Here is a 115,343-nt window from a genome sequence, read left to right on the forward strand (position 1 = left end):
AGCTTACACTTCCCTTGGCATGCCATTGAGCGTCAAGTGATTGTGTATGGTGAAGCTAAACCGCTTTCGACGGCTGCGGTTGCCAAATACTTTTTGTCTCGCCCGCAAGAAAGTCAATTGGCTGCATGGGCATCGCAACAATCACGCCCAGTTTCATCTCGTAAAGCCTTGATGGAGACATTTCATGCGATGAAAGCAAAATTCTCTAATGGCGATATTCCGCTTCCTGATTTTTGGGGGGGGTATTGTGTAGAGCCAAGCAAAATCGAGTTTTGGCAAGGGGGGGATCATCGCTTACATGACCGGTTTATGTACATTAAGCAGCCAGATAGTACGTGGAGTATTGAACGGTTGAACCCGTAATGCTGCTAGGGGGTCTGTAACATGCGCTTTTTTGATAGTCATTGTCATCTAGATTTTCCTGAATTAGCTGAGGGGCTAGTAGAGCATTTAAGCGAAGCACACAGTGCTGGCGTGAGTGATTTCTTAGTCCCCGGTGTGACATTGGCACAAAGTAAGTCTTTAGTGGCATTTAAGCAGCAGTATGCAAGTTGTCATATTGCGCTGGGCTTGCACCCCTACTTTATTGCTCAGCATCATGATGACCATTTTGCTGAGCTTGCCGAGTTTGCAGCGGCGCATGTAGAGCGACTTGTTGCGATTGGAGAGTGTGGCATAGATGCGACATGTAAGCAGTTAGACTTTCAACAGTCTTTGTTTCAGCAGCACATTACACTGGCCAATACACTAAAGTTACCATTAATTGTTCACCACCGACAAAGCCACCATTTGATAGCCCAAAGTTTTAAACTCACTCCCCCGTTATATGGCGGCGTTATTCATGCTTTTTCGGGATCGCTGCAACAAGCGCAGTACTATATTCAAAAAGGGTTTAAGTTAGGCGTAGGCGGTACGATCAGTTATGCAAGGGCGAACAAAACCAAGAGGGTTTTTGCTCAAGTGCCACTCGATGCATTGTTATTAGAAACAGATGCCCCCTCTATGCCGTTAGCCGGTTATCAAGGGCAAATAAATGTACCAAAACGTTTAGCTGAGGTGTTTACTCATTTGTGCCGTTTACGTGATGAGCCAGTCGATACCATTGCAGAGCAGCTTTATGCGTCGTCTTGTGCGCTTTTTCGAATTTGACGTTTTACTTCCCAGCGTTTTAAACCACGGCCAATCTGCCAAGTAAACACACAGGTGATCATTAACATAAGCAATACCATTCGGCCTAGCTCATGAAAATGCTGGTGGCTTTGAGCCATCGCAGATTCAGTTAAATAGACGACACTGACAAAGCCGATTGGCTGCTCGCTCGCATCAACAATTTGTACAATAATGGGCGTTTTTATTTTGCTGATCCCAGGAAGTGCAGTTGGTAATCCTTGAATATTTTCTTGTGGGGTAAAACCATCATTACTGATTTTTAACTTACCCTGTTGGCTATAAATACTGACTCCCATCACAAAGGGGTCATGGGCTAAATGGTTGGTGAGCTTTCTTAACGCTGGAATGTCATCGCGCTGTAGTGGCTGAGCAGCATTGAGGGCAAGTTGTGTGGTGAGGCTTTTAGCTGCACTGTCGGCTTGCTTATGAAGCAGTTGGTGTGATTCAAAGCTGGTATTAAACGCGATTTTTGTTAATAAAATAAAGCAGCCTGCTGCAATAATTAACCGGATCATTCTACGGCCACGGGAGGAGGTGATCAAATCGATAGCTTGTGTATTTTTCATAGTGCCCCTGATGTTTGCTGACAGGTTACACCTGAGATGGTAAAAAGGGTCAGCACGTTACTTAGGAGCCAAACATGTCGCCCGTTAGTCTTACTCACCTTAGTGAAAAACCCTTGTCACAGGTCCTTACCTTAACAAAATGGTATCAAGTTGAAAATGCACAATTGCATTTGAAAGATAAAGCCCCTTTGCGTCAACAAGGGATATTTATCAGTGTATTTGGCGATGAGCTAACAGCAATGAGTGCCGTTGCACTACTTTCGTTTGCTGCACAGTATAAGGTTGTGGTGTCTTCTTTGTGCTTGTATCAACCCGACTCTCAATTGCCTGCGGGGTTAGTATTACATAGTGATAGTCACTTGAGTGACACCATGATGAGTGAGTTTCGGCATGGATTGAGAGGGGTCGCAGCGGATCAAGGTTTGCAAGGCACATGTATTACCAATCCAGCTGATTTAAAGCAAAAAGGCCTCATGGTGATGGATATGGACTCTACAGCCATTACGATAGAATGCATTGATGAAATCGCGCGGTTAGCCGGTGTGTATGACGAGGTTGCAAGTGTGACGGCACAAGCAATGGCTGGTAAATTGGCATTTAATGACAGCTTGCATCAACGGGTGGGTAAGCTCGAAGGTGTTGAGTTATCCCTTATTCAAACCTTAAAAGATGATTTGCCTTTAATGCCTGGTATTCAAGCTTTATGTCATATATTAAAAAGCCATGATTGGCATTTGGTAATAGCATCCGGTGGTTTTACTTGGTTTGCAGAGGCACTGCAAAAGCCTCTTCAGTTAGATGCGTATTATGCCAATGAATTGGAAATTTCCGATAACAGATTAACAGGTCATGTGATTGGAGATATCGTTAATGCGCAGCGCAAAGCGGATATTTTATCGGATATTAGAGCTAAATTAGCGTTACCTAAGCATCAGTGCGTCGCGATTGGTGATGGCGCTAATGATTTAGTGATGATGGCTGAAGCAGGTATTGGTATTGCCGTGCACGGTAAGCCCAAAGTGGTTGCTCAAGCCGATGCGGCAATTTGCCAAGGGTCATTATTACAAGTGCTTTATTTACTCGCTATACCAGCGAAATCGGATGATTAATACAATAGGGCATGTGTTGTGCGGGTTACGCTTATAAAACAGAGCTGTCACTCAGTGAAGCAGCTCTGTATGTCACAACATGAAAAAAGGTTTGGAGAGCGAGTTAATCTTGCAATAAATTACCGGTATTAATTGCGATCTTTCTAGGCTTGAGTGCTTCAGGCACTTCACGCTGTAGATCAATTATTAGTAAACCGTTATCTAATTCAGCACCAAGGATGCGAACATGATCCCCTAATTGGAACTTACGTTCGAAGTTGCGCTCAGCAATACCTTGATGGATAAATTGTCGCTGCGCAGTGTTATCATTTGCGGCTTTTTCACCTTTAACCAATAAAGTGTTATTTTCTGACTCGATAGACAATTCAGCATCATTGAATCCGGCAACAGCCATGGTAATTTGATACCTGTCGTTATCTAGTGCTTCAATATTGTATGGTGGGTAGCTAGGTTGCTTTTCGCCATTGCGCTGTGCCGCTTCCATTAACGATGATAAGTGGTCAAAACCAATGAATGAGCGGTGTAGTGGTGTTAAGTCGATAGTTCGCATATTTGCATCCTCATAAAGCGATTAATGATGGTGTTTATTCTTTTTGATAAGCAATAAACATCAATATAAACATATAGTTAATTTTAATTTTGGACCCTGCCGGCGTCCTAAAACATATCTATGGTCAGCGTAGAGGTATTTCAAGGAAAAGTTTTAAATTAATTTTTTATACTTGCTTAACCTACTGACTTAATTTGCATTTTGATTGTGAATAAAGCGAGGTTTTGAACTAAAGTGACATGAAGAGCTGTTATTTTCCTTATTAAAAATACTGTGATCTAGCATGTCATAAAAGAAAAGGGATTCAGAATAGCCCAACAGTAAAGCGTGTTAATTTAGGGCTCAATTTAATTGGAAACAGGACTCCGTGTGCTATCTAAAAACTTACAACACTATATACGGCACACTGTTATTTATACGAGTTTGATCATCCCTATCAGGCGACTTTTTTACTCAGGTCCATGGCAAAAATCGGTTATTCATTACTATCAACGGAAATACCCGCTAAACGTCACAAAAAATGATGTGTTGAACGTACCATTGTCATCAAGTGTATTGCTTGCACAGCCAACAGATCTTATGCTGGATACCTTGCTCGAAGCACATTGTCTTTGTGGCTTACAAATTAAGCCAAACGTCTGTGATCAGTTGAGTCGATTGTTTATAGAATTGAACGTAAACTTTTACGAAAACCCGCATAGAAACCACTCGATTGTTAGGGGCTTGGCAGAAGATCCTCTGGTAATGGCACTTGTGAGTTATTATTTTAAGTCGACCCCAGAGTTAGACAGTTCTTATTTTGTTCGAACTTTACCAGAGCATGAACATGCAATTACACGAGCAACCACGTTTCATCGTGATTTCCCTGATTTTATTTCACTTACTCTGATGGTGTATTTATCTGATGTTGATGGGGAGTGTAGCCCTCATGAAGTGATCCCAGAACCCTTTATGCTAAATTCATGGCGAACCATGTTAGGTGATTTTGGGCGGATATACGCAAGTAAAACGACTAGAAGCACGCCTGTATCGGTTGTGGCAGCAAAGGGGCATGTTGCGTTAGAAAATATTCAACTTTTACATCGACGTGCTGTAGGTAAACAAGCGAGGGAAGTGATATTTCTTAATTACCGGTTAAGGAAGTCATCGAAGTAGTGCAGCAAAATAAACGTGTGGCAGGTTTATTCAATGGCTGAAATACAGCTTTTACATAACTCTAAATAGGCATGAATGTTGTCGCAGGCCCAGAGTTGTTGGCGTTTTTGTTCTTGTAAAATAACGGTTTTAAACTCAGTAAAGGGTATGTCAGAAAAGTGAGATAGATAATACTCGAACGCTTTTTTGACCGTTCTGTTATCTAATGCGGCATCACTAATGACGGAGTCGCTTGCATCGATTAACAATCGCGTGCACACAACAAACCGTTCGTTTGGTGCACTCTCTTTTTGAATTCTGGCCATGCGCTCTTTTAGCATTAATTGCTCTTCTTTTGCTAACTCCATAACAATGCCGCCCAAATGCGTTTTTTGGCGACTTGCGGACTCTAATTTAGCATTGGCACGTTTTAGCTCTCGTTTTATGTTTTCACCTCTAACAAACAGTAAAATCATTAAAAAAACTGAAAAAACGATACCACCGACGACAGCCATTGACATAGTGCACCTTTAATTACGTTCAGGGTTTCTCTCATTATTGTTTATAAAGGGGCTTATTACAAAGAGGGACGTAAGCGCATTAGCGTATAATATCTAGCACGTTTAAAAGTGCTCACGGTGTTTTAAAAACGCTCGACTGGTCAGACCTTTTTTATAACGCTTCTCAAATGTATATTTTTGTATAAAGTTTAGACTCTAGTTTGCGGTTGTTTAAGGCAATAATACGCAGATTTTTGACAGTACAGCTTGATTTTGGTACCGTATTGTCCAAATTTGGTATGACCAATTTACCTTTTGGTTTTAATACTCCAACTTACTGATGGTTTCAGCGGTTGGCAATACACCTAAATTCGGCGATTGATTAATGTCTTTAAAGATAAAAGCAGCTAAGTTATCAGATGTTATTTTGGAACAACTCGAAAACATGATCTTAGAAGGGTCATTGATGCCGGGTGCTAAGTTGCCGCCAGAAAGAGAGCTTGCCAAACAGTTTGATGTGTCTCGCCCTTCATTACGAGAAGCGATTCAAAAGCTAGAAGCGAAAGGACTGGTTACACGGCGTCAAGGTGGCGGAACGTATGTAAAAAATCAATTAGAAGAAGGGCTCACTGATCCATTGTTTGATTTGATCAGTAAACACCCTGAATCTCAATTTGATTTACTTGAGTTTCGTCATGCGCTGGAAGGTATTGCTGCTTATTACGCCGCATTACGCGGTACCGGCACTGATTTTGAAAAAGTACAACATAGTTTTGATCGTATTGCCTCTGTTCAAGGTGATTTAGCACAAACGGCGACCGCGATTAACACATTTCATTTTACCGTAGCAGAAGCGTCACATAATGTGGTGTTACTGCATTTAATGCGCGGAATGCAAACGTTATTGGAACAAAATGTATTGCAGAACTTAACGGTTCTAGTACAAAAATCAGATGTCAGTGAGCAGCTGGCTGAACATCGTAAAGTGTTAATGGATGCTGTGATCAATGGTAATCCAGAGCAAGCACGGTTAGCGAGTAATGCACACTTGGCGTTCATTGAAGAAGCCTTATTACAAGCAGGTAAAGAGCGCTCTCGAATAGAGCGAAGCCTAAGACGGACCAAGCAACAGTAATTAAGTTGGTTTGTTAAAACTGAATAAATAAATTCGTATTTTAAACATAAGGAACACTCCATATGTCTGAAGTCAATAAATTTGACGTAGACGCGTTAGAAACCAAAGAGTGGTTGCAAGCGCTTGAGTCGGTAGTAAAAGAAGAAGGTGTAGAGCGCGCTCAGTTCTTGCTAGAGCAAGTTTTAGAGCAAGCACGTCTTGATGGCGTTGATATGCCAACTGGCATCACGACTAACTATGTAAACACAATTCCAGCTGATAAAGAGCCAGCTTACCCGGGCGATGTGAACATTGAACGTCGTATTCGCTCTATCGTTCGTTGGAATGCGATTATGATCGTATTACGTGCGTCAAAGAAAGATCTTGAGCTTGGCGGACATATGGCGTCTTACCAGTCGTCAGCAGCATTTTATGAAATGTGTTTTAACCATTTCTTCCGTGCACCAAATGAAGTCGATGGCGGTGATTTAGTTTATTACCAAGGCCATATTTCACCAGGTATTTATGCACGTGCTTTCCTTGAAGGGCGTTTAACTGCTGAGCAACTAGATAACTTCCGTCAAGAAGTGGATGGAAAGGGGATTTCTTCATACCCTCACCCTAAGCTGATGCCTGAATTCTGGCAGTTCCCAACGGTATCTATGGGCTTAGGTCCAATTGCATCAATTTATCAAGCGCGTTTCTTAAAGTACCTTGATGGCCGTGGTATGAAAGATACCTCAGCACAGCGTGTATATGCGTTCTTGGGTGATGGCGAAATGGATGAGCCAGAATCACGTGGCGCAATCTCGTTTGCTGCGCGTGAGAAGCTAGACAACCTATGTTACTTGATCAACTGTAACCTACAGCGCCTAGATGGGCCAGTAATGGGTAACGGTAAAATCATTCAAGAGCTAGAGGGCCTATTCAAAGGTGCTGGCTGGAATGTGATCAAGGTTGTTTGGGGATCAGGTTGGGACAAGCTTCTAGCTAAAGACACAACTGGTAAGTTACTTGAGTTGATGAACGAAACTATCGACGGTGACTATCAAACTTATAAAGCAAAGAATGGCGCGTACGTACGTGAGCACTTCTTTGGTCGTTACCCTGAAACAGCAGCATTGGTTGCTGATATGACAGATGACGAAATTTTTGCCCTGAAACGTGGTGGACACGAGCCGTCTAAATTATTTGCAGCCTTTAAAGCAGCGCAAGAAGAGAAAGGTCGTCCAACGGTTATCCTAGCTAAAACTGTAAAAGGTTATGGCATGGGTGAAGCGGCAGAAGGTAAAAACATTGCACACCAAGTTAAGAAAATGGACCTAACGCACGTTGAGCATTTACGTTCACGTCTAGGACTAGAGGACTTGGTGACTGACGAACAGCTTAAAGATTTACCGTATTTAACGGTAGAAGAAGGCTCGAAAGAATATGAGTACCTTCATGCTCGTCGTAAAGCGCTACACGGTTATACTCCGCAGCGTTTACCTAACTTTACACAAGCTCTGACACTACCTGAAGTTGATGCGTTTGCGCCATTATTGCAAGAGCAAAAGCGTGACATTTCTACCACAATGGCATTTGTTCGTGCGCTTAATGTGTTGCTGAAAGACAAGGGTATTGGCAAAAACATCGTGCCAATTATTGCCGATGAAGCACGTACGTTTGGTATGGAAGGTTTATTCCGTCAAATTGGTATTTATAACCCGCATGGCCAAAATTATACGCCGCAAGACCGTGATATTGTTTCTTACTACAAAGAAGAAACATCAGGTCAGGTATTGCAAGAAGGTATCAATGAGCTAGGTGCTATGTCTTCATGGGTTGCTGCTGCAACGTCATACAGCACCAGTGATTTGCCAATGATCCCATTCTATATTTATTACTCTATGTTTGGTTTCCAACGTGTTGGTGATATGGCATGGATGGCAGGCGATCAGCAAGCTCGTGGTTTCTTATTAGGCGCGACAGCAGGTCGTACAACACTAAACGGTGAAGGCTTACAGCATGAAGATGGCCACAGTCATATTCAAGCTGCAACAGTGCCTAACTGTATTTCTTATGACCCAACGTTCGGTTATGAAGTTGCGGTAATTATGCAAGATGGTATTCGTCGTATGTACGGTCCTGAGCAAGAAAACGTGTTCTACTACTTGACGCTAATGAACGAGAACTATCATCAGCCTGCAATGCCAGAAGGTGCTGAAGAAGGTATTCGTAAGGGTATCTACAAACTAGAATCTAATACGGGTGAAAAAGCCCATGTTCAGTTACTGGGTTCAGGTACTATCTTAAACGAAGTACGTAAAGCGGCTGTTATTCTAAGTGAAGAGTACGGTGTTGCTTCTGATGTTTACTCGGTAACCTCATTCAATGAGTTAGCGCGTGATGGTCAAGCGGTTGAACGTTTGAACATGCTTAACCCGCAAAACGATGCGCAAGTGCCATATATCGCCACTGTGCTAGGTGACTCACCAGCCATTGCTGCAACAGATTATATGAAAAACTACGCTGAGCAAGTACGTGCCTTTATGCCAAGCTCTTCTTACAAAGTGTTAGGTACTGATGGCTACGGTCGCTCAGACAGCCGTGAGAATTTACGTCGTCATTTTGAAGTGAACGCGGGTTACGTTGTGGTTGCTGCGCTAACAGAGCTTGTTAAGCAAGGCAAAGTAGAATCATCAGTGGTTGTTGAAGCGATTAAGAAATTTGATATCGACACAACAAAAACTAACCCACTTTACGCATAAGAGGTTTAATCATGACAATCGAAATTCATGTTCCTGACATTGGCGCGGATGAGGTTGAAGTAACCGAGATCCTAGTAAGTGTGGGTGATACAGTAAGTGAAGATCAATCTTTGCTTACCGTTGAAGGTGATAAAGCTTCTATGGAAGTGCCTTCTGCACATGCTGGCGTAGTGAAAGAAATAAAAATTTCAGAAGGCGATACGGTTGCAACCGGGTCGTTAATTATGGTCTTTGAAAGTCAAGGTGCAGCGTCTGCTGCTCCTGCGGCTGAAGTAGCGACGCCTGCTGTGGTGGCAGAAGTCGCAGCCCCAGCTGCTAGCGCAGAGCTAAAAGAAGTCCATGTACCAGATATTGGTGGTGATGAAGTTGAAGTGACCGATATTATGGTTGCTATTGGCGACACAGTTAGCGAAGACCAATCAATTTTAAACGTAGAGGGCGATAAGGCCGCTATGGAAGTACCAGCGCCATTTGCGGGTACTGTTAAAGAGATCAAAGTGAACGTTGGCGATAAAGTATCAACGGGCAGCTTAGTGTTTGTTTTCGAAACGGCCGGTTCAGCGCCAGTTGCAGCCCCTGCGGTTGAAGCAGCAGCGCCTGCTGCACCAGTAGCCAGTGCCAACAAAGAAGTGAATGTTCCTGATATTGGTGGCGACGAAGTTGAAGTGACCGATATTATGGTCGCGGTTGGCGATACAGTCAGCGAAGACCAATCAATCTTAAACGTAGAGGGCGATAAAGCCGCTATGGAAGTACCTGCACCATTTGCTGGTACAGTGAAAGAGATTAAAGTAAACGTTGGCGATAAAGTATCAACGGGTTCATTGGTATTTGTATTTGAAGTAGCAGGCAGTGCGCCAGTTGCAGCACCTGTTGCGCAAGCAACGCCAGCACCTTCTTCACCAGCACCTGCAGCTAAGCCTGCATCAGCGCCAGCGGCTTCTAATGTTAAAGAAGAATTTGAAGCGAACGCATCTTATGCGCATGCCTCTCCGGTAGTGCGTCGTTTAGCGCGTGAGTTCGGTGTAAACCTAGCGCGTGTTAAAGGCACTGGCCGTAAAGGACGTGTGGTTAAAGAAGATGTACAGAACTATGTGAAAGAGCTGGTTAAGAAAGTTGAATCAGGTCAAATCTCTAACAACAACTCTGGTGGTGGTGAGCTTGGTCTTATCCCTTGGCCAAAAGTTGACTTTGCTAAATTTGGTGAAGTAGAAGAGAAGAAACTATCTCGTATTCAGAAAATTTCAGGTGCAAACCTGCATCGTAACTGGGTGCAAATTCCACACGTAACCCAATTTGATGAAGCGGATATCACAACGCTTGAAGCATTCCGTAAAGAACAGAATGTCTTAGCAGAGAAGAAAAAGCTTGGCGTTAAGATCACTCCACTTGTGTTTGTGATGAAAGCGGCAGCCAAAGCGTTGGAAGAGTTCCCAACGTTTAACTCATCACTGTCGCAAGATGGTGAAAGCTTAATTCTGAAGAAATATGTCAATATTGGTGTTGCGGTTGATACGCCAAATGGCTTGGTTGTTCCAGTGTTTAAAGATGTGAACAACAAAGGCATTATTGAGCTATCACGTGAGTTGATGGATATTTCTAAGAAAGCCCGAGATGGTAAGTTAACCGCACCAGACATGCAGGGCGGCTGTTTCACAATTTCAAGCTTGGGTGGTATTGGTGGTACGGCATTTACTCCTATCGTCAATGCACCTGAAGTCGCTATCTTAGGGGTTTCTAAATCAGAAATGAAACCTAAGTGGAATGGTAAAGAATTTGAGCCGCGCTTAATGGTGCCGCTAAGTTGTTCATATGATCACCGTGTAATTGACGGTGCATTGGCAGCACGCTTTACTGTGACACTCGCTAACTACTTAAGCGATATCCGTCAGTTAGTAATGTAATTTGCTGTCCCGCCTCATAAATAGGCGGGACATCTTTTTGTGTGAATGATACAATTTTTAAACTCTCTCTGCCTTGTACCAAATATTGAGTATGTGGCAGGCATTTTGGTACGGATACTCTTTTTGAGTACAGTCCCGTTCGAATAATAGTTAAGGTAATAACATGAGCAACGAAATCAAAACTCAAGTTGTTGTACTAGGCGGTGGTCCTGGTGGTTACTCAGCAGCATTCCGTGCTGCGGATCTAGGTTTAGACGTTACACTAATTGAATCTCGCAACACTCTAGGTGGTGTATGCTTGAACGTTGGTTGTATCCCTTCAAAAGCATTACTTCACGTTGCTAAAGTCATTGATGATGCAGCTGAAATGTCTTCACACGGTGTTACATTTGGCGCGCCGCAAATTGACTTAGATAAAATCCGTACATGGAAAGAGTCTGTGATCGGTCAGTTGACTGGTGGCCTAGACGGCATGGCTAAAATGCGTAAAGTAAGCGTAGTGAGTGGCTATGGTAAATTTACCGGCTCTAATACGATTGCAGTTGAAGGCGAAGCGGGTACTACGACAGTAACTTTTGACAACGCTATTATCGCAGCCGGTTCTCAACCAGTTAATCTACCTTTCATCCCAGAAGATGATCGTGTAATAGATTCTACTGGTGCATTAGAGCTTAAAGACGTACCAGAGAAACTACTTGTTTTAGGTGGTGGTATCATCGGTCTTGAGATGGGTACGGTTTATCGTGCACTAGGCTCTCAAATTGATGTGGTTGAATTTGCTGATCAGCTAGTACCTGCTGCAGACAAAGATATCATTAAAATTTACCAACGCTACGTGAAAGACAAGTTTAACGTGATGTTGTCGACTAAAGTTGTTGCTGTAGAAGCGAAAGACGATGGTCTATATGTGACGTTTGAAGGTAAAAAAGCACCTGCAGAACCAGTACGTTATGACAAAGTATTAGTGGCTGTTGGCCGTACGCCAAATGGTAAGCTGTTAGATGCTGATAAAGCGGGCGTCAATGTTGATGAGCGTGGCTTTATTAATACTGATAAGCAAATGCGTACCAACGTGAATAACATCTTCGCAATCGGTGATGTTGTTGGTCAGCCAATGCTTGCACACAAAGCGGTGCATGAAGCGCATGTTGCTGCTGAAGTGATTTCAGGTCAGAAGCACTTCTTCGACCCTAAATGTATTCCTTCAATTGCATACACAGATCCTGAGATTGCATGGGTTGGTGTTACTGAAAGAGAAGCAAAAGAGCAAGGCCTTAGCATTGAAACTGCGGTATTCCCGTGGGCTGCATCTGGTCGTGCTATCGCTTCTGCGCGCACTGAAGGTTCTACAAAGCTTATCTTTGATAAAGAATCTGGTCGTGTTATCGGTGGTGCAATGGTCGGTATTAATGCCGGTGAAATGTTAGGTGAAATTGGCCTAGCCGTTGAAATGGGCGCGGATGGTGAAGACCTTGCGCTAACAATTCATGCTCACCCGACATTGAATGAGTCTATTGGACTTGCAGCTGAAATATTTGAAGGGTCAATCACTGACTTACCAAATAAAAAAGCAGTAAAGAAAAAGTAAGCTTTTGCTTTTAAAGTAAAAAACCCAGCATTAGCTGGGTTTTTTTATGTATACGATACAATCATAAACATTTAGAAAACATAATGATAAGTTAGTCCGATATGATTACCATCTATACTTGGAACATCAACAGTATTGACGGTCTCATTGATACTCATGCCAAACGCTCTATCTAAAGTGACCTTATCAGCGTTATAAGATATTGATACGATTCTTAATTCAACCCAGCTATTTGGGTTTTCAAATTGGTAACCAACAGAAGCAACTAAACCTGCTGACGACTCAAATGAGGTTTTTGCATCTATCATGCTCCCCATCTCAACCTCAAATTCCGTATTTAAATGGTAAGTAATACCTACACCTACTTTAAATGCGTCATTAATTTGATAATAAGGAATAATATCGAGTGCCCATCGAGAAAAGCTGATATCGGCATTGTCTGCATTATCAGAGTCGAAATGGTAACCAAGGTTAGTTTGTAAAGACCAAAGGTTATTGAATGTGTACTTAGCGCCAGCACCGAGATTAATTAGACCACCAGCTTTAATACTTTGACTTGGGCCATTTTCATACTCTAAATCAATTAACTCATCACCACCTGTGGTGATCCCAGCATAAACTGAGTAAGCTAGGTTATTCTCAATAGGAAGAGAAGTATTTTCTGCTGCATTGATGTTAAAGGCAAAAGGAAGTAGTGCACACGCTGCAAAACTTTGTAATTTCACGATATATATTCTTGTGTAATTGTAAAGGATTGGCATTGTAAAGGGTACGGATAGGAAATCAATACACAGTGCCTACAACACTGTGTATTATCATGTTGAAGTGTATTATTTTTTCTTTCTATACTTCACGAGTTCATAATCGAACTCATCGGGGTATACGATTAAGCCATCTTGATCTGGGATGGGGAACACTGCGATAGCAAGTTCGTCTTCTGCTAGGCCGTCAGTCCATTTAGCATGCCATTTCTTAAGTGATATTGACTGAGGTTTACAGTCTTGCCAGTCGCCAGTAGCCCATAATGTGGCAAACTCTTCATTAGGCCAAATAGGCACACAATCCTCATCATCACTATTTAGCATAACGCAACCGTGTTCATCAGTTAGGATCCATACCAGTTCTGTGCTTGAGACTTCTTTGATTAAGTATTTGTAACGTTGTGTATTGTCATTGCTGAGAATAGAGTTCATGCGTTGTTGATCAATAGAGTGTGTCATGACATACCTCTTTTAAATAGTTGTGTGCTGATATTCATCATTATTTTAAGCTTTTGCGATACAGTACGGCATCATGATCGCCACGAGGGTCGTTGTAAATATAGTTTTTGATATATTTCATTCCAATGTTTTTCATGACTTTTAAAGAACCATGATTTTCCACAAGGGCCGTTGCAGAAAGTGCTTCTAACTCAGGGTGCACTTTACAAATGGTATTGGCAACTTGTTGAGCAGCCTCTGTTGCATATCCTTTGCCCCAAGATGATTGCTTAAAGCGCCAGCCTAGCTCTAAATCTAACGTATTACTATCACCTTCAAAGAACCCCATAGGTCTTACTAGGATCCATCCTATAAATTCGTTATTTGACAATAGGCTGGTATGCCAAAGCCCCCAGCCTTTTGCTTTATTTGTAAACGAGATTAATCGAGGAATATAAGTCTCTTGTATATCGGCCATTGAATTGGCGATGCCACCGTTAATGTGTGCCATAACAGCAGGATCTTGATCAAGTTCAAATAGTAATTGGGCGTCGTCTTGCGTCATAAGGCGAAAATGTAATCTTGCAGAGTTTTGAATATTCATCGAGGCTCCTTACTGTTTTTATATCTGAATTTTATTACAATACACGCTTGATTGTTTTGAGGGTATCTAGTGAGTAATTCTGTATTGGCCTTGCGCCAACAACAAATCGCGGTTGCGAGGCGTGAATATAAAGCCAGAGGATCAAGGTTAAACCGATGTGAAGCGTGTTTACTTGCGCAGCACTTATGTATTTGTGATGGCATTACTGTAGCAGATACTTGCCAGAGTGCTGTTTGTCTCATTATGTATCACAATGAAAGCTTTAAACCATCGAATACTGGGCGACTGATCGCTGACATTATACCAGATAATTACGCTTTTAGATGGGACAGAACAGAACCAGATCCAAAATTGATCGAGCTGCTGAATAATCCGAATTATTTTCCGGTTATTGTTTTTCCTGTGGATGACAGAGAGTCTGAACTGGCGAGAGTGATCACTAAAGTAGAGGGTATTGAGGGGAAAACGCCGCTTTATATTTTCTTAGATGGTACTTGGCGCGAAGCTAAAAAAATGTTTAGAAAGAGCCCTTACCTTGATGCGTTACCTATTTTATCGATATCACCAGAGTCGTTATCTGATTATCAATTGCGTGTCGCTGCACATGAACATCAGTTGGGCACTGCTGAAGTGGCATGTGTGGTATTAGAGCAAAATCAAGAGCAGGACGCTGCGCAAAAGCTGACGAGCCACTTTATCGACTTTAGAGATGCATATTTAAAGAGTAAACGAAAAAAGCTGTAATGATGTGCCGAACAACGAAATCAAAAATGGTTTTAATCGGTTAGCTGTCGTGAGAAAAAAGAAAGCGCGCGACTCGTGAGAGCCGCGCTGACGGAATCTTCTAAACGCATCCTGCAATGTTGATCTGATCAACTCCTAAAACTGTCCGCATCCGTGGCTTCGCTTGGTGTTCTGTTTCTGCGAAAATTAGCGTCACTGCTAAGGTCCTGTACTGTCCTTACACACTATATTCATCCGATGAACATGGCTGCCTGCCATTCGTCCGTAATATACGAAAATTCGTTTATTAACGATGATGCCTGCTTCAAGGCTTAACGTATGTCCTAGTATAATCCCTTAAAAGATACTTCCTGTATAACTCCTGATCACTTTGTGTGATTTGTCCTTTTGTAGCCACAGCATCCAGCTGTTTGTCCCTGTTGTGCTTGCCACTTCCTGTAGCGTTTCCTAAACCTCAGCATCCGGCTGATTGTCCTTTTCCATTTTAAAGTTGCTACATCCAATAGCGTTTCCTAAATCTCAGCATCCGGCTGATTGTCCTTTTCCCTTTTATGTTTGCTACATCCTGTAGCGTTTCCATAAACCTCAGCATCCAGCTGATTGTCCTTTTCCCTCTTAAAGTTGCTACATCCTATAGCGTTTCCATAAACCTCAGCATCCGGCTGATTGTCCTTTTCCAATATATAGTTGCTACATCCTATAGCGTTTCCTTAAACCTCAGCATCCGGCTGATTGTCCTTTTCCATTATATAGTTGCTACATCCAATAGCGTTTCCTAAACCTCAGCATTCGGCTGATTGTCCTTTTCCCTTTTATAGTTGCTACATCCAATAGCGTTTCCTAAACAACCTCAGCATCCTGCTGATTGTCCTCTGTCATTGCGTCCGACAATTTCAAATAAGCTACACTGAGTACAGCTTTATCTATTCCTGAGCTATCATCTCCTTGACTACGAGATAAAGTATAGAGAGTTTTTGCGGGTACAAAACAAGTAAAAGTGCTTTGAATTATTGATGAATAGTTAAGCTTTGCATTAAATTAAATATAAACAATGACTTACTGTTTGTTTGGTGCTATTTTCAGCACTGGTATCATTGATCTCCACATGAGAAGTAAGATATTTCTCACAAGCAACTTCTGATTTGGTGATACAGTTATTTGCAACAACATAAAGCTAGTTCTATTCAGAGGGTGTTTTTTAGCATCATAAGATATATTATTAGCTGATAATAATTATTGTTTTTATCTGGAGGCTTTAATGAAAAAAGCATTAGCGATTGTTTTTACATCTTTGACGTGTTTACCCGCACTGGCAGCAGACGAAGTTAATATCTACTCTTTTCGTCAACCGTTTTTGATCCAGCCAATTTTAGATGACTTTACCAAACAAACAGGCATAAAAACCAATGTCGTTTTTGCTAAGAAAGGACTTATTGAGCGAGTGAAGCGAGAAGGTAAGCATAGCCGAGCTGATTTAGTATTAACGTCAAACTTTAGTGCCTTGATGCAGTTAGATGATCTCAACCTAACGCAAAAAATAGAAAGCGATGTTGTAAATCGTAATATTCCTGTTGCTTTTCGTGATCCGGCAGGTGAGTGGGTTGCATTAACGAAGCGTGTGCGTAATGTTTATTCGTCAAAGGAGCGTGTTGGTAAGCTTGCTGATTTAGGCTATGAAGATTTAGCGTCTGCGACTTACAAAGGTAAAATATGTATGCGTTCAGGAAAGCACCCTTACAACTTAGGGTTGATTGCATCAATGATTGCACATCATGGTGAAGCGGATACTAAGCAGTGGCTTAAAGGTGTAAAAAGTAACTTAGCGCGAAAACCACAAGGTAATGATCGCGCTCAAGTGAAAGCGGTTAAAGAAGGCTTATGTGATGTGGCGTTAGGGAATAGTTATTACTTCGGTAAGATGCTACAAGACAGCAAACAAAAAGCATGGGCGGATGCCGTGCATATTAATTTTCCAAATCAAACAAACCGTGGTGCACATTTAAATGTTTCTGGTGTTGTGATGACCAAATATGCGAAAAACCCAGAAAATGCCTTGAAACTTATAGAGTTTATGACCGACAATAAAGCTCAGAATATGTATGCGTCAATGAATATGGAATATCCAGTAAAGTCTGGAGTAGCATTGTCGAACTTGGTGGCATCATGGGGCACGTTTAAGGAAGACGCATTACCATTGTCTGAAATTAGTAAATATCGTCCATTAGCACTTAAGCTGATCGATGAGGTTAAATTTGATCTTTAATGCAAGTATCGTCTTCTCTGTCTAAATGGCAGGTATTTGCGTGGCTGATAGGCATATGTCTATCAGCACCGCTGGCTTTTTTGATCTTTGAATCTCTACAAGGAGATTCAGAGGTATTTACACATTTGTGGAACACAGTTCTGTGGGACTACACCTCTAACACCCTATTACTCATTCTCGGAGTGATCGTGTTAAGTTGTGTTATTGCACTGCCGCTTGGCTGGTTAACGGCGTATTGCCAGTTTCCAGGACGCAAAGTATTTGAGTGGGCTTTAATGTTACCACTTGCCATGCCCACTTATATTATTGCCTATATTTATACAGACTTACTTGATTACGCTGGTCCTGTGCAGGTGACTCTTCGAGAGTGGTTCGGCTGGCACTCGCCTGATGATTATTGGTTTTTCGATATTCGTACTTTACCCGGGGCAATTGTCATGATTGCGCTCGTGTTGTATCCCTATTTATATTTGATTTTTAAAACTGCTTTGAGAGAACAATCATTTAAGTTGGTGCAAGCAAGTCAATTGATGGGAATGAGCCCATTACAGAGCTTTTTTAAAGTGAGTTTACCGTTGGCGCGTGGTGCAATTGTAGCCGCACTTGCTTTGATCAGTATGGAAACAATGGCTGACTTTGCAACGGTACATTATTTTGCAGTAAGTACGCTAACCACCGCAGTTTACGATACGTGGCTAGGCTATTACTCACTCACCGCTGCAGCAAAAATTTCTGGGATCATGTTGTTATTTTTGTTTGTATCTTTAATGCTGGAGCGCTTAAGTCGTAAAAATGACACCCTTCATGAGCGCCAATCGTCAGTGAATGAGACGGCTTTGTATCAACTACAGGGTAAATCAGCGTGGGGAGCAACAGCGTATTGTGTTTTAATATTGATGATTGCATTTGTTTTACCAGTTAGTATTTTAGGTGGCTATGCAATTGACTACTTTGATGAAGCGTGGAACAGTCAGTTCTTCCTCTATGCATGGCAAAGCCTTAAAGTATCGCTGTGGGTGAGCGCTATCGCTATTTTATTCAGCGTGTTAGTTGTTTTTTACCAACGAATTGGTGAAGGTAAAAGAAAGTCTGTGCCAGGACGTTTTGCCAGCACAGGTTATGCACTGCCGGGGACTGTACTTGCCATTGCGGTATTATTACCATTAACGCTACTCGACACTAAACTCAATGAGTGGTTTGCTGAAACAAGTTTCGAACCGGGTTTATTACTTAGCGGCAGCCTTTTTGCGATGGTATTTGCGTATGTAGTACGATTTTATGCGATAGCGCATGGTGCTGTTGAGGCCAGTTATGTCAGAATAAGTCCGTCACTTGATATGGCGAGCCAAAGTATGGGCAAGGGCTTTTTTCAAACTTTGACTTTGGTTCACTTTCCGTTATTGCGCCGAGGCATTTTAACCGCCGCTCTGCTGGTATTTATTGAATGTATGAAAGAGTTGCCAGCGGCCTTATTACTGAGGCCATTTAATTTCGAAACACTTGCGACACATGTATTTCAATATGTCAGTGATGAGCAATTAGAATTGGCATCGGTGTCAGCTTTATTCATTGTCTTGGTGGGATTAATTCCGTTATATTTTGTTAATCGGTCTATGGAGCAGCATAATTAATGAGTAGCTTACTTTTACAAAATCTATCGTATCAATATGACGGTCAAGCAGTTATTAAGAACCTGGACCTAACAGTAGAACAAAATGAAATAGTGTGTTTGTTGGGGGCCAGTGGGTGTGGCAAAACAACCACACTTAAGGCTATTGCAGGGCTAATTCAACCTCAGCAGGGGAAGGTCGTTATTAATGGGCAATGTATGAGCGATGAAGCGCAATTCGTCGCACCTCAGCACCGCAATATTGGCATGATGTTCCAAGACTACGCACTGTTTCCTCATTTAACCGTGGCACAAAATATTGCCTTTGGATTAAATAAACTCGACAAATCAGAGCGTGAAAAGCGTGTTGCTGAAATGCTTGAGCTTGTGCATCTGAATAACTTTAAATCACGTTATCCGCATGAATTATCTGGCGGTCAACAACAGCGCGTTGCTATCGCAAGAGCGTTAGCCTATCGACCTAATTTATTACTACTTGATGAACCATTTTCAAATATTGATGCACAAGTACGTTATCAATTAATTAATGATATTCGAGCCATTATTAAAGACCAACAAGTGTCGGCTATTTTTGTTAGTCACTCAAAAGATGAAGCATTTGCCTTTTCAGATAAGTTAGCGATTATGCATGAAGGGCAAATTGCTCAGTTAGGCTGTGCAAAAACCCTATTTCAGCAGCCGAAAAATAAAGTTGTGGCAGAGTTTCTGGGGCAGGGCATTTACCTCAATGCGACTCGGTATAACGGCGCGGGAGTCACAACCGATTTTGGTGATGTGAGTTCTATGGTGCCGTTATCACAGTCTCAGCAAGAAGGTAAAATATATGTGCGGCCACAGCATCTAGAGTTAATTAATGACCCTTTAGGGCAAGTCTCTGTTGAGCAGCAGCGCTTTGTGGGTACTGAATATGTTTATCGGGTACGTTTTGCTGAGCAGCTAATAGAAGTGCCGGCCCCTGCAGATACAATCATTGACGCAAACCTCCCTGTTTCTTTCAAAATAAAGTCACATGCGGTAAATTTCTTTTCTGAGCAAGAGCTGAATTAAGGAAGGGCTAGCATGGCGCAAGCGCAATCAGGGGTATGTGCTGAAGCAAACCTACATGGTCTACACTTATTTTTTAATGTACTAGAAGGGCGCGACGAAGTTGTGCGTGCAGCATTGGCGAACTGTGAGCGATTGCAAAATGAATTGAGTGACCGCTTTTCTGAATCAATGGTAAGCAGCTTTGTTGCCATTGGTGCGCAGTATTGGCCTCACATTTATCCTGAGTATATTCCTGAAGAACTAAAAAGCTTTCCTCATATTAGCCATACTGAACATTTAATGCATAGTCAGCCATTTGATTTAATGTATGTGATCCGTTCCGATAGGGAAGATGTGAACCACTTATTTGCGCAAAGTGTATTACATATGCTTGCATCCAATGTCGAGTTAGTGGCCCATGTTAGAGGTTTTCGTTTTCTCGATGGCAGAGACTTTAATGGGTTTATCTATGGTGGTAATGCCCCTCATGGCCGCTTTAAACGTCAAGTGGCACTGGTGAATAACCCGCAACAACCAGATCATCAAGGCAGTTATATTCATGTGCAGCGGGTGCGGTTTAACATTGATGCGTGGCAAGCATTGGCACTTGATGAGCAAGAGCAAATAATGGGGCGAACTCGATTAGATAACGTATTAATTGAGCCTGCACGTGAGGATAGCCATGCGTCGTTAGCTGAGCTTACCAATGAAGCAGGGCTCGCTTTATTGCTCGATCAGAGTATGCCATTTGGCGATGTCTTTGAACAAGGCAGTTTATGGGTAAGCTGTTCTGCCCATGGTTCAGCCTTTGACGCTGTACTCACTTCTCGACTAGGAACACCTGCTAACTATGATTTATGGTTAGATTATAATCAAGCCGATATGGGGGCTGCATTCTTTGCGCCTTCGGTGCAATTTTTAAATTCCATGGCCGAAAGCTGCGAGTAATATCCGCAGCCGTAGAAGCTATTATGGATGATAGCGACAGTGGTTGTTACACATTGTCGAATAAAGTTTTAACTCGCTCGAGCGTCGCGTCTATTTCAGAGATTTGTGCTGGGGCTATAAAAATAGTGTCGTCACCGGCAATGGTACCTAATACGCCATCGGCAGTTCCTAAAGAGTCGAGTAATCGGGCTATCAGCTGAGCTGCCCCTGGACTGGTTCTAATGATGATCATCATTTCATTGTGAATGATATCAATGACCAGTTGACGAAGTGGACTTTTCGCTGTCGGTACCCCCATTTCTGCAGGTAAACAGTACACCATTTCTTGTTTTGCATTACGCGTTCTTACCGCGCCAAATTTACTCAACATACGTGAGACTTTACTTTGGCTGACATTGTCAAAGCCTTGCTCTTTTAACGCGTCAACAATTTCACCTTGTGAACCAAAGTTTTCTTCTTTCAGTAAAGCTTTAAATGCTTTGACCAGCGCTTCTTGTTTTTCTTGAGGCTGCATAACGATCCATAATTCAAATTGCGATGTTGGGATTCTACACAAAAGTGCGTTATGACCCAAATTTTACCGTAGTGATAATTGATTTGCTCAGCGGCGTAAACAGTAAGTGCCGTCAGCTTTACAACTATAGTCGAAAAAATCACGAAAATAACTCGGATTAATTTGTTTTTACCTGCGCTTTTCATTATCTTTACTGCACACTTGAGCCTGTTTACCTTTTTTGGCTAGATTTTTAGTAATTTGTATGAATTTTACTGAGATTAACTGCATTTTATGTGGTTATTCAGGATATCAGTTGATTAAAATTCATAGTTCCCGATTACACAAAAATTCAATGATTGAGCGCTCGTGGTTGTTTGGTTTCACACGAGATAAAGTGTGGGTTAATGCGTACCAAAATTACGGTACGCACCACCAAGCGAATATTAGTCATAAAAGAGAAATGCGTTCTAAATTTACCTTCAATGTATGGAGAATTCACATGAAAGTTGCTGTATTGGGTGCCGCTGGCGGTATTGGTCAAGCTTTATCACTGTTACTTAAAAATGGCTTGCCTGCAGGTTCTGAATTATCATTATACGACGTAGCGCCAGTTGTTCCAGGTGTTGCTGTTGATCTTTCTCACATCCCAACGGCAGTTAAAGTTGCTGGTTTTGGTGCTGATGACCTAGACGCCGCACTTGCTGGTGCTGATATTGTATTGATCCCAGCTGGTATGCCACGTAAACCAGGTATGGATCGTGCTGACCTATTCAATGTTAATGCTGGCATTATCAAAACACTTGCTGAAGGTATTGTACGTAATTGTCCTAAAGCGCTAGTTGGTGTTATCACTAACCCAGTAAATGGCACTGTGCCAATTGTTGCTGAAGTATTCAAAAAAGCGGGTACTTATGAAGCATCTCGCGTATTCGGTGTAACAACATTAGACGTAATTCGTTCAGAAGCATTTATTGCTGAATTGAAAGGTGTTGATGTGTCTGAAGTTAAAGTACCAGTTATTGGTGGCCACTCAGGTACTACAATTTTACCACTTCTTTCACAAGTTGAAGGCGTTTCGTTCACTGATGAAGAAGTTGCAGCTTTAACGCCTCGTATCCAGAATGCAGGTACTGAAGTGGTAAATGCAAAAGCAGGTGGTGGTTCAGCAACACTTTCAATGGGTGCAGCTGCAGCACGTTTCTGCTTCTCATTGGTTAAAGGTCTACAGGGTCAAGATGTTGTAGATTATGCGTACGTTGCTGTTGAAAATGGCGATGCACCATATTTTGCTCACCCAGTACGTTTAGGTAAAAACGGCGTAGAAGAAATTCTTTCTTACGGCGAACTAAGCGCATTTGAGCAAAAAGCAAAAGAAGACATGCTTGCAACGCTTAACAAAGACATCCAAGAAGGTGTTGATTTCATGTCTTAATAGACAATGAAAATAAAAAAGCCGCGTATATCGCGGCTTTTTTGTGATTGAATTTCATACGGGTTATGCAATTAGGTTAGTACTTTTATCGCTTTACTAATCCCTTCTAAAGTTAATGGGTACATCCGGTTATGCATAAGTTCATCGATGATGTTTATAGATTGGTAATAAGGCCAATGGGTGGTCGGCTGTGGGTTTAACCATGCGACTTTTTCGAAGTGCTGGGTCAGGCGTTGAAGCCATATATTGCCCGCTTCCTGATTCCAATGCTCAACACTGCCGCCGGGGTAGGTAATTTCATAGGGACCCATTGTGGCATCCCCCACAAAAATGAGTCGATAATCTTTACCGAAGCGGTTAATGAGTTGGTAAGTATCCAGTGCTTCGGTATCGCGGCGTTCATTGTCTTGCCAAACTTGTTCATACACACAATTATGAAAATAAAAAAACTCTAAATGTTTAAATTCACTGTGCGCAGCACCAAATAATTGTTCGCACAAATGAATGTAGTCATCCATTGAGCCTCCAATATCGAACAGCATAATGACATTAATGGCATTGTGTCGTTCAGGGGTCATTTTGACATCGAGCATACCACCTTGTTTTGCAGTGGCAGCGATGGTTTCATTGAGGTCAAGCTGATCACTGGCGCCACTTTTTGCAAACTTTCGGAGTTTCTTTAACGCCAATTTCATCGTTCTGCTGGTGATTTCAGTATTGGCGTCTAAATTTCGGTATTGACGTTTATCCCACACTTTTACGGCTTTGCGTTGCCGGTTACCATCTTGACCTATTCGAACGCCTTCTGGGTTATAACCATAAGCGCCAAATGGGGACGTGCCGCCGGTGCCTACCCACTTATTGCCACCCGCATGACGCTTTTGCTGCTCAATGAGGCGCTGTTTAAGTGTTTCAAGTAATTTATCAAGCCCACCGAGTGCATTGAGTTGCTGCTTTTCTTCTTCGGATAGATTTTTTTCAAACTCTTTTCTCAACCACTCATTTGGGAGCTTTGTAGTGGATTGTAATTTCGAGAGTAAGTCTTGTGATTCGATACCTTGAAAGTAATGGGCGAATGCACGGTCAAATTTATCAAATTGTGTTTCATCTTTGACAAAAATGATTTTACTTAATTCATAAAAAGCATCGATGTCGGCAAAGGCTAAACCTTTGTCTAATGCATTTAAGCAGTCGAGTAGTTCGCGTGGGCTTACTTTTAGCCCATAGCGTTTAAGCGTGAAAAAAAACTCAATTAGCATGGTTTATCGCTTACTCATAAAAGCCAGCTTTTCAATTAAGCTCACATCTTGTTCGTTTTTTAATAAAGCGCCAAACAGAGGCATAAGACCACCTTGATGCTGTTTATCATGCAGCGTTGAGCTGTCAATATCCTCTGCCATAAGCAGCTTAAGCCAATCAAGTAACTCACTGGTGCTGGGTTTTTTCTTAAGCCCAGGTACTTCCCTCAATTTAAAAAAGCTTTCTAGTGCTTGCTGTACCAACTCGGCTTTTATATTCGGGTAATGTACATCAATAATTTGCTGCATTTGCTGGGCTGATGGGAAGTCAATGTAGTGGAAAAAGCAGCGCCGTAAAAAAGCATCGGGGAGTTCTTTTTCATTATTGGATGTAATGATCACGATAGGGCGGATTTTGGCTTTTACACGCTCTCCTGTTTCGTAGACATGAAACTCCATTTTATCGAGCTCAAGCAATAAATCATTAGGGAATTCAATGTCGGCTTTATCGATTTCATCAATGAGTAAAACGGGGCGTTGTACGTCGGTAAAGGCGTGCCATAGCTTACCTTTAACAATGTAATTGTTTATGTCGTGAACGCGCTCCTCACCTAATTGACTGTCACGCAAACGAGATACAGCATCATACTCATATAAGCCTTGTTGCGCTTTGGTCGTGGACTTTATGTGCCATTGAATAAGGCGGGTGTCGAGGCTGTTGGCAAGCTCTTGCGCAAGGAGTGTTTTACCTGTGCCAGGCTCTCCTTTAATCAAAAGCGGTTTTTCTAAAATAATAGCAGCGTTAACGGCTTGCATTAATGCGCTGCTCGCAATGTAATTATTGGTTCCTTGAAACTTCACTGGGTTACCTAACGACTGGTCTGATGACAATAGCTTATCTTGCCATAAAAAGGTGAGGTGTCGCTAGTGGCTGGATTTCATTTAGCTATGGACCGATATAGTTAAAACGCGGTATTTCGATGCCATCGCGTGTGATATTTTCTACAAACATGCTGAAAGGGCGGACCCAAAAATCAAAATCTCCGTACAGTGTTTGGTACACAACCATGCACTCTTGTGTTTCACTGTGTGTTGCTGTGTGGAATACACGATATTGCTGCCCTTTGTAATGCTGATAAATACCGGGTTTTAGTGTTTGCTTCACTGTTCGCTCCGTTTTCTGTGCGGTATACTGCGCACTAATGTTTGCCAAACTGGCCTGTTGTATGAATTATATTGCGCTTGATGACTTTAGAAAAGCATGGGTTTTTAAACACCAAGATTTACCAATATCCGAGAGTGACTTAGCGGCCATTAAACCAATGACGAAAGAGCGTGCTGCGGTTTTATGGAGCACGATGATAAGTCGCGATCAAGACCACCCTGACTTTTTTAACCCCTCAGAGTGGGTTGGTAAAGAAGATAGTTGGTCAGAAAATGTTGATTGGGAGCAGCCTTGGGAGCAAGGTGAGGGATCATTACCAGAGTCAATCACTACGCACCTTGGCTGGGAAGCGAATACAACGGTGTATTTTTGTATGTCGCGAGATCAGGTTATAGAAACTAACTTTGCAGTATTTCAGCGGTGTTGGCAGAATTTTATGTTTTTATGTGATGGCAGTTTACTGGTTGGTAAAAAGCGCACTGCTGTGGTGCAGTTTATGGAAAACGGAGAAGCACGCTTGGGTGAAAAGCCGAAAGGCTAGCTTGCACTGATAGGCCATGCTATAACTTTCATATAAAGGGAGAGCTAGTGTGGACAAACAACTGTTAACAACATCAAGTACGCAAAATAGTTTATGGCACGATGAGCATGAACGCTTGCAGTTTGCTGAGTTAGTTAACGTATTTTATGCACGAGAGATCCCTGCTTTGGCAAAAAAGGCAGACAAAGAGCAAATATCACGTGCTTTACTGAGCCTTCCTTATTATGTTGAACGAGCGGCCCGGCATATTGTGCAAGGGTGTGTCCCTTTAGAGTTAGACAGTCACAATGGCAGCTGGTTATGTGCGCAAAAAGCCCAACCAAAGTGGCAAGCTGATGTGTGCGAACATTATTTTTCACGCCATGCATCCGTCGGGTTGGTGGTACCCATTGTTATTTCAGGTGATGGTTTAACACGCATAGTCATAGACACCATAGATCAAGTGCGAGACAATACGGTGCACTGTAATCAGTATCAGTGGTTCGATTGTTCAGGGCGAAGTCATGATAATGACTCTACCATGATGCTTAAACCTTCTAAAGCGCTTCTCAGTGCCGCATGTTGCGGGCATCAATGGCGGTTTACGAAGGCGATAAGCCCAAGGATATTAAGCTTAAGGGAAATGCTGTTAGCCAGTATGATTAACTGGAAAAACGTAAGAACAATAAAAAAACGTCCATATTAATCTTAAAAAATGCATAGCAGGCGTTAGGAGCTAAATAGTGCGCTTATTTCAATTTGCTTTAGTTTGCTTAGCGGCCTTTATTCAGTATCAGCTCTGGTTTGGTCATAATGGCTTACAAGACTACACCAGACTCAAGGAGGCAGTCACAGCACACCAACAAATCAATGCAAAGCTGCTAAAACGTAACAAACTACTTAAAGCCGATATAGAAGATTTAAAGCTTGGTTTAGAGGGCGTAGAAGAACGTGCTCGACATGAACTGGGCATGATCAAACCGAATGAAACATTCATAAGAGTTCTGCCAAAAAAACACCATGAATAAAAATCCAAAAATAGCCATTGTTGTGCCCGCAGCGGGCGTGGGCAGTCGTATGCAGCTATCACATCCTAAGCAGTACTTAGATATTGCAGGGAAAACGGTTTTAGAGCACACATTAGACAAAATGTTAAACATCCCTGCGGTGAGTATGATCGCGGTTGCTGTGAGTGAACAAGATGCCTATTTTGCTGACCTAAATATTGATAGCAGGCGCATAATTCGCACCCCTGGTGGGCAAGAGCGCTCTGATTCGGTGCTCAATGCGTTAAATCGACTGGTTGAGTATGCGCCTGATTGGGTACTTGTCCATGATGCGGCCAGACCGTTGGTTACCGCCTCAGATATTACACAGTTAATGACTCAGTGCATACATAAAGGTCAAGGTGGGATTTTAGCTGCTAAAGTAAAAGACACGATTAAACGTGGCAATGAATATAGTTTAGGTACTGTGCCGCGTGATGATCTATGGCAAGCATTAACCCCGCAAATGTTTCCATTTGAAGCATTGCGAGCTGCACTTGAAAGTGCCTTGTTAAACAACGTCAAAATCACCGATGAAGCATCGGCGATGGAATGGAATAATGAGCCTGTACAGCTTATTGCTGGGCGCTCAGACAATATAAAAATCACTACGCCAGAAGATTATGCTTTGGCGTGTTTTTTAATATCTCAACAGCAAAAAGAGAGTGCAAAATGATAAGAATTGGCCATGGGTTTGATGTACATAAATTCGGTGGAGAAGGTCCACTGGTAATTTGTGGTGAAAAAATCCCATATCAATATGGCTTTATTGCACACTCAGATGGTGACGTTGCAGTGCATGCTTTGTGTGATGCCTTGCTAGGGGCATTGGCTTTAGGCGATATTGGTAAACATTTCCCTGATACTGCTGATGAGTTTGAAAATATAGACAGTCGTATATTATTACGACGTGTTATGGCGCAAATTGTTGAATTGGGTTATCAATTGGCAAATTGCGATGTCACACTTGTTGCACAAGCCCCTAAGATGCGACCGCATATTGATGCGATGCGCGCTAATTTGGCACAAGATTGTAATGTTGCGCTTGATCAAGTTAATGTGAAAGCCACGACAACTGAAAAGCTAGGTTTTGAAGGGCGAAAAGAAGGTATTTCTGCACACGCAGTGGTATTGGTAACAAAGATATGAAGGATTTAAACTATTTATATGGTGAGCCATTATCAACGGCAGATTATAAAACCAGTGCAGAAGACTTTGTTGTAGACGAAATACTGGATATTGAGCTTACAGGTGAAGGTGAGCATATGTGTCTACAAGTGATCAAAAAAGGCGAAAATACACAATACGTGGCTAAGATGATTGCAAAATTTGCCAATGTAGCGCCGCGAGATGTCAGTTATGCCGGCTTAAAAGATAGGCATGGCGTAACCAGTCAATGGTTCAGTGTGCCAGTCCCTATTAAGCAGAGTATTGATTTTACTGAATTAAACAGTGATAGTGTGTTTGTAATTAAACAAATCAGGCACAATAGAAAACTACGTACTGGCTGTCATTCAGGGAATAAGTTTCAAATTACTCTGCGTCATATTAGTACACCATTAGATATATTATCTCGCATCAATGCAGTACGCCAAGGGGTGCCAAATTATTTTGGTGAGCAACGATTTGGTCATGATGGGCATAATTTACACATGGCTGAGCGTATGTTTGCGGGTGAGCGTATTCGAGATAAAAAATTACGCGGCATCATTATATCGGCAGCGCGCTCTCATATTTTTAACGCCATTGTTAGTCAGCGCGTTGCGGAGCACGGTTTGGCTAAAACTTGGCACAAAGAAGTGTTTATGTTGAGTGGCAGTAATGCATTTTTTGAAGAAAATATCAGTGATGACACCATATCGCGGCTAACCAGTGGCGATATTCTTTTGTCTGCACCGCTTGTTGGCAAAGGGGAAAAAGGCTTAACAGAGCAAGAGAAAACTTGGCTGCTGCCATTTAGTGCTTGGCAAGAAGGGCTGGCTGAATTAGGGTTAAAGAATGAGCGTCGGGCATTGCGTTTAATTCCGCAAGGTTTAGAAGTAAAAACACTGGATGAAACAACGATAAAGTTGTCGTTTAGTTTACCCAAAGGGACATTTGCGACGGCGTTACTCAGAGAGCTGGTGAAGCACCGAGATGCCTCAAAAGATAACATAACGGACAATAATAAAGATGAGAATACTACTCAGCAATGATGATGGCGTACATGCTAAAGGAATTGCGGTACTTTACCAAGCATTGAGTCAAATAGCGCAAGTTACGGTTGTTGCACCCGATCGTAATTGTAGTGGCGCAAGTAATTCATTGACACTGATGAATCCTTTACGGATGTCTAGTTTAGACAATGGGTTTATGTCAGTTAACGGCACCCCAACCGATTGTGTTCATATGGGGATCAATAAATTAATGAGTGAACGTCCGGATCTTGTTGTGGCTGGAGTGAATAAAGGCGCTAACCTTGGTGATGATACTTTGTACTCAGGAACAGTGGCTGCTGCAATAGAAGGGCGGCATTTAGGGTTACCCGCAATTGCTGTGTCGTTGTGCTCAAAAGAGGAAGCACACTATGAAACGGCGGCCCATGTTACCGTTGAAATAATCAAAAAATTGCACTTTCACCCGTTACCCGCAGATCAAATTATTAATATTAATGTCCCCGACTTACCCATTTCTGAGCTCAAAGGCGTGAAGGTCAGTCGACTTGGTTCGAGGCATCAAGCTGAAACAATGACACAGCAAGCTGATCCTTGGGGGCGGGATATTTTTTGGTATGGGCCATTGGGTCGTGAAAGTGATGCGGGGCCAGGTACTGATTTTCATACTATCAGTGAAGGATATGCATCAGTTACCCCCTTAAAAGTTGATATGACTGCACACGAAAGCTTAGCGACTATGGCAAGCTGGTTACAAGAGTCTATGTAATGTTATTAAACAATTATGCGCGCAGTGCGAGTATTTTAATCGAGCAACTTAAAGAACTTGGAGTGGAAGACGCTAAAGTGTTAGCTGTATTAGAGCAAACACCACGGCATTTGTTCGTTGATGATGTCTTAAAGCATAAGTCCTACGAAAATACGGCGTTACCTATAGGGCAGGGGCAAACGATTTCACAGCCGTTTATTGTTGGGAAAATGACTGAAATACTCAGACAAGTTGGGGTCGAAGGCTCGGTTCTTGAAATAGGCACCGGTTCTGGTTATCAAACTGCAATTTTGGCACAGTTGTTTGAAAGTGTGTGTACTGTTGAAAGAATAAAAAGCTTGCAGTGGCAAGCTAAGCGCAGAATGCACCAGCTTGATTTATATAACGTATCGATGAAACATGGTGATGGGTGGTTGGGCTGGTCGTCTAAAGCGCCTTTCGCTGGGATCATTGTTACCGCTGCAGCAAAGTCAGTACCGCAGTCTTTATTGCAACAGTTAGAAGATGGTGGTGCACTGATCGTTCCTTTAGGTGAACATGAACAGGTTTTAACACTCTTTGTTCGCCAAGGTGAGCAATTTATTGAACATCCATTAGCACCGGTAAAGTTTGTACCCTTGATCGCCGGTGATATTATTTAAAGTCTATTTTAAGTGGCGAGACAGTACCAATTTAAGCATTTATGATTATATATGGCGAACAGTAAACAATGATAAAAATGCATCTGCTAATTCTATTACTGGCTGCTTTGTTGTTGAGTGCTTGCTCTACTCGCCATAAACCAGCTCCTGTTACATCTCTATATTCTGGTAAGACCTCTTCGACGCATAAAATTCACATTAAAAATAATCAATATAAAGTTCACAAAGGTGATACGTTATTTTCTATTGCTTTTAGTGCAAATAAAGATGTGAGGGCAGTTGCTCAGATAAATAATATAAAACCGCCCTATGTGATTTATCCCGGGCAAATTATTCATTTAAAGCGTTTTGTAAATAAGAATAATAAGGTTAAAAAACAGACAAAAAAACAAAGTGACCCTAAAAATAATAAACAAAAAAGTAACAAAATACAGAAAAAAGAACTTGATAAGCCAAAACAACGGGAGTATGTTCAAAAAGAACAGAAAAGCAGTGTCAAAGTACCTAAGCAAATGATTTCTAAAAAGGTACAGTGGCAGAGGCCCGTTTCTGGCAGGGTGATAAAACGTTTTTCTGTTAAAGATAATGGGTATAAAGGACTATTAATTGCTAATAAACACGGAACACCTGTAAAAGCTGCCGCAGCGGGCACTGTGGTTTATGCGGGAAGTGCATTAAGAGGGTATGGTAATTTAATCATTCTGAAGCACAATGATGATTACCTAAGTGCTTATGCACATAACTCGAAATTATGGGTCAAAGAGCAGCAAAAAGTTAAAGTTGGTCAAAGAATTGCCGACATAGGAAGTACAGACGCCACTGAGACTGCGCTTCGCTTTGAGATCCGTTATAGAGGGCAAGCTGTAAACCCACTTAGGTTTTTACCTAAGGATTAAGACACTAACAGACAGTATGATGAATTTATACCATTCATTCGCTTGGGAGGATGCATATGGCTCAAACTGCAAATGTTAAGACCAAAAAAACGGAAGATTTTGAAGAAAAAAACGATGATGTCACATTGGATGATTCTAAAACTGCGCTTTTAGAAAACATTGAAGATGAAGACATTTTCGCAAAAGACGAAACAGTAAAGAACCTAGATGCGACTCAGTTATATTTAGGTGAAATTGGTTTCTCTCCGCTGCTGAGTGCTGAAGAAGAAGTTTATTTTGCGCGCAAAGCTTTAAAAGGCTGTGAAGCCTCTCGAAAACGTATGATTGAAAGCAACTTGCGGCTCGTTGTTAAAATAGCGCGAAGATACAACAATCGAGGTTTAGCGTTGTTGGATCTCATTGAAGAGGGTAACTTAGGCCTAATTCGTGCTGTTGAAAAGTTTGATCCAGAGCGAGGTTTTCGCTTTTCTACCTATGCAACATGGTGGATACGTCAAACGATCGAACGTGCCATAATGAACCAAACTCGTACGATCCGCCTTCCTATTCATGTTGTTAAAGAACTCAATGTATATTTACGTACAGCACGTGAGCTGACGCAAAAGTTAGATCATGAACCAACGGCTGAAGAAATTGCAGAATGTTTGGATAGACCTGTAGAAGACGTGACGAAAATGCTGCGCTTAAATGAAAAAATCACCTCAGTTGATACACCAATTGGTGGCGAAAATGATAAAGCGCTGTTAGATATTATTGCTGATGAAAAAGGGCATGGTCCTGAGAATGAAGTACAGAGCAATGATATTAATAAGCACATTGTGGATTGGTTAGGTGAATTGAATCCTAAACAGCGCGAAGTGTTAGCAAGACGGTTTGGTTTACTGGGTTATGAGCCATCGACACTTGAAGATGTTGGTCGAGAAATAGGCTTGACGCGAGAGCGAGTACGCCAAATCCAAGTTGAAGCGTTACGTCGTTTAAAAGACATTTTGCAACATGAAGGGTTAAGTACAGACAGTTTATTTGAACAAATGTAACTGCGAACAACCTTTAATAAAAAAACCACTCTGAGAGTGGTTTTTTTATAGGAAATGTATCGGTTATAGTAGTTTTTTTAGTTTATATAACATCGCATGAGCCTCTCTTGGTGACAGTTCATCTGGGTCCAGTGATTGAATAGAAAGCTCAAGTTCAGACGGTTCGCTGGTTAGTACGAGGGTTTGCTGTGCTGGTGCGGTTGACTCCACGACGCTTTGATGATTTTCTAACATCGTGAGCTTCTGCTTCGCCACTTTCAACACGTCTTTTGGCACACCTGCCAGGCCTGCGACTTGTAAGCCAAAGCTTTTACTCGCTGCACCATCAAGAACGGTATGCTTAAACGCAATGGTGTCGTTGTGCTCTACCGCATCGAGGTGTACGTTGACCAAGCCATTTTGCTGTTCTGCTAATTCCGTGAGCTCAAAATAATGGGTGGCAAATAAAGTCTTTGCATTAATCTTACGGGATAAATAATCTGCGGTTGCATAGGCAAGAGACAAACCATCATAGGTACTGGTACCGCGACCTATTTCATCCATTAAAACTAAGGATTGATGCGATGCATTGTTTAAAATGGTCGCAGTTTCTGTCATTTCAACCATGAATGTTGAGCGGCCTGACGCCAAATCGTCACTGGCACCAATTCGTGTAAAAATACGGTCAACTTGTCCGAGTGTTGCATGACTTGCAGGCACGTAGCTTCCTATGTGCGCCATTAGCACAATCAAAGCAGTTTGGCGCATATAAGTTGATTTACCGCCCATGTTAGGCCCTGTTATCACCAACATTTTCCGTTGTGGACTTAAATGGACAGGGTTTGCTATAAACGGATCTTTACTAACTTGCTCAACAACTGGGTGACGTCCGGCTTCAATACAAATTTCGTCAGACTCAGTTAAAAGAGGTCTACAATAGTCAAGCGTTTGTGCGCGCTCAGCCAATGTATTAAGTACATCTAAGTCAGCAAGTGCAGCGGCCATAATTTGCAGTTGTTCTAAATAAGGCGCAATAAACTCAAAGAGTTGTTCATACAACTGTTTCTCTAGTGCCAGTGCTTTGCTTTGGCTACCGAGTACTTTGTCTTCATGCTCTTTGAGCTCAGGGATAATATAACGCTCATTATTTTTCAGTGTTTGCCTGCGGATGTACTCCACAGGGACTAAGTGTGAATTTGCGCGGCTGACTTCTATATAAAAGCCATGGACTTTGTTATAGCCGATTTTTAATGTATTGATTCCTGTGCGTTCGCGCTCGCGTTCTTCTAGTTGATCTAGTATGTCTGTGGCACCTTGGCTGAGTGAACGCCACTCATCTAGGTCGGCATTATAGCCAGTTGCTATCACGCCACCATCACGAATTAATACCGGGGGGTTATCGATGATCGCACGTTCTAGTAAATCTTGTAGCCTTGGTAAAGGGGTCGATTGTTGGCATATTTGCGTAATGCGAGCATCGTTACAATCAGATAAAATGGTATGTAATGGCGCAAGAGCCTGTAAGGCTGAGCGTAAACGTGTTAAATCTCGTGGTCGCGCATTACACAGTGCGAGTCTGGCAACAACACGTTCTACATCACCAATGTGTTTTAACGCATCATAAACTTCGATACTCAGTTGTGACTCGATTAAGCTGGTAATGGCAGATAAACGAGCATTGAGTTCTGAACGGTTACGGATAGGCGTATGGATACGTCTTTTTAATAACCGAGATCCCATTGGTGTCGAGGTTTTATCAAGTACTTGCGCAAGTGTATTATCAATGCTGCCTGATAAATTGACGGTTAATTCTAAGTTTTTACGCGTTGCCGCATCGAGGATGACCGCATGCTCGTTTTTTTCTAACGTAATAGCCCGAATATGTGGCAGTGCAGTACGTTGTGTGTCTTTAATATATTGCATAACACACCCCGCCGCGATAAGTGCCGTGTGTGCTTGCTCTACCCCAAAGCCTATTAAGTCTTTGGTGTTAAATTGTTGGCATAGCAAATGTTTAGCGGTATCTAAGTCAAATTCCCACTCTGGGCGGCGTCGACACCCTTTAATTTGTTCAATTAAATACAAGTTTTGAAAAGACTCTGGATAGAGTAGCTCAGCAGGTTGCAACCTTTGTAATGTTGAGCTCAATGCTTCATCTGTCTGTAGTTCAACAATATTAAAGCTACCAGAATTGATATCTAAATAAGCAAGCCCGTAATGACCTTGTTTATTTTGCCAAATACTGGCGAGTAAATTGTCTTGGCGTTCTTGTAAAAGTGCTTCATCTGTGACGGTTCCAGGCGTAACAATACGTACGACTTTACGCTCTACTGGGCCCTTACTTGTTGCTGGGTCGCCAATTTGCTCACATAAAGCAACCGATTCACCCATTTGCACTAAACGAGCCAAGTAATTCTCAACGGCATGATAAGGTACACCCGCCATAGGAATTGGCGCACCACCGGCTTTACCGCGATGTGTTTGAGAAATATCTAGCAGCTGCGCGGCACGAATTGCGTCATCAAAAAATAGTTCGTAAAAATCGCCCATTCGATAGAATAATAAAATATCTTGATGTTCGACTTTGATCCTAAGATATTGCTGCATCATAGGTGTTTGTTGTTTTATAGTATGTTCAGAATATAAATCTATCGACATGCATCTACCTAAAAGGGTGAATATGGAGCTACAACAAGAGATCACGGCCCTCGCTGCACAATTGGGTGCTATTTTAACGGATAAACGTCTGACAATCACTACCGCTGAATCATGTACTGGTGGAGGTATTAGTTTTGCGCTCACCGATACACCAGGGAGCTCTGCGTACGTAGACCGTTGTTTTGTGACCTATAGTAATCAATCAAAGCATGAATTGTTAGGAGTACCCCTCTCGGTCTTAGCACAATATGGCGCGGTCAGTGAGCAAACAGTGCGTGAAATGGCCCAAGGTGCAGCACATAATGCAAAAGCAGATATAGCGATTGCTGTTTCAGGTGTTGCGGGCCCGGGCGGTGGCAGTGCAGAAAAGCCGGTCGGGTTGGTCTGGTTTGCATTTTATATTTCAGGGGAACTTGAAGTAAAAAAATGTATCTTTTCGGGTGATAGAGCTCAGGTTAGAATGCAAGTCATTGCTTTTGCAATAGATATTATAATTAATAAATTTAAATAGAAAATATGCTTGATACTGTGATTCCATACAGTATACTTACTCGCATTACGCAAGATTGGAGAAGCAAATGAACGATAATAAACAAAAAGCACTTGATGCTGCATTGTCACAAATTGAACGTCAATTTGGTAAAGGTTCAATTATGAAGTTAGGTGATAGCCAAGCTTTAGATATTGAAGCTATCTCAACCGGTTCACTAGGGATAGATATTGCTTTGGGTATAGGTGGTTTACCAACAGGACGTATTGTTGAAATTTATGGTCCTGAATCATCTGGTAAAACAACGCTTACTCTTCAAGTTATTGCTGAAGCACAAAAGAAAGGCAAAACATGTGCCTTTGTTGATGCCGAGCATGCGCTAGATCCAGTCTATGCAGAAAAACTCGGTGTAAATGTTGATGATTTATTAGTATCGCAACCAGATACAGGTGAGCAGGCACTTGAGATTTGTGACATGTTGGTGCGTTCAGGCGCAGTCGATGTTGTGATTGTCGACTCTGTTGCTGCTCTCACGCCAAAAGCTGAAATTGAAGGTGACATGGGTGATCACCATGTTGGTTTACAAGCTCGCTTGATGTCACAGGCATTACGTAAATTAACAGGTAACATCAAACGTTCTAATACTTTGTGTATTTTCATTAACCAAATCCGTATGAAAATTGGTGTGATGTTTGGTAACCCAGAAACGACGACTGGTGGTAATGCATTAAAGTTCTACTCGTCTGTACGTATTGATATTCGCCGTATCGGGTCTGTAAAAGATGGTGATGAGGTTGTGGGTAACGAGACGCGCGTTAAAATTGTTAAAAACAAAGTTGCACCACCGTTTAAGCAAGCTGAGTTCATCATTATGTATGGACAAGGTATTTCTAAACATGGCGAATTGATTGACTTAGGTGTTAAACACAAGTTGGTTGAAAAAGCCGGTGCTTGGTACAGCTATAAAGGCAGTAAAGTCGGGCAAGGTAAGTCTAATTCAATTAAATTCTTGAAAGACAACCCTGAAATCGCGAATGAAATTGAAGGTCAATTACGCGAAATGTTATTACTGCAAGCCACGATTAAACCAGAAGACGGTGAGGATCAAGGTCTTGCTGCGGCAGATGCTGAAGCATAATAATTATTAGCATGCTTTGAAAAACCCAGTTATTCACTGGGTTTTTTTATGGGCAAAATTTATGAATTGATATAAAACATGAGTTGTACGGCGCATCATGTGCTTTGTATTGAGTATGCTGAGTTAGATTTTATTGGCTAAAGTGGTAATGGCAAGCATGGCTCAATATGTAATGAAAGTTATCACTCACATTCACTTGGTGGATAGTATATAGAAAAAGCGGCGCTAATGGCCGCTTAAAGTGTTCACTTAATATTAGCTAGGGCGTAATAATAAGTACTGGAAGTTGTATCGATTTTCTTAGAACGCGTATTTTGCTGAGAACTGTAAACGGTTGATATCTCCTTCTAAACCGCTTTGTGTTTCACGAGTACCCACTTTGTACTCGGCACCAAAAGTCAGCTTTTTAACCGGTGAGTAAAGTAAGTTTGCACTGTAGCTCATACTCGACTCTGTCGGGTCGCCAGAGATCGGTAGTAGGTTCGTGTCATTGTCGGCAGAAAAGAATGAATATAAGAATGTTGAGCGAAACTGGGTGTTCCAGTGGTGCTGATAGCCAATAAAGCCAGATGTTGAATCGATAGCATGTAACTCATTACCATCATATACACCTCCGTTGGCAACATTTAAGCCTACATAACGGCCAAGACCTTTACCTTGTGTCAGCATAAACTTTAGGTTGTTCTTACCAAAGTTAACTCTACCTGATGCACTAATACCAAACGATGTTTCACTCTCATCGGCTGCCCCTGTTTTATAGGTTAGCTGACGAGCTAGTGCACTGACGACCACATTTCCCCAATCACCTTTATGGGTATAACGCGCTGTAAAGTCGGGCATACTTGCGTCATCTGTTACAACTCGACCTTGCTGCGCGGTTGTGATTGTACTTTCTGGGTTTTCAGCAGAAAAAGACCAATTACCCACGGCATATTTGACCATTGCTTGACGTACGAACACAGTACCTTCACCAGGTCCAACAAAATCTAATGTTTCAGGCAATGCACCGACATTTTGAAAATTTGACCATGCTTGACCAAATAGCCATCCTTTATAGGTGATAAACGCCTGTCTTAGACGTGGTGAATACGAGTTACTAACTCGTTCATTACCACCGCCTGTGACAATAAAGTCTAACTCGATTTTTGTTTTGATATCACTGCCATCAGCTAGTTTAGTAGCCGTCGAAAAGTTAAACCGTGATTGACGTGCGTGCATGTCAAACACAGCATCTTCAGAACTGCTTGCCGATACTGGCGTGGTGCCCGGAACGTAAAAATCCCGACCTATATGGGAGCTAGGCAGTGTGCCATCAGAGAAGTCACTCCACATAGCATCTAACTTGACGTACCCACCATAATTCACTTTAGTGTTACCTATCTCGGCAGCGTAATTTGGAGCACTTAAGGCAGCTGAAATAGCAATTGCTGTAAGGGTTTTTGTTGCGAAATATTTTATTGTCATAATTTTTGTTCCTTATAGCCACGTTGAATAGGCAACGACTATTGAAGTAGAGTTCATCATCACTTTTGATTAAGCGTGATTTTTACTCAATTACCTATTGGTCTATGAGACTAAGGTGGCACGAATGAGAAGTTGGGAGGGATTATATTGATATTGGGGACAATGTATATCATGTAAAATTATGTTATTTCATGCTTTTATGATGTTAATTATCTGATTGTGCTGTTTAATTCAACAAAAATGCTACTTGCTCAAAATTACAACTCTTTTCGAGCTATATACAACTAAGGTCTAATACTCTCCTGTGCGCAGCTGAGTGATCCTTGATGAAAGCCTATCGGCAAGTAATTTACCATGGAGATGACTATGTCACAGAGCATTTATCCTGTTCCTGAAAAAATCAAGAACGCCGCACTTATTGATAATGACCAATACAACGAAATGTATAAGCAATCGATAGAGGATCCGCACGGTTTTTGGGCTGAGCATGGACAGCGACTAGACTGGTCGACACCTTACACCAAAGTAAAGAACACGTCTTTTGATAAAGGTCATATTGATATCAAGTGGTTCGAAGATGGACAGCTAAACGCCTCTTTCAACTGTATTGACCGTCATTTAGCTGACAAAGCTGATAAGGTCGCGCTGATCTGGGAAGGCGACAACCCAGAACATGGTGAAAATATTACTTATCAACAGCTACATGATGAAGTGGCCAAGCTTGCAAATGGTTTAAAAAAGTTAGGTGTTGAAAAAGGCGATCGCGTAGCGATATATATGCCAATGACACCACAAGCGGTATATGCGATGCAAGCTTGTGCACGAGTAGGGGCAGTGCACTCTGTGGTATTTGGTGGTTTCTCTCCATCAGCGATTGCAGACCGGATCAAAGATTCTGGTGCAAAAGTAGTCATTACCTCAGATGAAGGACGCCGTGGAGGCAATGCTGTTCCATTAAAAGCAAATGTTGATGAAGCTGTTGCACAAGAGAGTGTTACCAGTGTAGAGCATGTAATTGTACATCAACTAACAGGGGGGGAAGTCGAGTGGAACGCACATGATATATGGTGGCATGATCTGGTCAACGACTTGCCAGCGACATGCGAACCAACCCCCATGAATGCTGAAGATCCTTTGTTTATACTATATACTTCGGGCTCTACGGGTCAGCCTAAAGGCGTTGTTCATACAACTGGGGGCTATTTAGTTTATTCATCAATGACCCATGAATATGTTTTCGACCTAAAAGCTGAGGATGTCTATTGGTGTAGTGCGGATGTGGGTTGGATAACAGGCCACAGTTATATCGCATATGGTCCGCTTGTTAATGGGTGTACTCAAGTTATATTTGAAGGCGTGCCTACCTATCCGACAGCAGGTCGTATGGGTGAAATAGTTGATAAACATAACGTCACTATTTTATATACGGCACCAACGGCTATTCGTGCACTTATGGCCAAAGGCGATGAACCTACTGCAACATCAAATCGCTCAAGCTTAAGAGTTTTGGGCTCAGTGGGTGAACCCATTAACCCTGAAGCATGGACTTGGTATTACGAAAGCATTGGTAATAGTACATGCCCAATCGTAGATACTTGGTGGCAAACTGAGACCGGTGGCATCATGATCACACCATTGCCTGGTGCGACAGATATGAAACCAGGCTCAGCGACTCGACCTTTCTTTGGTATTGCACCAGCGCTATTTGATGCGCAAGGTGACACACTTGAAGGCGCAACGGATGGTAACTTGGTGATCCTAGATTCGTGGCCATCTCAGGCTCGTACCGTTTATGGCGATCATGAGCGTTTTGAGCAAACTTACTTCTCTGCATACCCTGGGGTTTACTTTACAGGTGATGGCTGTCGTCGTGATGAAGATGGCTATTACTGGATCACAGGACGTGTAGATGATGTACTTAATGTCTCAGGTCACCGTCTTGGTACTGCGGAAATAGAAAGTGCGCTCGTTGCACATGAAGCGGTAGCTGAAGCGGCTGTTGTGGGTTACCCTCATGAGATAAAAGGACAAGGTATTTATGTTTATGTCACGCCAAATGAAGGCATTGAGATAAGCGATGCGTTGACAAAAGAAGTCAGAAATTGGGTTCGTAAGGAATTAAGTCCCATCGCTTCGCCGGATATGATCCAATGGTCACCGGGTTTGCCTAAGACACGTTCAGGCAAAATTATGCGTCGTATTTTACGTAAGATCGCAGCAAATGAGTATCAACAGCTAGGAGATACCTCTACGTTAGCAGATCCGAGTGTGGTAGATGAATTGATTGAAAACAGGTTGAATCGTTAATATTGCGTTAAAAACTTGAATTTCATTGGATTCTAAACGTACTATATCGGCTGTCCTCTTTCAGATGACAGCCGAAATTTTAGGAGTAAAGCATGAATCAGTTTTTAATCGCGGATGATCACCCTTTATTTAGGGAGGCTTTGAAAGGCGCACTTCAAACTCAATTTGAAGGTTTAGAGGTTTTTGAGTCGGAAAACTTCGAGACAACGTTATCAGTTTTATCCTCTCAGGAAGAGTTAGATTTACTCTTGTTAGACTTACATATGCCCGGTAGTGGGGATTTGTATGGCTTGATCCGAATAAGAGAAGATTACCCCAGCTTACCTATTGTTGTTATTTCAGGCAGCGAAGACTTGGCCATCATTTCAAAAGTGATGGGTTATGGTGCCATGGGCTTTATTCCGAAAGCATCTTCATCACAGGATATTGCTCGAGCAATTGAGCACGTACTCGAAGGAGATAGTTGGTTACCCGCATCAATTAAAGACAAAGTGTCAGGGTTAGAAATAGAAGACAAAGAAGTTGCGCAACAGGTTGCCTCATTGACGCCTCAGCAGTATAAAGTACTGCGTTATTTACATGAAGGCTTATTGAATAAACAAATTGCGTTTGAGTTGCATATATCAGAAGCCACAGTAAAAGCACATATTACCGCTATCTTCAGAAAGTTAGGTGTTTATAATCGTACCCAAGCAGTATTAATAGCTTCAAAACTGCAACTTGAACCTGTTGAAGCCATGTCGTAAAAAACGTAGAGCCTGTAATTTAAATTGTGTATCTGCTTATAATTAAGCCAGTAATGGCTGAGGATAAGCAATATGGATAAGAAAGCTCTAGAAGCCTTCGCTCGCGAAGCAGCTAAGTCGATTAAGACTCCTTCTGATCTTGATGACTTTAGGAAAATGTTAACCAAGGTGACGGTTGAGACAGCCTTAAATGCTGAACTTAATGAGCACCTCGGTTACGAAAAAAACTCACCAACTAACGATAGTAACAGTCGAAATGGCTACTCATCTAAACGCCTAATTACAGACGATGGTGAGATCCAGTTAGAAGTCCCTCGTGACCGTGACGCGTCCTTTGAACCCAAGCTTGTTCGTAAACATCAAACCCGATTTCAATCGATGGACGACAAGATCTTAAGCCTATATGCCAAAGGAATGACCACCCGTGAAATCGTCGCAACATTCAAAGAAATGTACGATGCGGATATCTCCGCCAGTCTAATATCTAAAGTTACAGATGCTGTTTTAGAACAAGTGGTTGAGTGGCAATCTCGCCCGCTTGATGTGGTCTATCCCATCGTTTATCTTGATTGCATCGTCGTGAAAGTACGCCAGAATAAGCAGGTTATCAACAAAGCCATTTATCTCTCACTTGGCGTAAATATGGAAGGTCAGAAAGAACTTCTTGGGATGTGGATGTCCGAAACCGAAGGAGCGAAGTTCTGGCTTAGCGTACTCACCGAGCTTCAAAATCGAGGTGTGAATGATATCCTCATCGCGTGTGTTGATGGCCTCAAGGGCTTTCCTGATGCCATCAATGCCGTTTATCCAAAAACTCAAATTCAGCTCTGTATCGTACACATGGTGCGAAACTCAATGAAATACGTCCCATGGAAAGACTACAAGGCAATTACCACTGACTTAAAAGAAATCTATCAAGCAACAACGGAAGATGAAGCCCTGTTGGCGTTAGAGCGCTTTGGTGATAAATGGGATGAAAAGTACCCTCAAATCAGTCGCTCCTGGACGGCTCATTGGGATAATCTCAACACTCTATTTAGCTACCCTCAAGATATTCGTAAAGCTATCTACACGACAAATGCTATTGAATCTCTGAACAGTGTGATCAGAAAAGCGACCAAGAAACGTAAACTGTTCCCGACAGATGAATCCGCTAGCAAGGTGGTGTACTTAGCGATAATGGATGCTTCCAAGAGGTGGACAATGCCTATTCATCACTGGAAGCAAGCTCTAAACCGTTTTATGATTATGTTTGAAGACCGACTAACTGAATACTTGTAACCAAGAGCAGTTACACAGAATTATTTACAGGGTCAAAACGTAAGCAATGAAGTGTCATAGTCGCACTTCATTGCCAATTTTTTCAGCTAAAAACGACCGTTTTGTTGCCGTTGATAAACACTTTGTGCTCCGATGCTAATTGAAGTGCTTTGCAAAATACTGTTTTTTCGATGTCTCGTCCCATCTTTGCCATTGCTTGTGCTGTATCTGCATGACTAACCTGCGTCACATTTTGTGCAATGATTGGCCCTTCATCTAGCTCATCGTTAACAAAGTGCGCCGTTGCGCCAATGATTTTAACTCCTCTTTCAAAGGCTTGATGATAAGGCTTTGCACCAATAAACGCCGGAAGAAATGAGTGATGGATGTTGATAATTTTATTATTAAAACGGGCGACAAACTCAGGGCTAAGAATACGCATATATTTCGCTAAGCCGATGATGTCTGGTTTGTAACTTTCAACTAAGTCGCCAACAGCTTTATCATGCTCGGCTCGCGAAAGCCCTTCGTGTGAGATAAAGTGATAAGGTACGCCAAACCCTTCAACCAATGGCGCTAAGTCTGGGTAATTGGCTACTACAGCGAGTATTTCAATATTTAGTGCTTGCTCAAATTGCTTTAATAGCACTCCACCCAAGCAGTGTGCTTCTTTTGTAGCAAGTAGCACAACCTTGGTTTTTTCTTCCCCATACATGGTGACTTTTGCCCCTGAGGGCAATTGTTGGCGTAGCTGTGTTAAAAAGTTATCGCTAGGTTGCCCGGTTAATTCTGTGCGCATGAAAAAGCGTTGGCCTGCGGTATCTACAAATTCATTATTGCGTGTAATATTCAAGGTGTGTTCGAAACACAAGTTAGTTATTTTGGCGATGAGACCCACATCATCGCTACACTCTGTTGTTAAAATATAATTCATTTTTCCTCATTCCTATATGAATAATCCCCCCTCTACTTTAAAAGTAAACTCGGCATTTGGGAATGTTAATTTCTCATAGAGTGCATACTATTAATTTTTTATTTTCCAATGTTTTATATTTCTCTGTTTCTAATGCCGATGTATTAATAATGCTCTGAGCTTTGCGGGTTTTATGGGTTTAGATAAATAATGAATATTGAGTGCTTTAGCTTGGGCTTTTAGCTGGGGATCGCGCATTGCGGTGATTAAAACAGCGGGTACTTGATTTTGCCAAATTTCACGTAAGGTTTTGATTAGCGTGATGCCATCACAGTCAGCGCCGAGTTGGTAATCCATCAAAATCATATCAGGCGCTTTATTTTCTTGTGCATACGTTAAAGCCTCATTGATGTTACTGAATAATTGGTAGTTTGCTTGCCACTTATCTAATAAACTGGCCATCGCTGATAAGTTCTTAGGATCATCGTCAACCGCAATGAGTGACAACTTGCGTTTATTATCGCTGTTGCTCTGTAATAACGTTTGTTTATCGGATCTGTGTGGTGCTAAGGCTGAATCACCATAAGGAACTTCAATACTAAAACGGCTCCCTTTGTTTTGAATGGAGCGAACATCGAGTGTAACTGATAATAAATCACAGAGTCTTTTAACAACACCTAGTCCGAGCCCAACGCCTTTATTATCGTCATTCTTTACACGGTAAAAGTCATTAAAAATCTTTTTTTGCTCATACTGACTGATGCCGGCCCCTGTGTCCCACACTTCTATGCGTAAATTATGCTTACGGGCACGACAGGCTACCAGTACTTTACCTGTATCTGTGTATTTCACGGCATTTGACACTAAGTTCTGAATAATTCGGCGTAAGTAAGTAGTGTCACTGTGTACTATATGGTGGGCACTACGCACCGTCAGGATCAGCCCTTTTTCTTTTGAGAGCATTGCATACTCGTTTGCGAGTGGATTTAAAATATCGTCAATATCAAAATGGCGCGGTGAGGGCTTCATAGCCCCTTGTTCAAGTTTAGCTATATCAAGGAGTGCCGACATAAGGTGCACCGTTGAATCTAAACTATCACCCAGTTTGTTAAAGTTTCCCTGATCTTGAGGGGTTAGGACTTGCTCGTTAATAGCAGCGAGATAGAGTCTTGCTGCATTGAGTGGTTGTAAAATATCGTGACTGGCCAGTGCCAGGAAACGTGTTTTACTATCATTGGCCATTTCAGCGTCTTTTTTAGCACTAATGAGTGCCTGCTCGGTTTCAATTCTACTGGCTATTTGTGATTCTAAATCGGTGTTAATGGTTCTGATCTCTTGAGTCCGTGCTTCTATACGGTTTTCGAGGTCCATATTGATTTCTTCGAGCGCATTTTGTGTGGCGATATGCATGGTTATGTCAGAAAAGCTGGTGACAAACCCACCTTCAGGTAAGGGATTGCCTATCATTTCATATACTTGCCCATCAAGACGATGACGAATAAAGTGATGAGATGTACCATTACGCAAGTGTTGTACTCGTTTCTCCACTTGGCGCTCTATTTCACCTGGTCCACATTCGCCGCGATTTGCATTAAAGCGGATCACTTTCTCAATGGGTAAGCCAACATCAAGAAAATCTTCGGGATAATTAAACATTTCACTGTAGCGTTTATTCCAAGCAACCAGTTTTAGATCTTTATCAACAACAGAAATACCATGGCTTAAGTTTTCTAAAGAGGTATAGAGTAAATTTTGATTGAATTGCAGGGCTTGTGTTGTTTCATCAAAGAAGTTAACGACTTCTTCAAATGCCATTTGTTTGCCTGAGGCAACGGTATGAACTAAAGCTTGAGCCGATGAAGCGCCTAAAACACCGGTAAGAGAACGCTCACAATAAGCGATAAATTCAGGTGTTGGATGGGCATTATTGTCATCAATATCGTGGCTGAGTGAGTAATGTCCAAGTAATTGATTAGAGCGCTGCACGCCTAAAAAAGTTTGCAATAACACTTTAAAATCATACACGCTGGCTTTGACATTTTTGTTTAACCGTTTGGCTAATGTGGCTTGTTCTTTGGGGTTTACGAAAGCCGCGGCCTGAATTTTATCAATTAACCGTTCATGTGCAGCCAAAGAAAAGCTAATGTAGCAACAAACATTTGCACACAGAGCGATGAGTGTACCTTGAGTGATCACGCTTTGACGAAAGTCATAGCTCATCATTGCACCGGCATCGAGTACCGGAAGCATAAGAAATAATATCCAACAGACTAAACCTGCAAATAATCCAGCATATACGCCATATGCATGGCCTTTACGCCAATATAGGCCAAAAGCAATGGCGGGAAGCAGCTGTGTGACAAGAGAAAAAGCGACTAACCCCATGTTGGCCAGAGCTTCTCCATGACCAAACCATTGCTGATATAAATAGGCCAATAGTAAAATTGCAGCGATGATAAAGCGTCGAATTAATAGGATCTGAGATTTATAGTTTTTGGTTAATGGGTTATATCTAAATTTACGTTTGATAAGTAATGGCAGTACCACATCGTTTGATAGCATGGTGCTCAGCGTAAGGGTTGCAACGACGATCATGGCAGTTGCAGCAGATAGCCCACCAATAAACACAAAGGTGGTAATGATTGAATGGCCATGCATAAGAGGCAAAGCTAATACAAAGCTATCAGCAGCAACACCTAAACCAATATTTGGGTGTATTGCCGCAGTCGCAATGGGAATGATCATTGCGGCGGTTAGTAATAGGTAAAGTGGAAATGCCCAACGCGCAGTGTGCAAATGACGTCTGTCTTGATTGTCGACGACAGTGACATGAAATTGGCGAGGTAAACAGATGATCGCGGCAGCAGCCATAAGTGACTGGCCAATAAAATTAAAGTTAAAAAATTCAAAATCTTGCCAATGTGCGCTCAATGACAATAGCGTGTCTGGTTGTTTGTAGAGTGAAATGAATGCAAGCGTTGCCACTGCGGCCAGTGCCAATAGTTTAATTAATGATTCAAACGCGACGGCCAGCATTAACCCAGAACGATATTCAGTAACATCCACTTTTCGCGTGCCAAAAAAGATGGCGAATAATGCCATGATGAGTGTGCCTGTGAGCGCCAATATAGTGCCAGATACTTTTTCGTCTTGTTGTAATAATAAAAAGCTACTGCTTAATGCTTTGAGTTGTAGAGCAATATAAGGAATTGTAGCCAGTAATGCGATGAGCGTCACCATAACGGCTGTGGCTTGGCGTTTTCCGTAGCGAGCAGAAATGAAATCGGCAATGGTAGTAATGTTTTGTTTTTTGCTCACCAATACCAGCTTTCGCAAAAATCCATGGGCAAATAAGAAAAGTACAGCAGGGCCTAATAAAATAGGTAAATAATGCCAACTGCTGGTTGCGGCAGTACCCACAGAACCATAGTAAGTCCATGAGGTACAGTAAATTCCCAGAGAAAGCGCATAAACGTATGGGTGATGGCTTATTTTTAGCGCATTGGGGGTAGTTTTGTCGCCCCAATTCGCTATCCAAAACAAAATCCCGATATAACACAAGGCGACAAATGTTAAAGCTACAGTCATGGTTTTTCTTATTGTTTGCTGGTATTTCTACCATAACATATTTGTCTAATATGTCGTCATGTTGATTATGGTATTTTGTTGTTAGCCTTTTGTTTTACATGACTAATTTTGAATTTCGTGTCGTATTTTAGACTAATGTCTTATAAATAGTGTTGTAATTAAATCATCAATATGGCCGTTGACTAAAATTAATATAATCTATTGTTAAATATGGTGTTTTTTGTTTTTTATTTGAACTTAACTTCCAGTTTACGTAAACGTAACTGTTAGGTTAAGACTAAGGTCTCAATTTCATATTGCAATGACGTTGCTAAGGTAAATAGTGACAATTAACACCAACACGGCTCAATCGTGAGCAAGTGAAAGGGGATAAAAATGGCTTTTAAAGACGAAGAACAAGCAAAAGCATACTGGTCAGAAAATCTCGCTCTGATGTTTAAGTTATTGGCAATTTGGTTTGTTGTGTCATTTGGTTTTGGCATTTTATTGGTCGACGTACTGAATGAAGTGCGTTTTTTTGGTTTTAAACTGGGCTTTTGGTTTTCACAGCAAGGCGCAATTTATACGTTTGTTGCTTTGATTTTTGTCTATGTATTCAAAATGAATTCATTAGATAAAAAATATGGCGTAGACGAGTAGGGGCATAAAATGGACGTACAAAATCTTACATTTATTATTGTTGGTTTAAGTTTTGCACTTTATATCGGCATCGCAATTTGGGCGCGTGCAGGCTCTACCAATGAATTTTATGTCGCTGGCGGCGGCGTACCCCCATTTGCCAATGGTATGGCGACGGCGGCAGACTGGATGAGTGCAGCATCCTTTATTTCTATGGCAGGGATCATTTCGTTTGCAGGTTACGATGGTGGTGTTTATTTGATGGGCTGGACGGGTGGCTATGTCCTGTTGGCTTTATGCTTAGCGCCGTATTTAAGAAAGTTTGGTAAGTTTACGGTACCCGATTTCATCGGCGATCGTTACTACTCTCAAGTTGCTCGCATCGTTGCTATTTTATGTGCCATCTTTATTTGCTTCACGTATATCGCAGGGCAAATGCGAGGCGTGGGTGTGGTCTTTTCTCGATTCTTAGAAGTTGATATCGAAACGGGCGTTTACATTGGTATGGTTATTGTCTTCTTTTATGCTGTATTAGGTGGCATGAAGGGGATCACTTATACGCAAGTAGCACAATATTGTGTATTGGTATTTGCCTACTTGGTACCGGCTATCTTTATCTCATTGATGATGACTGGGCACTTCTTACCACAAACGGGTTTCGGCGCGACATTGGCAGATGGGTCCGGTATGTATGTACTGGATAAATTGGACGGACTCAGTGCCGAACTCGGTTTTGCGCAATATACCGAAGGGTCCAAAAGTATGATTGATGTATTCGCTATCACGGCAGCATTAATGGTCGGAACGGCTGGGTTACCGCACGTTATTGTTCGTTTCTTTACGGTTCCGAGAGTAAAAGATACGCGGATCTCAGCAGCATGGACATTGGTTTTTATTGCTATTGTGTACACGACAGCGCCTGCTGTTGCCTCGTTTGCACGAGTAAATATGGTCGATACGATTAATGGTAAAGATGGCAGCGGTACACTCTATAGTGAAGCGCCACAGTGGGTAAAAAATTGGGAAAGAACTGGGTTAATTACCTTTGAAGATAAAAACGGTGACGGAAAAATGTCTTATTCGGCAGGTAAGATAAGTGATCCAAATAGCGCCAATGAGGTGCAAATTGACCGTGATATTATGGTATTAGCCAACCCTGAAATTGCAGATTTACCAGCGTGGGTTATTGCTTTGGTTGCCGCCGGAGGCATTGCAGCGGCACTGTCTACGACTGCGGGGCTGCTATTGGTGATCTCTACATCCGTGTCTCATGATTTACTAAAACGGACCTTAAAACCTGATATCAATGATAAGCAAGAGCTATTAGCTGCGAGGCTTGCTGCGATGATAGCGATTGTGATTTCTGCCTACTTTGGAATTAATCCGCCCGGATTTGTTGCCTCAGTGGTTGCCTTCGCATTTGGTCTCGCTGCGGCCAGTTTCTTCCCTGCGATCATTATGGGGATTTTCTCAAAACGCATGAACAAAGAAGGCGCAATTGCTGGCATGGTAACAGGTATCACCTTTACCGCGGCGTATATCATTTACTTCAAATTTGTGAGCCCGGAACTCAACTCAGCAGAGAACTGGTTGTTTGGTATTTCACCTGAAGGGATCGGTATTGTTGGTATGGTTGTGAATTTTGCAGTGGCTGCGGTAGTACTTAAGCTGACAGCTGACACACCAAAAGAAGTACAAGATATGGTCGAAAGCATTCGTAATCCGAAAGGATCATTAGCGGCACAGGCACACTAACTAAGCTTGGGAATTGTTAGCCCAGCCTACTGGGCTAACAATTTATAGCAAAGCGTGTTGTGACCTCACCTTGCATACTTTGCTATAAATTGTCTCTTTTCAGGATCACACTATGACTGCTCATGTACAGGATGTCATGGCATTTACGCATAAACAAATGCCGTTCAGTCACCTTCCATATGCCGCTTGTGCGTATTTTTCAAACCATTTAAGTGTGATATATGTGACGCATGAAACTCAAGGAGAGTGGCTAAATCCTACTGAAGTGAACCTTTATTTAGTGCGTTCTGGCACATTTGATTTGGTCTCGTCGCAAGGCGAGGTGGTGGCCCGGTTAGCAGAAGGAGATTACTTTGGTTTTCCTTCACTGTTGAGCGGCGATAAAATTAGTAATCGGTTACGAGTGGCAACCCCTGGTTTGGTGTACGTGTTGGGTCAACATGATTTTGACTATTTACGTAGAGAGTATAAAGAGTTTGAACAGCACTTTGTCAGAGCGCACACTAATCGTTTATTAAGTACACATTATCAGTCTAGAAGTCGGAATTGGTCAGAATATAAAGTGAATGAGATGATGTCTGCGCAGGTGATCACATCAAATGCGCAGCTAAGTATTACTGAGGCGGCAAGAGTTATGTCACGCCACGGTATTTCATCTTTGATCATTACGGATGGAAGTGAGTTACTGGGGTTGATCACGGATAGAGATTTAAGAAATCGAGTGTTGGCTGTTGGGCTTGATCCTAGCTTACCTGTACAGACGATTATGACAGAAAAGCCAAAGTTTATTTTTGAACACAATCGTGTATTTTCTGCACTTCACTTAATGTTGAAGCATAATATACATCACTTACCCGTATTAGATGAAGAGTATATCCCCAAAGGAATGATCACCAGTACCGATTTACTTAAATTACAAAAAAGTGATCCGGTACAACTCATTAGTAAAATTTATAAAGCTCGCAGTGTACTGGAAGTAAAACGCTGTGCGAGTGAGCTTCCTGAATTGCTCAAACAGTTTTCTAATAAAATCGATGATATTTCAGCCATAGGTAAAATACTGAGTGGTGTGACAGATGCATTAACGACTCGTTTGATTCAGTTATATCAAGCGGAGCATGGCATTGCGCCTTGTGCCTTTTGTTGGGTATGTTTTGGCTCTCAAGCCAGAGAAGAGCAAACATTACATTCAGATCAAGACAATGGCCTAGTGCTTGAAGAGGCGGTAACAGACGAACAACTTGTATATTTTGCCCGTTTAGGTGCGTATGTCTGTGAACATCTTGTCGAGTGTGGCATAAGGCGCTGCCCTGGTAATATAATGGCTAGTAACGAAGCGTGCAGAGGCACGGTGACCCAGTGGGGGGATCGCTTTTATAACTGGATCAGCTCTCCCACACCGAAAGCCATGCTCAATTGCAAAATATACTTTGATCTGCGATTAATTGATGGATCTGCATCGTTGTTTCGAGACTTATGCACACAGTTAGATCAGATCTGTAAAAATGATCTTTTTTATGCAGCGATGGCGACTGACATAAACACCAGTTCTGTGCCGATAGGTTTATTTCATCAATTTAAACTTGAAAAAGGGACTGCGGATCATAAATACCTAGATCTTAAGCATCGAGGTGTGGTGATCATTAATGATTTAGTTCGCTTATATGCTCTAAAAGCGGGTGTGTTAAAAGCAAATACACTTGAGAGGCTAGATGCGTTGTTACAATTTGATATATTGAGTAAAAAAGATATTTTTGATTTAAAAGACTGCTGGCGTTACCTCACGCAACTGCGTTTAAAAACACAAATAGACCGAGATGGATTCCCGAGCAATTGTATTGATCCGCACACGCTTACCTCGTTGCAAAAACATCAGCTTAAAGAGGCCTTTTTCTTGATAAAGCAAGCTCAACAGGCGAGTGTATTTAAATTTGCTCGAGGGAGTTTATGATGGGAGTGTGTAAGTGGTTACATACGCAATGGATATCGTGGCATTTGAAGCAAAGCTACTTTGATCAACATGAGTATGTGATTGTAGATCTTGAGTTAACAGGCTTAGAGCCAAAAAAGCATGAGATTGTGTCTGCTGGCTGGGTGACGATGCAATCGTTAAAAATAGACTTAAATACGGCGGGGTATATGTTAAATAGTGACGTGAACAGCTTACTGCAAAGTCCGATTTATCATGGGGTAGACAATACTCAATTAACCGCACAAGGCGCACCTTTAAGTACATTAGTTGACGCGTTTGCTGAGGCGTTAAATGACCGAATTTTGGTTTGTCACAATGCACAACTTGATTGGGCGTTTATTCAGCATGCCGCAAGCGCCGAGCAGAAAGTGATTCAACCAAAAGCAATTGTCGATACTTTAAAAATTGAAAAACACCGTTTATTAGTACAAGGAAAACAGTTAAAGCAGAGTGATTTAACACTTACTGCGTGTCGTGAACGTTATGCTTTACCTGCCCACCATGAGCACAATGCATTAAGCGATGCCTTTGCGACTGCGGAGCTATTACTGGCACAATACCATACGATGAATATGGGCAATCGTGAAAAACTCAGTGCAATAATGTAAAAAATGTTGTTTTTCTCTTAGACATTTTTCTTTGGTCGATTACAATAGCGCCATCTTAAAGGGGAACATCCCTTCTTCTATACTAAAGGCTGGATTTTCAATTCAATGACAATCAAACTGGCTATTAATGGTTTTGGTCGTATAGGGCGTAATATTGTACGTTCGCTATACGAATCTGGACGCCAGCACGAGATTCAAATCGTTGCGGTAAATGAACTTGCAGATCCGAAAGGGGTTGCACACTTACTCAAATACGATACATCCCATGGTCGGTTTGCATTCGATGTAGATTATCAAGCACCTAATCTCACCGTTGCGGGTGATAATATTCAATTATTTTCTGAGCCTGATCCGAGCAACCTTCCTTGGGAAGCGCTCGATATTGATGTGGTTTTAGAATGTACAGGTGTTTTTCATTCTCGACAAGACGCGGGTGTACATTTAAAAGCGGGTGCTAAAAAAGTACTATTTTCACAACCTGCAGATGCCGATGTTGATGCGACCATTGTCTATGGAATTAATGACGAAGAGTTGTCTTTTTCCGATACCATAGTATCGAATGGGTCGTGCACAACAAATTGTATTGTTCCGGTGATTAAAGTCTTAGATGACGCATTTGGCATTGAGTCAGGTGCAATCACGACAATCCATGCTTCAATGCATGACCAGCAAGTGATTGATGCTTATCATAGCGATTTACGTAGAACGCGAGCTGCTAGTCAGTCGATTATTCCGGTTGATACAAAACTGGCTCGGGGTATTGAACGTATATTACCTAAGTTTCATGGCCGTTTTGAAGCGATAGCGGTGAGAGTACCGACAATTAATGTGACCGCGATGGATTTAAGCGTGACGGTCAATCAAGATGTTGATTTGAATTCTATAAATCAGGTACTAAGTAAAGCGTCAGGCGGCCGTTTAGACGGCATCTTAAGCTACACCGAAGAGCCACTGGTCTCGGTTGATTTTAATCATGATCCACATTCTTGTATTATTGATGGCACGCAGACACGAGTTAGTCACAAAAGGCTCGTAAAGTTATTAGTTTGGTGTGATAACGAGTGGGGGTTTGCTAACCGAATGCTCGACACCTCAGTAGCCATGATGGCTGCCAAGTAATAGTTCATAATCATAAGTATCGTTTAGTAAGGAGATGTTCATGTCAGTCATCAAAATGGCAGATTTAGATTTAAGCGGCAAGCGCGTATTAATTCGTGAAGATTTGAATGTGCCGGTTAAAGGTGGAAAAGTCACCTCTGATGCACGGATCCGCGCATCTTTACCGACTATCAAATTGGCGCTTGAAAAAGGCGCTAAAGTGATGGTTATGTCTCATCTAGGTCGCCCTATTGAGGGAGAATATGATGAGCAGTACTCATTGCAGCCTGTCGTTGACTATCTTAATGACGCACTTGAGCAATCTGTTCGCTTAGAAAAAGAGTATTTGAATGGTGTTGAAGTTGCTGAAAACGAAGTAGTTGTTTTTGAAAATGTGCGCTTTAACGTGGGCGAGAAAAAAGATGACGAATCATTATCGAAACAGCTAGCAGCATTATGCGATGTGTATGTGATGGATGCTTTTGGTACAGCTCATCGTGCGCAAGCATCTACGCATGGCGTAGGCTTGTTTGCCGAGACTGCATGTGCAGGGCCTCTATTAGCAAATGAGTTAGAGGCACTGGGTAAAGCACTCGATAATCCGGCGCGTCCGCTAGTTGCAATTGTAGGCGGGTCAAAGGTATCAACAAAATTAACAGTACTAGATTCTTTGTCGACCGTGGTTGATCAATTGGTTGCTGGTGGTGGTATTGCCAATACCTTTATTGCAGCTGCGGGTAACCCAGTTGGTAAATCATTATTTGAAGCTGATTTAATTGCTGAAGCGAATAAACTGACAACGGCGGCAAAAGCGAACAATGGTGAAATTCCAGTTCCAAGTGATGTCGTTGTCGGTACTGAATTTTCAGAATCAGCAGTAGCGACTATAAAAGATGTTGCTGATGTTACGGCTGAAGATATGATTTTTGACATTGGTCCTAATACCGCAAATACGTTGGCAAAAATCATTGAGCAAGCGGGTACCGTGGTCTGGAATGGACCTGTAGGTGTCTTTGAATTTGACCAATTTGGTAACGGTACACAGGCAATAGCTAATGCGATTGCAAAATCTGATGCATTTTCAATTGCAGGGGGTGGCGACACTCTAGCAGCTATTGATAAATATGGTGTAGCAGACAATATTTCATATATCTCGACTGGTGGTGGTGCCTTCTTAGAGTTTTTAGAAGGGAAAAAATTACCAGCAGTGGCTATGCTTGAGAAAAGAGCTAGCGTGTAAAAAGAATTATGGCCAGCGTTTGCTGGCCTAATTATTTGTCTTATATCTCTCTCACATTTGATATTTGATAAATATAGATTCGCCGGTAGCAGGCGAGGTGACTAAGTAGTCACAGATAAAATTATCCCGTTCAAACTAGATGATAGAGACTGTCATCGACTATTGGAGAAAGCAATATGGCTTTAATCAGTATGCGTCAATTACTTGATCATGCAGCCGAGTATGGTTATGGCGTTCCTGCCTTCAACGTAAACAACCAAGAGCAAATGCGCGCTATTATGGAAGCGGCAGACAAGACAAACAGTCCTGTGATTGTTCAAGGTTCAGCCGGAGCTCGCGCTTATGCTGGTGCCCCATTTATTCGTCATATGATCCTTGCTGCTGTAGAAGAGTGGCCTCATATTCCAGTAGTAATGCATCAAGATCACGGTACATCCCCTGGTATTTGTCAGCGCTCAATTCAACTTGGTTTCTCATCAGTAATGATGGACGGCTCTTTGCTTGAAGATGGTAAAACACCTTCAAGTTATGAGTATAATGTTGATGTTACGCGACGCACAGTAGATATGGCACATGCATGTGGTGTGTCAGTTGAAGGTGAACTTGGCGTGCTAGGGTCTTTGGAAACTGGTGAAGCTGGTGAAGAGGATGGAATTGGTGCCGTTGGTAAGCTTAGCTTAGATCAATTACTTACTGATCCTGAAGAAGCAGCCGATTTTGTTAGCAAAACAGGTGTTGATGCATTGGCAATTGCTTGTGGTACATCCCATGGTGCCTATAAATTTACACGCCCGCCTACAGGCGACATATTGGCTATTAATCGTATTAAAGATATTCATGCGCGTATTCCAAATACGCATCTGGTTATGCATGGTTCATCATCTGTACCGCAAGACTGGTTAGCTGTGATCAATGAACATGGGGGTCAGATCCCTGAAACGTATGGGGTACCTGTTGAGCAGATCATCGAAGGGATCAAGCATGGTGTTCGCAAAGTAAATATAGATACAGATCTACGTTTAGCGTCTACTGGTGCGATTCGTCGTCATTTGGCAGAGAACCCAGCCAACTTTGACCCTCGTAAGTATTTGGCTGAGGCAACAAAGGCGATGACAGCAATTTGTGTTGATCGTTATGAAGCATTTGGTACAGCTGGCAATGCGAATAAGATCAAGCCAATCTCGTTAGATGATATGCACTTGAAGTACTTATCAGGCGAGCTTGAGCAACAGATCAAATAAATACTAACGTCAGTTAATTCTATATAAAAGCTCCTATAAGGGGCTTTTTTTTGGATCATTATTTTATTAACACAGCTAGTGTGAGAATGAATTTAAAGTATTGATATAAATTAATATTTTATAATTTATTGCGCTGAGCTACTACTTACTTATGTTAAGATCAGGTAGAGATCATTATTATACTAACGCAGCGGTGAAGATGATCTATTAAAGGTTCATAACACCTTATATCGTGCTTGATACGCGCATTTATGACGGGGTTTAGGGAGAGTGAGCTACCCTTTTTAAGCGAAATAGAAGACTTAAGCTAGTAAAATAATGATCCCAGCTTGGATCAGGTTGGTATTATTCTGATCTTTCCCCCATTGTTGATATAAATTTGATCTGTTCCTTTTCATGAACTTGATCTATTCCAAATTGCAGCTAATTTTTAAATTAGATGAAAATTATGTAAATGCCATACGGATCTGGTGTTTTCCTCTCACATTTTTGAGGCTGCGCTACTTATGAAGACTAAAATACTATTGTGTTTATCAACAGTCAGTTTACTGGCGATATCTGACATTACCTTTGCAAACGACGTTAAAGTATATGGCCGAGTCCATGCTGGCTTGCAGTTTAGCGACACAGGCGATGATGATGAAACATCAATTAAGAGCTACGCGTCTCGAATGGGTTTGAAGGGTAAGGCTAAAGTGAATGATGGCCTTGATGTATTTTTTAAATACGAATTTGAAGTAAACCCTGTTGATAATGACAAAGATGGGAAAAGTGGCGACAATATTACAGCGCGATCTCAGTATGTTGGTGTAAAAGGAAAGTATGGTGAAGTGCTGGTGGGAAGAAATGATACGCCTGTGAAAAAATCGCAAGGTAAAGTTGATTTAATGAATGATTTTACCTCGGACAACAAAGCGTTGTTCGCTGGGGATAATCGGTTAGGTGATACAATTCAATATACATCACCATCGCTGAATCATATGAAATTTATCGTTAGTTATATTGCTGAAGACAATAGTAAGCAAGATGGAGAGACTGGGTTGTCTATGGCGGGGGTTTATGGTGATAGTAAACTGAAAAAAACGTCTATGTACGCCAGTATTGCAAGAGACACAAAAGTGGCAGGGCGAGATATTACTCGGTTTGTTGTTCAAGGAAAGCTTGGTGATGCGACTATAGGTGGCTTGTATCAACAAAGTGAGAAAGTTGACAGTGATGACTCTGTTGACAGTTTTGTGGTGAGTGCGTCATATAAGTTGCCTAACAGTTACAAGCTATTAGCCCAATATCAGGACTCTGATGGCGCAGAAGGCAAGTTAGAAGACTCTGGTAACTCAACCTCAGTCGGGGTTGAGAAAAAGCTTTCAAAGCAAGCTCGGATGTATTTATGGTACTCTAAATTTAGCCTAGATAACACGGCAGATCAGGATCATATGGCATTGACGCTTCGTTATGATTTTTAAATAAAAATCCCAAAATTTGAAATAAACCTGTCATAAATTTTTGATAAAAAAATCGCTTAACATAAATAGTTAAGCGATTTTTTAGCACCTTTTGTCAATCCACGTTACACTTTCATAAAACTGTCACACTAAGTCATAATAATGAAAACATCTTCGGTAATGAAAGAGAACATTGGGAATGTCACGTAAAGTACTTGTAGTTGATGATGAAGCACCTATCAGAGAGATGTTGGTATTTGTGCTGGAACAAAATGGGTTTCAAGCAATTGAAGCAGAAGATTACGATTCAGCAATTACTGCAATGGTTGAACCGTATCCAGATATGGTATTGCTAGATTGGATGCTACCTGGTGGCAGTGGTATACAAATTGCGAAAAAATTCAAGCAAAGTGAGTACACACGACAAATACCAATCATAATGTTGACTGCGCGTGGGGAAGAAGAGGATAAAGTAAAAGGCCTCGAGGTGGGAGCTGATGATTATGTCACCAAACCTTTTTCTCCGAAAGAACTTATGGCAAGAATTAAAGCCGTGATCCGCCGAGTGTCTCCGACTTCACTAGAAGAAGCGATTGAAGTACATGGATTAAGATTAGACCCTATTTCACATCGAGTTACTTCTGCGGGCAGTGAGTTAGATATGGGACCTACAGAGTTCCGTTTATTACACTTCTTTATGACGCACCCAGAGCGAGTGTATAGTCGAGAACAGTTACTTGACCATGTGTGGGGCACCAATGTTTATGTTGAAGACCGTACGGTGGATGTTCATATTCGACGTTTACGCAAAGCGATAGCTCCTTTAGGACATGATCGACTGGTGCAAACTGTGCGTGGCGCAGGATATCGATTTTCAAGTAAGTTGTAAGTGCATGGCACATTGTTATTAGGGTCAATCATTTATGTACCGAGTGATTAATAAGCAGGCGTTGTTTAAGCGCCTGTTTTTGTATTTTTTGCCTTTAACATTAATCGGTATTTTGATTGGCGCACCGTTTATTTTATTGTTTATCGGTGCGTTATCATTATTGCTTTGGCATTATCACCAATTATATAGATTAAGTGATTGGTTACTGAATCAGCGTAGTTTTAACCCGCCAGAAGGGGAAGGCGCTTGGGAACAAATATTTGAAGGGATTTACCACCTTCAGCATCGTAATCGTAAAAAACGTAACGAATTAGCTGAATTGATCCGCCGCTTTAGAGAAGGGGCTGAAGCAGTACCTGATGCTGTGGTTGTGTTGCAACAGGATTTAAGTATTGTTTGGTGTAACCAACTGGCACTAAAAGTTCTTGGTCTACAGTGGCCAACAGATCATGGTCAGCGCTTAGACAACTTGATCCGAGATCCTAAATTTATAAAGTACATGCAATCACATGACTTTGATGATCCATTAGAGCTAGATTCAGGGCATGCAAGCGAGCAAGTGCTTGAGTTTCGAGTTATGCCCTATGCTGAACAATTAATGATGGTGGTACGAGATATCACACGTTTAAAGCAGCTAGAGCAGATGCGTAAAGATTTTGTCGCCAATGTATCTCACGAACTAAGAACGCCATTAACAGTCGTTACTGGATATTTAGAGATGATGGATGCGGACAATATGCCACCTCCTATGATGTGGGAGAAAGCACATGGCACCATGATAGAGCAATGCAAACGGATGGATAGCCTTGTGAATCAATTACTGTCTTTGTCACGCATAGAGGGGGCGCGTCGACAGGAGAAAGACAGACCCGTTCGTGTACCGGATATGTTGGCATTGATCCAAACTGAAGCCCATTCAGTTAATCAAGATAAGCACCATGAATTGATTTTTGAAGTAGATAAACATTTAGATATTCTTGGTTCCGCTGATGAGTTACGCAGTGCATTCTCTAATTTGGTATTTAATGCGATCCACTATACAAAGTTAGAGGGGCGAGTTGTCGTTAAGTGGCAGCTTATAGAGGATCAAGCGTGCTTTTCTGTTGAAGATAATGGTGATGGGATCGCTCCTGAGCATATTAACCGCCTCACAGAGCGGTTTTATCGTGTTGATAAAGCGCGTAGCAGAAAAACGGGCGGATCTGGTCTTGGTTTAGCGATCACCAAACATGTATTAACACGACATGATTCTAGCTTAGAGATCCAAAGTACAGTGGGTGAGGGATCGTGTTTTTCTTTTGCATTTGCATCAGAGAAAGTAAAAATTATGACAAATGATGAAAGTCATGAAAGTGTCATTTTAAAGTAATTTTATTGTCATTAAAACGCGGCAGAATGAATCGCGTAATTTAATGGGAAGAACAATTGGAGCAACCCAAATGAAATTCAAAAGTTTAGTCGCCGCAATGGGCGTAGCTGTTACAACACTTGTCGCAACACAGGCGTCAGCATTAGACAAAAATTTAGTTGAGTATAATAAAACTAGCGGTATTTCAGGTAACTTCTCTTCAGTTGGCTCTGATACGCTTGCTAACATGATGACCTTTTGGGCAGAAGAGTACAAGCGTATTTACCCAAATGTAAACATTCAAATTCAGGCTGCGGGTTCTTCAACAGCGCCGCCAGCTTTAACAGAAGCGACTTCTAACTTTGGCCCAATGAGCCGTAAAATGAAGTCTAAAGAAATTGAAGCATTCGAAAAGCGTTATGGCTATAAACCAACAGAAGTACGCGTTGCAATAGATGCACTGGCAGTATTCGTGCATAAAGATAACCCAATTGAAGGCTTACGTATTGACCAAGTTGATGCTATTTTCTCTTCAACACGCAAGTGCGGAGCTGGGGAAGAAGTAAAACGTTGGAGCGATGTTGGCTTAGCGGGTAATTGGGCTGCAAAAGATGTACAGTTGTACGGGCGCAACTCAGTATCTGGCACATACGGTTACTTTAAGAAAAAAGCCCTATGTAAAGGTGACTTTCGAAATAATGTAAATGAACAGCCTGGCTCTGCGTCTGTTGTTCAGTCAATTTCATCTTCTGTTAATGCAATTGGCTATTCTGGTATTGGTTACAAGACATCGGGTGTCAGAACGGTTCCTTTGGCTAAGAAGGGCGATAACTTTGTTGATGCAACACTCGAAAATGTTGCTAAAGGTAAGTATCCTTTATCAAGATTCTTGTATGTTTATGTAAATAAACACCCAAACAAGCCGTTATCACCAATTGAAGCCGAGTTCTTAAAAATGGTGCTATCAAAAGATGGCCAGAAAATTGTTGAGAAAGATGGTTATGTGCCGTTATCTAGCAAGATGGCGACCATTGAGCTGAAGAAGCTAGGTCTTTTGTAAGATAAAATAATTTAGAAAAAAGCCGCTCAATTGAGCTGCTTTTTTGTATCAGATAAGGGGTAGCTATCATCCTAAGCATTAATACTACTCTATAAGCTAAAACGACATCCTACGGAGTGAGTTACTTTTGCAGTCACAGTTATACTCAAAAGACTTTTACCGTTGTTATGCTGCTTTTCGCGTGCAAGAGTATGCCCTAGACTTCACATGATTGATATTACTGATATTGAGAGTCAATATTTTTTGTCAACTTCTCTGCTTGAACTTTACATTGATTAAAAGTTTCGATGCACTCGTTATTACATAGCTGCTGTGACATCGTATCTGGTAGACTACTTTGCCCACAGCTGCTCTCACATTGATAGTTTTGCTGAGCGCAGTGATTTAACTCAGCTGAATTATTTGTTTGGCAGGCACTTAATAATGCCATTGCGCACAGAGGTAGCACTGCTTTCATCTTACTTCCTTCTAGATTGACACTTGTAAGTTATCTATTAATCTCACTGATCCTAAAAATGCGGCAGCTAAGATCACAAAATGATCATCATCAAGTGTAGCAGGCTTTAATGTATTATTGTTTGCAATGGCGAAGTAATCAGGTTGTAACCCTTGCTTTTGTAGGGTTTCCTTTGCTTGGTCTTCTATTAAGGTAAAGTCAGTATTACCTGCTTTGAGTTTATCTGCTGCTTCTGTGAGCGTGCGATATAGCACCTTTGCGGTATCTCTTTCACTATCACTTAGATAACCATTACGAGAGCTCATAGCGAGCCCTGAAAACTCTCGCTGTGTTGCAATGCCAATTATTTCGATAGGCATTGATAAATCACGCACCATGGTGCGGATCACTTGCAGTTGTTGATAGTCTTTCTCACCAAAACAAGCAAAGTCAGGCTGGACCATATTAAATAGCTTAGTAACCACGGTTGCTACGCCTTTAAAGTGACCCGGCCTCTTGCCACCGCAATAGCCAAGTGAAATATCAGGCACATCTACATAGCTTTGTGCAGCGAGCCCATTTGGATAAATAGACTCAACGGTAGGGGTAAATACCATATCAGTACCCAGTTCAGCTAGGCCGTTTTTATCTTCACTTAGGGTGCGAGGGTAGTTATCTAAATCTTCATTAGCACCAAATTGCATAGGATTAACAAAAATGCTCACTACGACTTTATCGGCGAGTGTTTTTGCTTTTTCGACCAATGAAAAATGGCCTAAATGCAAATTGCCCATAGTTGGTACAAATGCAATGCTTAACCCTTGTTGTCGCCAGGCTTTGATTTGGCTTCTTAGTGATTTAATTTCTGAGGTAGACTGCATTAATTAAACTCATGCTCGGAAGTTGGAAATGCGCCAGATTTAACGTCTGAACAATAATTTTTAACTGCATCAGGCATATTACCGCTTTCAGCTAAGTAATTTTTAGAAAACTTAGGAATATATCCTGCTGATATGCCCACTAAGTCATGCATGACCAGGATCTGTCCATCGGTATCTTTACCTGCACCAATGCCAATGACGGGAATATTGACTTCTTCTGTAATACGCTTAGCCAATGCTGATGGAATACACTCAATAACCAGAAGCTGTGCACCGGCACGTTCTAGGGCTTGGGCATCCGCGACCATTTTATCAGCTTGTTCTTGTTCCCTGCCTTGAATTTTGAATCCACCGAATACATGCACAGATTGTGGTGTAAGACCTAAATGACCACAAACGGGGATCCCTTGCTGGGTGAGTGCTTGAATACTTTCATGAAGCCACTCGCCACCTTCCACTTTTACCATGTTGGCACCAGCACGCATCAACTTTGCTGCATTTTCGCAGCTTTGCTGTGGATTTGCGTAACTCATAAAGGGCATATCAGCAACAACAAATAAGTCTTTGCTACCAGCGCGTACGCAGCGAGTATGGTAGGCAATTTCATCAGTGGTAACCGCTAATGTATCATCGCCGCCTTGCAGTACCATACCCAGTGAATCGCCCACTAAGACAATGTCGATACCATTGTCATGAAATAACTTTGCAAAGCTAGCATCATAGGCTGTTAGTGCCGTAATTTTTTTTTGCTCTAGCTTCATTTTTGCCAAGGTCGATACAGTTATTTTAGGCATGTCATTTCCTTTTCAATACGGAAGTCGTTTTTATTAGTTAAGTGGTATTAGATTATTTAATGCCACATTGTTACTGATGCTTTGCAATGTTCTACCGTCAGGTAGAATGAGCTCTGGTTCTAGCTCTAATAATGGGTAAACCACAAATTCACGCTGGCATAAACCATAGTGAGGAACCACTAATCGTGGTGTATTTATAATATCATTCGCAAATAACAAAATATCTAAATCTAGCGTTCTAGGACCCCAACGTTCACTTTTTCGTTGTCGACCTTGTTCAAGCTCTATTTTTTGTAATGAGTCTAACAAGGCCTCAGGCGCAAGAGAGGTGCTTAACTTAGCTACTGCATTAACATAATCAGGCTGATCTTGTGGACCCATAGGTTTAGATGCATAAAACTTAGACACTGTTATTAGTTGACACTGAGCCAAGTTTCTTAGCGCATCAACCGCATTGTGTAGCTGCGCTATCGGATCATCTAAGTTGGCCCCTAAGCCTATGTAGGCAGTGTTCATGAGTCACTCGGTTTCTTTTTCGGTTTACGGCGAAAACGGCGACGAGGTTTATTTGAGTCACCATGCCCTAACCCTTTGACCATGTCTTTTTGGCCGTTTACATCTTGTTGTAAATACTCGGTCCACCACTGTGCAAGGTCAGCTTGTTCTTGCTCACCACTTTCGACACGTAATAGTAAGAAGTCATAAGCGGCTTTAAAGCGAGGTTGTTGGCTTAAGCGATAAGCTCTTTGTCCTGCGCGCTTATCTAAACGTAGTTGGATATGCCAAATATCACGGGCACCTAACGTAAAGCGTTTTGGCACCGCGACATGCTGCGCATTTTCGCTTAGCACATGGTTCATTGCCTGAGCATATGCATCAAATAGCGGCATATCTTCTTTTTGTAGTTGCTCACTGCGCTTTAATAGCGGGAACCATAATAACGCGGCATAAACGAAGGCCGGTGTTACCTTTTTCTCGGCATTAATTCGCTTATCCGTGTTAGCAAACATTTGCGCTATAAATTTAGTCTCGAAGCCGGTTTCACTGTTTTCAATGATGTCGTCCAGTGCTGGAAATAGCTGCTTGAATAAGCCAAATTCACGCAGTAAATGATAATTCTCTTGGGCTTTTCCGTTTAAGAATAATTTGAGGGTTTCTTCAAATAAACGCGCTGCAGGAATGTGTGACAATAGCTCGGATAGCTCATAAATAGGGTCTTTAGTAGGCTGTGCAATTTCCATATCTAATTTGGTTGCAAACCTCACCGCACGAAGCATACGAACGGGATCTTCACGGTAGCGCGTTTCTGGGTCGCCGATTAATTCTATTTTGCGATTCGCAATTGCGTCCATACCATTGGCAAAATCATGAATGGTAAAATCTTTAATAGAGTAGTAAAGCGCATTAATAGAGAAGTCACGGCGTTCAGCGTCTTCTTCAATCGAACCATAGACGTTATCACGCAGTAGTTGACCGTGTTCACTTGACTGGCTTGTTTGATTTTTATCTGCACTGGCTTCGTGGTGTCCGCGCATCGTCGCGACTTCAATGATTTCTCGGCCAAATACAATGTGGGCTAGGCGGAACCGGCGACCAATTAGACGACAGTTACGAAATAGTTTTTTAATTTGTTCGGGTGTTGCGTTGGTTACAACGTCAAAGTCTTTTGGTTCAACGCCCAGTAGAATGTCGCGAATACATCCACCGACTAAATAGGCGTCATAACCACCGTCTTTTAAGCGATACAGCACCTTAATAGCATTAGGGCTAAAGTGTTTGCGAGATATACTGTGCTCACTACGTGGGATTACTTGAGGTTCAGCACAAGTGACAAGTTCTGATGATGCTTTCTCACCATTGACCAGCTGTCTGCAAAATTTTAATAGCTTAGAAATAATAACCTGTCTCCTAAAAACTCATACCAATGCATGTTTCGACTAAATATCAGACCCAGTGTATTTTAGCTAACTGCTTTATTTATGAGCGGTTAATCAGGGACCTAAAGTACTTGCTGCCAATCGCTTATAGTGTAGGCGATTTTATAAGGCTCGCTATGATATACCAGCCAAGTAAAAAAATTAAGTTACAGGTGATAAATAATCTTAGATTAGGAACATTCGTGGAGTTGGAGCTCACCAACAGACGGGATAGCCTGCAAATTAAAGTGCTCGTGCGCCCAGTTTAAAATATCCTCAGTGCGATTGTGTGCGATCTCTTTTGGTACTGATAGCCCTAGATAATCCAGTGCGCTGCATAAGGCCGGTTGAGGTGTATTTGTGTCAATGGCTGGTGCATGGTTTTGTTTTGATAACTTCAAACCTGGTTCGGTAACAATGACTGGTACGTGTGCATAATGTGGAGCCGGTTTATTAAGTTGTTGGTATAAACCAAGTTGCCGAGCTGTGGGCTCAAGTAAATCAGCACCACGCACAACGTGATTAATATTTTGGGCGATGTCGTCAAGCACAACAACAAGCTGGTAAGCGTGCAACCCATCACGGCGTTTTACAATATAATCTTCATGTGCCAACAACGATGAGATATTGACTTGGCCTTGGATCATATCTATAAATTGCAATACAGGGTGATGTTGCTTTAGACGCAGTGCATTACCTTCAGTGGCGTGTTGTAACGATCTACAATGATTCGAGTATAATCCTCCATTGCGCTTTATTTCTTTGCGGGTGCAAACACAGGGGTAAATCAAATCTTGCTGCTGTAACTCACTGAGTACATCGTTGTAATAGTCATGTCGCAAGCTCTGATAGATAACCTGTTCATCCCAAAACAAGCCAAACGCTTCTAACGTATGTAGAATGTGGCTATCAGCCCCTTTGAGCATTCTGGGGGTATCAATATCTTCCATGCGAACAAGCCATTTTCCATTTTGCTGCTTTGCTGCAAGGTAACTGGCGAGTGCGGCCACTAATGACCCAAAATGAAGCGGTCCAGATGGCGAAGGAGCAAACCGGCCACGATAGCTCCCTTCGGTGGGTAATGCTGGGGTAAGCATAAATGGCAGAGTTTAACCTCTACCGTTTTGTTTTTCTTTAATTTCGGCCAGTGTTTTACAATCAACACATAAATCAGCGGTTGGACGTGCTTCTAAGCGACGGATCCCAATTTCAATACCACAAGACTCACAGAAGCCGAAATCATCGTCTTCGATCAGTTGCAGTGTTTTTTCTATTTTCTTAATGAGTTTACGTTCACGATCTCGTGTACGTAGTTCTAAAGAAAATTCTTCCTCTTGTGCTGCACGGTCTACAGGATCTGGAAAGTTTGCTGCTTCATCTTGCATGTGCGTTTTTGTACGATCTACTTCATTTCGTAGATCTTTACGCCATGCATCTAATATTGCTTTAAAATGCGCACGTTGTGCGTCATTCATGTATTCTTCGCCTGGTTTTTCCTGATATGGTTGTAAACCGGCTTGAGCCAACAACCCTAGTTTCTTTTGGTCTGGCATAGCATTCTCCTAAATCCTTAACACAATACCCCAGCTAACGCCGGCGGCTATAAATAGCAGAATCTCACACCCTTAGCAAATACTTTGTCTCACAAATTAATGCTTGAGTGGGCAAGAATCAGTCATAGAGGTTAAATTCTAATGAGCAGCGATATGGGGGCGGGTTTTTAAAACTCAAGCCATTAATACCGGTACACGGTGTTTTATTTTTATCTCTTCAAGACTGATCATGGTGTTGTATGCGTAAATTTCAACACCCATTTCTTTAGCTTTAACAAGCAGTTTAGCATATTCGTGGTCTATATGTGCAGCAGGCTTAACGGATTCGATGCCTGTGTGCATAACCATGAATAAAAGTACTGCACGATGGCCTTGTAGTTTCATCTGTATTAACTCTCTTAGGTGCTTTTGACCTCTGAGGGTTTGCGTGTCGGGAAAATACCCTTGTTGCTGTTCTAATAATGTGACTGATTTGACTTCGATGTAGCAGTCAGTGCGATTAGGATCGCGTAAAAGTATGTCTATACGACTGTTTTCTGTGCCATATTTCACTTCACTTTGATGTATCTCATAATCTAAAAGTTCGGGTATTTGGTGCATTTTCAATGCTTCAATAGCGACCTTATTCGCATGATTGGTATTGACACAAATTAGGTGATCGAGCGTGTTTTGCGTGAGCTCGAGAGAGTGAGGGTATTTTCGCTTGGTATTTTTACTGGTGGAGTAAAAAGCTTTGAAACCAGGGTCAGCACAGCCTGTCATTTTGCCCGTATTTGCGCAATGCACGGTGAACTCAGCGCCGTCGGCTTCGACTAAATCGACCAAAAATCGTTTATATCGTTTAATTAATTGCGCTTCGTTTAATGCGCTTGAAAATTTCATGGTTTAATCGCAAGTCAGTTGGGTGATACAAAACCCTAGTGTACACTGAGTCTTATAATATAAGCGCAAAGGTTAAGATAAAATGTCTGATAAATTTATTGTTCGTTTAAGTGAACAAGCTGCCGCATCTCATTGGGGCCAAGGTACAGGGCTATCGTTTTCTGAAGATGGCGCGACGATCCATTTACAAGAAAATGAGACTTTAAAAAACATTCAAAAAGCGGCGCGTAGCATCGCACAGCAAGGGATAAAAAGCGTTTCTTTATCAGGAGACACTTGGTGTACTGAATCACAGTGGGCATTTTATCAAGGCTTTGTGAGCCCGAAACAACTGGCCGGTGTTACATTTGTTGAAAATGCTCAGTCAGATTTGACGGAATTAGCTGCTTTACAAACAGCAGCTTCATGGGCGCGCAGTATGATCAATGGTACCGCGGAAGATGTTTACCCAGAAAGCTTAGCGGGAAATGCTGCCGAGTTCATTCAATCACTTGCACCTGAGCATGTCAGCTATCAAATTATCAAAGGTAACGCATTGCTTGAACAGCAATGGATTGGTATTCACGAAGTAGGCCGTGGCAGTGAGCGCCCACCAGTGTTACTTGAGCTAGATTACAACCCGACGGGAGATGCTAATGCACCAGTGAGTGCAGCTCTAGTGGGTAAAGGGATCACATTCGATTCAGGTGGCTACTCAATTAAATCGAGTGAAGGCATGCTGGGTATGAAGTGCGATATGGGTGGCGCGGCAACCGTCACTGCAGGCCTCGCTCTGGCAATTCAGCGCGGTATGAAAAAACGTATTAAGCTTTTCTTATGCTGTGCAGAAAACTTAATTTCTGGCCATGCTTATAAGTTGGGTGACATTTTAACATATAAAAATGGCACGACCGTTGAAATTGTTAATACTGATGCGGAAGGGCGTTTGGTATTAGCTGATGGCTTAATGGCGGCGGGTGAAACGGGCGCTGAGTTAATCATTGATGCGGCAACCTTGACCGGTGCGGCATTAGTGGCCGTTGGCCAAGAATATAACGCGCTGTTTGGCTTAGATAAAGCACTTGTAAACGACGTGCAACAGTTTGCGAGCGATGAATTTGAAGCTGCGTGGCCATTACCGCTTGAGCCTTGGCATAAAAACAACTGCCCATCGCCGTATGCTGATACAGCAAATAGCAGGGCACAAAAAGGTGGCGGCTTTGGTGGCGCATCGAATGCGGCAGGTTTTTTAGCGCGCTTTGTACCAAATGAAGGGCAAGGTTGGGTTCATATTGATTTAGCTGCGGCATTTCAAAATAATGCGGGCAGTCAATGGTCGGCAGGTGCAACAACATTAGGTATGCGTACTATTGCACGTACATTACAAGAAAAAGCCTAATTGAATAAAAGGTTTTAAGTTAAAAAAGCATGCTCTGGCATGCTTTTTTATTGCCAAAATCATGGGACTTTGCGACAGAGTTAAGACAGCAAAGCCGCAGCTAGCCTGACAAAATCAGAAGACGTTAAAATTCCTAACAAGGTATTGTCTCTATTGATCACAGGCATGCACCCATGTCGGTTATCGACAAAAAATTGGGCCACATCACTTAAACTCTGTTCGGGAGTGAGGGTGGTAAAGTCGGTTGCCATGATCTCAGTGACTGTGGTGTGTTTTTCTTTTCTCTCTAATGCATTTGGGCCGTAGTTAGCCAAAATACGCATGATTTCTGCCACCATGACTTTTTGAGTAAGCATACCGCATAGGGCTCCTTGGTGGTCAACGACGGGAATATGGCGAATGCCCTTAGAACGCATTAAGTCATGTGCATCACGTAAAGACTGATCTTGTTTCACACTAAATGGGTTTGGAGTCATTAAATCTGCAACTGTCTGTAACATCTCACTACCTAAATTTCTGCTGGAGTATTTAGTTATAACCGAACTGAGTTTGTTTTGTATAAAAAAATACCGAACACCTGACTGATATCAATAAAAACGTTAAATGATGTCGAGAGGTGTAATTTCGCCTTACTCGAGGCAGAGAGCGTTAATCTCTGGCGGGTACTTGTGTGAAGAGATGACTTTGCTGTTGAGCCAGTTGGATATATTTGTGTTGAACTAGCTCTGAGACGGGAACTAACTCATACCCCTGCTCAATTAACTCCGGTAGCATTTTGTGTAAAAATTTAACCGTTTCTGGGTAAGGGTGCGCAATTGCGATAACCCCATGCTTGTGTTCAGCAAGGGTTTTAAGTGCTGTTAACTGGGCTTCAAGCGCTGCTTGCGTGAGTACATTGTCTAAAAAGACATGCCGCCCGATATTTCTTACGCCAAATAAGTTGGCTGCATGTTGTGCTTGAGTTTGCTCAGTCGTGCGACTATCTAGAAAAAATAAGTCGCGCTTTTTCAAGATCTCCATGGTCCAGACCATCGGGGTGATGTATTGAGTGAGGGCAGAGCCCATATGGTTGTTCACACCTTTAACTTGGGGGAGTGTTGCTAACGCATGCCCTAATGTGGTTTGTAATTGCCATTTGTTCATGTCTAATGTTAGCGCGCCGGGGCCAAGCTCTTTGCTTTCTATTGCTTGCATAGGGACATGCAGGAGTAATTCTTTGTTTTCTTGACTTGCAAGTCGAGCGAATGACTGTGAATAAGGGGTGTGTGGCAAGATCGAAAAAGACAACTGCCCTGGAAGGTTCAGAAGTTCAAGATCACGCTCGTGATTACCAACGTCATCAATAACAATGGCAATTTGTTTTGCATAGCAAGGTGCGAGTGCCAAGCAAAACCAGAGTACTCCCCAAATTAGTGTCCGTAGCACGGTTCCTACTTATCTTTGTTTTTATAAAATAGTTATTATTTTTTGAGTCGCTTTTTCGCTGTTACTATATGTGAATCAAGCTTGGCCAATATTGCGAGATTGGTCGTTTGTTCATCAGTCATTATAACGGATTTGTCTAAATTCGAAAGGTTTTGCGGTGTTATTATCACATCTGGTTTAATGCCCACGCCTTCGATCGATCGCCCTGATGGCGTGAAGTAACGTGCGGTTGTGAGTTTTAACGCAGTCGTCCCATTCCCCAAGGGAATGAGAGATTGAACAGAGCCTTTCCCATAAGATTGTTTACCTATGATCAAGGCGCGTTCATTGTCTTGTAATGCACCCGCCACTATTTCTGCAGCCGATGCGGATTGTTCATTGATCAGCACTACGATGGGCGCGCCATTTAGAATATCACCACTTTGCGCTGTGAAGCGTTGGTTTGCATCGAAGAAGCGGCCTTTAGTGGTCACGATAGTCCCTGCTTGCAAGAAAAGGTCTGAAATTGCCACCGCACTACTGAGTGTCCCTCCTGGGTTGTCTCTGAGGTCGAGCACAAGCCCTGTTAATGGCGAACCATTTTTACTGATCAATTTGTTGATATGCCGAGAAATGTCATGATAGCTATGGTTATTAAAACTGTTTAACTCGATATACCCATTACCGCTTCTCAATAGCTGGCTATTCACGCTTTCCAGATTAATTTCTTGCCTACGTAAGGCTAATGTAAGGTTCGTTTTAGCACGCTCGACGGTAATATTAATCGTTGCAAATTCAGCGTTTCTAAGTAGTTTAGAAACATGAGCGATATCTTTGGTCGTTACATCATCAGTCCCTATTGCGACAAGCTTGTCACCTCCTTCTATGCCGGCTTGTGCGGCAGGTGAGCCTGGTAACGTATTCACAATTACAATGCGGTCATCAACGCGCTCAACTTCGATACCAATCCCGGTATAGCGACCATTTGCAGCACTAAAAATGGCGTCTAACTCGTGCTCTGGTAAGTATTTAGAGTAAGAGTCTAATTGGTCAAATAGGGTGTTAATATTATTCGATTGAATATGACTGAGTGGGATGTCTTCCACATAATAAGTATGTATGTGATAAACAATTTCGTTAATTTGTTCGTTATCAAACTGGGACGTGGCTGCCGCATTGTGAATGTGTAAGGCGAGCCCAAGCAATATCATATAGCAGAACGCCTGCCATTGGTGGGTTACATGTTGAACATGCGCTAAAAATAGGTGTTTCTTTATCATGTGCTGCTCCAATGTCTTGGGCAGCACAGTTAATCAATTAACTTGCTCTGCACCATTTTACTGGGTCGACAGCGCTTCCCTTATGCCGTATTTCAAAGTATAGACCAGAACTAGGCTGACCGCCGCTTTGCCCGACTAATGCGATAGGTTCACCGTCAGAGACTAGATCCCCCACATCTTTTAATAAGGTTTGTGCATGACCATATAGGCTCATAAAGCCTTTTCCATGATCAACGACGATGACCCAGCCAAAACCATTGAGCCAATCTGCATAAACGACCTGACCTTGATCAATACTATTTACTGGTTGCCCAGCAGGGGATTTAATGACAATGCCTTTCCAGTTCATACCGGCATGTTTGCGTTGTCCAAAGCGGTGCTTTATGCGGCCCTTACTAGGAAAGAGCAATTGACCTTTTTGTTGCGCTAGGCCATTGAGGGTAATTTTTTCTGGCACTTCTATCTTGGTTAAATTTTCTAATGTCGCGAGCAGTGTTTTCTCATTTTCTTTTAAATATGAGATTGCTTGTTGTGTTTTGCCAAGTGTTTTATTAAGTGCGGCTAAACTCTCTTTACGTTGCTTTTGCAAAGCGGCTAATGCGTTTTTTCGTGAGGTTTGCTGCGTAAGTAGTTTGGCCAATTTATTTTGTGTTCGCGCCAGTTTGTTTTGATTTTCAGCCAGGTCTGCCACAACCATTTTTAAACGCTCAAGTTGTGAAATTCTCGCTTTGTTGAAGTAATCATAATAACTCAAGGTGCGCTCAAAGGTTGCACTTAATTCTTGGTTGAGCAGCATTTTTGAATAGTCATGAGTACCGGTCATATAGGCACTTTTTAGTTGAGAAGCGAGTAAGCCTTGCAGCTTTTGCTTTTGCTTGTTAAGTCTTTTCGACTCATTGAGCAAGGCATATTGTTGTTGTTGATTTTCATTGATGCTTTGTTGAGTCAGTGACAATGCTTTAGCATTTTTGGCAATATCTAGTTCGTGTGTTTTTACCGTACTTTGTAACGCGGTGATATTTTTTTGCTGCTGTTGGTAAGTTTTTTGGCTTTTTTTTAGCTCTTTTTGTACTTCGGTTAAGTCTTGTTTAGTACGAGACTCATTGGCCGCAACATAGGTTGCGGTCAATGAACATATAAACAAAACACACCTGATCAAGGTGATGTGCATAGTTATTTTATCGTCATAATAGGAGTACCGGTCATTTCTGCTGGTTGCTCCATACCAATTAAATGCAAAATGGTGGGGGCAACGTCACTGAGCGCTTTACCTGAGTGCGGTTGTGCGTCACGGCCAACATAAATAAAGGGAACCGGTTCGCTGGTATGGGCGGTATGCGCTTGTCCTGTTGCCGGATTAGCCATTTGCTCTGCATTACCGTGATCGGCGGTGATCAGTGCTTCACCACCCACCTCTTTAAGCGCAGCAACGACACGGCCAATACAGGCATCTACTGCTTCACAGGCTTGTACAGCTGCGTCAAATACGCCTGAGTGACCAACCATATCACCATTGGGATAATTGCAGATTATCACATCATGTTCACCACTATGAATTGCTGCAACTAAAGTGTCAGTGAGTAGTTCGGAGTTCATCTCAGGTTGCAGGTCATAAGTTGCTACCTGAGGTGAAGGAATAAGTTCTCGTTTTTCACCTTCAAATAGGTCTTCGCGTCCACCGCTGAAAAAGAAAGTAACGTGTGCGTATTTTTCTGTTTCAGAAATTCTCAGTTGAGTTTTATTATGTTTGGCAAGCCACTCACCCAGCACATTGTTGAGTGCTTCAGGTGCAAATGCAGCGGGTGCATCAATGTCTGCGGCGTATTCAGTCATCATCACAAATGCACTTAACTCAGGTGCACGTTTTTTAGTAAAGCCTGTAAACCCGTCATCGACAAATGCCCGTGTCATTTGACGCGCTCTATCAGCTCTGAAGTTCATAAAAATAACGGTATCACCATCGTTAATGGTTGCAGCCGAGGCGTTTTGTGGTTGGATGGCAGATGCAGTGACAAATTCATCGTTCTCATCACGCTCATACGCAGCATTTAATGCATCAATACCTGAGTTATAGTGATGCTGTGCTTGGGCATTAACGATAAGGTCATAGGCTGTTTCGACTCGTTCCCAACGGTTATCTCTGTCCATGGCATAGTAACGGCCTACTACAGATGCTAATCGGCCACATTGTAACGATGCAAACGTGGCCTCAACACGTTCAATAGAAGCTGCAGCACTGCGAGGTGGTGTATCACGTCCGTCTAAAAATGCGTGAAAGTACACGTGTTGTGCACCTCGTTGTGCTGCTAATTTGATAGCAGCGACGATGTGATCTTCATGACTATGCACGCCACCAGGGCTCAATAAGCCCATTAAGTGAACGGCTTTATTTGCCGCGACCGCTTTATCAATATTAGACACAAGTACGGGGTTATGCTCAAATTCACCATCATCAATGGCTTTAGTAATACGGGTAAAGTCTTGGTAAACGATACGTCCAGCGCCTAAATTGACATGACCTACTTCTGAATTACCCATTTGTCCATCAGGTAATCCCACATCTAAACCTGAACCTGAAATAAGTGTATGAGGTTGGGTTTGCCATAGTTCATCTAATACCGGAGTATTTGCGGCTAAAATTGCGTTACTTTCTGTTTCTTCTCTGTAACCCCAACCATCTAAAATCATTAGAACAAGTGGTTTTTTCTGTGCAGTCATTTGAGCTCCTGAAATATGGCACGATGTCTGGGTCTAGCATACCTTGTTTTACATCAATGTTCAGCCCGTGAGCGATGATTTATGCTCACGTTGTGAAGGATTAAATAATAAGTTTACTGATGCTCACCCAGTTTGAGTTTTGATTTGTTTATGGCCGAGTTAATAAAGGGCTATACCCAAGTGATCGCAAAATGTATACTTCGGGGTTATTAAAAATCATACATAATCGCTGCGCTTTGCTGCGAGACTAAAGTTGGAAGGTTCATGGAACAATATATTGAATTTATTGGCAATCATGCTGTATTAAGTATTATTTGGTTGGCGATAGTCGCAATGATAGTAAGCAGCTTTATTAAAAGTAAGTTTTCTGCAATTAGACAAATTAATCCTCAGCAATTAACGCTATTGGTTAATCGTGAAGAAGGTCAGGTTGTTGATATTAGGGCGATTAAAGAGTTTAATGCGGGACAAATTGCCGGCGCAAAGCATTTAAGTGCTGAAAAGGCAAAACAAAGTGAATTTGTTGGCCTTGAAAAACTCAAAAGCAAACCCATTATATTGGTATGTACCACGGGTATGACTGCTTCTGGCATCGCAAATACCATGCATAAAGCTGGATTTGAGCAGGTTTACGTATTAAATGGTGGTATGGGAGCTTGGCAAAATGCAGGCTTGCCGACTACATCAGGAAAATAAAGAGAGAATTCAATGAGCCAGGTTGTTATATACAGTAAAGATTACTGCCCATTTTGTCATCGTGCCAAAGCATTGTTTGATGCAAAAGGTGTCACATATACAGAGTATGATATTGGTGTTCAACCTGAGCTACGTGATGAAATGATTGATAAAGCGAATGGGGCATATACGGTACCGCAAATTTTTATCAATGATAAGCATATTGGTGGCTGTGATGATCTTATGGCCACAGAAGCTCAAGGTAAACTTGATACCTTGCTAACAGCATAATTATACAAACAAAAAATTTAATTTAGGAACACTCATGACTGAACAAAATCAAAACGCAGCGGCAGAGCAACAAGAAGGCGCACAATTTAACATTCAACGTATCTTTACTAAAGATGTATCGTTTGAAACGCCTAATTCTCCAGCTATCTTCCAAAAAGAGTGGACACCTGAAGTTAAGTTAGACATGGACACGCGTTCAAATAAGCTTGATGAAAATGTATATGAAGTTGTTCTTGCACTGACTGTGACAGCAACGATTGGTGAAGAAACGGCATTTTTATGTGAAATTCAACAAGCCGGTATCTTCTCTATTGCAGAATTAGAAGAGCTACAAATGGCTCATATGCTAGGTGCTTATTGCCCTAACATTTTGTTCCCGTATGCGCGTGAAGCTGTAGCTGGTCTTGTTAACCGTGGTACTTTCCCACAGTTAAACCTAGCACCAGTTAACTTTGATGCGTTGTTTTCTCAGTACATGCAACAACGAGCTGCGCAAGCAGAGCAAACTGCTGACGCATAATTGATGACATCAGCACATACAGCTGTAACTGTTTTAGGGGCGGGGTCTTATGGCACCGCCCTTGCTATTTGTTTTGCCCGAAATGGTCACAAAGTAACATTATGGGGTAGAAACCAGCAAGACGTTGAGACGCTAGCAGCTGAGCGCAAGAACCAACGTTACTTACCAGATATTACCTTCCCAGATTCCTTGATATTAGAAGCCGACTTACAAAAGGCGGTTCAAGCCAGTGAGTTAGTGTTGATGGTAGTACCCAGTCACGCGTTTGGTCAAACGCTAGAGCAGATCCAGGGAGACCTTTTACCTAATGCAAGAGTTGCATGGGCAACGAAGGGGTTAGAGCCCGAAACAGGTCGACTACTGCAAGATGTTGCGACACAAAAGCTCGGTGATGACATTCCTTTGGCAGTTCTATCAGGACCAACGTTCGCTAAAGAAATGGCGGCTGGGCTTGTAACGGCTATTTCAGTATCGGCGACACACAGTGAGTTTGCTGCTGAGCTGGCTAAGTTACTGCATTGTGGCCGTTCATTCCGTGTTTACAATAATGACGATTTTATTGGCATTCAATTAGGTGGTGCAGTTAAAAACGTGATTGCGATTGGTGCGGGTATGTCTGACGGGTTTGGATTTGGTGCGAATGCAAGAACGGCTTTGATCACGCGCGGCTTAGCTGAGCTGTGTCGACTAGGCTGCGCATTAGGAGCGCGTTCTGAAACCTTTATGGGGATGGCTGGGTTAGGTGACTTGATCTTAACTTGTACAGATAATCAGTCGAGGAATCGACGATTTGGTATTGCTTTGGGTAAAGGCCTTGCGGTGCAAGAAGCGATGGATAGCATTGGTCAGGTTGTTGAAGGCTATCGGAACACCAAAGAAGTGTACTTGTTAGCTCAACGTTCAGGTATTGAAATGCCCATTACAGAACAAATCTATCAGGTGCTATATCAGCAAAAAGATGTGAAAGAAGCGGCAATGGCATTATTAAGCCGAGAACAAAAAGCGGAGTGATAACATCTCCGCTTTTTTGTATGTAGTCTATAAACCTGTTATAGGGTAGCTATTTAGCGTTAATGAAGTCGAGCTGTCGCCAAGATTCATAAACAAAAACAGCCACCGCGTTTGATAGGTTCATACTACGACTGTCTGGGCGCATAGGAATACGCAAGCGCTGCTCTTCAGGTAGTGAATAAATTATATCATCAGGAAGTCCACGGGTTTCAGGCCCAAATAGCAAGCAATCACCAGCTTGATATTCTGGTTGGTGATGGTATTTAGTGCCTTTTGTTGTACAGGCAAAGATACGTTTAGGTTGTTGCTTTTCTATGTACTCTGCAAAAGATGCGTGGCGTTGAACATCACTAAATTCATGATAATCTAACCCAGCGCGCTTTACGCGTTTATCATCCCACTCAAACCCTAATGGTTCGATTAAATGCAGTGAATAACCGGTGTTGGCACATAAACGGATTATATTACCCGTGTTAGGTGGGATTTCTGGCTGGTATAGTACAATATCTAACATAATAACCTCGAATAATGTAATAGCACTAGTATATCGAAAAGATGACAGCGCGATAACTATTTTAGAAGTGATGTCATATGCCTTTAATTTGCATGTGGTAAGTTACTTGCAGTAGTATCGCCAAGTCGTAACGGCGGAGGATAATGTGAAACGTAGTTATAATTTTTTAGTTCGGTTTGCCAGTGTCTTTACCATGTTGATGGTGAGCCTTATGATAGCGACCAAGTGTTGGGCTTGGTTATCATCGGGTAGCGCTGCAATGCTAGGGTCGTTAACTGACTCTATGTTAGATATTAGCGCGTCTATGATGAGCTTTTTAGTGTTAAGTTATGCGCTGCGTCCGGCGGATGACGATCACCGTTTTGGACATGGAAAAGCTGAAGCGCTTGCCGGGCTTGGTCAAGCCGCCTTTATTGCAGGGTCTGCATGCTTACTAGCTTTTCATGGCATCGAGCGTATATTCAACCCAGTTGAACTGGGGCAATCGCTGTTGGGCGTATGGGTGAGTTTATTTGCTATTGTCTGTACGCTGTTGGTGGTATTTGTACAGCATCAAGTGGTCAAACGCACGCAATCTATTGCAGTCAAAGCCGATGCTCTGCATTATAAAGGCGATATTTTGCTCAATATTGCCGTGTTGATCGCCATTTTACTGTCTTATTATGGTGTTCAATATGCAGACCCGATTTTTGCAATAGGGGTCGCTGGTTACTTACTTTATAACTGCTGGGATATCGCCAAAGAAAGTGCCGATCATTTGATGGATAAAGAATTGCCGGATGATGAAAAAACCGAAATTATATTACTCGCTTCAAGCCATGAAGACGTGTTTGGTGTTCATGAATTACGCACCCGACAAAGTGGTAAAGTGAAGTTCATTCAGTTGCACTTAGAGCTTGATGATAACTTACCTTTGATTAGGGCACACCATGTGGCTGATGAGGTAGTTCAGAGCATTGAAGCTGCTTTTGAAGGGGAGGTGGATGTGCTTATTCATCAAGATCCTGTTTCTTTAGCTGTGAATGCCAACGCATCGTAAAAGTGATACATTTGCGATAAGACAGCATGACGAGTGTCGTCAACCTCGCATAATAGCTCATGGCGTGCACTTGTATAATGGCTAATTGAAATATTGCGATGTAATTTGGCCATGTCTGTTTGTGCCTGATTATTTACAATAAGGTCATTCTCGGCGCTGGCAATATGGATTGGGATGTTAGGCGTGAAAGTGGGCAGTTTAGCAATTGTGTTAAATGTTTCAGATAGCCAATTAAAGCTCACGCCCCCTAAGCGCAATTCAGCTTCGTTTTGGTACAAAGTTCGAAAACGTTGATAGCGTGTTGCGCACTGGGTTAATTTATTGTCCCAAAACTCGGGTGGTTCATAGTCACCTTGACCAAACGCATAGAGTTTAGCAAAGCCAAGCATACTGCCAAGACGTGCTATGATTTTAGCTAACCAATAGGGCACGTCATGTGTTTGAATATCAAACATGGGCGCGCTTAAAAACGCACCACTTACAGCATGTGGGTAGTTGGCGAGGTAATCGTAACTGATAGCTGCGCCCATTGAATGGGCTAACATAAACGTCGTACCGACGGCGTTAGGCTCTACAATATTTTGCATAAAACAGTGTAAATCGTCAGTGTAATCATTAAAACGGTGTACGTGCCCAATATGAGGATTGGTTAATGTACGAGGGGACAGTCCTTGGCCAATATGATCATAACTGAATACGGCAATATTATTTTTTGCAAGCTCCCATAATAACTCTTGATACTTCCACACGGATTCAATACGGCCATTGATAAGTACAATACTGTACTTAGCCGCTTGTGGGACATGATAAGCGTAAAATAGCTTGCCGCTTTTTGCTGAAAAATAGCCTTGTCGGCATGACTGCCAGTGCTGCTCTATCTCTTTTTGGTGCTGTACAAGGTGTTTACTGTGACTATAAAAGTTCATAGTGGGAGCCTGATCTCTACCGCGAGCCCGCTTGGACTGTTGTGCTTAAGTATAAGTTTACCATTATGTGCAGAAACTGCGCGTTTTGTAATCGCTAAACCTAAACCAATTCCGCCGGTACTTCGGTTGCGTGAATCGGATACCCGATAAAATGGCTGACAAAGTCGCATTAATGCGTCATCACTTACACCGTGGCCATCATCACAAACAAAAATACTGACAGATGTATCTGTGTGTTTAAAAGTGACAGACACTTTACTCTGTGCATATTTTATCGCATTACGTATAACGTTCTCGATGGCACTATTGAGCAATGCCGCATCACACTGTAACAGTAAAGTAGGAGGCACATCGTGAATAAATGTACAGTCTTTTTGTTGCGCTTCAAAGAGGGCGTCGCTGAATAAATTTTGAACGAGTGCGTCAAGGCTAATATCTTGAATTTGTAAGGTTTGTTGGTTTTGCTCTAAGCGGGATAAAGTTAAAACATCTGCTAGCATGTTATCTAAACACTTGGCTTCTTTTTCAATACGTATTAAATAATCTTTTTGTGTTTCACCTTGTGTATCTTGTGCCATGGCGTTTGCCAAAGTTAATCGCGTCAAAGGAGATCTTAGTTCGTGAGATACATCCGCTAATAGCTGTTTGTGCGCGTGAACACTATCAGACAAGCGTTCAGCCATAAAGTTAAAGTCATGCATTAATGATGCAATTTCATCTTGGCGTCTTGTCGGGACATTTACACGTGTAGAAAGTTCCCCTTTGGCCAATCGCTTAGCCGCTCGCCCTAGCTCACTCAAAGGTGTGATTAAGCGTCGGCTAAACACAATACTGAGTATTATTGAGGGAAGTAATACGGCGAGTGCTTTGAGCCAAAAAGGCAGCATTTTAATCCGGGTAACAAAAGGCGGATCGCGTAACGGTTTTATTTGGAATAACTGGTATTGCTCGTTATGCAACGTGATAGAAATTGGGCCGTATGCATAATATCTATCAGTGACAATAAACAGCGCAGGCGTTGGAGTGTCAAAGTACAACAGCGAGAGGTCAATATTTTGTTTATTTGGTTTAGAGCTAATACTTTGCTCTATTTTTTGATGGGATAAGTACAGCCATTTATTTTCCGTAAAGCGAGCGTGTTTTAATACCTTGTCAATTGACTTATTTTTAATGTTGACGAGGCGTTCAATATTACGCTGCAGATGTGTCAATGAGCCGAGCATTTTCCCATGTAACTGTTTTGATTCTAGCTGCTCCGGATGTAATTGGCTTAGCAGCAGTAACATTAAAAATATCCCTAAAATAGTCAGCCAGAACCCAAAAAAAGCTTGGTAAAATAGTGAACCAGGTTGGTTAAAGTGGCATAGGGTAAAGCGGGGTCTATTCTGCCAAAAAGACATAGCCACTCCCGCGAATAGTCTGAATGCACTGTATATCACTATATTGCGCTATTTTTTTTCGTAGATTACTGACATGCATATCTATAGAGCGGTCAAATGGCGCCAATCTACGTCCAAGTACATGTTGACTTAGTACATCTTTACTAACGACGTCACCAATTCTCCCCATGAGTTTTTGCAAGATTGAAAACTCGGTGCCAGTGAGTATGAGTACATGCTCATTGACGATGACTTTGCGTGCGGCAACATTTAAGGTGACGTGCGATGATGATAACAATTGCTCATGCTGATCGGTTTGTTTTATAAAATCTACCCTGCGACAAATGGCATGTATTCTGGCAAGCAGCTCTCTATGATTAAAGGGTTTGGGTAAATAGTCATCGGCGCCGAGCTCGAGGCCAAATATTCGGTCAAAATCATCACCTTTTGCGGTAAGCATAATGATAGGGGTTAGGTGTGTGAGGCGTATGCGTTTGAGTACTTCAAATCCATCCAAATGCGGTAACATCACATCCAACAAAATAACGTCATAATGGTGAGAGGTTGCTTGTTCTAACCCAGCTAAACCATCAAAAGCTTGTTCTACCGTGCATCCTTGTGAGGTTAAATAGTCACTTAATAAGTCACTAAGTGCATGGTCATCTTCAATTAAAAGTAATTTGCTCATGAGGTCCAGTACAAGGTCTATTTTCTCTTAGTTTACCGCGCTGAATATTAAATTGCAGATCTTTACACAGCCTTTACATTGCTTTTCGTTGCTTTTCATTACAGCGAATACACTGGATTGGTCGTTTAATTTTTCACTCCAAAGGTCAATAATATGAATATTAAAACTAATTTAACCTCAATTATACTGTGCTCAGGCATGTTATTTACGTCACTGGCACATGCTGGAAACTCACACCACAGTGGTAAGCACTTTTTACTTACCGGCCATGCTGCCGCTAAGTTATCTTTAACTGATAAACAGCAAACAAAAATAGCAGAAATATTGTCTGAAAAACGTTCGCAAATGAAAGCCGCAAAAGCCATGCGATCTGATAATAAACAAGCTTTTAAGAATATTGTTGAATCAGATACTTTTGACGAGCAACAGGCCAAAGAAACCATAACTCAAATGCAAGCGGTAAAAGCGCAAATGTTACTTGCTAAACTGAAAAGCAAGCAGCAAATTTGGCATCTGTTAGATGAGCAGCAGCGTGAAAAGTTGGCACATATTCAGAATAAAAGAAGGCGCCGTAACTAGGGGCTGTTGATCTTTGCTGTTCTCTTTGAGCGTGCTTTTATCACGGTGCTTAATGTGTGGCCTAGTAATCTAAGCGAATATTAAGCAACAAAGAGAAAAGTGCGCTCAAAAGAACCGGTAGGCAGCGCTTGATTGGCTTTTCTACTATGTTATCGGCTGACTCACATGGAATAACCATGCTACGCAGCCTCTGCCTTGTATAAAAGCCAATCAAACTTCTGCAAAAATGAACCTGAAAGATCAACAACCCCTAATACTCCCCTTAGTTAGTTTTCTTTATATCCACAATTATTAGCGTGCATACCTTAAAGGCACGCTTTTGTTCTATTTATGCCTCGCGAATTCACTTGTATACCCTCACCCTTTAAAGTTAAATGCAAATGATATTTAATGTCTTTTTGTTTGGCGTTGTTGTGCCCTTAATTCTTGGGTATAATTCGAGCTGTTTCTATAGTAGATACTCGCTGTAGTAAAATTAAACGGAGTTTGTGTGATCATAAGTTTATTAGTTGGCCTGATTTTGTGTGCCGTTTTTTTGTTATACGGCAGTAATAAACACCAGCACTTGTATGCAAAACCACTGCCTAAATATTGTAAGTGGCTTGGTTTCTTATTTATAAGCAGTGCGTTGTATATAGCAACGCTGCAGTTTAGTGGGGTGGCTGTTTTACTTAGTTGGTTGATGATGAGCATGTTGTGCTTAGTGATATTACCCAGCGTTATTTTTTTCAGTAAGGTCAAAAAGTGAATACACATAAAATAGCTACAAGCCGCACTCAGTGGCTATGGAAAACATTGATTGGTGTTGTGCTTGGTTTAACTTTGAGCTTTGGATTGGTAGGGCTTTTTGCTTGGGCTGGCCCAGATAACCTGCACAGCGACCTCAGTAGTGAACGTTTACTATGGAAATCACAAATGCATATGTGGATGATAACGCCTCTATGGATGCTGATTGTGACGTTTAGCTACTTATTTAAAACTGCGAAAGAAGCGGCCATCAGTTTAGTGATAGGAAATCTATGTGTGTTTGGCTGCTTATTCATTATTAAGGATCTATTATGAAAATTCGCGCCGATATAATACGGACATATCAAACGCTTCATACGTGGACCGGTATTTGTGCAGGGTTATTGCTGTTTATTGGCTTTTTTGCGGGTTCATTAACCATGTTCCGAGGGGCAATCGACCAGTGGGCGACGCCGGCAAGTTATCAGTTGCCACAAGTACAAGAGGCGCAATATGATGAATTATTGCAAAAAGTGTTAGCCGCTTACCCGAGTGCGGCAGACTCTGTGAGTTTGCATTTCTCAGAAGACCATTCACCTATTACTTGGTATGAGACGGGCAGTGCACGCGGGCTCTCTTTGGACGATCAAGTCTATCATGCCACGCTCAATGATAACGGAGAATTAGTTGCTGAGCTTCGCCACGTCAATGAGTTATCAATGCTGGTGGATTATTTACATCGTACCGCAGGTATCATTGGTGAAATAGGGCATGATCAGGCGGGGGTCTATGTACTAGGGATCGCCTCATTTTTATATTTTATCGCGTTAGTTTCTGGTGTGATCTTCCTATTGCCGACGCTTACCAAAAGCTTTTTTGCTCTACGCCATACTAAATCTAAAGCGCGCTTTTGGCTTGATACCCATAATTTAATTGGTGTGAGTAGTTTACCGTTCCATATCATTATTTCTTTCACTGTATTTGTCTTTGCCTTTCATGATTTACTTTATGGTGGGTTGTCTCAGGTATATGGCGACAAACCGATGTTTAAGCGCAATGCTGAGTCTGAAATTGTGTATCAGGTTGCCGATTTACCAAAGCTCGCTGAGCTACGACAGGCTGTAACTGAGTATGCGCCCAACTATACGATTGAAAACATCGACTTTAGTGGTTTGATTGAGCAAGGGCCAAGTGCAGCCATTAAAATAGTGAACTTAGATACCGTGATGCGCGGCCCAATTACAGATTTTCTTTATATGCAGCCTTATACGTTTGAAATATCAACCAGTAGTGTACAAGGGGGCGATCAAGGCGTGTGGAGTAGTATTGTCTCGAGCTTTTTTGGTCTGCATTTTGGCAGCTTTGGGGGAGATTTCGGTCGTTGGGCGTATTTTATTATGGGCCTATTAGGCGCGATTCTGTTTTATAGCGGCAATTTATTGTGGCTTGAAAAGCGTCGCAAAGCACAAGTTTTAGAGCAATCTAGAGCCAGTATAATATTAGCTAAATTAACGGTAGGGATCAGTTTGGGCTCCATTGCTGGTATTGCCTGCGCTTTTGCCGCATCGAAATGGTTAAGTATTGCAAGTTTAAACATTAATGTGGCTTACATGTGGTTATATTACATCACATTTTTTGTGACGCTTGGCACTGCGTTTATTTATGGTGCGCCGAGAACCGCCATTGTCGGTATGCGAGCGATTGCATTGCTGTGTTTTAGCATTCCAATGACTTCACTGTTAGCCTTTTTGGTCCCCGCTATTGGTATTTGGCCTGCATATGATTTAACAACCGTTAGTGTCGAAGTTGTTGCCGCTACATTTGGTGCAGCCTTTTGGGGGATGAGTCATAAAACTCACAAGCGTGCTCTGGGCAGTGATATAAACAGTGTCTGGTATATTCCACCTCATAACAAGGTGGCCAGCAGTGCACTTAATGTTGCATAAGAAGAGGGTGTTCAGAGCTTTCTGAACACCTCATGTGCTTTGCTTATTATTGGTGAGTTCAGTGTGATGACTTACTATTTAACCTCAGCTCTGGATAAGCAAATTTGCCCAATAAAGCTATTTTTCTCACTCTTGGCGTTGCTTTTATTTGTAATAGCTCGCTATTACTGCATAAAAGCGCCTTGATATTGAGTAAAATATCATCATTGGATTGTAGGTAAGTTTGTTTTAAAAACATTTTCTATTCTAAAACCCTTATCCAAACCTGAGGTTATTTAAAAAAGTCATCATTTTTGGCGAGCAAAGCTTCCATATCTTCAATTAAGTCTTGCGCGGCTTTTGGATCTAGCTCTGCATCGGCTTGAATTGTGGTAGAGATTTTATTATTTTCAAAAGACCATTCGCCTAGGTCAATAAGCTGACATCGTTTTGAACAAAAAGGGCGAAATTCACTCTCTTCAGACCAAGTAACTGAAGAAGAGCAGGTGGGGCATTTTACTACTGTGGGCATTATAATTAACCATGTCGTTAACTCAGCCCACAGTGTAATAAACTCCTCGCTTAGAAGCTAGTGACACGATTTATTTCAGATAAAGATGTCAGTCCTGCTGCTGCTTTTTTTAAGCCTGACTTACGTAAATTATCAAACCCGAGTTGTTCTGCCATTTGTGCAATTTTAATTGAGTTGCCGCCTTCCATAATAACTTGTGCTATTTCAGGGGTTATTTTTACAACCTCATACACACCCACTCGACCTTTGTAGCCATCGGTGCAGCTTTCACAGCCTTGTGGTGAAAAGAGGGTAATGTCTTTCAATTGTTCAGCAGTAAACCCTTGCTTAAGCAGTTCTTCTTCTGGCAGTGTTTCAGCTTGTTTACATTTAGGGCATAAGCGCCGTGCTAAACGCTGTGCAATAATCAGGCTTATTGAGCTAGCAACGTTGTAGGCAGGTACTCCCATATTCAACAAACGCGTTAACGTTTCAGGTGCTGAGTTGGTGTGTAACGTGCTTAATACTAAGTGACCTGTTTGCGCCGCTTTAATGGATATTTCGGCTGTTTCTAAGTCTCGTATTTCCCCGACCATAACAATATCAGGATCTTGACGTAAGAATGCTTTGAGCGCATTGGCAAAGGTCATATCGGCACGAGGGTTAATTTGTACTTGGTTTACACCTTCTAAGTTTATCTCGACCGGGTCTTCAGCGGTGCTGATATTTCGCTGTGGCTGATTTAAAATATTGAGACCCGTATATAAAGACACGGTTTTACCAGAACCCGTTGGACCTGTAACTAATATCATGCCTTGCGGTTGCTCTAACGCATTCATGTACAGTTCTTTTTGCTCTGGCTCATACCCCAATACATCAATGCCGAGCATGGCACTGGATGAATCTAGAATACGCATTACAATTTTTTCACCCCAAAGCGTTGGTAGCGTACTGACACGAAAATCAATACTCTTGCGCTCTGAGATTTTTAGTTTAATACGGCCATCTTGTGGTTTACGCTTTTCGGCAATATCAAGTCGCGCCATAACTTTAATACGTGCAGAGAGGCGTGATGATAGGCTGGTGGGCGGGCTAGCCATCTCGTGTAGCAAACCATCAATGCGAAAGCGCACGCGATATTTGTGCTCATAGGGCTCAAAGTGTAAATCAGAGGCCCCTTTTTTAATGGCATCCATGAGAATTTTGTTGATGTATACAATGATGGGGGCATCATCTTTGTCACCTTCATCATTCTTTTGCTGTGCACTTTGTGCGTCTTCAATGTCTAAATCTGCAAATTCTTTGTATTCTTCATCACTGAGCGACAGGCCACCTGTTGAGTCAAACAGCAAATCAATTTTTTGCTCGAGTTGTTTATAGTCGACAACGACGGCTTCACACTGTAATCCGGTACTGAATTCAAAATTTTCGAAGGCGCCATAATCGGTTGGATCTGATGTGGCAATATAGAGCTTTCTGCCCTTTTTAACCAAAGGGAGCAAATGATGCTGTTTTATCAGCTTTTCTTTTACCAGATCTGAAGGCAACTGCTCTACATCAAAGTCCGTTAAATCGAACAGCGGGACTCTAAATAAGTCGAGGCACTGCTCAGCAAGCTCTTTACCACTCATACCAGTGCACAAACAAATGAGTTCTGCAGTGGAGTGGGCTTCTGCTTGTTTTAGCTTAAGCTGCTCTGGGGTGACTTTACCTAGCGTAATAAATTTACGCAGTAGCGGTGAATGATGCTCCATAATGCCTCTAAGACCTACGTGTACTGAGTTAAGCTTAGCAAAAATATGCGTTACTAAACTAGGGGATAACCAATTAATTTATACAGTGCATGTTGTTAGTGCGCTGTATTTATAGTGATTGTGCTTGTTTTAAGAAGCCCTGGTGTAATGTTTCTAACTTGGCGTGCATGTGTGCGAGCGAGCCGCTGTTATCTAGTATGGTGTCAGCTTTATGGCATTTATCCTGCCTTGACATTTGCGCGGCAATTATCTGTTTGACTTGTGCAGGGGCAACCTTGTCTCTTTGTGTGGTTCTGTGTAATTGTATTTCTTCACTGACATCCACCAGCAATGTGTGATTACACAGAGCATCAAGTTGATTTTCAAACAGTAATGGGGCCGACAGCACCACATAATGAGAGTCTGCGTTTGCAAGTTGGCTGAGTATTGTTGTACGGATCATAGGGTGCAATAAATTGTTCAACCAGCTTTTATGCGTCTCATTGCTAAAAATCAGTTCTCTGAGGGCCGCTCTATTTAGCATGCCATCACTTTGTAACATATCACACCCAAATTTATTGACTATGGCTCGTAGCCCCTCACTATTGGGGGCTACAACATCACGGGCGATAACATCAGCATCAACAATGCAAATACCTTTATCAGCGAGTGCATCGCTTACTGCGGTCTTGCCCGCACCAATGCCACCGGTTAATCCTAAAATCCACTGTGCCATGCGTTCTAATATCCGAGTAAATTAAAATACCAAGTATGTATTTGCTCACCATACAAAATACACAGCCAGCCTGCGATAGCGAGGTAGGGGCCAAATGGAATCGGGGTACTTTTGTCTTTCCCTTGAATCGCCAATTGCACACTGCCAATAATAGCACCCACAAAACTAGAGAGTAAAACAATAGTAAGAATTGCCTGCCACCCTAAAAGCGCACCAAAAATAGCGAGTAATTTGAAATCGCCAAAGCCCATCCCTTCTTTACCGGTTGTGAGTTTAAAGAGCCAATAGACACTCCACAAACTCAAATAACCTACCGCTGCACCGATTATGGCCTCGGAAGGAGGGATAGTCATATCGAAACAGCTAGCCAGTAATGCTAACCATAATAAGGGTAAGGTAATTTGGTCAGGCAACAGCATATGATCAATATCAATAAAGATTAACGCGATCAATGCCCAAGTTATGATGAGATAAAGCACCGTGAGCGGCACTGGGCCAAAGTGTTGCGCTAGCAATAGAGATACTAACGCAGTACCCAGCTCGACTAAAGGATAACGGACTGAAATAGGTGTTTTACAATTGAAGCAACGGCCTTTTAACAGTAGCCAGCTAACCAAAGGGATGTTTTGCCACGCTTTTATCGAATTGCCACATTTTGGGCAGCTAGAGTGAGGAGTAGAGAGGTTAAAGGTTTTGGTATTCTCTAATTGGCTGTTTGGTAGTTCGTCAGTGAGTAATAAGCGGCATTCAGACTGCCATGTGTTATTCATCATTATTGGTAGGCGATAAATCACCACATTTAAAAAGCTACCAATACATAGGCTAACTAGGCCGACGGTCAGTAAAAAAAACCACATTTCGGTTTGTAAAAGCTGTATTACATCTTGCATGCTTTTTCTTATTTATTGTTTATTTAAAAATTAGTAGGTCAAAATATTTAAGTTGTATCAATTAAATCACGGAGCCTAACTGGAAAATCGGTAAATACATGGCAATGATCAAGCCACCAACTAACACGCCCAATACCGCCATGATTAGCGGCTCTAGCAAGCTAGATAACCCGTCAACTAAGTCATCAACTTCTTGTTCGTATATATTGGCAACTTTTGCTAGCATGCTATCTAGTGCGCCAGACTCTTCACCAATTGCGACCATCTGGATCACCATATCTGGAAATATTTTAGAGTTGCGCATAGCCCAATTCATTTGGTTACCTGAACTAACCTCATGTTTTATTTCTAAAATAGCATCTCGATAAATGACATTACCCGATGCACCCGCAGCGGAGTCTAACGCATCCACTAATGGCACACCAGCCGCAAAAGTGGTGGATAAAGTTCTAGCGTAACGGGCAACCGCAGCTTTGTCTAAAATAGCCCCTACCACAGGAAGTTTTAAGAGCAATTTATCATTAAAGTTGCGAACTGCCTTTGATCGAACCTTCGCTTCTTTGTACGAGTAACCACAAATACCAATTACTATAAGGGCTACCCACCAGTACTTTTGCATAAACTCAGAAATAGCGATGACCATTAGTGTAAATGCTGGCAGCTCTGCGCCAAAGCCATTAAATATATCTTGGAATTGAGGGACTACAAAAATGAGTAATATAGAGGTAACAATCATTGCGACTATAACAACTGCAATTGGGTAAAATAGTGCTTTTTTTATTTTTGATTTTAAAGCTTCTGCTTTTTCTTTATAGAGTGCGACGCGATCAAATATTCTATCCAATGAACCGGATTGTTCACCTGATTGAATAAGATCACAATATAAGTCATCAAAATAACGAGGGTGTGCGCGTAATGACCGCGATAGCGGTTGACCCGCTTTTACTTCGTCCGCAATATTCTTAATCAGTTTACTAAGCGCTTTATTTTTTACACCATTTGCAATCATTTCTAATGATTGAATCAGGGGGACGCCGGCCAATAGCATGGTAGCAATTTGACGCGTCACAATAGATATGTCTTTGGCTGTAATCTTTTGAGTATTATTTAATCCAAACAGAGGCGTTGGTTTTCGTTTTACTTTTGATGGGGTTATGCCCTGCTTACGTAACTGCGCTTTGACTAGAGCAACACTGCTACCTGCGATTTCACCATCTAGACGTTTGCCTCGTGAGCTTACACCCACCCAAATGAAAGTATCTAAATTATTCTCTGTTGGTTTTGGTTTGTTCATTAGAGGACGCTATGTTAATAGAAGCCGTATAATACGACTTCTATATAGGTAAGGAAGATTCGAGTTATCAGCTACAAGTGCTTGGTAACCAAGTTGCTTTTGCAGGTGAAGTTATTGTTCCAGTACATACCCATGAAGAAATATTTGTACCACTCGTAAAATCAGTGTCTTCCATTGCTGTACCAGGTGCACTTTCTGGAGTTAATACAATGTCGAAGCCATCCATATCTGATTGGCCTTCAACGGTAATAACCCCTGCTGCCGTAATGGCTAACGTCGCCGCATATTTCGTTGCGGTAAAGCTTGCATCACAGCCAGCAGGGCTTCGTCCTACTTGTGCTTTTTCTGATGCGCATACTTTTGCTGTAGTGGCAGCAAGTAGTACCTCAGTACCTTTCGCTCTGTTTGTATAATCTTGATAAGCTGGTAATGCAACCGCAGCTAGAATACCGATGATTGCGATTACAATCATTAATTCAATAAGGGTAAAACCACCCTGTTGTTGTTTAGTCATGATGTGTCTCCTAAAGGATGTATACCTAACTTCGATTCTAAGTTAGACGATTATTAAAATTATTGCAATAACTTGAGCTGCCGCGTTATTAGCACGTCGCTAAGCGCGTTACCCCAGCTACAATCTCCTTCGTTAGCATGCAGTGTTGTTAACAAAGTTTAGAGTATCAAATCATTTACCCCAAATTAATCTATGATAATTATCAAGGTTTTATTTTCAGGGTTATCTTACTTTGCTAACACTAGCGTGCACCGTATCTGTATTATCGGATAGTATTAGCCAATACTTTAATAACATTTACTGAGCGTAACAAGACAAAATACGACTTTTTCAGTTTTAAAGCATTTAAATAAATCAATAATTAATACTTTATCATGGTTTAGAGTTTGTTTGATAAATTATTTGTTACATTCTAATTCTTTGTTCGTATTAGATGGTTTTTTTGTCTATTTGTCAATCTAATAGGTGATGACTTTGCATCTAATCACCACCTATTTGATTTCGATTAAGTATCGAAGCGCATTGATAGGTCGATGCTTTGTAAGTTTTTTGTAAGTGCACCACTGGAAATAAAATCTACACCAGCTTGTGCATAGGTTGTTAGAATGTCGAGGGTCATATTACCTGACACTTCAAGCTTAGCTTGGCCTTGTGTCAGAGAAACTGCACTTTTTATATCTGCTACGCTGAAATTATCGAGCATAATAATGTCAGCACCTGCGTCTAATGCCAGCTGTAGCTCAGGTAAGTTCTCTACTTCGACTTCAACAGGCTTATTTGGGTGATTTGCTCGGGCTTGTTTTACTGCTGCAGCTATACCGCCACATGCTGCAATATGATTTTCTTTAATTAAAAAAGCGTCAAATAAACCTATTCTATGGTTTTTGCCTCCGCCACACGTCACCGCATACTTTTGTAAAGCGCGCAGTCCAGGAATGGTTTTTCTGGTATCTAGCAGGCGGGTATTGCTGTTTTTTAATGCTGCAACATAGTGCGCGGTAGTCGTGGCTGTACCACTAAGTGATTGCACAAAGTTTAAGGCTGTTCTTTCTGCGGTAAGTATTGAGCGCGCTGAGCCTACGGCGGTGAATAGCTTGCTGTTGGCAGTCACTTGCTCGCCGTCTTTTATTAGCATTGTGACTTTTACGCTTGCGTCGACCTGCTTGAATACTTCTAATACCAGCGCTTCACCACAAAATACACACTCTTCTCGTGTGATCACAAACGCATTCGCTTGTTGAGACTCTGGGATTAATTGTGCTGTAATATCGCCATCGCTGGCTGATTGAAAGTTGAGGTCTTCGTTGAGTGCTTGCTTTACTAATAAAGTAATGTGTTCAGGTGTCATGAGTTCGCTGTGCATAGTACGTCACTTGTAAGTTGTATTGACCAGAATGATTTGATACAAATTTTACTGTGTAGCGCGCTATTACACAATCAAGGTAGTGCATTTAAATAAAGCTTGGTATGGTTAAATTAAAGAGACAGACAATAATAAGTGATTATTATGAGTGAGTTTTTCTGGTCTGATATCGCGCAGCGACGGCCTTGTACATTTTTTGATGACAGACCTGATAATGAAGAGATATCATTATTGGTGATCCATAATATTTCGCTTCCGGCTGGTGAGTTTGGTACATCCTATGTTGATGACTTATTTACAGGGCAGATTGATTGTCATGCGCACCCAAGCTTTGTTGATTTAGATGGGTTAAGAGTGTCAGCGCATTGCTTTATTCGCCGTGATGGCACTGTATTACAGTATGTGCCATTTAATAAGCGTGCTTGGCATGCTGGGGTGTCTGAATTTGCAGGGCGAGGTCGATGTAATGACTTTAGTATTGGCATCGAACTTGAAGGTACTGATGATACGCCCTATACCGATGCGCAATATATTGAACTTGGTAAGCTTGCAAAAAAATTGATGCGTGAATATCCAGCAATTAGCCATGAAAAAATTGTGGGTCATTGTGATATTGCACCAGGTAGAAAAACAGATCCCGGCGCTGCATTTGAGTGGCAAAGGTTTTTTGATTTAATTAAATGAAATGAGACAAGGTCATGATTCTAATCTCGATTATTTTAGCGTTAACCCTAGAGCGGTTAGGTGCTCGAAGTGCACATTGGCAAATTGACTATTATTTACAGCGATATTTGAACATGGGATATGGTAGTAAAATAATAAAAAAACAGCTAAATAATGGCGTGGGTTTTATGTGCTATTTAGTGTTGCCTGTTATTGCTGTGGCATTTATTTATCAATTGTCTGACTTTGCATTGTGGCAGTTTGTGCTCAATATATTGGTTCTGATTGTTTGTTTTGGGTGTAATGAACCCAGAAGAAAGTATAAAGGGTATTTAAACGCGTTAACACGGGGTGATGATGAAGCGGCAACTTTGTACGCTTTGCAAATGGGTCAAGTGCGCACAGAGCATGAGCATGGCGGTGAATGGTTTGGTCAAACGCTGGCGTGGGTGAACTTTCGTCATTATTGTGCCGTGATGTTTTGGTTTGTTGTATTAGGCGTACCGGGGGCGGTGTTATACGCGTCTATTCGCACCGCGTTTGATTTGACTGTTGCACAGCAAAAATCTGCGGCGCACTATCAGCATCAATCTCGGTTAGACGGACTATTGTTTTGCTTAAACTGGTTACCAGCGCGTTTAACCAGTTTTGGTTATTTGATCATTGGGAACTTTTCAAAAGGTACCCACTATTGGGTTAAATACGCGTTAAACTTCTCTATTACCAATCGTAAATTGGTCACGACCACGGCTTTGGCTGCCGAGCAAATTGAACAGCAATACGCTGGTTGCACCTACGAGGCAACGTGTATGATGCGGCTGGTTAAACGCAATGTCCTGTTGTTTTTAGCATTGGTGGCGGGTTTAACACTTTTCGGGCAATTAGCTTAAGCGAATTCACACTTGGCTTGGACTACACATTATGGCTTAATGTAGTAGTCCATCAAGCCATGCACTCTTGCGTTCTTGCATGGCCTTAACATACCTTGGCTCTATGTCGAGTTGGCGTATTGCTTCATCACTGATATCTATTAAATCACATACCCCAGTTACAGACCATAACGCCTCTTCTAAATCCTTTGCTTTATGCAGTGCGTAGTGGCTCACGTATTTTAACTCGTTGGCGAGGTAGTCGGTATCTGGTCGGCCTGTTTTTGAAATGTGTAAGTGAAAAACAAACAGCATGTCTTTTTTTACGGCTTTTTTCAAAAAGAGGTAAAGGGGGTCAATCGGCTCATCATAGGCAATACATTGGCTTTTAATCGCTTCAGATAGCTGCTCTTTCATACAGTCAAATCGAACAAATACAGTATATTTTAATGGTTTATCTTGACGGGATGTATGGCGAAAAGCCTCGTTTAAATGCTCTTCTATAAAGTTTTCTGGAAATAAGCTTGTTGCATCTAGGTGTTCAGGGCCACCTTTGTGGTAAGCCATTAAAAGCCTATGTAGGTTGGTTGGGTATAAACCTAGCCCAATGGCCCCAATATTAAATAGTGCCGACTCTTTGTGAATATACAGCGGAAATTGGCAGACTGTTTTTGTCACCATATTACGAAGTGCTGTCGAAAGCCCTGGAATTTTAGGGCTTTCTTCACACGCATGTAATTTGCTTTTATTCATCTCTATTAATTGTTTAAAAAAGGCCATTCCAACATGCGGTAAGTCTGTTAATTTACTTACTTTGAGATTAATAATGGTTTTTGATTTACTGACCGCCATGACTTCATAGCGTAAATTGTTTAATTGGTGCTGCTTGGTTATTTTTTGTAAATCAGGCAATTCAAGGTGAACAATATCGCCCTTTTTAACCGTCGAGGGGTTAGGTGTTTCTAATTGCAGTCCCATGACTGAAAAATCACGGGTGTTACCCGCAAGCGCATGTTCCGCGTTTATGTGCATAGTGACGGCTGTTTTATATAAGTAGCGCTTATGCGAGCGTAAATTGACGTATTCAAGAGCAACGACCTCTAACGCTGGCGGGTTAGCTGCTCTTCCATGGCCAAATTTTTTGAGTTTATTGACAGAGTTACTATCAAATTTATGTGATTGATAAACATCGAGCTGTTGTTTACTTGAAATGTCGGTTAGCAACATTAAAAACTTCACATCTTGAATGATGCCTTGTACACGAGGTGTTGGGCGCTTGTTAAGCTTTTCTACATTCTTACCCGCACTGAGTGGCAGCGATAACGGAATATAGGCATCTTCATGGTGGCTTGGCATTAGCTGCACTTTATATGTGCGCCAACTGTCTTTTTGACTACCAAAGCCTAGAAATAGTGATTTTAACTCTGGATGTTCATCAAGTTCATACCCAAATGCAGAGTAGTAGTATATTTTACCGCCATTTGAATGCGTGAATGTATAGACTGTGGCTTCTTTTACAGCATTGGGAAACGCAAGGATCTTCGCCAGCCGGCTTTGACTAAAGATGCTGTATAGCGATGATATCTTTCGTTCATCTTCAAAGTAATAGTTAACAAACGCATTGTTTTCATTGGTTAACGCAATCGTGGGTAGTAGGTGCTTGCCTTTCTTGGCGAAATACACAAACAGTGAGCTGACCCTCGGTAAATAAAACTGCTCATAGCCCTTACAAACGACGGCATCCATGGTGTTATCTAAATTTATCTTGTAGCGGCGTTTATTACCATGAATAAAGCTTTGTAAAAACTCGTCAAAACCAGAGTTGTTTTCAATAAAGGTGCGTTTTAAACGAATATGCTGATAATCACGAGAAACAGGCTCTATGGCGACCACTTCATATTGAATACCGCCTTTAAGGCCCAGTTCAAAATCTTGTTCAAGGCCAACCAGTCGAATACCAATCAATTGCCCTGGGGTCGCGCTGTAGTTCGGAGATACTTTAATTTTTGCGCCACTGAGAGAGATATCTGAAGTGGTTGCAGAGACAGTACCACTTTTACCAAAGTCGACGGTTATTTTGATTGAATAGTTCATTCGTTCTTCACAGCGACTTTCATATGAGGCAAAACGAATTAACTTAGTGCCACTGGCAGTATTAGACTCTGCTTGCGGTGTATTCTCTTGCTCATCTTGGTTTTTTTGCATCACCTTATAGTTATTTTCGGTGTGCATAACGGCTTCGTATACCGCTAATGTGTATTTACCGTGGCGGGCTAATTCTTCTTCAAATACATCAATGGCCACATTATCCATAAAGTGCTGTTTGCCATCATGCTCATAAGGCTTAACTTCTCCAGCCACTTGCCCCCGTAAATCGATGAATCTGGCGACAGGTTGAGAGAGTCGCGACATTTCCATTTTTAATAAAAATTGATCTGGCTTGGAAAGAGAAGAGGTGGTTTGTGCAAAAATTTGGTCAAAATTAGGATCGCCTAATTGCAACTTTAAATCGTCGATGAGGGGTTGATATTTTTGCAGCTTATCTTCAGCCATAATGAACCGTATTCATACCTGTATTCTTGCCGTGAGGCTATATCGTTATAATTTTCTAAATACTTAGCCAATACTATGACAATATTAGGTCATAGTTAACATTATTCTTAAACAATTAAATAAACTCAGCTTGTTAGTGCCAGTTTTTCGTATATATTGCCAAATAAGTTGGATTGAAAAGTAATTAAGCAAAAAGTGTGCCTGTATTATGGTAAAAAAGAAAACTGCGTTTGTATGTAATGATTGTGGTGCGGAGTTTGCACGTTGGCAAGGTCAATGTTCAGAATGTCGCGCTTGGAATACCGTCACTGAATTTAGAGTGCCTTCCGTTAAGGCTCCACCTAAAAGCGCTGCGATGTCGGGTTATGCCGGTATGGTTGAAGCCACAGTACAAACCCTCGATGAGGTTAACCTAGAGAGCCTACCGCGTTTTACGACGGGCTTTAAAGAGTTTGATCGAGTATTAGGCGGAGGGGTTGTACCTGGCAGTGCTATTTTAATCGGTGGCTCACCTGGAGCTGGTAAGAGTACGGTGTTATTACAAACTATGTGTTTGTTAGCGGAATCTATGAATACGCTGTATGTCACTGGTGAGGAATCTTTGCAGCAAGTCGCCATGCGCGCACACCGATTAGGGTTACCTACTAATAAATTACGCACATTGGCTGAAACCAATGTCGAGACAATTTGTCAGTTAGCGCTAAAAGAAAAGCCGAGCATCATGGTTATCGACTCTATTCAAGTGATGCATATGAGTGATGTTCAGTCGGCACCAGGTAGTGTGTCGCAGGTGCGAGAGAGTGCGGCTTACTTAACGCGTTTTGCGAAGCAAAATCAGGTGGCTATTTTTATGGTTGGCCATGTGACTAAAGATGGCTCTTTGGCTGGTCCTAAAGTGCTTGAGCATTGTATTGATTGCTCTATTTTACTTGAAGGCAGTAGCGATAGCCGATTTAGAACATTGCGCGGTAACAAAAACCGTTTTGGCGCGGTCAATGAGTTGGGTGTATTTGCAATGACAGGGCAGGGCCTTAAAGAGGTGAGTAACCCGTCGGCAATATTCCTTAACCGAGGGGAAGAGCAAACGCCCGGCTCTTTAGTGATGGTGATTTGGGAAGGGACACGGCCATTACTTGTTGAGGTACAAGCATTGGTTGATTATTCTCAACTGGCTAATCCTCGACGCGTGACGGTTGGCTTGGAGCAAAACCGATTGGCTATGTTATTAGCTGTGCTGCACCGTCACGGGGGCTTGCAAGTTGCGGATCAAGATGTTTTTGTGAATGTAGTAGGGGGCGTAAAAGTCTCTGAAACCAGTGCCGATCTGGCTTTGATCACAGCGCTTGTGTCTAGTTTTAAAAACTATGCCCTTGATCGGGAGTTAGTTGTTTTTGGTGAAGTAGGTCTGGGTGGTGAGATCAGGCCAGTGCCAAGTGGGCAGGAAAGGTTGAAAGAAGCAGCCAAGCATGGCTTTAAACGTGCTATTGTACCGAGCGCAAATAAACCAAAGGAAATCATCGAAGGGATGGAGATCATTGCAGTTAACTGCTTGAGTGACGCCCTTGAAGCTTTATTTTAAACGGAAAAGTAAATGAAAAAATCAGTCATTATTTTGTTAGCCTCAGGAGCACTAGCTGTGGGTTATGTGGCAATGCAATCGCATGTAAATCAGCTTGTTGATGATAAGCTACAAACACAATTCGCTCTGGCGGCAGGTGATTCAGGGTTGCAGTTTGATTATGCGGATGCGTCAGCAAATGTATTTAATGGCAATATTGTGGTGAATGGTTTGACTGTCGCAGATCCTGAAGGGGTTGCAGCATTTAGCATTGATGAAATTGTCTTGATTGGGTATGAAGAAGACAAAATCAGCGAGTTCACACAAATCAATGTGCAAGGCTTTACCCTGTCAGACGCCATTAAAGCAGATAACATAGATGCGCCTAAAGCTTTGCTAGATGCACATTATAACTTTGGTACGTCTTTAGCCTATGATGCCCAGACCGGGTACAGTCGACTCAAAATGGATCTCGTCGCACAAGGTCTGACAGGTCTTAATTTTGATATGGAACTGAACAATAGTACGCCGCTAATGGAAGTGTCTTTTGAGATGCAAAAGGCACAAGATGCGTCAACCTTAACGGTTGAAGAGCAGTTGCAGATGCAAACCAAAATAGTGGAGGCGATGCAGCAGTTAGCGCCTAAATCTTTGCAGCTTAATGTTGAAAATAAAGGCAAGTTAGCTCAGTTGCTCGATGAACAACTCGCGGTTGCGGGATTAGATCAAGCCAGCTTTGAAAACATGCTCCAAATGCAGTTGGCACAAGCACCACTTCCACAAGCTGCTAAAGAGGGGGTTATGGCATTTGCTCAAGGAAAAGAGCAGCTAAGTCTGTCAGTATCTTTGCCAGAGAATATGGATATTGAATCACTATCTCAGCAAGCAATGATGTTGGCAGGTCAACCAGAAGAGTTAGCTAAATTACTTAATTTAGAGGTGCAAGGAAAGTAACTTGACCGCTGAAGTATGAGTAAGTGTGAATAAGTTGAGATAAGCAAAATGGCACCCGTGCCATTTTGCTTTTTAAGGTCTAGTCGATTAGTGTAAAATACGTGCTCTGATCGTGCCTTCAACGGCGCTCAATTCTTTTAATGCCACTTCTGAATGATCACTGTCTACGTCGATGACCACATAACCAATTGATTCATCGGTTTGTAAGTACTGAGCTGCGATATTAATACCATGCTGAGCAAAAGCTTGGTTAATTTGTGTTAGTACACCAGGTCGGTTTTGGTGCACATGTAGCAATCGACTGCGATTAGCGAGCTCAGGTAGAGAGACTTCTGGGAAGTTCACTGCGCTCAGAGTTGAACCATTATCTGAATATTTTGCTATTTTCCCAGCGACTTCGATGCCAATATTTTCTTGTGCTTCTTGCGTTGAGCCGCCAACATGCGGTGTTAAAATCACATTATCGAATTCACGCAACGGCGAAATAAACTCTTCGTCATTTGATTTTGGTTCTGTTGGGAACACGTCAATCGCGGCACCTGAGAGTTTACGGTCTCGCAGTGACTCAGCTAAAGCGTCAATATCCACAACAGTGCCGCGAGATGCATTAATTAAAATGGCACCTTGCTTCATGATCTCTAATTCAGCCATACCGATTAAGTTTTTGGTAGACGGGGTTTCTGGAACATGGAGGCTGATCACATCTGCACGCTGCAATAGGTGCGTTAAGTTTTGTACTTGCTGCGCATTACCGAGCGTGAGCTTGTCTTCAATGTCATAAAACTCAACGCGCATACCAATATTTTCTGCCATGATCCCAAGCTGAGTACCAATATGACCGTAGCCAATGATCCCAAGCGTTTTTCCACGGGCTTCATAAGACCCTACTGCAGATTTTAACCATTCACCACGGTGCGCCATGGCATTACGTTGTGGGATCCCTCGTAGCAGTAATAAAATCTCACCTAAGACAAGTTCAGCAACTGAGCGAGTGTTTGAAAAAGGCGCATTGAATACTGCAATACCGCGTTCTCTTGCTGCATCGAGTGCCACTTGGTTGGTACCAATACAAAAGCAGCCCACAGCGACTAATTTTTCAGCGGCGTTTAAGACGGTTTGTGACAAATGAGTGCGTGAGCGGATCCCGACAAAGTGAACGTCTTTGATCCGCTCCATAAGTTCATTTTCAGGTAACGAGGTTTTGACATAATCAATGTTGCTATAACCATTACGCTTTAGCGTTTCGACGGCGCTTTGGTGAATACCCTCTAACAACAATATTTTGATTTTCTCTTTTGCTAACGATACCGTACTCATGACTCATTCCTGTTAATTTATGTTTGGCCCCTTCTGGGTACCAGTTATCACAATGTCAGCGCCGCGTTGTGCAAATAAGCCATTTGTCACTACGCCCACGATTTGGTTAATTTTCTCTTCAAGTTGTTTTGGTTCCGAGATACTTAAGCCATGAACGTCTAAGATAACGTTGCCATTATCAGTTAATACGCCATGCCTATATACTGGGTCGCCACCCAGTTTTAGTAATTCCCGCGCCACATAGCTTCGCGCCATTGGAATAACCTCAACGGGCAATGCAAATGCGCCGAGCGTTTCAACATGCTTAGTATCATCAACGATACAAATAAATTTATGTGCCACTGCGGCAACAATTTTTTCTCGAGTTAACGCGGCACCACCGCCTTTGATCATGTCGTTACTATGATTAATTTCATCTGCGCCATCTACGTAAACATCGAGTTGAGCGACATCATTTAGCTCAAAGACTTCAATACCAAGTGCTTTTAGTTTCTCTGTTGATGCTTCAGAACTCGACACAGCACCTTTAATGGTGTCTTTAATTGAGCCCAATGCATCGATAAAATGATTAACGGTAGAGCCTGTGCCTACGCCAACTATGGTATTTTCTTCTACGTAATCCAGTGCAGCCCACGCAGCCGCTTTTTTCATTTCGTCTTGGGTCATAACGCAATTCACTTTGTTGTCAAAATTTATCGCAGTATACCCTAAAAAATGTCATAAAATACTGGCTAGATGATTTACCAAGTGTAAAGTTTGCTTGGTGTTAATATATGCTTTAATGGTACATCCCACGCTGCAATTGGCAGCTGATGGACCTTTTGACAATCATGGGCTAACCCAACTATAACGGGCTTCGTTGCGCCAGTTTTGTGATAGTTTGCCAATGTTTTGTCGTAGTAACCGCCGCCCATCCCTAAGCGATTGCCAAACTCGTCAAAAGCAACGAGCGGCGTAAATAGGTAATCAAGCGAATAAAGAGGGCATATATGGCTACAATTCAACTTAGGTTCCAAGATAGCATAGCGATTGGCGATCATGGGTGAATTTTTCTCATATCTTTGAAAGAGTAAAGTTGTGCCGTTAAAGGGGTGGATTATAGGGAGGTAAACATGGTGGTTTTTATCTATAAGATTTTGAATTAATTGATTAGTATCTAACTCGCCATCATTACTCAAATACAGGGCGATATGGGCAGATTTTGGGAGTTTTATATGTTGAAAAAAATTAATACATAAAGCTGTTTCAGCGTCTTTTTGTTCAGATTTAGATAAAGTATTACGCGCATTTCGTACAGTTTTGCGAATTAATGCACGTTCTTCTTGAATTGTTCCTGATATGATTGTGCTCATATCTATAAAGCAACGACTTCTGGAAACGCAATTGCGATAGCCAGAATGGCCAATAAGAAAATAAGAATAACGCCTAACCCATATTGTACTTTCTTACTTCGTTTGGGTGCTGGGCTGTCTAATTCAAGTTCTTCGAATAGTTCATCATCTTCCCATGGCTCAGGTGTTTGTTCAGTATGCTCAACGGGTTGTTCAGGCAAACGTTGTTCCAACTCTTCTAAGCGTTCTTCAATTCTTATCAAGCTGCTGGTAATGTAATCGAGTGCTCCAAATAGTCTTTCATCTCGTTGGGCTTGAGCGGCTTGTTCAGCAGAAGATGTGGACGTACCAATTACTTGCAATTTAGCATTGATCCCCATGGTGCTGAGTAATTTAATTTGTTTTGCACTTTTTTCCTTATCTGCGGGTGAAAATAAGGGTTTATTGGCAAAGAAAGCTTGTACTTTTGACTCGGGAATTTTTAGTCTTTGACTTAAATTGGTAATGGCATCAGAGGCTGCTATACCGTCATTTAAGCTTGCAAATACGACACGGTATTTGTCAGTCATGAGCGCAATCCTAATTATTTTACTATTGCATTGAGTATACCCAATTTTGAGAGCGATGCGAATGACGTAAGTTACGAGAGGGTAAAGAAAAGGTCAGCAAGTGCTGACCTTATTATACGAGTGGTTCGCTCTATTGCTCTCTGGCAATAGCGCGGTAGGCGATATCTGTGCGGTATTCAACACCATCCCACTGGATATCTTTTACCAACGCATAAGCGCGTTTTTGAGCTTCGGTCACGGTGTGACCTAGTGCTGTTGCACATAGCACACGACCACCTGCAGTGACGACGTTTTCACCATCTTGCTTTGTACCTGCGTGGAAGACTTTTTCACCTTCAGCATAACTCACCTGTAATCCAGAAATCACATCTCCTTTCGGGTAACTTGCTGGATAGCCTTTGGCCGCAAGCACTACGCCAACAGCTGCGCGCGGGTCAAACTTAATAGGTGTGCTATCAAGTTCTTGACGGTTAGCAGCTTCAATCAGTTCAACGAGATCGGATTGTAAACGAAGCATGATAGGCTGCGTTTCTGGATCACCAAAGCGGCAGTTGTACTCAATGACTTTAGGTGTCCCATCTGCGGCAATCATAAGGCCTGCGTACAGAAAGCCCGTGTATGGATTACCTTCACTCGCCATACCATTAACGGTTGGGAAGATAACTTCATCCATAATACGTTGATGAATGTCAGCTGTGACCACAGGAGCAGGAGAATAGGCACCCATCCCGCCTGTATTCGGCCCTAAATCGCCATTAAATGCACGTTTATGATCTTGGCTGGTGGCAAAAGGCAAAACGTTCTTGCCATCTACCATGACGATAAATGAGGCTTCTTCACCTTCAAGAAACTCTTCAATTACAACTCGGCTCCCAGCTTCACCAAAAGCATTGCCAGCAAGCATATCGCGAATTGCTTCTTCTGCTTCGGCTTCTGTCATTGCGACAATAACGCCTTTACCTGCAGCTAAACCATCTGCTTTGATCACGATCGGTGCACCTTTCTCTTGCAAGTAGGCAAGCGCAGGCTCGATTTGTTCAAAAGTTTCATAGTCAGCAGTCGGAATATCGTGGCGTGCTAAGAAGTCTTTTGTAAATGACTTTGACCCTTCAAGCTGCGCAGCCGCAGCGGTAGGGCCAAAAATCGCAAGATTTTCTTCACGAAACCTATCAACGACGCCAAGTACAAGAGGGACTTCAGGGCCCACAATGGTTAACTCAACATTGTTTTCTTTTGAAAATGACACTAGGGCATCGAGGTCTTCAACCTTAATGGCCACATTTTCTAATTTAGGCTCTAGGGCTGTCCCCGCATTACCAGGTGCAACAAATACCGTTTTTACTGAAGGGTTTTGAGCGGCTTTGAACGCAAGAGCGTGTTCACGGCCGCCACTGCCAATGACCAAAACATTCATGGCTTAATTTTCCTATTTAAAGCTTTTTAAATTTGAGAGTCATGCGGTCGCTTTCCCCAATCGCTTTATATTGATCAGCATTTTTATCACCTAATGCTAAGCGTGGTGGCAGTGTCCAAACACCTTTAGGGTGATTAGCACTGTCTAAAGGGTTAGCGTTCACATCACTTTGAGCCACTAATTCAAATCCTGCTTGTTTCGCAATATCTACCACATAGCTTTGTTTCATGTATCCAGAGCTTTTTTGATCCGCGTTATCACGGTGCTCAGGTAAACGGTGCTCAACCACGCCTAAAACGCCACCTGACTTCAGTGCTTTATTAAACGCTTGAAATGCATTTAATACACCTTCATCACCTTGGCGCATATACCAGTTATGGACGTTTCTAAATGTAAGCACCATATCCGCAGAGCCTGTTGGGGCAATGTCTGAATGAGTAAGTGGTGCAAATTCGGTTATTTTCACTTCACTGAAACGGCTATCTTTAGCAACTTTACCTTTGAAGCCAGCTAGCGAGCGCTGGTAGTATTTAACCTTAGAATCTGCGGGGAAGTGTGCAGCATATAAAGTGCCAGACCCTTTAACTGCAGGTGCTAAGATTTCTGAATACCAACCACCACCGGGTGCAATTTCTACCACGGTCATGTCCGCTTCTAAACCAAAGAAATCCAGGGTTTCTACCGGGTTTCTATATTGGTCACGCGCGCGATTTTTCTCAGAGCGTTCTGTATTGCTGGCAGCTGAAACAAGCTCAGATGCTACATTAGAATTTGAGCTACCATTGCTTGCGCAACCTGCGATAGCGGTAACAATACTTGCAGCAAGAAGTGTTTTTAATCCAAATTTCATTTTTCTGTCCTTCACTTTTGTGATTGTGTTTTAAGCAGAATACTTGAATTTAGGGCAAACAAAAAGCACGAAACGATAAACGTTTCGTGCTTATAGATTAATGGCGGAAGTGACGCATGCCAGTTAATACCATTGCCATGCCAGCTTCATCTGCTGCGGCGATAACTTCTTCATCACGCATTGAACCACCTGGCTGTATAACCGCGGTGATCCCGGCAGCGGCTGCTGCATCAATGCCGTCTCTAAACGGGAAGAATGCATCCGATGCCATAACTGAACCTTTTACTTCAAGGTTCTCATCAGCGGCTTTAATACCGGCAATTTTTGCTGAGTAAACGCGGCTCATTTGACCTGCGCCCACACCAATCGTCATCCCATCACGGGCATAAACAATGGCGTTCGATTTAACAAACTTGGCAACTTTCCAGCAAAATAGTAAGTCTTTAAGTTCTTGCTCTGTTGGCTGGCGTTTTGATACGACAGTCAAGTCACCAAGCGTTACCATGCCTTGGTCGCGGTCTTGAACTAAAATACCACCATTGACACGTTTAATATCAGATTGCGTGGTTTTCGCATCCCATTGTCCACATTCTAACAAGCGAACATTTTTCTTCGCAGCAACGATTTGTGCTGCCTCTTCACTGATGCTAGGAGCAATGATCACTTCAACAAACTGGCGTGCAACAATCGCTTCAGCGGTGGTTGCATCAAGCTCGCGGTTAAATGCAATAATACCGCCAAAGGCTGATGTAGGATCGGTTTTAAATGCTCTGTCGTAAGCCGCTAAAATGTTTTCGTCAACGGCAACACCACATGGGTTTGCATGTTTAACAATAACACACGCAGGCGCGTCAAATTCTTTGACACACTCAAGGGCTGCATCGGTATCAGCAATGTTGTTGAAAGAAAGCGCCTTACCTTGTAACTGTGTCGCTGTTGCAACCGAAGCTTCTTGTAAGTCATTCTCGACATAAAAAGCTGCATCTTGATGCGAGTTTTCACCGTAGCGCATGTCTTGCTTTTTAGTGAACTGCATGTTGATAGTGCGTGGAAACTTAGTCTCAACCGCGGCTTCTTCAGTGTAGTCAGGCACCATTTTGCCAAAGTAATTGGCAATCATACCGTCGTACTGTGCTGTGTGCTCATAAGCGGCAATAGCAAGATCAAAGCGTGTTTGGTAGGTTGTTGAACCATTGTGTTCGTTCAGTTCAGCAATAACACGAGCATAGTCTTGCGCATTAACAACAATCGTCACATCTTTGTGATTTTTTGCTGCTGCACGCACCATAGTTGGCCCGCCGATATCAATGTTTTCAATGGCGTCTTCAAGACTGCAGTCAGCTTTTGCAACAGTTTGTGCAAAGGGGTATAAGTTAACCACAACCATGTCAATTGCAGAAATATCGTTTTCTGTCATAACGCCTTCATCTTGACCGCGACGGGCTAAGATACCGCCATGCACTTTCGGGTGAAGTGTTTTAACGCGGCCATCCATGATTTCAGGGTGACCTGTATAGTCAGATACTTCCGTGGCAGCAATGCCGTTATCAGCTAATAATTTATATGTACCGCCAGTTGATAAAATTTCAACGCCTTGTGCACTGAGTGCTTGGGCTAATTCAACGATACCGGTTTTATCTGACACACTTAATAGTGCGCGACGAATTGGACGATGTATATCCATGATGGTTAGGGTTTCCTCAATGATAAGTTAAGGGCTAGCTTAGAAGGGCGCTATTTTAGCCTATCTAGGAGAAGAAAACGATGGAAAAGACGAAAGTGCTGTTGAGAAAATTACAATTTATTTTGTTAGCAAGGGTTTAATGTAAAGATAAGGTGTTAGGCAAGAATAAGGTGGGCAAGAAAAGTGTATTATAAAATACAAAAAGCACAATAAAGTGCTTTTTGTATTTAGTATGAATTAAGCTGTGCTTAGTTCATGCCGTATTTTTTTAGCTTCTTACGAAGAGTACCACGGTTGATACCTAGTAAGATCGCTGCACGTGTTTGGTTACCACGTGTGTATGTCATTACTTCTTCAAGTAATGGCGCTTCTAGCTCAGAAAGAACAAGGTCGTATACGTCTTGTACATCTTGACCATTAAGCTGCTTTAAATAGTGGTGTACAGCTTTTTTTACTGCATCACGTAAAGGTTGCGGTTTCTCTTGTGACTGAACATGAGCGTTAGTAATAAATGGAGAAGTCACATTTTGTTCGAACATCGTATGTCTCTTTCTTTCTTAGTTAGCTGCTAGTGTTTCAAAGTATTTTTCCAAAGCCTCGATTTGCTCATTTGGCGCTTCGAGGGCATTGAATACTCGCCTAAACTGACCTGCTTGGTCATGGGTTTGCAAATACCAAGATACATGTTTTCGTGCGATGCGCGCTCCCATCGGCTCCCCGTAAAACTGATGAAGATTAATTAAATGCTCCATCAAAATACTACGTACTTCAGATATCTCTGGTGTAGGTAGGTGTTTTCCAGTTCGCAAAAAGTGGTCTATCTCCCTAAAAATCCAAGGGCGACCTTGGGCGGCTCGACCAATCATGATGGCATCTGCACCCGTATATTCCAGTACCTGTTTCGCTTTCTCTGGAGATGTAATATCACCATTGGCAACCACAGGTATTGATACTGAACGTTTAATATCCCTAATCGTGACATATTCTGCATCACCTTTGTACATGCACGCTTTTGTGCGACCATGTACAGCGAGTGACGCAATGCCATTTCGTTCAGCAATTTTGGCAATCTCTACGCCGTTACGATTATCCGGATCCCATCCTGTGCGAATTTTTAGTGTAACAGGCACTTCTACGGCGTTTACCACCGCATCAACTATCTCTTCCACTAATTCCGGATACTGTAACAGTGCTGAGCCTGCCAGTTTTTTATTCACTTTCTTTGCGGGACAGCCCATATTGATATCTATGATCTGTGCCCCGTTTGCAACATTAAACTGAGCTGCCTGTGCCATTAACTCAGGATCGGCACCTGCAATTTGTACTGAACGTACACCCGACTCGCCACTATGATCCATACGGTTCATCGATTTGTCAGTTTTCCATACCTTTGGATTCGAAGACATCATTTCCGATACAGCTAACCCAGCCCCTAATCGGCGGCAAAGTTGTCTAAACGGTCTATCTGTGATCCCTGCCATAGGAGCCACAATAATGTTGTTATCAAGTTGGTAAGGACCAATACGCACAGTAGTTTAATCTGCCTCTTTTCAAGGGGCGCTAAGTTTACGGTTTTTTTTGCAAAAATCAAAGGCTATAAATTGAACATTATTGTTTTTTTTTTGAACTTAGTGGGTTGACTTTTTATAACAGTTTGAGAGTTGGATTTATTTGCTTGTTTTTTAATCTAAAAAATTCAGCTTGGTTGCAAAATAGTCAGGTTGATTTGTGATAATAAAAGGTAAAGCCTGTTACGTAGAGGCTTTACCAGTTACAAACTACTAACCCTCGGTGATATTTTTACGACCACTCACTCGTGTCCATTCGCCTTCTTGGGCAATGCTATCTAAGTTAATATGTGGGGCATAAACATCCGCAACAGACTGAGCTTGCTCTTCTAAAATACCTGACATGGCGATTTCACCACCTGGCTTTAGAAACGCTAAAATGATTTCATGCAGTTCTCGCAGAGGTTGAGCAAGAATATTGGCTACCACAATATCAGCACTAAACTCAGGCTGGTTTTCTGGTAAATAGACTTCAAGCTTATCAGCAACGCCATTACGCCCTGCATTATCTTTACTTGCAGCGAGTGCCTGAGGGTCGATATCGATACCGATCACGCGCTCAGCGCCAAGCTTAATGGCTGCAATGCCTAAAATGCCTGAGCCACAGCCAAAATCAACGACGGTTTTACCGGTTAAATCTTGGCGTTCTAGCCACTTTAAGCACAGTGATGTGGTCGCATGCGTCCCTGTGCCAAACGCAAGGCCAGGATCGAGTAATACATTGACTGCGTCTGGCTCAGGAATATCTCGCCAGCTTGGACAGATCCACAGGCGCTCGCCAAACTTAATTGGGTGAAAGTTATCCATCCACTCTCGTTCCCAGTCTTTGTCCTCAAGCTGCTCAATTTTATAGGTAAGCTCAGACTCACTATTAGCTTTGAGGTAAGCAACGACTACATCCATATCATGAGCCGCATCGAAAAGGCCGATAACAAGCGTATCAGGCCATAAGATCACTTCGCCTGGTTTAGGCTCGTAGACAGGATTATTACTGGCGTCCATAAAGGTCACTGAAGGGCAGCCAACATCCAGTAATAAGTCACTTAACTGATCTGCTGAGTCTTTGTTTGCGTGAATTCGGATTTGGATCCAAGCCATGATTATTCCTAATAAATATGTCAACAAAAAGGCCGCTAAAGCGGCCTTTTTAGATAAAAATCTTTTTGTAAAAAGGGATTAGCCTTTTACATCTAAGAAGCTTTTTAATAGATCTGAGCGAGAAGGGTGGCGTAACTTACGTAATGCCTTAGCTTCAATCTGACGAATACGTTCACGGGTTACGTCAAACTGCTTACCTACTTCTTCAAGTGTATGGTCGGTATTCATATCAATACCAAAACGCATACGTAATACTTTCGCTTCTCTTGCTGTTAAGCCTGCCAGTACTTCATTGGTGGCACCACGAAGGCTTTCCATCGTTGCTGAATCAATCGGAGACTCAATCGTTGTGTCTTCGATGAAATCACCAAGATGTGAGTCTTCATCATCACCAATTGGCGTCTCCATTGAGATTGGCTCTTTGGCAATTTTCAGTACTTTACGAATTTTGTCTTCTGGCATCATCATGCGCTCAGCCAGCTCTTCAGGGCTAGGCTCACGACCCATTTCTTGCAGCATTTGACGTGAAATACGATTTAATTTATTAATCGTTTCAATCATGTGCACAGGAATACGGATTGTTCGTGCTTGGTCAGCAATTGAACGTGTAATAGCCTGACGGATCCACCACGTTGCATAAGTTGAGAACTTATAACCACGACGGTATTCAAACTTATCTACCGCTTTCATCAAACCAATGTTACCTTCTTGGATCAGATCCAAGAATTGTAAGCCTCGGTTGGTGTATTTTTTAGCAATAGATATTACAAGACGTAAGTTTGCTTCAACCATTTCTTTTTTCGCTCGGCGAGCTTTCGCTTCACCAATGCTCATGCGGCGGTTGATGTCTTTGATACGCTCGATGCTTAGGCCCGTACTTTCTTCAATTACACTCAGTTTGTTGATGCAACGTTCGATTTCAGGTTTTACTTCTGCTAGTTTTGCAGAGTACTTTTCGCCAGCAGCGATTTCAGCGTCAACCCACGCCATGTCGGTTTCGTTATTAGCAAAATGCTTTACAAATGTTTTCTTTGGTACTTTTGCAATTTGTACAGCTTGCTTCATAACAATACGTTCTTGAACTCGAACACGGTCCATCATTTCACGCATGTTATTTACCATACGGTCAAACTGTTTTGGTACCAGTTTGAATGTACGGAATAAATCACCGATTTCTTGAATAGCTACTTGAGCATCTGGGTGTGAACGGCCTTTCGATTCAAAAACTTTACGTGCAGCTGTGTATAGCTCACGTAGTTTCTCAAAGTGTTCACGTGCTTCTTCAGGATCAGGGCCAGTGTCGACTTCGTCTTCATCGTCGTCGTCATCAGACTCATTGTCTTCGTCTGCTAAGTCTTTATCACTTAGTTCTGAGCCAATGTGTGTGGCAGAAATCTGTGTTTCTTCTGCATCAGGATCAAAGAAACCAGAAACAATGTCGCTAAGACGCATTTCTTCCGCTTCAAATTTATCCCACTGCTCAAGTAAATACGTAATCGCTTCTGGGTATTCAGCGACTGAGATCTGTACCTGATTGATACCTTCTTCAATTCGCTTGGCAATTTTTATCTCGCCTTCACGAGTTAATAGCTCAACCGTACCCATTTCACGCATATACATGCGAACAGGATCCGTCGTACGACCAATTTCTTTTTCTACCGTTGCCAATGCAGCCGCCGCAGCTTCTGCCGCGTCTTCATCGGTGGTGGTTTCCTGCATCATCAATTCATCGGCATCAGGTGCGTTTTCAGCAACCTTAATACCCATATCATTGATCATGCTTATAATATCTTCGACTTGATCTGAGTCTATTATGTCTTGTGGAAGGTGATCGTTAACTTCTGCAAACGTTAAGTAACCTTGCTCTTTACCTTTCTGAATCAGAAGTTTGAGTTGTGACTGAGGAGTTTGATCCATAGAGAATTATGCTTCCACTCTGATAAGTTGATACAACAGGCGCCAGCTACTACACCTAATAATTTTACGTGACGCACGTGAATAGAACATTATAACAGCAAAAATTAATTTTGACTAGGTTTTCTGCTGGTTAATGCTTGAGTTAATAGTGCGCACTCAAGTCGCTCTTCGCTGTTTAAGCCTTGGGTTTTGTCTTTTATTAATAGTGTCTCTAAGCGAAAATTTAAACACTGATCTTCAATAAATTTAAATGTGTGTTGAAATTCTGTTACTAATGCTTGTTCATTGATGTCATGTTGCCATACCGCAAGCTTTTTCAAAGGCTCATATTCTGGCTGCTCCCTGAAGTATTCAAGTAACTGCGCACTTGTGTATTCTGGGTGTTGCAAACATACCAATTGCAATTGCAGTAGCAGGTCGATGCCGGGTATTTTCATTTGTACTAAATCGGGTAAATACTCAATATCGGTTGCTAATTTAGGATATTGGATCAGTAAACCAATGGCTCTGCGCATCGGCGTTACTTTGAACTTACGCTCAATATTGTGCTGTTGTTTTGGTGTTGTGAGCTTGGTACTTAATTGTTCACGAGTACGACCAATTAACTTAGCGAGCGTATTAAGCAATCCTTCTTGGTAATATTCACTCGGTATCTTGCTTATTAGTGGTAGTGCTTCGCTCATTAGCTTTGCTTTACCGGCATCAGCGGTGAGTTCACAGGTTTGCGCCAGCTTATTAAATAGCACTTTTGAGAAGTCATCCGCAGAATTATAGCGGGCTTCAAATGCGTCTTTACCTTCTTGCTGAACCAAAGAGTCAGGATCTTCGCCATCGGGTAAAAAGACAAATTGTAAAGACTTCCCATCTTTTAGATTTGGCAAAGCATGCTCTAGTGCACGCCATGCAGCATCTCGTCCAGCTCTATCACCATCGTAACAGCAAATTACTTTGTCTGTTGTTCTGAATAACGTTTGCATGTGTTCAGCCGTCGTGGCTGTGCCTAATGCTGCCACAGAGTAAGAGATACCTTGCTCTGCCAGTGCCACCACATCCATATACCCTTCAACAATCAAGATTTGCTCTAGCTTATTGTTCGCTTGTTTGGCCTCATATAAACCGTAAAGTTCAAAGCCTTTGTGGAATATTCTGGTTTCAGGCGAATTTAGGTATTTAGGTCCCTGATCGGCACCCATAACGCGTCCACCAAACGCAATAACACGACCACGCTTATCACGAATAGGGAACATCAATCGGTCGCGGAAAAAATCAAATTGTCGACCCGGTGTTTTTTCTGATGCGAGTTTGAGTTCAACGAGTTGTTTTTTATGCTCAGCCGTACGGCCAATTTGTTTACAGAGGCTTTCCCATTCAGGAGGTGCATAGCCCATCATATAGCGTTGGACTGTTTCTCCTGATAAACCACGACCTTTCACATATTCAATCACACTGCTCGCATTTTTATGGTGCTTTAATTGGTGTTGATAAAATTGTGCGCTTTGGAGCATCAGATCATAATCAGAACGTTTCTGTTCAATACTTCGTTCTGGGGCGCCAGAGCCGTGCTCACGTGGGACTTCTAGATTAAGTAAACTTGCAAGTTCTTCTATTGCGTCAACAAACTCGAGTTTGTCGTATTCCATAATAAATGAAATGGCATTGCCATTAGCACCGCAACCAAAACAATGGTAAAACTGCTTGTCTCTTGCAACAGTAAAAGAGGGGGACTTTTCGTTATGGAATGGACAGCAAGCTTGGTAATCTTTACCTGCTTTTTTTAATCCGATACGAGCATCAATCAGATCGACGATGTCAGTTCTAGCAAGCAAGTCATCAATAAACTGTCTTGGGATTTTTCCAGCCATACATTATGCCGCTAAGGTAGCGTTCCTAACAAAAATTTAATGCCTATACGAAGAAACCGAGCGCGAGGCTCGGTTTACTTAATCATACTCTGTGTATGTGGGGATTATGCGCTTAATCGTTGCTTAATTAAACCAGAGATTTTGCCCATGTCGGCGCGACCTTCAGCTTTAGACTTGATTATGCCCATAACTTTACCCATGTCTTGCATACCTGCTGCACCAGTGTCGGTAACGGCAGAATCAATCAAAGCAATTATTTCTTCATCAGTCAAAGGCTGAGGTAAGAAAGTTTCAAGTACTTTGATCTCATTAGCTTCAACTTCAGCTAAATCTTCGCGACCAGCATCAGTAAACTGAGTGTATGAGTCACGACGTTGCTTAACCAGCTTCACTAGAACAGAGGTAATACCTGCATCATCAAGTGTTACACGGTTATCAATTTCACGCTGTTTAATTTCAGCAAGCACCATACGTATTGCACCAAGACGAATTTTGTCTTTTGCACGCATAGCATCTTTCTGTGCGTCTTTTAGCTTAATTAAAAGGCTCATTTATACAAGACCTAAACAGATTAGTATAATTTAACGCGACGTGCGTTTTCACGAGAAAGCTTCTTCATGTGACGCTTTACTGCAGCAGCTTTTTTACGCTTACGCTCTGCTGTTGGCTTTTCATAGTGCTCGCGACGACGAACTTCTGAAAGGATACCTGCTTTTTCACATGAACGCTTGAAACGACGAAGTGCTACGTCAAACGGTTCGTTCTCTCTTACTTTAATTACTGGCATTAAAAATTCACCTACCTAATTAATGAGCTATGCTCACGCTGATCAAAGATTGATCAAGTGGTTCAAAAATGGTGCGGTATTGTAATCCGAAGCATTACCACATGTAAAGCTTAAATTATCGCTAATTATTGATGGCTTAAAGGTGAGCGCTGATATAGCTGGCAAAGTACTTGTCCTGCTTGCTTTTCTTTAATAACTTGCCAAGTTTGAGGGGCTGAAAAAGCCAATTCCTTCTCAACTTCTACATAAATTAACGCATCACTAGTAAGCCAGTTTTGTGCCTCTAGCGCTTCACAGCATGGTTGGGCTAACCCTTTTCGAAATGGTGGGTCAACAAATACTAAACTATATGGTGTTGTTGAGTTATTTTTTTGCAGAAAAGCCAGTGTATTATCGTTAATTACATGCGCATTATTGAGGTTTAATGTCGTAATGTTTTTTTGTAACTGAGTCGCTGCTAGTTTATCTAACTCAATAAAGTCAGTGTGTGCTGCAAAGCGAGATAAAGCCTCAAAACCAAGCCCGCCAGAACCAGCAAAGCAATCTAATACTTTAGCATCTCTTGTGTCTTGCATAAGCCAATTAAAAACAGTTTCTTTTATTCTGTCAGTTGTTGGTCTTAACCCTTCAACATTTTTTACAGGCAGTTTTCGACCTTTGAATTTACCGCTAATAATTCGAATAAATCCATCGGTACTTACTTTTTTTACGGGGGCTTTTTTTCTCATTCTCAGCTTGTTCGCAATTTCTTAATGTTTCATGTGTTATAAATCATTCGGCGTGCATTTTTCATCCCTTCGGATCATGTTACACTGCCCAACAATTTTGAAATAAAGATTAGGCTTAATGTATTTCTGTCTATTTATCATATATAGAGATAGAGAATATTAACCTGATCATACACGGTGTTTTTGCATTGCTTTTATAGAGCAAGGCGAAAACAGAAGTTTAGTTTATCAGATTTATTGAAATGGTATTTAGCGAGTATGGGAAAAAAGAATAAATTTTTGTCTTGGTTAGGATTTGGCAAAAAAAATGCTGAGCAGCAATCACAGATACAAGAGCAAGAAGCGCAACTCGCTAAAGAGCAAGAAGCACAAGCTAAACTTGACCAAGAGCAATTAGAAGCTGAAGCGCAGGCGAAGCGTGAAGCAGAAAAACAAGCCGCGGAAAAACAAGCTGCAGAGCAAGAAGCTGAACGTCAGCGCCTTGAAGCGGAAGCGCAAGCCAAGCTTGAACAAGAAAGACTTGCTGCAGAAAAACAAGCAGCAGAGCAAGAAGCTGAGCGTCAGCGCCTTGAAGCAGAAAAACAAGCAGCAGAGCAAGAAGCTGAGCGTCAGCGCCTTGAAGCAGAAGCAAAAGCCAAGCTTGAACAAGAAAGAATTGCTGAAGAAAAGCAAGCCGCAGAAAAGCAAGCTGCAGAGCAAGAAACCGAACGTCAACGCCTTGAGGCAGAAGCGCAAGCCAAGCTTGAGGCAGAAAGACTTGCCGCAGAAAAACAAGAAGCAGAGCAAGAAGCGGAACGTCAGCGCCTTGAAGCAGAAGCGCAAGCCAAGCTTGAGCAAGAAAGACTTGCTGAAGAAAAGCAAGCTGCAGAGCAAGAAGCCGAACGTCAACGCCTTGAGACAGAAGCGCAAGCCAAGCTTGAACAAGAAAGACTTGCTGCAGAAAAACAAGCTGCAGAGCAGGAAGTTGAACGTCAGCGTCGTGAGGTAGAAGCAAAAGCCAAGCTTGAACAAGAAAGATTTGCTGCAGAAAAGCAAGTCGCAGAGCAAGAAGCCGAACGTCAACGCCTTGAGGCTGAAGCGCAAGCTAAGCTTGAACAAGAAAGACTTGCTGCAGAAAAACAAGCTGCAGAGCAAGAAGCTGAGCGTCAGCGTCTTGAGGTAGAAGCAAAAGCTAAGCTTGAACAAGAAAGACTTGCTGCAGAAAAACAAGCTGCAGAGCAGGAAGCCGAACGTCAGCGTCTTGAGGTAGAAGCAAAAGCTAAGCTTGAACAAGAAAGACTTGCTGCCGAAGAAGCTGCAGAGCAAGAAGCTGAACGTCAGCGTCTTGAGGCAGAAGCGCACGCCAAGCTTGAACAAGAAAGACTTGAAGCAGAAAAACAAGCAGCAGAGCAAGAAGCAGAGCGTCAGCGCCTTGAAGCAGAGGCGCAAGCCAAGCTTGAACAAGAAAGACTTGCCGCAGAAAAGCAAGCTGCAGAGCAGGAAGCTGAACGTCAGCGTCTTGAAGCAGAGGCGCAAGCCAAGCTTGAACAAGAAAGACTTGCCGCAGAAAAACAAGCTGCAGAGCAGGAAGCTGAACGTCAGCGCCTTGAGGCAGAGGCGCACGCCAAGCTTGAACAAGAAAGACTTGCTGCAGAAAAACAAGCTGCAGAGCAAGAAGTAAAAGCGAAGCTAGATGCCGAGCAAGCAGCGAACAAAGAAAAGCCAAAAAAAGAAGGTTTCTTTGCTCGCCTTAAAAAAGGCTTATTAAAGACCAAGGTTAACCTTGGTTCAGGCATTGCGTCGATTTTCAAAGGTAAGAAAATTGATGATGATTTATTTGAAGAGCTAGAAACACAGTTACTGACAGCTGATTTAGGTGTTGATACGACGATGAAGTTGATCGACAGCTTAACAGATGCGGCTGATCGTAAGCAGCTAAAAGATGGTGATGCACTTTACGAATTAATGAAGCAAGAAATGGCTGAAATGCTTAAAGAAGCAGAAAAACCATTAGAGATCCCTGAAAATAAAAAACCATTTGTTATTCTTATGGTGGGCGTAAATGGGGTGGGTAAAACCACAACCATAGGTAAATTAGCGAAGCAGTTTCAACAAGAAGGTAAATCTGTCATGTTGGCGGCGGGTGATACATTCCGGGCTGCGGCGGTTGAGCAGTTACAAGTGTGGGGAGAGCGTAATGATATTCCTGTTATTGCACAACACACCGGTGCTGATAGTGCGTCCGTGGTGTTTGATGCTTTTCAAGCAGCGCAAGCGCGCAACGTTGATGTTCTGATAGCGGATACCGCTGGACGCTTACAAAACAAAGATAACTTGATGCAAGAGCTCGAAAAAATTGCGCGAGTCATGAAGAAGCTTGACCCTGATGCTCCACATGAAGTGATGCTGACGATTGATGCAGGTACAGGGCAAAATGCGATTAGCCAAGTAAACCTATTCAATCAAGCGGTTGGCTTAACCGGAATTGCTTTGACTAAATTAGATGGCACGGCTAAAGGGGGGGTTATTTTTGCGGTTGCTGATAAATTCCAAGTGCCTATTCGTTATATTGGTGTCGGTGAAGGCATTGATGATTTACGTACGTTTAAAAGTGATGACTTTATCGACGCACTATTTAGCCAAGATGATTAATATCACACCTTAATAAAAGGGAGCGCCGGCTCCCTAAATTTTGCTCTAAAAATAACATAAAAAGTGAGCTTATCATGATTAAATTTGAGCAAGTCAGCAAAACTTATCCTGGTGGTCATCGTGCACTTGAGAAGGTGACTTTTCAATTATCTAATAATGAATTAGCTTTTTTAACTGGGCACAGCGGTGCAGGAAAAAGTACTCTACTTAAATTGATCAGTGTGATGGAGCGCCCTTCTGCCGGTCATGTCTATATTAATGGAATTGATTTAAATGCAATCAACAATCGGCAAATTCCTTTTATTAGGCGTGATATTGGTATTATTTTTCAAAACCACCGTTTGCTAGAGCGTTACAATGTGTTTGATAACGTGGCATTACCCTTAGTGATAGAAGGGATGCATCATAAGCATATTGCGAAACGCGTT

109 protein-coding genes (2 of these 109 cut by a window edge) are annotated in these 115,343 nt (G+C 42.1%); 55 read left to right on the forward strand and 54 right to left on the reverse strand.

The annotated features are described in order from the left end of the window. Together pdxH and BGP78_RS08930 are read left to right on the forward strand one after the other, a co-directional pair. Positions 1 to 363 carry the 3' portion of a pyridoxamine 5'-phosphate oxidase gene (gene pdxH / locus BGP78_RS08925; RefSeq protein ID WP_119861070.1) on the forward strand. 276 nt of this gene lie to the left of the window's left edge, so the window shows 363 of its 639 coding nt (coding positions 277-639); its start codon lies off the left edge, out of view; it ends in the stop codon at positions 361 to 363. A gap of 21 nt (positions 364 to 384) precedes the next feature. Further along, positions 385 to 1,149, forward strand: a complete 765-nt coding sequence (locus tag BGP78_RS08930; protein WP_119861071.1) for a TatD family hydrolase — start codon at positions 385 to 387, stop codon at positions 1,147 to 1,149. On the opposite strand, the gene BGP78_RS08935 is transcribed toward BGP78_RS08930, so the two are convergent. Then, positions 1,116 to 1,736, reverse strand: coding sequence for an AhpA/YtjB family protein (locus BGP78_RS08935; RefSeq protein WP_119861072.1), 621 nt, complete (start codon positions 1,734 to 1,736; stop codon positions 1,116 to 1,118). The two genes, BGP78_RS08930 and BGP78_RS08935, sit on opposite strands and share 34 nt — an antisense overlap. Before the next feature lie 74 nt (positions 1,737 to 1,810). Here BGP78_RS08935 and serB point away from each other — a divergent pair, with 74 nt between their 5' ends. After that, positions 1,811 to 2,845, forward strand: a complete 1,035-nt coding sequence (gene serB / locus BGP78_RS08940) for a phosphoserine phosphatase SerB (RefSeq protein ID WP_119861073.1) — start codon at positions 1,811 to 1,813, stop codon at positions 2,843 to 2,845. Between the two features lie 103 nt (positions 2,846 to 2,948). Here serB and BGP78_RS08945 read toward each other — a convergent pair whose 3' ends face one another. Then, a complete protein-coding gene (locus tag BGP78_RS08945) occupies positions 2,949 to 3,395 on the reverse strand; it encodes an Hsp20 family protein (RefSeq protein WP_119861074.1) in 447 nt (148 codons plus the stop codon). Between the two features lie 369 nt (positions 3,396 to 3,764). Between BGP78_RS08945 and BGP78_RS08950 the strand changes: the two genes are divergently transcribed. After that, positions 3,765 to 4,550 (forward strand): hypothetical protein, encoded by a 786-nt coding sequence (locus tag BGP78_RS08950; protein ID WP_119861075.1) that lies wholly within the window; start codon positions 3,765 to 3,767, stop codon positions 4,548 to 4,550. Between the two features lie 26 nt (positions 4,551 to 4,576). Here BGP78_RS08950 and BGP78_RS08955 read toward each other — a convergent pair whose 3' ends face one another. Next, entirely contained in the window at positions 4,577 to 5,050 is a 474-nt protein-coding gene (locus tag BGP78_RS08955; RefSeq protein ID WP_119861076.1) for a hypothetical protein, read from the reverse strand. 364 nt (positions 5,051 to 5,414) lie between these two features. Between BGP78_RS08955 and pdhR the strand changes: the two genes are divergently transcribed. From pdhR to lpdA, 4 genes are all read left to right on the forward strand, one after another. Beyond that, positions 5,415 to 6,164 carry a pyruvate dehydrogenase complex transcriptional repressor PdhR gene (gene pdhR, locus BGP78_RS08960; RefSeq protein WP_119861077.1) on the forward strand — a complete coding sequence of 250 codons (750 nt, stop codon included), beginning with the start codon at positions 5,415 to 5,417 and terminating at the stop codon, positions 6,162 to 6,164. A gap of 62 nt (positions 6,165 to 6,226) precedes the next feature. Then, positions 6,227 to 8,893 carry a pyruvate dehydrogenase (acetyl-transferring), homodimeric type gene (gene aceE / locus BGP78_RS08965; RefSeq protein WP_119861078.1) on the forward strand — a complete coding sequence of 889 codons (2,667 nt, stop codon included), beginning with the start codon at positions 6,227 to 6,229 and terminating at the stop codon, positions 8,891 to 8,893. An 11-nt stretch (positions 8,894 to 8,904) separates the two neighbouring features. After that, on the forward strand, positions 8,905 to 10,797 hold the full coding sequence (gene aceF, locus BGP78_RS08970) for a pyruvate dehydrogenase complex dihydrolipoyllysine-residue acetyltransferase (RefSeq protein ID WP_119861079.1): 1,893 nt from the start codon (positions 8,905 to 8,907) through the stop codon (positions 10,795 to 10,797). A 163-nt stretch (positions 10,798 to 10,960) separates the two neighbouring features. After that, entirely contained in the window at positions 10,961 to 12,385 is a 1,425-nt protein-coding gene (gene lpdA, locus BGP78_RS08975) for a dihydrolipoyl dehydrogenase (RefSeq protein WP_119861080.1), read from the forward strand. 71 nt (positions 12,386 to 12,456) lie between these two features. On the opposite strand, the gene BGP78_RS08980 is transcribed toward lpdA, so the two are convergent. The 3 genes from BGP78_RS08980 to BGP78_RS08990 all read right to left on the reverse strand — a co-directional run bounded on the left by BGP78_RS08980 (position 12,457) and on the right by BGP78_RS08990 (position 14,188). Continuing rightward, the gene (locus BGP78_RS08980) at positions 12,457 to 13,110 is read right to left on the reverse strand and encodes a hypothetical protein (RefSeq protein ID WP_119861081.1); all 654 of its coding nucleotides are present in this window, start codon (positions 13,108 to 13,110) and stop codon (positions 12,457 to 12,459) included. Between the two features lie 105 nt (positions 13,111 to 13,215). After that, positions 13,216 to 13,605 carry a DUF2750 domain-containing protein gene (locus BGP78_RS08985; protein WP_119861082.1) on the reverse strand — a complete coding sequence of 130 codons (390 nt, stop codon included), beginning with the start codon at positions 13,603 to 13,605 and terminating at the stop codon, positions 13,216 to 13,218. Positions 13,606 to 13,645: 40 nt separating this feature from the next. Continuing rightward, positions 13,646 to 14,188, reverse strand: a complete 543-nt coding sequence (locus tag BGP78_RS08990) for a GNAT family N-acetyltransferase (protein ID WP_119861083.1) — start codon at positions 14,186 to 14,188, stop codon at positions 13,646 to 13,648. A 69-nt stretch (positions 14,189 to 14,257) separates the two neighbouring features. On the opposite strand from BGP78_RS08990, the gene BGP78_RS08995 reads away from it, so the two are divergent. The 5 genes from BGP78_RS08995 (at position 14,258) to BGP78_RS09015 (ending at position 20,799) form a co-directional block, all read left to right on the forward strand. Continuing rightward, positions 14,258 to 14,932, forward strand: a complete 675-nt coding sequence (locus tag BGP78_RS08995; protein WP_119861084.1) for a tRNA-uridine aminocarboxypropyltransferase — start codon at positions 14,258 to 14,260, stop codon at positions 14,930 to 14,932. 1,258 nt (positions 14,933 to 16,190) lie between these two features. Next, positions 16,191 to 17,195: a Fe(3+) ABC transporter substrate-binding protein gene (locus BGP78_RS09000; RefSeq protein WP_119861085.1), complete on the forward strand. Its 1,005-nt coding sequence runs from the start codon at positions 16,191 to 16,193 to the stop codon at positions 17,193 to 17,195. Beyond that, positions 17,195 to 18,826 carry an iron ABC transporter permease gene (locus tag BGP78_RS09005; protein ID WP_119861086.1) on the forward strand — a complete coding sequence of 544 codons (1,632 nt, stop codon included), beginning with the start codon at positions 17,195 to 17,197 and terminating at the stop codon, positions 18,824 to 18,826. The genes BGP78_RS09000 and BGP78_RS09005 overlap by 1 nt, the downstream gene beginning before the upstream one ends. Beyond that, positions 18,826 to 19,872, forward strand: coding sequence for an ABC transporter ATP-binding protein (locus BGP78_RS09010; protein ID WP_119861087.1), 1,047 nt, complete (start codon positions 18,826 to 18,828; stop codon positions 19,870 to 19,872). The genes BGP78_RS09005 and BGP78_RS09010 overlap by 1 nt, the downstream gene beginning before the upstream one ends. A gap of 12 nt (positions 19,873 to 19,884) precedes the next feature. Next, positions 19,885 to 20,799 (forward strand): Dyp-type peroxidase, encoded by a 915-nt coding sequence (locus tag BGP78_RS09015; protein WP_119861088.1) that lies wholly within the window; start codon positions 19,885 to 19,887, stop codon positions 20,797 to 20,799. A 46-nt stretch (positions 20,800 to 20,845) separates the two neighbouring features. Here BGP78_RS09015 and argR read toward each other — a convergent pair whose 3' ends face one another. After that, the gene (gene argR / locus BGP78_RS09020; protein WP_119861089.1) at positions 20,846 to 21,313 is read right to left on the reverse strand and encodes a transcriptional regulator ArgR; all 468 of its coding nucleotides are present in this window, start codon (positions 21,311 to 21,313) and stop codon (positions 20,846 to 20,848) included. 481 nt (positions 21,314 to 21,794) lie between these two features. Here argR and mdh point away from each other — a divergent pair, with 481 nt between their 5' ends. Beyond that, a complete protein-coding gene (gene mdh, locus BGP78_RS09025) occupies positions 21,795 to 22,727 on the forward strand; it encodes a malate dehydrogenase (protein WP_119861265.1) in 933 nt (310 codons plus the stop codon). A gap of 71 nt (positions 22,728 to 22,798) precedes the next feature. On the opposite strand, the gene BGP78_RS09030 is transcribed toward mdh, so the two are convergent. The 3 genes from BGP78_RS09030 to BGP78_RS09040 form a co-directional block, all read right to left on the reverse strand. Then, the gene (locus BGP78_RS09030) at positions 22,799 to 23,986 is read right to left on the reverse strand and encodes a VWA domain-containing protein (RefSeq protein ID WP_119861090.1); all 1,188 of its coding nucleotides are present in this window, start codon (positions 23,984 to 23,986) and stop codon (positions 22,799 to 22,801) included. Between the two features lie 3 nt (positions 23,987 to 23,989). Further along, a complete protein-coding gene (locus BGP78_RS09035) occupies positions 23,990 to 24,781 on the reverse strand; it encodes an AAA family ATPase (protein WP_404936039.1) in 792 nt (263 codons plus the stop codon). Between the two features lie 130 nt (positions 24,782 to 24,911). Beyond that, a complete protein-coding gene (locus BGP78_RS09040) occupies positions 24,912 to 25,130 on the reverse strand; it encodes a DUF1653 domain-containing protein (protein ID WP_119861092.1) in 219 nt (72 codons plus the stop codon). 61 nt (positions 25,131 to 25,191) lie between these two features. Between BGP78_RS09040 and BGP78_RS09045 the strand changes: the two genes are divergently transcribed. The 10 genes from BGP78_RS09045 (at position 25,192) to rpoS (ending at position 32,192) form a co-directional block, all read left to right on the forward strand. Beyond that, positions 25,192 to 25,671 carry a DUF2947 domain-containing protein gene (locus tag BGP78_RS09045; RefSeq protein ID WP_119861093.1) on the forward strand — a complete coding sequence of 160 codons (480 nt, stop codon included), beginning with the start codon at positions 25,192 to 25,194 and terminating at the stop codon, positions 25,669 to 25,671. A gap of 49 nt (positions 25,672 to 25,720) precedes the next feature. Further along, the gene (locus BGP78_RS09050; protein WP_119861094.1) at positions 25,721 to 26,356 is read left to right on the forward strand and encodes a hypothetical protein; all 636 of its coding nucleotides are present in this window, start codon (positions 25,721 to 25,723) and stop codon (positions 26,354 to 26,356) included. A gap of 37 nt (positions 26,357 to 26,393) precedes the next feature. Continuing rightward, positions 26,394 to 26,678, forward strand: a complete 285-nt coding sequence (ftsB, locus tag BGP78_RS09055; RefSeq protein ID WP_119861095.1) for a cell division protein FtsB — start codon at positions 26,394 to 26,396, stop codon at positions 26,676 to 26,678. Next, on the forward strand, positions 26,671 to 27,372 hold the full coding sequence (ispD, locus tag BGP78_RS09060; protein WP_119861096.1) for a 2-C-methyl-D-erythritol 4-phosphate cytidylyltransferase: 702 nt from the start codon (positions 26,671 to 26,673) through the stop codon (positions 27,370 to 27,372). Before ftsB ends, ispD begins: the two co-directional genes overlap by 8 nt. Continuing rightward, complete coding sequence (gene ispF / locus BGP78_RS09065) at positions 27,369 to 27,845, forward strand: 2-C-methyl-D-erythritol 2,4-cyclodiphosphate synthase (protein ID WP_119861097.1); 477 nt, start codon at positions 27,369 to 27,371, stop codon at positions 27,843 to 27,845. Before ispD ends, ispF begins: the two co-directional genes overlap by 4 nt. Continuing rightward, positions 27,842 to 28,891 (forward strand): tRNA pseudouridine(13) synthase TruD, encoded by a 1,050-nt coding sequence (gene truD, locus BGP78_RS09070; protein ID WP_119861098.1) that lies wholly within the window; start codon positions 27,842 to 27,844, stop codon positions 28,889 to 28,891. Before ispF ends, truD begins: the two co-directional genes overlap by 4 nt. After that, positions 28,869 to 29,618, forward strand: coding sequence for a 5'/3'-nucleotidase SurE (gene surE, locus BGP78_RS09075; RefSeq protein WP_119861099.1), 750 nt, complete (start codon positions 28,869 to 28,871; stop codon positions 29,616 to 29,618). The genes truD and surE overlap by 23 nt, the downstream gene beginning before the upstream one ends. Further along, positions 29,618 to 30,259 carry a protein-L-isoaspartate(D-aspartate) O-methyltransferase gene (locus BGP78_RS09080; RefSeq protein WP_119861100.1) on the forward strand — a complete coding sequence of 214 codons (642 nt, stop codon included), beginning with the start codon at positions 29,618 to 29,620 and terminating at the stop codon, positions 30,257 to 30,259. Before surE ends, BGP78_RS09080 begins: the two co-directional genes overlap by 1 nt. A 68-nt stretch (positions 30,260 to 30,327) precedes the next feature. Next, positions 30,328 to 31,155 carry a peptidoglycan DD-metalloendopeptidase family protein gene (locus BGP78_RS09085; protein ID WP_119861101.1) on the forward strand — a complete coding sequence of 276 codons (828 nt, stop codon included), beginning with the start codon at positions 30,328 to 30,330 and terminating at the stop codon, positions 31,153 to 31,155. Positions 31,156 to 31,211: 56 nt separating this feature from the next. Beyond that, complete coding sequence (gene rpoS, locus BGP78_RS09090) at positions 31,212 to 32,192, forward strand: RNA polymerase sigma factor RpoS (protein WP_119861102.1); 981 nt, start codon at positions 31,212 to 31,214, stop codon at positions 32,190 to 32,192. A gap of 63 nt (positions 32,193 to 32,255) precedes the next feature. Here the strand turns inward: rpoS and mutS are convergent, their stop codons facing one another. After that, the gene (gene mutS / locus BGP78_RS09095) at positions 32,256 to 34,829 is read right to left on the reverse strand and encodes a DNA mismatch repair protein MutS (protein ID WP_119861103.1); all 2,574 of its coding nucleotides are present in this window, start codon (positions 34,827 to 34,829) and stop codon (positions 32,256 to 32,258) included. A 22-nt stretch (positions 34,830 to 34,851) separates the two neighbouring features. Between mutS and BGP78_RS09100 the strand changes: the two genes are divergently transcribed. Then, positions 34,852 to 35,340 (forward strand): CinA family protein, encoded by a 489-nt coding sequence (locus BGP78_RS09100; protein WP_119861104.1) that lies wholly within the window; start codon positions 34,852 to 34,854, stop codon positions 35,338 to 35,340. Positions 35,341 to 35,407: 67 nt separating this feature from the next. Next, positions 35,408 to 36,457 carry a recombinase RecA gene (gene recA / locus BGP78_RS09105; protein ID WP_119861105.1) on the forward strand — a complete coding sequence of 350 codons (1,050 nt, stop codon included), beginning with the start codon at positions 35,408 to 35,410 and terminating at the stop codon, positions 36,455 to 36,457. 300 nt (positions 36,458 to 36,757) lie between these two features. Here recA and BGP78_RS09110 read toward each other — a convergent pair whose 3' ends face one another. After that, positions 36,758 to 37,921, reverse strand: a complete 1,164-nt coding sequence (locus tag BGP78_RS09110; protein ID WP_119861106.1) for a DcaP family trimeric outer membrane transporter — start codon at positions 37,919 to 37,921, stop codon at positions 36,758 to 36,760. 366 nt (positions 37,922 to 38,287) lie between these two features. Here BGP78_RS09110 and acs point away from each other — a divergent pair, with 366 nt between their 5' ends. The 3 genes from acs (at position 38,288) to BGP78_RS09125 (ending at position 42,255) form a co-directional block, all read left to right on the forward strand. Further along, positions 38,288 to 40,228 (forward strand): acetate--CoA ligase, encoded by a 1,941-nt coding sequence (acs, locus tag BGP78_RS09115; RefSeq protein WP_119861107.1) that lies wholly within the window; start codon positions 38,288 to 38,290, stop codon positions 40,226 to 40,228. A 92-nt stretch (positions 40,229 to 40,320) separates the two neighbouring features. Next, positions 40,321 to 40,974, forward strand: coding sequence for a response regulator transcription factor (locus BGP78_RS09120; RefSeq protein WP_119861108.1), 654 nt, complete (start codon positions 40,321 to 40,323; stop codon positions 40,972 to 40,974). Positions 40,975 to 41,046: 72 nt separating this feature from the next. Next, positions 41,047 to 42,255: an IS256 family transposase gene (locus BGP78_RS09125; RefSeq protein WP_119861109.1), complete on the forward strand. Its 1,209-nt coding sequence runs from the start codon at positions 41,047 to 41,049 to the stop codon at positions 42,253 to 42,255. A gap of 82 nt (positions 42,256 to 42,337) precedes the next feature. Here the strand turns inward: BGP78_RS09125 and purU are convergent, their stop codons facing one another. Both purU and BGP78_RS09135 read right to left on the reverse strand, forming a co-directional pair. Continuing rightward, positions 42,338 to 43,168, reverse strand: coding sequence for a formyltetrahydrofolate deformylase (gene purU, locus BGP78_RS09130; protein WP_119861110.1), 831 nt, complete (start codon positions 43,166 to 43,168; stop codon positions 42,338 to 42,340). Between the two features lie 129 nt (positions 43,169 to 43,297). After that, on the reverse strand, positions 43,298 to 46,735 hold the full coding sequence (locus tag BGP78_RS09135; protein ID WP_119861111.1) for a PAS-domain containing protein: 3,438 nt from the start codon (positions 46,733 to 46,735) through the stop codon (positions 43,298 to 43,300). Between the two features lie 375 nt (positions 46,736 to 47,110). Between BGP78_RS09135 and BGP78_RS09140 the strand changes: the two genes are divergently transcribed. From BGP78_RS09140 to BGP78_RS09190, 11 genes are all read left to right on the forward strand, one after another. Further along, complete coding sequence (locus BGP78_RS09140) at positions 47,111 to 47,374, forward strand: DUF4212 domain-containing protein (protein WP_010362403.1); 264 nt, start codon at positions 47,111 to 47,113, stop codon at positions 47,372 to 47,374. A 9-nt stretch (positions 47,375 to 47,383) separates the two neighbouring features. Then, positions 47,384 to 49,108, forward strand: a complete 1,725-nt coding sequence (locus tag BGP78_RS09145) for a sodium:solute symporter family protein (RefSeq protein WP_119861112.1) — start codon at positions 47,384 to 47,386, stop codon at positions 49,106 to 49,108. 112 nt (positions 49,109 to 49,220) lie between these two features. Beyond that, the gene (locus BGP78_RS09150) at positions 49,221 to 51,059 is read left to right on the forward strand and encodes a DUF294 nucleotidyltransferase-like domain-containing protein (protein WP_119861113.1); all 1,839 of its coding nucleotides are present in this window, start codon (positions 49,221 to 49,223) and stop codon (positions 51,057 to 51,059) included. Beyond that, positions 51,056 to 51,688 carry a 3'-5' exonuclease gene (locus BGP78_RS09155; RefSeq protein ID WP_259386252.1) on the forward strand — a complete coding sequence of 211 codons (633 nt, stop codon included), beginning with the start codon at positions 51,056 to 51,058 and terminating at the stop codon, positions 51,686 to 51,688. The genes BGP78_RS09150 and BGP78_RS09155 overlap by 4 nt, the downstream gene beginning before the upstream one ends. A gap of 105 nt (positions 51,689 to 51,793) precedes the next feature. Then, positions 51,794 to 52,807: an erythrose-4-phosphate dehydrogenase gene (gene epd / locus BGP78_RS09160; RefSeq protein ID WP_119861115.1), complete on the forward strand. Its 1,014-nt coding sequence runs from the start codon at positions 51,794 to 51,796 to the stop codon at positions 52,805 to 52,807. 40 nt (positions 52,808 to 52,847) lie between these two features. Continuing rightward, entirely contained in the window at positions 52,848 to 54,026 is a 1,179-nt protein-coding gene (locus tag BGP78_RS09165; RefSeq protein ID WP_119861116.1) for a phosphoglycerate kinase, read from the forward strand. A gap of 176 nt (positions 54,027 to 54,202) precedes the next feature. Further along, entirely contained in the window at positions 54,203 to 55,267 is a 1,065-nt protein-coding gene (gene fba, locus BGP78_RS09170) for a class II fructose-bisphosphate aldolase (protein WP_119861117.1), read from the forward strand. A 506-nt stretch (positions 55,268 to 55,773) separates the two neighbouring features. Continuing rightward, positions 55,774 to 56,730 carry a porin gene (locus BGP78_RS09175; protein ID WP_119861118.1) on the forward strand — a complete coding sequence of 319 codons (957 nt, stop codon included), beginning with the start codon at positions 55,774 to 55,776 and terminating at the stop codon, positions 56,728 to 56,730. Positions 56,731 to 56,908: 178 nt separating this feature from the next. Next, positions 56,909 to 57,598, forward strand: coding sequence for a phosphate regulon transcriptional regulator PhoB (gene phoB / locus BGP78_RS09180; protein ID WP_010362411.1), 690 nt, complete (start codon positions 56,909 to 56,911; stop codon positions 57,596 to 57,598). A gap of 34 nt (positions 57,599 to 57,632) precedes the next feature. Further along, positions 57,633 to 58,967, forward strand: a complete 1,335-nt coding sequence (gene phoR / locus BGP78_RS09185) for a phosphate regulon sensor histidine kinase PhoR (RefSeq protein ID WP_119861119.1) — start codon at positions 57,633 to 57,635, stop codon at positions 58,965 to 58,967. A gap of 70 nt (positions 58,968 to 59,037) precedes the next feature. Next, entirely contained in the window at positions 59,038 to 60,006 is a 969-nt protein-coding gene (locus tag BGP78_RS09190; protein WP_119861120.1) for a PstS family phosphate ABC transporter substrate-binding protein, read from the forward strand. Between the two features lie 217 nt (positions 60,007 to 60,223). Here BGP78_RS09190 and BGP78_RS09195 read toward each other — a convergent pair whose 3' ends face one another. From BGP78_RS09195 to sfsA, 8 genes are all read right to left on the reverse strand, one after another. Next, positions 60,224 to 60,463, reverse strand: a complete 240-nt coding sequence (locus BGP78_RS09195) for a hypothetical protein (RefSeq protein ID WP_119861121.1) — start codon at positions 60,461 to 60,463, stop codon at positions 60,224 to 60,226. 11 nt (positions 60,464 to 60,474) lie between these two features. Next, positions 60,475 to 61,323 (reverse strand): pantoate--beta-alanine ligase, encoded by an 849-nt coding sequence (panC, locus tag BGP78_RS09200; protein ID WP_119861122.1) that lies wholly within the window; start codon positions 61,321 to 61,323, stop codon positions 60,475 to 60,477. Beyond that, entirely contained in the window at positions 61,323 to 62,117 is a 795-nt protein-coding gene (gene panB, locus BGP78_RS09205; protein WP_119861123.1) for a 3-methyl-2-oxobutanoate hydroxymethyltransferase, read from the reverse strand. The genes panC and panB overlap by 1 nt, the downstream gene beginning before the upstream one ends. A 33-nt stretch (positions 62,118 to 62,150) precedes the next feature. After that, positions 62,151 to 62,633: a 2-amino-4-hydroxy-6-hydroxymethyldihydropteridine diphosphokinase gene (gene folK / locus BGP78_RS09210; protein WP_119861124.1), complete on the reverse strand. Its 483-nt coding sequence runs from the start codon at positions 62,631 to 62,633 to the stop codon at positions 62,151 to 62,153. Further along, positions 62,630 to 63,982 carry a polynucleotide adenylyltransferase PcnB gene (pcnB, locus tag BGP78_RS09215; protein WP_119861125.1) on the reverse strand — a complete coding sequence of 451 codons (1,353 nt, stop codon included), beginning with the start codon at positions 63,980 to 63,982 and terminating at the stop codon, positions 62,630 to 62,632. The genes folK and pcnB overlap by 4 nt, the downstream gene beginning before the upstream one ends. 242 nt (positions 63,983 to 64,224) lie before the next feature. After that, positions 64,225 to 65,130 carry a tRNA glutamyl-Q(34) synthetase GluQRS gene (gene gluQRS, locus BGP78_RS09220; protein WP_119861126.1) on the reverse strand — a complete coding sequence of 302 codons (906 nt, stop codon included), beginning with the start codon at positions 65,128 to 65,130 and terminating at the stop codon, positions 64,225 to 64,227. 12 nt (positions 65,131 to 65,142) lie between these two features. Further along, positions 65,143 to 65,586, reverse strand: a complete 444-nt coding sequence (gene dksA / locus BGP78_RS09225; RefSeq protein ID WP_119861127.1) for an RNA polymerase-binding protein DksA — start codon at positions 65,584 to 65,586, stop codon at positions 65,143 to 65,145. 174 nt (positions 65,587 to 65,760) lie between these two features. Beyond that, a complete protein-coding gene (gene sfsA / locus BGP78_RS09230; RefSeq protein ID WP_119861128.1) occupies positions 65,761 to 66,468 on the reverse strand; it encodes a DNA/RNA nuclease SfsA in 708 nt (235 codons plus the stop codon). 82 nt (positions 66,469 to 66,550) lie between these two features. Here sfsA and pepB point away from each other — a divergent pair, with 82 nt between their 5' ends. Beyond that, the gene (pepB, locus tag BGP78_RS09235) at positions 66,551 to 67,846 is read left to right on the forward strand and encodes an aminopeptidase PepB (protein ID WP_119861129.1); all 1,296 of its coding nucleotides are present in this window, start codon (positions 66,551 to 66,553) and stop codon (positions 67,844 to 67,846) included. An 80-nt stretch (positions 67,847 to 67,926) separates the two neighbouring features. Here pepB and BGP78_RS09240 read toward each other — a convergent pair whose 3' ends face one another. The 5 genes from BGP78_RS09240 to gpmM all read right to left on the reverse strand — a co-directional run bounded on the left by BGP78_RS09240 (position 67,927) and on the right by gpmM (position 73,248). Next, the gene (locus BGP78_RS09240; protein WP_119861130.1) at positions 67,927 to 68,346 is read right to left on the reverse strand and encodes an HPP family protein; all 420 of its coding nucleotides are present in this window, start codon (positions 68,344 to 68,346) and stop codon (positions 67,927 to 67,929) included. A 148-nt stretch (positions 68,347 to 68,494) separates the two neighbouring features. Then, on the reverse strand, positions 68,495 to 69,271 hold the full coding sequence (locus BGP78_RS09245) for a divergent polysaccharide deacetylase family protein (RefSeq protein WP_259386254.1): 777 nt from the start codon (positions 69,269 to 69,271) through the stop codon (positions 68,495 to 68,497). 35 nt (positions 69,272 to 69,306) lie between these two features. Beyond that, positions 69,307 to 70,530: a S41 family peptidase gene (locus BGP78_RS09250; RefSeq protein WP_119861131.1), complete on the reverse strand. Its 1,224-nt coding sequence runs from the start codon at positions 70,528 to 70,530 to the stop codon at positions 69,307 to 69,309. Positions 70,531 to 70,567: 37 nt separating this feature from the next. Next, the gene (locus BGP78_RS09255) at positions 70,568 to 71,701 is read right to left on the reverse strand and encodes a murein hydrolase activator EnvC (protein WP_182912256.1); all 1,134 of its coding nucleotides are present in this window, start codon (positions 71,699 to 71,701) and stop codon (positions 70,568 to 70,570) included. A gap of 2 nt (positions 71,702 to 71,703) precedes the next feature. After that, positions 71,704 to 73,248: a 2,3-bisphosphoglycerate-independent phosphoglycerate mutase gene (gpmM, locus tag BGP78_RS09260; protein ID WP_119861132.1), complete on the reverse strand. Its 1,545-nt coding sequence runs from the start codon at positions 73,246 to 73,248 to the stop codon at positions 71,704 to 71,706. Between the two features lie 264 nt (positions 73,249 to 73,512). Between gpmM and BGP78_RS09265 the strand changes: the two genes are divergently transcribed. From BGP78_RS09265 to gpsA, 4 genes are read left to right on the forward strand one after another with little or no spacing between them, the layout of a single operon-like run. Further along, complete coding sequence (locus BGP78_RS09265) at positions 73,513 to 73,944, forward strand: rhodanese-like domain-containing protein (RefSeq protein WP_119861133.1); 432 nt, start codon at positions 73,513 to 73,515, stop codon at positions 73,942 to 73,944. Between the two features lie 12 nt (positions 73,945 to 73,956). Continuing rightward, positions 73,957 to 74,214 carry a glutaredoxin 3 gene (gene grxC / locus BGP78_RS09270; RefSeq protein ID WP_010362429.1) on the forward strand — a complete coding sequence of 86 codons (258 nt, stop codon included), beginning with the start codon at positions 73,957 to 73,959 and terminating at the stop codon, positions 74,212 to 74,214. Between the two features lie 34 nt (positions 74,215 to 74,248). Further along, entirely contained in the window at positions 74,249 to 74,734 is a 486-nt protein-coding gene (secB, locus tag BGP78_RS09275) for a protein-export chaperone SecB (protein ID WP_119861134.1), read from the forward strand. Positions 74,735 to 74,737: 3 nt separating this feature from the next. Next, positions 74,738 to 75,745, forward strand: coding sequence for an NAD(P)H-dependent glycerol-3-phosphate dehydrogenase (gene gpsA / locus BGP78_RS09280; protein WP_119861135.1), 1,008 nt, complete (start codon positions 74,738 to 74,740; stop codon positions 75,743 to 75,745). 49 nt (positions 75,746 to 75,794) lie between these two features. On the opposite strand, the gene trmL is transcribed toward gpsA, so the two are convergent. Beyond that, on the reverse strand, positions 75,795 to 76,259 hold the full coding sequence (trmL, locus tag BGP78_RS09285) for a tRNA (uridine(34)/cytosine(34)/5-carboxymethylaminomethyluridine(34)-2'-O)-methyltransferase TrmL (protein WP_119861136.1): 465 nt from the start codon (positions 76,257 to 76,259) through the stop codon (positions 75,795 to 75,797). A gap of 193 nt (positions 76,260 to 76,452) precedes the next feature. Between trmL and BGP78_RS09290 the strand changes: the two genes are divergently transcribed. Beyond that, positions 76,453 to 77,298: a cation diffusion facilitator family transporter gene (locus BGP78_RS09290; protein ID WP_119861268.1), complete on the forward strand. Its 846-nt coding sequence runs from the start codon at positions 76,453 to 76,455 to the stop codon at positions 77,296 to 77,298. On the opposite strand, the gene BGP78_RS09295 is transcribed toward BGP78_RS09290, so the two are convergent. The 3 genes from BGP78_RS09295 to BGP78_RS09305 are packed head-to-tail and all read right to left on the reverse strand — an operon-like array spanning position 77,256 to position 80,291. Next, the gene (locus BGP78_RS09295; RefSeq protein ID WP_119861137.1) at positions 77,256 to 78,224 is read right to left on the reverse strand and encodes an alpha/beta fold hydrolase; all 969 of its coding nucleotides are present in this window, start codon (positions 78,222 to 78,224) and stop codon (positions 77,256 to 77,258) included. The two genes, BGP78_RS09290 and BGP78_RS09295, sit on opposite strands and share 43 nt — an antisense overlap. Next, positions 78,221 to 79,624: an ATP-binding protein gene (locus BGP78_RS09300; RefSeq protein ID WP_119861138.1), complete on the reverse strand. Its 1,404-nt coding sequence runs from the start codon at positions 79,622 to 79,624 to the stop codon at positions 78,221 to 78,223. The genes BGP78_RS09295 and BGP78_RS09300 overlap by 4 nt, the downstream gene beginning before the upstream one ends. After that, complete coding sequence (locus tag BGP78_RS09305) at positions 79,605 to 80,291, reverse strand: response regulator transcription factor (protein WP_119861139.1); 687 nt, start codon at positions 80,289 to 80,291, stop codon at positions 79,605 to 79,607. The genes BGP78_RS09300 and BGP78_RS09305 overlap by 20 nt, the downstream gene beginning before the upstream one ends. A 153-nt stretch (positions 80,292 to 80,444) precedes the next feature. Here BGP78_RS09305 and BGP78_RS09310 point away from each other — a divergent pair, with 153 nt between their 5' ends. The 3 genes from BGP78_RS09310 (at position 80,445) to BGP78_RS09325 (ending at position 83,542) form a co-directional block, all read left to right on the forward strand. Continuing rightward, positions 80,445 to 80,870: a Spy/CpxP family protein refolding chaperone gene (locus tag BGP78_RS09310; RefSeq protein WP_119861140.1), complete on the forward strand. Its 426-nt coding sequence runs from the start codon at positions 80,445 to 80,447 to the stop codon at positions 80,868 to 80,870. Positions 80,871 to 81,614: 744 nt separating this feature from the next. Continuing rightward, positions 81,615 to 81,932 carry a hypothetical protein gene (locus BGP78_RS09320; protein WP_119861142.1) on the forward strand — a complete coding sequence of 106 codons (318 nt, stop codon included), beginning with the start codon at positions 81,615 to 81,617 and terminating at the stop codon, positions 81,930 to 81,932. Then, a complete protein-coding gene (locus BGP78_RS09325) occupies positions 81,929 to 83,542 on the forward strand; it encodes a PepSY domain-containing protein (protein WP_119861143.1) in 1,614 nt (537 codons plus the stop codon). The genes BGP78_RS09320 and BGP78_RS09325 overlap by 4 nt, the downstream gene beginning before the upstream one ends. A gap of 271 nt (positions 83,543 to 83,813) precedes the next feature. Here the strand turns inward: BGP78_RS09325 and yacG are convergent, their stop codons facing one another. The 7 genes from yacG to nadC all read right to left on the reverse strand — a co-directional run bounded on the left by yacG (position 83,814) and on the right by nadC (position 90,562). After that, positions 83,814 to 84,053: a DNA gyrase inhibitor YacG gene (gene yacG / locus BGP78_RS09335; RefSeq protein ID WP_119861145.1), complete on the reverse strand. Its 240-nt coding sequence runs from the start codon at positions 84,051 to 84,053 to the stop codon at positions 83,814 to 83,816. A gap of 50 nt (positions 84,054 to 84,103) precedes the next feature. After that, entirely contained in the window at positions 84,104 to 85,786 is a 1,683-nt protein-coding gene (pilB, locus tag BGP78_RS09340; RefSeq protein WP_119861146.1) for a type IV-A pilus assembly ATPase PilB, read from the reverse strand. A 109-nt stretch (positions 85,787 to 85,895) separates the two neighbouring features. Continuing rightward, on the reverse strand, positions 85,896 to 86,501 hold the full coding sequence (coaE, locus tag BGP78_RS09345) for a dephospho-CoA kinase (protein WP_119861147.1): 606 nt from the start codon (positions 86,499 to 86,501) through the stop codon (positions 85,896 to 85,898). A 5-nt stretch (positions 86,502 to 86,506) separates the two neighbouring features. Then, positions 86,507 to 87,391, reverse strand: a complete 885-nt coding sequence (locus tag BGP78_RS09350) for an A24 family peptidase (protein WP_119861148.1) — start codon at positions 87,389 to 87,391, stop codon at positions 86,507 to 86,509. 61 nt (positions 87,392 to 87,452) lie between these two features. Beyond that, positions 87,453 to 88,685 (reverse strand): type II secretion system F family protein, encoded by a 1,233-nt coding sequence (locus tag BGP78_RS09355; protein ID WP_119861149.1) that lies wholly within the window; start codon positions 88,683 to 88,685, stop codon positions 87,453 to 87,455. Between the two features lie 67 nt (positions 88,686 to 88,752). After that, positions 88,753 to 89,199: a prepilin-type N-terminal cleavage/methylation domain-containing protein gene (locus BGP78_RS23030; protein ID WP_119861150.1), complete on the reverse strand. Its 447-nt coding sequence runs from the start codon at positions 89,197 to 89,199 to the stop codon at positions 88,753 to 88,755. 505 nt (positions 89,200 to 89,704) lie between these two features. Continuing rightward, positions 89,705 to 90,562 (reverse strand): carboxylating nicotinate-nucleotide diphosphorylase, encoded by an 858-nt coding sequence (nadC, locus tag BGP78_RS09365; RefSeq protein WP_259386258.1) that lies wholly within the window; start codon positions 90,560 to 90,562, stop codon positions 89,705 to 89,707. 144 nt (positions 90,563 to 90,706) lie between these two features. On the opposite strand from nadC, the gene ampD reads away from it, so the two are divergent. Further along, positions 90,707 to 91,246, forward strand: a complete 540-nt coding sequence (gene ampD, locus BGP78_RS09370; protein ID WP_119861151.1) for a 1,6-anhydro-N-acetylmuramyl-L-alanine amidase AmpD — start codon at positions 90,707 to 90,709, stop codon at positions 91,244 to 91,246. A 14-nt stretch (positions 91,247 to 91,260) separates the two neighbouring features. Next, on the forward strand, positions 91,261 to 92,115 hold the full coding sequence (ampE, locus tag BGP78_RS09375; protein WP_119861152.1) for a beta-lactamase regulator AmpE: 855 nt from the start codon (positions 91,261 to 91,263) through the stop codon (positions 92,113 to 92,115). A 36-nt stretch (positions 92,116 to 92,151) separates the two neighbouring features. Here the strand turns inward: ampE and BGP78_RS09380 are convergent, their stop codons facing one another. Then, positions 92,152 to 94,647, reverse strand: coding sequence for a PilZ domain-containing protein (locus tag BGP78_RS09380; RefSeq protein ID WP_119861153.1), 2,496 nt, complete (start codon positions 94,645 to 94,647; stop codon positions 92,152 to 92,154). Between the two features lie 208 nt (positions 94,648 to 94,855). Here BGP78_RS09380 and radA point away from each other — a divergent pair, with 208 nt between their 5' ends. Together radA and BGP78_RS09390 are read left to right on the forward strand one after the other, a co-directional pair. Continuing rightward, positions 94,856 to 96,226 carry a DNA repair protein RadA gene (gene radA / locus BGP78_RS09385; RefSeq protein WP_119861154.1) on the forward strand — a complete coding sequence of 457 codons (1,371 nt, stop codon included), beginning with the start codon at positions 94,856 to 94,858 and terminating at the stop codon, positions 96,224 to 96,226. A 12-nt stretch (positions 96,227 to 96,238) separates the two neighbouring features. Further along, entirely contained in the window at positions 96,239 to 97,159 is a 921-nt protein-coding gene (locus BGP78_RS09390; RefSeq protein WP_119861155.1) for a hypothetical protein, read from the forward strand. Positions 97,160 to 97,246: 87 nt separating this feature from the next. On the opposite strand, the gene serA is transcribed toward BGP78_RS09390, so the two are convergent. From serA to rsmD, 15 genes are all read right to left on the reverse strand, one after another. After that, positions 97,247 to 98,476 (reverse strand): phosphoglycerate dehydrogenase, encoded by a 1,230-nt coding sequence (gene serA, locus BGP78_RS09395; RefSeq protein ID WP_119861156.1) that lies wholly within the window; start codon positions 98,474 to 98,476, stop codon positions 97,247 to 97,249. A 12-nt stretch (positions 98,477 to 98,488) separates the two neighbouring features. Beyond that, complete coding sequence (rpiA, locus tag BGP78_RS09400; protein WP_119861157.1) at positions 98,489 to 99,142, reverse strand: ribose-5-phosphate isomerase RpiA; 654 nt, start codon at positions 99,140 to 99,142, stop codon at positions 98,489 to 98,491. Between the two features lie 74 nt (positions 99,143 to 99,216). Continuing rightward, positions 99,217 to 99,804: a 5-formyltetrahydrofolate cyclo-ligase gene (locus tag BGP78_RS09405; RefSeq protein WP_182912262.1), complete on the reverse strand. Its 588-nt coding sequence runs from the start codon at positions 99,802 to 99,804 to the stop codon at positions 99,217 to 99,219. A gap of 26 nt (positions 99,805 to 99,830) precedes the next feature. Then, positions 99,831 to 100,376, reverse strand: coding sequence for a hypothetical protein (locus BGP78_RS09410; protein WP_119861159.1), 546 nt, complete (start codon positions 100,374 to 100,376; stop codon positions 99,831 to 99,833). A gap of 130 nt (positions 100,377 to 100,506) precedes the next feature. Next, positions 100,507 to 101,790, reverse strand: a complete 1,284-nt coding sequence (purD, locus tag BGP78_RS09415; protein WP_119861160.1) for a phosphoribosylamine--glycine ligase — start codon at positions 101,788 to 101,790, stop codon at positions 100,507 to 100,509. Positions 101,791 to 101,806: 16 nt separating this feature from the next. Then, entirely contained in the window at positions 101,807 to 102,640 is an 834-nt protein-coding gene (locus BGP78_RS09420) for a class I SAM-dependent methyltransferase (protein WP_119861161.1), read from the reverse strand. A gap of 97 nt (positions 102,641 to 102,737) precedes the next feature. Further along, positions 102,738 to 104,324, reverse strand: coding sequence for a bifunctional phosphoribosylaminoimidazolecarboxamide formyltransferase/IMP cyclohydrolase (purH, locus tag BGP78_RS09425; RefSeq protein WP_119861162.1), 1,587 nt, complete (start codon positions 104,322 to 104,324; stop codon positions 102,738 to 102,740). 248 nt (positions 104,325 to 104,572) lie between these two features. After that, a complete protein-coding gene (gene fis, locus BGP78_RS09430) occupies positions 104,573 to 104,863 on the reverse strand; it encodes a DNA-binding transcriptional regulator Fis (protein WP_005491017.1) in 291 nt (96 codons plus the stop codon). Between the two features lie 18 nt (positions 104,864 to 104,881). Further along, a complete protein-coding gene (gene dusB, locus BGP78_RS09435; protein ID WP_119861163.1) occupies positions 104,882 to 105,853 on the reverse strand; it encodes a tRNA dihydrouridine synthase DusB in 972 nt (323 codons plus the stop codon). A 252-nt stretch (positions 105,854 to 106,105) separates the two neighbouring features. Beyond that, a complete protein-coding gene (prmA, locus tag BGP78_RS09440) occupies positions 106,106 to 106,990 on the reverse strand; it encodes a 50S ribosomal protein L11 methyltransferase (protein WP_119861164.1) in 885 nt (294 codons plus the stop codon). Between the two features lie 78 nt (positions 106,991 to 107,068). Next, positions 107,069 to 108,907 (reverse strand): RNA polymerase sigma factor RpoD, encoded by a 1,839-nt coding sequence (rpoD, locus tag BGP78_RS09445; protein WP_119861165.1) that lies wholly within the window; start codon positions 108,905 to 108,907, stop codon positions 107,069 to 107,071. 104 nt (positions 108,908 to 109,011) lie between these two features. Next, positions 109,012 to 110,769 carry a DNA primase gene (dnaG, locus tag BGP78_RS09450; protein ID WP_119861166.1) on the reverse strand — a complete coding sequence of 586 codons (1,758 nt, stop codon included), beginning with the start codon at positions 110,767 to 110,769 and terminating at the stop codon, positions 109,012 to 109,014. A 104-nt stretch (positions 110,770 to 110,873) separates the two neighbouring features. Next, the gene (locus BGP78_RS09455; RefSeq protein WP_010362465.1) at positions 110,874 to 111,320 is read right to left on the reverse strand and encodes a GatB/YqeY domain-containing protein; all 447 of its coding nucleotides are present in this window, start codon (positions 111,318 to 111,320) and stop codon (positions 110,874 to 110,876) included. Positions 111,321 to 111,340: 20 nt separating this feature from the next. Continuing rightward, positions 111,341 to 111,556 (reverse strand): 30S ribosomal protein S21, encoded by a 216-nt coding sequence (gene rpsU / locus BGP78_RS09460; protein WP_010362466.1) that lies wholly within the window; start codon positions 111,554 to 111,556, stop codon positions 111,341 to 111,343. A gap of 125 nt (positions 111,557 to 111,681) precedes the next feature. After that, positions 111,682 to 112,284: a 16S rRNA (guanine(966)-N(2))-methyltransferase RsmD gene (gene rsmD, locus BGP78_RS09465; protein ID WP_119861167.1), complete on the reverse strand. Its 603-nt coding sequence runs from the start codon at positions 112,282 to 112,284 to the stop codon at positions 111,682 to 111,684. Between the two features lie 258 nt (positions 112,285 to 112,542). Here rsmD and ftsY point away from each other — a divergent pair, with 258 nt between their 5' ends. Beyond that, complete coding sequence (gene ftsY, locus BGP78_RS09470) at positions 112,543 to 114,915, forward strand: signal recognition particle-docking protein FtsY (protein ID WP_119861168.1); 2,373 nt, start codon at positions 112,543 to 112,545, stop codon at positions 114,913 to 114,915. A 74-nt stretch (positions 114,916 to 114,989) separates the two neighbouring features. Beyond that, a protein-coding gene (gene ftsE / locus BGP78_RS09475; protein WP_119861169.1) for a cell division ATP-binding protein FtsE crosses the window boundary here: on the forward strand, positions 114,990 to 115,343 show its 5' portion. It continues 324 nt past the right edge of the window; only the first 354 of its 678 coding nucleotides appear in the window; it begins with the start codon at positions 114,990 to 114,992; the stop codon falls past the right edge of the window.

This window comes from Pseudoalteromonas sp. MSK9-3, from assembly GCF_003590335.1.
GTDB lineage: Bacteria > Pseudomonadota > Gammaproteobacteria > Enterobacterales > Alteromonadaceae > Pseudoalteromonas.

Bases quoted from the DNA above. Each gene is read 5' to 3' on its own strand.
- BGP78_RS08930 (WP_119861071.1), top strand. From the start codon at position 385: ATGCGCTTTTTTGATAGTCATTGTCATCTAGATTTTCCTGAATTAGCT.
- BGP78_RS08935 (WP_119861072.1), bottom strand. From the start codon at position 1,736: ATGAAAAATACACAAGCTATCGATTTGATCACCTCCTCCCGTGGCCGT.
- serB (WP_119861073.1), top strand. From the start codon at position 1,811: ATGTCGCCCGTTAGTCTTACTCACCTTAGTGAAAAACCCTTGTCACAG.
- BGP78_RS08945 (WP_119861074.1), bottom strand. From the start codon at position 3,395: ATGCGAACTATCGACTTAACACCACTACACCGCTCATTCATTGGTTTT.
- BGP78_RS08955 (WP_119861076.1), bottom strand. From the start codon at position 5,050: ATGTCAATGGCTGTCGTCGGTGGTATCGTTTTTTCAGTTTTTTTAATG.
- pdhR (WP_119861077.1), top strand. From the start codon at position 5,415: ATGTCTTTAAAGATAAAAGCAGCTAAGTTATCAGATGTTATTTTGGAA.
- aceE (WP_119861078.1), top strand. From the start codon at position 6,227: ATGTCTGAAGTCAATAAATTTGACGTAGACGCGTTAGAAACCAAAGAG.
- aceF (WP_119861079.1), top strand. From the start codon at position 8,905: ATGACAATCGAAATTCATGTTCCTGACATTGGCGCGGATGAGGTTGAA.
- lpdA (WP_119861080.1), top strand. From the start codon at position 10,961: ATGAGCAACGAAATCAAAACTCAAGTTGTTGTACTAGGCGGTGGTCCT.
- BGP78_RS08985 (WP_119861082.1), bottom strand. From the start codon at position 13,605: ATGACACACTCTATTGATCAACAACGCATGAACTCTATTCTCAGCAAT.
- BGP78_RS08990 (WP_119861083.1), bottom strand. From the start codon at position 14,188: ATGAATATTCAAAACTCTGCAAGATTACATTTTCGCCTTATGACGCAA.
- BGP78_RS09000 (WP_119861085.1), top strand. From the start codon at position 16,191: ATGAAAAAAGCATTAGCGATTGTTTTTACATCTTTGACGTGTTTACCC.
- BGP78_RS09005 (WP_119861086.1), top strand. From the start codon at position 17,195: ATGCAAGTATCGTCTTCTCTGTCTAAATGGCAGGTATTTGCGTGGCTG.
- BGP78_RS09010 (WP_119861087.1), top strand. From the start codon at position 18,826: ATGAGTAGCTTACTTTTACAAAATCTATCGTATCAATATGACGGTCAA.
- BGP78_RS09015 (WP_119861088.1), top strand. From the start codon at position 19,885: ATGGCGCAAGCGCAATCAGGGGTATGTGCTGAAGCAAACCTACATGGT.
- argR (WP_119861089.1), bottom strand. From the start codon at position 21,313: ATGCAGCCTCAAGAAAAACAAGAAGCGCTGGTCAAAGCATTTAAAGCT.
- mdh (WP_119861265.1), top strand. From the start codon at position 21,795: ATGAAAGTTGCTGTATTGGGTGCCGCTGGCGGTATTGGTCAAGCTTTA.
- BGP78_RS09030 (WP_119861090.1), bottom strand. From the start codon at position 23,986: ATGCTAATTGAGTTTTTTTTCACGCTTAAACGCTATGGGCTAAAAGTA.
- BGP78_RS09035 (WP_404936039.1), bottom strand. From the start codon at position 24,781: ATGCAAGCCGTTAACGCTGCTATTATTTTAGAAAAACCGCTTTTGATT.
- BGP78_RS09045 (WP_119861093.1), top strand. From the start codon at position 25,192: ATGAATTATATTGCGCTTGATGACTTTAGAAAAGCATGGGTTTTTAAA.
- ispD (WP_119861096.1), top strand. From the start codon at position 26,671: ATGAATAAAAATCCAAAAATAGCCATTGTTGTGCCCGCAGCGGGCGTG.
- ispF (WP_119861097.1), top strand. From the start codon at position 27,369: ATGATAAGAATTGGCCATGGGTTTGATGTACATAAATTCGGTGGAGAA.
- truD (WP_119861098.1), top strand. From the start codon at position 27,842: ATGAAGGATTTAAACTATTTATATGGTGAGCCATTATCAACGGCAGAT.
- surE (WP_119861099.1), top strand. From the start codon at position 28,869: ATGAGAATACTACTCAGCAATGATGATGGCGTACATGCTAAAGGAATT.
- BGP78_RS09080 (WP_119861100.1), top strand. From the start codon at position 29,618: ATGTTATTAAACAATTATGCGCGCAGTGCGAGTATTTTAATCGAGCAA.
- BGP78_RS09085 (WP_119861101.1), top strand. From the start codon at position 30,328: ATGATAAAAATGCATCTGCTAATTCTATTACTGGCTGCTTTGTTGTTG.
- rpoS (WP_119861102.1), top strand. From the start codon at position 31,212: ATGGCTCAAACTGCAAATGTTAAGACCAAAAAAACGGAAGATTTTGAA.
- mutS (WP_119861103.1), bottom strand. From the start codon at position 34,829: ATGTCGATAGATTTATATTCTGAACATACTATAAAACAACAAACACCT.
- BGP78_RS09100 (WP_119861104.1), top strand. From the start codon at position 34,852: ATGGAGCTACAACAAGAGATCACGGCCCTCGCTGCACAATTGGGTGCT.
- recA (WP_119861105.1), top strand. From the start codon at position 35,408: ATGAACGATAATAAACAAAAAGCACTTGATGCTGCATTGTCACAAATT.
- BGP78_RS09110 (WP_119861106.1), bottom strand. From the start codon at position 37,921: ATGACAATAAAATATTTCGCAACAAAAACCCTTACAGCAATTGCTATT.
- acs (WP_119861107.1), top strand. From the start codon at position 38,288: ATGTCACAGAGCATTTATCCTGTTCCTGAAAAAATCAAGAACGCCGCA.
- BGP78_RS09120 (WP_119861108.1), top strand. From the start codon at position 40,321: ATGAATCAGTTTTTAATCGCGGATGATCACCCTTTATTTAGGGAGGCT.
- BGP78_RS09125 (WP_119861109.1), top strand. From the start codon at position 41,047: ATGGATAAGAAAGCTCTAGAAGCCTTCGCTCGCGAAGCAGCTAAGTCG.
- purU (WP_119861110.1), bottom strand. From the start codon at position 43,168: ATGAATTATATTTTAACAACAGAGTGTAGCGATGATGTGGGTCTCATC.
- BGP78_RS09135 (WP_119861111.1), bottom strand. From the start codon at position 46,735: ATGACTGTAGCTTTAACATTTGTCGCCTTGTGTTATATCGGGATTTTG.
- BGP78_RS09140 (WP_010362403.1), top strand. From the start codon at position 47,111: ATGGCTTTTAAAGACGAAGAACAAGCAAAAGCATACTGGTCAGAAAAT.
- BGP78_RS09145 (WP_119861112.1), top strand. From the start codon at position 47,384: ATGGACGTACAAAATCTTACATTTATTATTGTTGGTTTAAGTTTTGCA.
- BGP78_RS09150 (WP_119861113.1), top strand. From the start codon at position 49,221: ATGACTGCTCATGTACAGGATGTCATGGCATTTACGCATAAACAAATG.
- BGP78_RS09155 (WP_259386252.1), top strand. From the start codon at position 51,056: ATGATGGGAGTGTGTAAGTGGTTACATACGCAATGGATATCGTGGCAT.
- epd (WP_119861115.1), top strand. From the start codon at position 51,794: ATGACAATCAAACTGGCTATTAATGGTTTTGGTCGTATAGGGCGTAAT.
- BGP78_RS09165 (WP_119861116.1), top strand. From the start codon at position 52,848: ATGTCAGTCATCAAAATGGCAGATTTAGATTTAAGCGGCAAGCGCGTA.
- fba (WP_119861117.1), top strand. From the start codon at position 54,203: ATGGCTTTAATCAGTATGCGTCAATTACTTGATCATGCAGCCGAGTAT.
- BGP78_RS09175 (WP_119861118.1), top strand. From the start codon at position 55,774: ATGAAGACTAAAATACTATTGTGTTTATCAACAGTCAGTTTACTGGCG.
- phoB (WP_010362411.1), top strand. From the start codon at position 56,909: ATGTCACGTAAAGTACTTGTAGTTGATGATGAAGCACCTATCAGAGAG.
- phoR (WP_119861119.1), top strand. From the start codon at position 57,633: ATGTACCGAGTGATTAATAAGCAGGCGTTGTTTAAGCGCCTGTTTTTG.
- BGP78_RS09190 (WP_119861120.1), top strand. From the start codon at position 59,038: ATGAAATTCAAAAGTTTAGTCGCCGCAATGGGCGTAGCTGTTACAACA.
- BGP78_RS09195 (WP_119861121.1), bottom strand. From the start codon at position 60,463: ATGAAAGCAGTGCTACCTCTGTGCGCAATGGCATTATTAAGTGCCTGC.
- panC (WP_119861122.1), bottom strand. From the start codon at position 61,323: ATGCAGTCTACCTCAGAAATTAAATCACTAAGAAGCCAAATCAAAGCC.
- panB (WP_119861123.1), bottom strand. From the start codon at position 62,117: ATGCCTAAAATAACTGTATCGACCTTGGCAAAAATGAAGCTAGAGCAA.
- folK (WP_119861124.1), bottom strand. From the start codon at position 62,633: ATGAACACTGCCTACATAGGCTTAGGGGCCAACTTAGATGATCCGATA.
- gluQRS (WP_119861126.1), bottom strand. From the start codon at position 65,130: ATGCTTACCCCAGCATTACCCACCGAAGGGAGCTATCGTGGCCGGTTT.
- dksA (WP_119861127.1), bottom strand. From the start codon at position 65,586: ATGCCAGACCAAAAGAAACTAGGGTTGTTGGCTCAAGCCGGTTTACAA.
- sfsA (WP_119861128.1), bottom strand. From the start codon at position 66,468: ATGAAATTTTCAAGCGCATTAAACGAAGCGCAATTAATTAAACGATAT.
- pepB (WP_119861129.1), top strand. From the start codon at position 66,551: ATGTCTGATAAATTTATTGTTCGTTTAAGTGAACAAGCTGCCGCATCT.
- BGP78_RS09240 (WP_119861130.1), bottom strand. From the start codon at position 68,346: ATGTTACAGACAGTTGCAGATTTAATGACTCCAAACCCATTTAGTGTG.
- BGP78_RS09250 (WP_119861131.1), bottom strand. From the start codon at position 70,530: ATGATAAAGAAACACCTATTTTTAGCGCATGTTCAACATGTAACCCAC.
- BGP78_RS09255 (WP_182912256.1), bottom strand. From the start codon at position 71,701: ATGCACATCACCTTGATCAGGTGTGTTTTGTTTATATGTTCATTGACC.
- gpmM (WP_119861132.1), bottom strand. From the start codon at position 73,248: ATGACTGCACAGAAAAAACCACTTGTTCTAATGATTTTAGATGGTTGG.
- BGP78_RS09265 (WP_119861133.1), top strand. From the start codon at position 73,513: ATGGAACAATATATTGAATTTATTGGCAATCATGCTGTATTAAGTATT.
- grxC (WP_010362429.1), top strand. From the start codon at position 73,957: ATGAGCCAGGTTGTTATATACAGTAAAGATTACTGCCCATTTTGTCAT.
- secB (WP_119861134.1), top strand. From the start codon at position 74,249: ATGACTGAACAAAATCAAAACGCAGCGGCAGAGCAACAAGAAGGCGCA.
- gpsA (WP_119861135.1), top strand. From the start codon at position 74,738: ATGACATCAGCACATACAGCTGTAACTGTTTTAGGGGCGGGGTCTTAT.
- trmL (WP_119861136.1), bottom strand. From the start codon at position 76,259: ATGTTAGATATTGTACTATACCAGCCAGAAATCCCACCTAACACGGGT.
- BGP78_RS09290 (WP_119861268.1), top strand. From the start codon at position 76,453: ATGTTGATGGTGAGCCTTATGATAGCGACCAAGTGTTGGGCTTGGTTA.
- BGP78_RS09295 (WP_119861137.1), bottom strand. From the start codon at position 78,224: ATGAACTTTTATAGTCACAGTAAACACCTTGTACAGCACCAAAAAGAG.
- BGP78_RS09300 (WP_119861138.1), bottom strand. From the start codon at position 79,624: ATGTCTTTTTGGCAGAATAGACCCCGCTTTACCCTATGCCACTTTAAC.
- BGP78_RS09305 (WP_119861139.1), bottom strand. From the start codon at position 80,291: ATGAGCAAATTACTTTTAATTGAAGATGACCATGCACTTAGTGACTTA.
- BGP78_RS09310 (WP_119861140.1), top strand. From the start codon at position 80,445: ATGAATATTAAAACTAATTTAACCTCAATTATACTGTGCTCAGGCATG.
- BGP78_RS09325 (WP_119861143.1), top strand. From the start codon at position 81,929: ATGAAAATTCGCGCCGATATAATACGGACATATCAAACGCTTCATACG.
- yacG (WP_119861145.1), bottom strand. From the start codon at position 84,053: ATGCCCACAGTAGTAAAATGCCCCACCTGCTCTTCTTCAGTTACTTGG.
- pilB (WP_119861146.1), bottom strand. From the start codon at position 85,786: ATGGAGCATCATTCACCGCTACTGCGTAAATTTATTACGCTAGGTAAA.
- coaE (WP_119861147.1), bottom strand. From the start codon at position 86,501: ATGGCACAGTGGATTTTAGGATTAACCGGTGGCATTGGTGCGGGCAAG.
- BGP78_RS09350 (WP_119861148.1), bottom strand. From the start codon at position 87,391: ATGCAAGATGTAATACAGCTTTTACAAACCGAAATGTGGTTTTTTTTA.
- BGP78_RS09355 (WP_119861149.1), bottom strand. From the start codon at position 88,685: ATGAACAAACCAAAACCAACAGAGAATAATTTAGATACTTTCATTTGG.
- BGP78_RS23030 (WP_119861150.1), bottom strand. From the start codon at position 89,199: ATGACTAAACAACAACAGGGTGGTTTTACCCTTATTGAATTAATGATT.
- nadC (WP_259386258.1), bottom strand. From the start codon at position 90,562: ATGCACAGCGAACTCATGACACCTGAACACATTACTTTATTAGTAAAG.
- ampD (WP_119861151.1), top strand. From the start codon at position 90,707: ATGAGTGAGTTTTTCTGGTCTGATATCGCGCAGCGACGGCCTTGTACA.
- ampE (WP_119861152.1), top strand. From the start codon at position 91,261: ATGATTCTAATCTCGATTATTTTAGCGTTAACCCTAGAGCGGTTAGGT.
- BGP78_RS09380 (WP_119861153.1), bottom strand. From the start codon at position 94,647: ATGGCTGAAGATAAGCTGCAAAAATATCAACCCCTCATCGACGATTTA.
- radA (WP_119861154.1), top strand. From the start codon at position 94,856: ATGGTAAAAAAGAAAACTGCGTTTGTATGTAATGATTGTGGTGCGGAG.
- BGP78_RS09390 (WP_119861155.1), top strand. From the start codon at position 96,239: ATGAAAAAATCAGTCATTATTTTGTTAGCCTCAGGAGCACTAGCTGTG.
- serA (WP_119861156.1), bottom strand. From the start codon at position 98,476: ATGAGTACGGTATCGTTAGCAAAAGAGAAAATCAAAATATTGTTGTTA.
- rpiA (WP_119861157.1), bottom strand. From the start codon at position 99,142: ATGACCCAAGACGAAATGAAAAAAGCGGCTGCGTGGGCTGCACTGGAT.
- BGP78_RS09410 (WP_119861159.1), bottom strand. From the start codon at position 100,376: ATGACTGACAAATACCGTGTCGTATTTGCAAGCTTAAATGACGGTATA.
- purD (WP_119861160.1), bottom strand. From the start codon at position 101,790: ATGAATGTTTTGGTCATTGGCAGTGGCGGCCGTGAACACGCTCTTGCG.
- BGP78_RS09420 (WP_119861161.1), bottom strand. From the start codon at position 102,640: ATGAAATTTGGATTAAAAACACTTCTTGCTGCAAGTATTGTTACCGCT.
- purH (WP_119861162.1), bottom strand. From the start codon at position 104,324: ATGGATATACATCGTCCAATTCGTCGCGCACTATTAAGTGTGTCAGAT.
- fis (WP_005491017.1), bottom strand. From the start codon at position 104,863: ATGTTCGAACAAAATGTGACTTCTCCATTTATTACTAACGCTCATGTT.
- prmA (WP_119861164.1), bottom strand. From the start codon at position 106,990: ATGGCTTGGATCCAAATCCGAATTCACGCAAACAAAGACTCAGCAGAT.
- rpoD (WP_119861165.1), bottom strand. From the start codon at position 108,907: ATGGATCAAACTCCTCAGTCACAACTCAAACTTCTGATTCAGAAAGGT.
- dnaG (WP_119861166.1), bottom strand. From the start codon at position 110,769: ATGGCTGGAAAAATCCCAAGACAGTTTATTGATGACTTGCTTGCTAGA.
- BGP78_RS09455 (WP_010362465.1), bottom strand. From the start codon at position 111,320: ATGAGCCTTTTAATTAAGCTAAAAGACGCACAGAAAGATGCTATGCGT.
- rpsU (WP_010362466.1), bottom strand. From the start codon at position 111,556: ATGCCAGTAATTAAAGTAAGAGAGAACGAACCGTTTGACGTAGCACTT.
- rsmD (WP_119861167.1), bottom strand. From the start codon at position 112,284: ATGAGAAAAAAAGCCCCCGTAAAAAAAGTAAGTACCGATGGATTTATT.
- ftsY (WP_119861168.1), top strand. From the start codon at position 112,543: ATGGGAAAAAAGAATAAATTTTTGTCTTGGTTAGGATTTGGCAAAAAA.